At 52.0% G+C, this 115,343-nt stretch carries 97 protein-coding genes and 1 pseudogene (1 of these 98 cut by a window edge); 63 read left to right on the top strand and 35 right to left on the bottom strand.

Annotation, left to right across the window (positions count from 1 at the left end):
* The first annotated feature begins 76 nt into the window (after positions 1-76).
* From P2W70_RS16655 to P2W70_RS16645, 3 genes are all read left to right on the top strand, one after another.
* A complete protein-coding gene (locus P2W70_RS16655; protein WP_276482627.1) occupies positions 77-1,228 on the top strand; it encodes a glycoside hydrolase family 43 protein in 1,152 nt (383 codons plus the stop codon).
* A 222-nt stretch (positions 1,229-1,450) separates the two neighbouring features.
* Entirely contained in the window at positions 1,451-2,578 is a 1,128-nt protein-coding gene (locus P2W70_RS16650; protein WP_276482626.1) for a glycoside hydrolase family 88/105 protein, read from the top strand.
* A gap of 19 nt (positions 2,579-2,597) precedes the next feature.
* Positions 2,598-3,821 carry a DUF4272 domain-containing protein gene (locus tag P2W70_RS16645; protein ID WP_276482625.1) on the top strand — a complete coding sequence of 408 codons (1,224 nt, stop codon included), beginning with the start codon at positions 2,598-2,600 and terminating at the stop codon, positions 3,819-3,821.
* Between the two features lie 85 nt (positions 3,822-3,906).
* On the opposite strand, the gene P2W70_RS16640 is transcribed toward P2W70_RS16645, so the two are convergent.
* The gene (locus P2W70_RS16640) at positions 3,907-5,100 is read right to left on the bottom strand and encodes a serine hydrolase (protein ID WP_276482624.1); all 1,194 of its coding nucleotides are present in this window, start codon (positions 5,098-5,100) and stop codon (positions 3,907-3,909) included.
* A gap of 140 nt (positions 5,101-5,240) precedes the next feature.
* The gene (locus tag P2W70_RS16635) at positions 5,241-6,539 is read right to left on the bottom strand and encodes an FAD-binding protein (protein WP_276482623.1); all 1,299 of its coding nucleotides are present in this window, start codon (positions 6,537-6,539) and stop codon (positions 5,241-5,243) included.
* 66 nt (positions 6,540-6,605) lie between these two features.
* On the opposite strand from P2W70_RS16635, the gene P2W70_RS16630 reads away from it, so the two are divergent.
* Positions 6,606-6,965: a hypothetical protein gene (locus P2W70_RS16630; protein WP_276482622.1), complete on the top strand. Its 360-nt coding sequence runs from the start codon at positions 6,606-6,608 to the stop codon at positions 6,963-6,965.
* A gap of 19 nt (positions 6,966-6,984) precedes the next feature.
* Here the strand turns inward: P2W70_RS16630 and pelA are convergent, their stop codons facing one another.
* Positions 6,985-8,169, bottom strand: coding sequence for a pectate lyase (pelA, locus tag P2W70_RS16625; protein ID WP_276482621.1), 1,185 nt, complete (start codon positions 8,167-8,169; stop codon positions 6,985-6,987).
* A 140-nt stretch (positions 8,170-8,309) separates the two neighbouring features.
* Positions 8,310-8,963 carry a hypothetical protein gene (locus P2W70_RS16620; protein ID WP_276482620.1) on the bottom strand — a complete coding sequence of 218 codons (654 nt, stop codon included), beginning with the start codon at positions 8,961-8,963 and terminating at the stop codon, positions 8,310-8,312.
* A 189-nt stretch (positions 8,964-9,152) separates the two neighbouring features.
* Here P2W70_RS16620 and P2W70_RS16615 point away from each other — a divergent pair, with 189 nt between their 5' ends.
* Entirely contained in the window at positions 9,153-10,214 is a 1,062-nt protein-coding gene (locus P2W70_RS16615; RefSeq protein ID WP_276482619.1) for a M12 family metallopeptidase, read from the top strand.
* 49 nt (positions 10,215-10,263) lie between these two features.
* Here P2W70_RS16615 and P2W70_RS16610 read toward each other — a convergent pair whose 3' ends face one another.
* Entirely contained in the window at positions 10,264-10,923 is a 660-nt protein-coding gene (locus tag P2W70_RS16610) for a cyclase family protein (RefSeq protein ID WP_276482618.1), read from the bottom strand.
* Positions 10,924-11,081: 158 nt separating this feature from the next.
* On the opposite strand from P2W70_RS16610, the gene P2W70_RS16605 reads away from it, so the two are divergent.
* The 12 genes from P2W70_RS16605 to P2W70_RS16550 all read left to right on the top strand — a co-directional run bounded on the left by P2W70_RS16605 (position 11,082) and on the right by P2W70_RS16550 (position 28,827).
* A complete protein-coding gene (locus P2W70_RS16605) occupies positions 11,082-11,609 on the top strand; it encodes a hypothetical protein (protein ID WP_276482617.1) in 528 nt (175 codons plus the stop codon).
* A gap of 11 nt (positions 11,610-11,620) precedes the next feature.
* Positions 11,621-12,094, top strand: coding sequence for a hypothetical protein (locus tag P2W70_RS16600; protein ID WP_276482616.1), 474 nt, complete (start codon positions 11,621-11,623; stop codon positions 12,092-12,094).
* A gap of 135 nt (positions 12,095-12,229) precedes the next feature.
* Positions 12,230-12,358: a hypothetical protein gene (locus tag P2W70_RS16595; protein WP_276482615.1), complete on the top strand. Its 129-nt coding sequence runs from the start codon at positions 12,230-12,232 to the stop codon at positions 12,356-12,358.
* A 59-nt stretch (positions 12,359-12,417) separates the two neighbouring features.
* Positions 12,418-14,301, top strand: coding sequence for a tetratricopeptide repeat-containing sensor histidine kinase (locus tag P2W70_RS16590; RefSeq protein ID WP_276482614.1), 1,884 nt, complete (start codon positions 12,418-12,420; stop codon positions 14,299-14,301).
* Positions 14,302-14,429: 128 nt separating this feature from the next.
* Entirely contained in the window at positions 14,430-15,074 is a 645-nt protein-coding gene (locus P2W70_RS16585) for a response regulator transcription factor (protein WP_276482613.1), read from the top strand.
* A 142-nt stretch (positions 15,075-15,216) separates the two neighbouring features.
* Positions 15,217-16,923, top strand: coding sequence for a hypothetical protein (locus P2W70_RS16580; protein ID WP_276482612.1), 1,707 nt, complete (start codon positions 15,217-15,219; stop codon positions 16,921-16,923).
* A 38-nt stretch (positions 16,924-16,961) separates the two neighbouring features.
* Positions 16,962-23,252: a carboxypeptidase-like regulatory domain-containing protein gene (locus P2W70_RS16575; RefSeq protein ID WP_276482611.1), complete on the top strand. Its 6,291-nt coding sequence runs from the start codon at positions 16,962-16,964 to the stop codon at positions 23,250-23,252.
* A gap of 24 nt (positions 23,253-23,276) precedes the next feature.
* Complete coding sequence (locus P2W70_RS16570) at positions 23,277-25,253, top strand: fibronectin type III domain-containing protein (RefSeq protein ID WP_276482610.1); 1,977 nt, start codon at positions 23,277-23,279, stop codon at positions 25,251-25,253.
* Positions 25,254-25,290: 37 nt separating this feature from the next.
* Positions 25,291-25,821 carry a hypothetical protein gene (locus P2W70_RS16565; RefSeq protein ID WP_276482609.1) on the top strand — a complete coding sequence of 177 codons (531 nt, stop codon included), beginning with the start codon at positions 25,291-25,293 and terminating at the stop codon, positions 25,819-25,821.
* Positions 25,822-25,844: 23 nt separating this feature from the next.
* Complete coding sequence (locus tag P2W70_RS16560; protein ID WP_276482608.1) at positions 25,845-26,411, top strand: hypothetical protein; 567 nt, start codon at positions 25,845-25,847, stop codon at positions 26,409-26,411.
* A 26-nt stretch (positions 26,412-26,437) separates the two neighbouring features.
* Complete coding sequence (locus P2W70_RS16555; RefSeq protein ID WP_276482607.1) at positions 26,438-27,109, top strand: lipoprotein; 672 nt, start codon at positions 26,438-26,440, stop codon at positions 27,107-27,109.
* Between the two features lie 185 nt (positions 27,110-27,294).
* Entirely contained in the window at positions 27,295-28,827 is a 1,533-nt protein-coding gene (locus P2W70_RS16550; RefSeq protein WP_276482606.1) for a dienelactone hydrolase family protein, read from the top strand.
* Between the two features lie 3 nt (positions 28,828-28,830).
* Here P2W70_RS16550 and P2W70_RS16545 read toward each other — a convergent pair whose 3' ends face one another.
* The 3 genes from P2W70_RS16545 to P2W70_RS16535 are packed head-to-tail and all read right to left on the bottom strand — an operon-like array spanning position 28,831 to position 32,582.
* Positions 28,831-29,925: a DUF5700 domain-containing putative Zn-dependent protease gene (locus P2W70_RS16545; protein ID WP_276482605.1), complete on the bottom strand. Its 1,095-nt coding sequence runs from the start codon at positions 29,923-29,925 to the stop codon at positions 28,831-28,833.
* 34 nt (positions 29,926-29,959) lie between these two features.
* Positions 29,960-30,592 carry a response regulator transcription factor gene (locus P2W70_RS16540; protein WP_276482604.1) on the bottom strand — a complete coding sequence of 211 codons (633 nt, stop codon included), beginning with the start codon at positions 30,590-30,592 and terminating at the stop codon, positions 29,960-29,962.
* A complete protein-coding gene (locus P2W70_RS16535) occupies positions 30,570-32,582 on the bottom strand; it encodes a tetratricopeptide repeat-containing sensor histidine kinase (RefSeq protein ID WP_276482603.1) in 2,013 nt (670 codons plus the stop codon). The genes P2W70_RS16540 and P2W70_RS16535 overlap by 23 nt, the downstream gene beginning before the upstream one ends.
* Before the next feature lie 173 nt (positions 32,583-32,755).
* On the opposite strand from P2W70_RS16535, the gene P2W70_RS16530 reads away from it, so the two are divergent.
* The 3 genes from P2W70_RS16530 to P2W70_RS16520 are packed head-to-tail and all read left to right on the top strand — an operon-like array spanning position 32,756 to position 38,601.
* Positions 32,756-35,212 (top strand): tetratricopeptide repeat protein, encoded by a 2,457-nt coding sequence (locus P2W70_RS16530; RefSeq protein ID WP_276482602.1) that lies wholly within the window; start codon positions 32,756-32,758, stop codon positions 35,210-35,212.
* Between the two features lie 7 nt (positions 35,213-35,219).
* Positions 35,220-37,136 (top strand): hypothetical protein, encoded by a 1,917-nt coding sequence (locus tag P2W70_RS16525; protein ID WP_276482601.1) that lies wholly within the window; start codon positions 35,220-35,222, stop codon positions 37,134-37,136.
* Position 37,137: 1 nt separating this feature from the next.
* A complete protein-coding gene (locus P2W70_RS16520; RefSeq protein ID WP_276482600.1) occupies positions 37,138-38,601 on the top strand; it encodes a hypothetical protein in 1,464 nt (487 codons plus the stop codon).
* 14 nt (positions 38,602-38,615) lie between these two features.
* Here the strand turns inward: P2W70_RS16520 and P2W70_RS16515 are convergent, their stop codons facing one another.
* The 4 genes from P2W70_RS16515 to P2W70_RS16500 all read right to left on the bottom strand — a co-directional run bounded on the left by P2W70_RS16515 (position 38,616) and on the right by P2W70_RS16500 (position 44,072).
* On the bottom strand, positions 38,616-40,865 hold the full coding sequence (locus P2W70_RS16515; protein ID WP_276482599.1) for a hypothetical protein: 2,250 nt from the start codon (positions 40,863-40,865) through the stop codon (positions 38,616-38,618).
* Between the two features lie 185 nt (positions 40,866-41,050).
* Positions 41,051-41,602: a hypothetical protein gene (locus P2W70_RS16510; RefSeq protein WP_276482598.1), complete on the bottom strand. Its 552-nt coding sequence runs from the start codon at positions 41,600-41,602 to the stop codon at positions 41,051-41,053.
* A 624-nt stretch (positions 41,603-42,226) separates the two neighbouring features.
* On the bottom strand, positions 42,227-42,898 hold the full coding sequence (locus P2W70_RS16505) for an ion transporter (protein WP_276482597.1): 672 nt from the start codon (positions 42,896-42,898) through the stop codon (positions 42,227-42,229).
* A 127-nt stretch (positions 42,899-43,025) separates the two neighbouring features.
* Positions 43,026-44,072 carry a hypothetical protein gene (locus tag P2W70_RS16500; protein WP_276482596.1) on the bottom strand — a complete coding sequence of 349 codons (1,047 nt, stop codon included), beginning with the start codon at positions 44,070-44,072 and terminating at the stop codon, positions 43,026-43,028.
* Between the two features lie 363 nt (positions 44,073-44,435).
* On the opposite strand from P2W70_RS16500, the gene P2W70_RS16495 reads away from it, so the two are divergent.
* The 13 genes from P2W70_RS16495 (at position 44,436) to P2W70_RS16435 (ending at position 55,820) form a co-directional block, all read left to right on the top strand.
* Entirely contained in the window at positions 44,436-44,621 is a 186-nt protein-coding gene (locus P2W70_RS16495) for a hypothetical protein (RefSeq protein WP_276482595.1), read from the top strand.
* Between the two features lie 102 nt (positions 44,622-44,723).
* Positions 44,724-46,367, top strand: coding sequence for a tetratricopeptide repeat-containing sensor histidine kinase (locus P2W70_RS16490; protein ID WP_276482594.1), 1,644 nt, complete (start codon positions 44,724-44,726; stop codon positions 46,365-46,367).
* A complete protein-coding gene (locus tag P2W70_RS16485) occupies positions 46,364-47,029 on the top strand; it encodes a response regulator (RefSeq protein WP_276482593.1) in 666 nt (221 codons plus the stop codon). Before P2W70_RS16490 ends, P2W70_RS16485 begins: the two co-directional genes overlap by 4 nt.
* A 99-nt stretch (positions 47,030-47,128) precedes the next feature.
* Positions 47,129-47,338, top strand: coding sequence for a hypothetical protein (locus P2W70_RS16480; RefSeq protein WP_276482592.1), 210 nt, complete (start codon positions 47,129-47,131; stop codon positions 47,336-47,338).
* Positions 47,339-47,882: 544 nt separating this feature from the next.
* A complete protein-coding gene (locus P2W70_RS16475) occupies positions 47,883-48,284 on the top strand; it encodes an HNH endonuclease (protein ID WP_276482591.1) in 402 nt (133 codons plus the stop codon).
* Positions 48,285-48,293: 9 nt separating this feature from the next.
* Complete coding sequence (locus tag P2W70_RS16470; RefSeq protein ID WP_276482590.1) at positions 48,294-48,860, top strand: hypothetical protein; 567 nt, start codon at positions 48,294-48,296, stop codon at positions 48,858-48,860.
* Positions 48,861-48,869: 9 nt separating this feature from the next.
* Entirely contained in the window at positions 48,870-49,868 is a 999-nt protein-coding gene (locus tag P2W70_RS16465; protein ID WP_276482589.1) for a DUF4407 domain-containing protein, read from the top strand.
* Between the two features lie 38 nt (positions 49,869-49,906).
* A complete protein-coding gene (locus P2W70_RS16460; RefSeq protein ID WP_276482588.1) occupies positions 49,907-50,308 on the top strand; it encodes a hypothetical protein in 402 nt (133 codons plus the stop codon).
* A gap of 3 nt (positions 50,309-50,311) precedes the next feature.
* Positions 50,312-50,698: an EF-Tu C-terminal domain-related protein gene (locus P2W70_RS16455; RefSeq protein ID WP_338119854.1), complete on the top strand. Its 387-nt coding sequence runs from the start codon at positions 50,312-50,314 to the stop codon at positions 50,696-50,698.
* A gap of 146 nt (positions 50,699-50,844) precedes the next feature.
* Positions 50,845-51,753 carry an alpha/beta fold hydrolase gene (locus tag P2W70_RS16450; protein ID WP_276482586.1) on the top strand — a complete coding sequence of 303 codons (909 nt, stop codon included), beginning with the start codon at positions 50,845-50,847 and terminating at the stop codon, positions 51,751-51,753.
* An 86-nt stretch (positions 51,754-51,839) separates the two neighbouring features.
* Complete coding sequence (locus P2W70_RS16445; protein WP_276482585.1) at positions 51,840-52,700, top strand: helix-turn-helix domain-containing protein; 861 nt, start codon at positions 51,840-51,842, stop codon at positions 52,698-52,700.
* A 210-nt stretch (positions 52,701-52,910) separates the two neighbouring features.
* Positions 52,911-54,443, top strand: coding sequence for a SulP family inorganic anion transporter (locus P2W70_RS16440; RefSeq protein ID WP_276482584.1), 1,533 nt, complete (start codon positions 52,911-52,913; stop codon positions 54,441-54,443).
* A gap of 114 nt (positions 54,444-54,557) precedes the next feature.
* On the top strand, positions 54,558-55,820 hold the full coding sequence (locus tag P2W70_RS16435; RefSeq protein WP_276482583.1) for a glycoside hydrolase family 130 protein: 1,263 nt from the start codon (positions 54,558-54,560) through the stop codon (positions 55,818-55,820).
* A gap of 3 nt (positions 55,821-55,823) precedes the next feature.
* Here the strand turns inward: P2W70_RS16435 and P2W70_RS16430 are convergent, their stop codons facing one another.
* Genes P2W70_RS16430 through P2W70_RS16420 form a run of 3 tightly spaced genes read right to left on the bottom strand, consistent with a single transcriptional unit; the run spans position 55,824 to position 59,159 of the window.
* On the bottom strand, positions 55,824-56,843 hold the full coding sequence (locus P2W70_RS16430) for a glycosyltransferase family 4 protein (RefSeq protein ID WP_276482582.1): 1,020 nt from the start codon (positions 56,841-56,843) through the stop codon (positions 55,824-55,826).
* Between the two features lie 11 nt (positions 56,844-56,854).
* Positions 56,855-57,940 (bottom strand): glycosyltransferase, encoded by a 1,086-nt coding sequence (locus P2W70_RS16425; RefSeq protein ID WP_276482581.1) that lies wholly within the window; start codon positions 57,938-57,940, stop codon positions 56,855-56,857.
* Positions 57,941-57,947: 7 nt separating this feature from the next.
* Positions 57,948-59,159 carry a glycosyltransferase gene (locus P2W70_RS16420; RefSeq protein WP_276482580.1) on the bottom strand — a complete coding sequence of 404 codons (1,212 nt, stop codon included), beginning with the start codon at positions 59,157-59,159 and terminating at the stop codon, positions 57,948-57,950.
* Positions 59,160-59,686: 527 nt separating this feature from the next.
* Between P2W70_RS16420 and P2W70_RS16415 the strand changes: the two genes are divergently transcribed.
* The 6 genes from P2W70_RS16415 to P2W70_RS16390 all read left to right on the top strand — a co-directional run bounded on the left by P2W70_RS16415 (position 59,687) and on the right by P2W70_RS16390 (position 68,320).
* Positions 59,687-59,944, top strand: coding sequence for a hypothetical protein (locus tag P2W70_RS16415; protein ID WP_276482579.1), 258 nt, complete (start codon positions 59,687-59,689; stop codon positions 59,942-59,944).
* Between the two features lie 156 nt (positions 59,945-60,100).
* Positions 60,101-60,691 (top strand): RNA polymerase sigma factor, encoded by a 591-nt coding sequence (locus tag P2W70_RS16410; protein ID WP_276482578.1) that lies wholly within the window; start codon positions 60,101-60,103, stop codon positions 60,689-60,691.
* Between the two features lie 74 nt (positions 60,692-60,765).
* Complete coding sequence (locus P2W70_RS16405) at positions 60,766-61,962, top strand: FecR family protein (protein WP_276482577.1); 1,197 nt, start codon at positions 60,766-60,768, stop codon at positions 61,960-61,962.
* 123 nt (positions 61,963-62,085) lie between these two features.
* Entirely contained in the window at positions 62,086-65,547 is a 3,462-nt protein-coding gene (locus tag P2W70_RS16400; RefSeq protein ID WP_276482576.1) for a TonB-dependent receptor, read from the top strand.
* Positions 65,548-65,557: 10 nt separating this feature from the next.
* On the top strand, positions 65,558-67,060 hold the full coding sequence (locus P2W70_RS16395; protein ID WP_276482575.1) for a RagB/SusD family nutrient uptake outer membrane protein: 1,503 nt from the start codon (positions 65,558-65,560) through the stop codon (positions 67,058-67,060).
* 9 nt (positions 67,061-67,069) lie between these two features.
* On the top strand, positions 67,070-68,320 hold the full coding sequence (locus tag P2W70_RS16390; RefSeq protein WP_276482574.1) for a M14 family metallopeptidase: 1,251 nt from the start codon (positions 67,070-67,072) through the stop codon (positions 68,318-68,320).
* Positions 68,321-68,387: 67 nt separating this feature from the next.
* Here the strand turns inward: P2W70_RS16390 and P2W70_RS16385 are convergent, their stop codons facing one another.
* Positions 68,388-70,655, bottom strand: coding sequence for a GMC family oxidoreductase N-terminal domain-containing protein (locus P2W70_RS16385; protein ID WP_276482573.1), 2,268 nt, complete (start codon positions 70,653-70,655; stop codon positions 68,388-68,390).
* Between the two features lie 412 nt (positions 70,656-71,067).
* Between P2W70_RS16385 and P2W70_RS16380 the strand changes: the two genes are divergently transcribed.
* The 4 genes from P2W70_RS16380 to P2W70_RS16365 all read left to right on the top strand — a co-directional run bounded on the left by P2W70_RS16380 (position 71,068) and on the right by P2W70_RS16365 (position 74,266).
* The gene (locus P2W70_RS16380; RefSeq protein WP_276482572.1) at positions 71,068-71,553 is read left to right on the top strand and encodes a YciE/YciF ferroxidase family protein; all 486 of its coding nucleotides are present in this window, start codon (positions 71,068-71,070) and stop codon (positions 71,551-71,553) included.
* Positions 71,554-72,123: 570 nt separating this feature from the next.
* On the top strand, positions 72,124-72,633 hold the full coding sequence (locus P2W70_RS16375; protein ID WP_276482571.1) for a hypothetical protein: 510 nt from the start codon (positions 72,124-72,126) through the stop codon (positions 72,631-72,633).
* Between the two features lie 189 nt (positions 72,634-72,822).
* Complete coding sequence (locus tag P2W70_RS16370; RefSeq protein WP_276482570.1) at positions 72,823-73,389, top strand: dihydrofolate reductase family protein; 567 nt, start codon at positions 72,823-72,825, stop codon at positions 73,387-73,389.
* Positions 73,390-73,423: 34 nt separating this feature from the next.
* Entirely contained in the window at positions 73,424-74,266 is an 843-nt protein-coding gene (locus P2W70_RS16365; protein ID WP_276482569.1) for a VOC family protein, read from the top strand.
* Positions 74,267-74,269: 3 nt separating this feature from the next.
* On the opposite strand, the gene P2W70_RS16360 is transcribed toward P2W70_RS16365, so the two are convergent.
* The gene (locus P2W70_RS16360; RefSeq protein WP_276482568.1) at positions 74,270-75,730 is read right to left on the bottom strand and encodes an MDR family MFS transporter; all 1,461 of its coding nucleotides are present in this window, start codon (positions 75,728-75,730) and stop codon (positions 74,270-74,272) included.
* A 65-nt stretch (positions 75,731-75,795) separates the two neighbouring features.
* On the opposite strand from P2W70_RS16360, the gene P2W70_RS16355 reads away from it, so the two are divergent.
* The 5 genes from P2W70_RS16355 to P2W70_RS16335 all read left to right on the top strand — a co-directional run bounded on the left by P2W70_RS16355 (position 75,796) and on the right by P2W70_RS16335 (position 82,881).
* Entirely contained in the window at positions 75,796-76,995 is a 1,200-nt protein-coding gene (locus P2W70_RS16355; RefSeq protein WP_276482567.1) for a hypothetical protein, read from the top strand.
* Between the two features lie 161 nt (positions 76,996-77,156).
* Complete coding sequence (locus P2W70_RS16350; protein ID WP_276482566.1) at positions 77,157-79,349, top strand: tetratricopeptide repeat protein; 2,193 nt, start codon at positions 77,157-77,159, stop codon at positions 79,347-79,349.
* Entirely contained in the window at positions 79,334-80,131 is a 798-nt protein-coding gene (locus P2W70_RS16345; RefSeq protein ID WP_276482565.1) for a LytR/AlgR family response regulator transcription factor, read from the top strand. Before P2W70_RS16350 ends, P2W70_RS16345 begins: the two co-directional genes overlap by 16 nt.
* A gap of 149 nt (positions 80,132-80,280) precedes the next feature.
* Positions 80,281-81,786 carry a DUF5018 domain-containing protein gene (locus P2W70_RS16340; RefSeq protein ID WP_276482564.1) on the top strand — a complete coding sequence of 502 codons (1,506 nt, stop codon included), beginning with the start codon at positions 80,281-80,283 and terminating at the stop codon, positions 81,784-81,786.
* 42 nt (positions 81,787-81,828) lie between these two features.
* The gene (locus P2W70_RS16335; RefSeq protein WP_276482563.1) at positions 81,829-82,881 is read left to right on the top strand and encodes a CsgG/HfaB family protein; all 1,053 of its coding nucleotides are present in this window, start codon (positions 81,829-81,831) and stop codon (positions 82,879-82,881) included.
* Between the two features lie 160 nt (positions 82,882-83,041).
* Here the strand turns inward: P2W70_RS16335 and P2W70_RS16330 are convergent, their stop codons facing one another.
* A complete protein-coding gene (locus tag P2W70_RS16330) occupies positions 83,042-85,432 on the bottom strand; it encodes a TonB-dependent siderophore receptor (protein WP_276482562.1) in 2,391 nt (796 codons plus the stop codon).
* Between the two features lie 226 nt (positions 85,433-85,658).
* On the opposite strand from P2W70_RS16330, the gene P2W70_RS16325 reads away from it, so the two are divergent.
* The 3 genes from P2W70_RS16325 (at position 85,659) to P2W70_RS16315 (ending at position 87,498) form a co-directional block, all read left to right on the top strand.
* On the top strand, positions 85,659-85,847 hold the full coding sequence (locus P2W70_RS16325; protein ID WP_276482561.1) for a hypothetical protein: 189 nt from the start codon (positions 85,659-85,661) through the stop codon (positions 85,845-85,847).
* 106 nt (positions 85,848-85,953) lie between these two features.
* Positions 85,954-86,532, top strand: a complete 579-nt coding sequence (locus P2W70_RS16320) for a Crp/Fnr family transcriptional regulator (RefSeq protein ID WP_276482560.1) — start codon at positions 85,954-85,956, stop codon at positions 86,530-86,532.
* A 75-nt stretch (positions 86,533-86,607) separates the two neighbouring features.
* Positions 86,608-87,498: an SDR family oxidoreductase gene (locus P2W70_RS16315; protein ID WP_276482559.1), complete on the top strand. Its 891-nt coding sequence runs from the start codon at positions 86,608-86,610 to the stop codon at positions 87,496-87,498.
* A gap of 22 nt (positions 87,499-87,520) precedes the next feature.
* On the opposite strand, the gene P2W70_RS16310 is transcribed toward P2W70_RS16315, so the two are convergent.
* Genes P2W70_RS16310 through P2W70_RS16295 form a run of 4 tightly spaced genes read right to left on the bottom strand, consistent with a single transcriptional unit; the run spans position 87,521 to position 91,118 of the window.
* Positions 87,521-88,180, bottom strand: coding sequence for an alpha/beta hydrolase family protein (locus tag P2W70_RS16310; RefSeq protein WP_276482558.1), 660 nt, complete (start codon positions 88,178-88,180; stop codon positions 87,521-87,523).
* Positions 88,181-88,235: 55 nt separating this feature from the next.
* Positions 88,236-89,510 carry a DUF4974 domain-containing protein gene (locus tag P2W70_RS16305; RefSeq protein ID WP_276482557.1) on the bottom strand — a complete coding sequence of 425 codons (1,275 nt, stop codon included), beginning with the start codon at positions 89,508-89,510 and terminating at the stop codon, positions 88,236-88,238.
* An 11-nt stretch (positions 89,511-89,521) separates the two neighbouring features.
* Positions 89,522-90,535 carry a FecR domain-containing protein gene (locus tag P2W70_RS16300; protein ID WP_276482556.1) on the bottom strand — a complete coding sequence of 338 codons (1,014 nt, stop codon included), beginning with the start codon at positions 90,533-90,535 and terminating at the stop codon, positions 89,522-89,524.
* 13 nt (positions 90,536-90,548) lie between these two features.
* Positions 90,549-91,118 carry an RNA polymerase sigma-70 factor gene (locus P2W70_RS16295; protein WP_276482555.1) on the bottom strand — a complete coding sequence of 190 codons (570 nt, stop codon included), beginning with the start codon at positions 91,116-91,118 and terminating at the stop codon, positions 90,549-90,551.
* 219 nt (positions 91,119-91,337) lie between these two features.
* On the opposite strand from P2W70_RS16295, the gene P2W70_RS16290 reads away from it, so the two are divergent.
* Positions 91,338-91,928, top strand: a complete 591-nt coding sequence (locus tag P2W70_RS16290; protein WP_276482554.1) for a hypothetical protein — start codon at positions 91,338-91,340, stop codon at positions 91,926-91,928.
* A gap of 61 nt (positions 91,929-91,989) precedes the next feature.
* Here P2W70_RS16290 and P2W70_RS16285 read toward each other — a convergent pair whose 3' ends face one another.
* The 4 genes and pseudogenes from P2W70_RS16285 to P2W70_RS16270 form a co-directional block, all read right to left on the bottom strand.
* Positions 91,990-92,553, bottom strand: coding sequence for a hypothetical protein (locus P2W70_RS16285; protein ID WP_276482553.1), 564 nt, complete (start codon positions 92,551-92,553; stop codon positions 91,990-91,992).
* An 18-nt stretch (positions 92,554-92,571) separates the two neighbouring features.
* The gene (locus P2W70_RS16280; protein WP_338119865.1) at positions 92,572-93,840 is read right to left on the bottom strand and encodes a TonB-dependent receptor; all 1,269 of its coding nucleotides are present in this window, start codon (positions 93,838-93,840) and stop codon (positions 92,572-92,574) included.
* Positions 93,841-94,255: 415 nt separating this feature from the next.
* Positions 94,256-94,852 (bottom strand): annotated as a pseudogene (locus tag P2W70_RS34390) (carboxypeptidase regulatory-like domain-containing protein); the annotation flags it as partial.
* 114 nt (positions 94,853-94,966) lie between these two features.
* Positions 94,967-95,308 carry a hypothetical protein gene (locus tag P2W70_RS16270; protein WP_276482551.1) on the bottom strand — a complete coding sequence of 114 codons (342 nt, stop codon included), beginning with the start codon at positions 95,306-95,308 and terminating at the stop codon, positions 94,967-94,969.
* A gap of 283 nt (positions 95,309-95,591) precedes the next feature.
* On the opposite strand from P2W70_RS16270, the gene P2W70_RS16265 reads away from it, so the two are divergent.
* The 7 genes from P2W70_RS16265 to mnhG are packed head-to-tail and all read left to right on the top strand — an operon-like array spanning position 95,592 to position 101,327.
* The gene (locus tag P2W70_RS16265) at positions 95,592-97,883 is read left to right on the top strand and encodes a putative monovalent cation/H+ antiporter subunit A (protein ID WP_276482550.1); all 2,292 of its coding nucleotides are present in this window, start codon (positions 95,592-95,594) and stop codon (positions 97,881-97,883) included.
* Between the two features lie 3 nt (positions 97,884-97,886).
* Entirely contained in the window at positions 97,887-98,300 is a 414-nt protein-coding gene (locus P2W70_RS16260; protein WP_276482549.1) for a Na+/H+ antiporter subunit B, read from the top strand.
* Positions 98,301-98,302: 2 nt separating this feature from the next.
* Entirely contained in the window at positions 98,303-98,656 is a 354-nt protein-coding gene (locus P2W70_RS16255) for a Na+/H+ antiporter subunit C (RefSeq protein ID WP_276482548.1), read from the top strand.
* A complete protein-coding gene (locus P2W70_RS16250) occupies positions 98,653-100,185 on the top strand; it encodes a proton-conducting transporter transmembrane domain-containing protein (protein WP_276482547.1) in 1,533 nt (510 codons plus the stop codon). The genes P2W70_RS16255 and P2W70_RS16250 overlap by 4 nt, the downstream gene beginning before the upstream one ends.
* A 2-nt stretch (positions 100,186-100,187) precedes the next feature.
* Positions 100,188-100,664 (top strand): Na+/H+ antiporter subunit E, encoded by a 477-nt coding sequence (locus P2W70_RS16245; RefSeq protein ID WP_276482546.1) that lies wholly within the window; start codon positions 100,188-100,190, stop codon positions 100,662-100,664.
* Entirely contained in the window at positions 100,661-100,936 is a 276-nt protein-coding gene (locus P2W70_RS16240) for a monovalent cation/H+ antiporter complex subunit F (protein WP_276482545.1), read from the top strand. The genes P2W70_RS16245 and P2W70_RS16240 overlap by 4 nt, the downstream gene beginning before the upstream one ends.
* On the top strand, positions 100,929-101,327 hold the full coding sequence (gene mnhG / locus P2W70_RS16235; RefSeq protein WP_276482544.1) for a monovalent cation/H(+) antiporter subunit G: 399 nt from the start codon (positions 100,929-100,931) through the stop codon (positions 101,325-101,327). The genes P2W70_RS16240 and mnhG overlap by 8 nt, the downstream gene beginning before the upstream one ends.
* 70 nt (positions 101,328-101,397) lie before the next feature.
* Here the strand turns inward: mnhG and P2W70_RS16230 are convergent, their stop codons facing one another.
* The 3 genes from P2W70_RS16230 to P2W70_RS16220 form a co-directional block, all read right to left on the bottom strand.
* Complete coding sequence (locus tag P2W70_RS16230; RefSeq protein WP_276482543.1) at positions 101,398-102,408, bottom strand: hypothetical protein; 1,011 nt, start codon at positions 102,406-102,408, stop codon at positions 101,398-101,400.
* A gap of 757 nt (positions 102,409-103,165) precedes the next feature.
* A complete protein-coding gene (locus tag P2W70_RS16225; protein ID WP_276482542.1) occupies positions 103,166-104,440 on the bottom strand; it encodes a serine hydrolase domain-containing protein in 1,275 nt (424 codons plus the stop codon).
* Positions 104,441-104,565: 125 nt separating this feature from the next.
* Positions 104,566-105,411 (bottom strand): hypothetical protein, encoded by an 846-nt coding sequence (locus P2W70_RS16220; RefSeq protein ID WP_276482541.1) that lies wholly within the window; start codon positions 105,409-105,411, stop codon positions 104,566-104,568.
* A 189-nt stretch (positions 105,412-105,600) separates the two neighbouring features.
* Between P2W70_RS16220 and P2W70_RS16215 the strand changes: the two genes are divergently transcribed.
* The 3 genes from P2W70_RS16215 to P2W70_RS16205 all read left to right on the top strand — a co-directional run bounded on the left by P2W70_RS16215 (position 105,601) and on the right by P2W70_RS16205 (position 108,814).
* Positions 105,601-106,278 carry a hypothetical protein gene (locus tag P2W70_RS16215; RefSeq protein ID WP_276482540.1) on the top strand — a complete coding sequence of 226 codons (678 nt, stop codon included), beginning with the start codon at positions 105,601-105,603 and terminating at the stop codon, positions 106,276-106,278.
* A gap of 13 nt (positions 106,279-106,291) precedes the next feature.
* Entirely contained in the window at positions 106,292-106,555 is a 264-nt protein-coding gene (locus tag P2W70_RS16210; RefSeq protein WP_276482539.1) for a hypothetical protein, read from the top strand.
* Between the two features lie 120 nt (positions 106,556-106,675).
* Positions 106,676-108,814: a type IA DNA topoisomerase gene (locus tag P2W70_RS16205; protein ID WP_276482538.1), complete on the top strand. Its 2,139-nt coding sequence runs from the start codon at positions 106,676-106,678 to the stop codon at positions 108,812-108,814.
* A gap of 101 nt (positions 108,815-108,915) precedes the next feature.
* Here the strand turns inward: P2W70_RS16205 and P2W70_RS16200 are convergent, their stop codons facing one another.
* From P2W70_RS16200 to P2W70_RS16190, 3 genes are all read right to left on the bottom strand, one after another.
* Complete coding sequence (locus P2W70_RS16200) at positions 108,916-109,224, bottom strand: hypothetical protein (RefSeq protein ID WP_276482537.1); 309 nt, start codon at positions 109,222-109,224, stop codon at positions 108,916-108,918.
* A 241-nt stretch (positions 109,225-109,465) separates the two neighbouring features.
* Positions 109,466-109,792: a hypothetical protein gene (locus tag P2W70_RS16195; RefSeq protein WP_276482536.1), complete on the bottom strand. Its 327-nt coding sequence runs from the start codon at positions 109,790-109,792 to the stop codon at positions 109,466-109,468.
* Between the two features lie 133 nt (positions 109,793-109,925).
* Positions 109,926-110,327 (bottom strand): hypothetical protein, encoded by a 402-nt coding sequence (locus P2W70_RS16190; protein WP_276482535.1) that lies wholly within the window; start codon positions 110,325-110,327, stop codon positions 109,926-109,928.
* 114 nt (positions 110,328-110,441) lie between these two features.
* On the opposite strand from P2W70_RS16190, the gene P2W70_RS16185 reads away from it, so the two are divergent.
* Complete coding sequence (locus P2W70_RS16185) at positions 110,442-111,746, top strand: hypothetical protein (protein WP_276482534.1); 1,305 nt, start codon at positions 110,442-110,444, stop codon at positions 111,744-111,746.
* Positions 111,747-111,876: 130 nt separating this feature from the next.
* On the opposite strand, the gene P2W70_RS16180 is transcribed toward P2W70_RS16185, so the two are convergent.
* The 3 genes in view from P2W70_RS16180 to P2W70_RS16170 are tightly spaced (at most 22 nt apart) and all read right to left on the bottom strand, a layout consistent with a single transcriptional unit that may run on beyond the window.
* Positions 111,877-113,106 (bottom strand): sialidase family protein, encoded by a 1,230-nt coding sequence (locus P2W70_RS16180; RefSeq protein ID WP_276482533.1) that lies wholly within the window; start codon positions 113,104-113,106, stop codon positions 111,877-111,879.
* A 20-nt stretch (positions 113,107-113,126) separates the two neighbouring features.
* Positions 113,127-114,719, bottom strand: coding sequence for a RagB/SusD family nutrient uptake outer membrane protein (locus P2W70_RS16175; protein WP_276482532.1), 1,593 nt, complete (start codon positions 114,717-114,719; stop codon positions 113,127-113,129).
* A gap of 22 nt (positions 114,720-114,741) precedes the next feature.
* On the bottom strand, positions 114,742-115,343 hold the final stretch of the coding sequence (locus P2W70_RS16170) for a SusC/RagA family TonB-linked outer membrane protein (protein WP_276482531.1). Its footprint extends 2,542 nt past the window's final position; only the last 602 of its 3,144 coding nucleotides appear in the window; the start codon falls outside the window, past its right edge; the stop codon is at positions 114,742-114,744.

The following is a 115,343-nucleotide window of genomic DNA, read 5'->3' as shown; positions in this document are numbered from 1 at the left end:
ACAGACAGTGACCAGTAGGGGAGCTGTCTGTTGTGGTTTATTTTGTTATTTTAGGCCGTTTAATAGTAATTCCTGTATGAAACAATTCATTGCTTGCTCCCTGCTGGCGGCGTTACTTGGTACCGCACGGGCAGAGGCCCAACAACCCACCGCTGCGCGGGCTACCTATACCAATCCATTGGCGGTCGACTTCGGTGACCCCTACGTGCTGCACGCGAAAGGCGACAAATACTATATGTATGGAACCGGCGCCGGGGCCAACAAAGGTTTTTCGGCCTATTCTTCCACCGACCTGGTCAACTGGAAACCCGAAGGCCAGGTATATTTTCACGACAACCAGAACGGCTGGAGCGATCCCAAAGCCGCCTGGGAGGGTGCTTACTGGGCACCGGAAGTGTATGAAGTGAAGGGGAAGTTTTACCTGTTTTACAGCGCCCAGTGGAAAGAGAACCCCACGAAAGAGCTGGAGAACTTCCGCATTGGCGTGGCCGTGGCCGACAAACCGACCGGCCCCTTTATCGACCTCACCAACAAGCCCATCTTCGACCCCGGCTATCCCATCATCGATGCCAACGTGTTTTTCGACCACGATGGCCGCATCTACCTGTATTATTCCCGTTGCTGTTACAAGCATGCGGTAGAAAGCGAAGTAGCCACCTGGGCAAAGAACAAGGGCTGGTTCAACGAGATCGAAGAAAGCTGGGTGTATGGCGTGGAATTGAAATCAGATTTCAGCGGCGTGATCGGCGAACCGAAATTGTTGTTGCGTCCGCCGGTCAGTATGAACGACAAACAATCAGCCTGGGAAAGCCGGTCGGTGACCTCCAAAGAGGTGAACCGCCGTTGGACCGAAGGATCAGTTACTTTCCGCAAAGGCAATACCTACTACATCATGTATTCGGCCAACTATTTTGGGGGTAAGAATTACGCGGTGGGTTATGGCACAGGTACCAGTCCACTGGGGCCATTCAAAAAAGCCGCCAACAATCCTGTGTTACAGAAAAATGTAGAGCAGGGCGGCATCGTCACCGGCACCGGGCACAACAGCATTGCTTACTCGCCCGATGGCAAAGAAATGTTTTGCGTATACCATGGCCGCACGGCAAAGACCGGCGATCAACGGGTGGTGTTCATCGACCGCATGAAGATCCAGAAGAATGGACAACTGGTGGTAGAAGGTCCTAAAACGGTACCCCAGCCGATGCCTTCAGGTTCCGTCTCGAAATAGCTAACCCGTACTAATGAATGATTTTGAAAGGTCTGCGTCACTGCAGGCCTTTTTTGTTGCAAGGCGGTCGTAGTGTAGATTTCTTACCCCTTCTACCCAGCAGTTTTTTGATCGGCGAGAAATGCGGAGGGTGGACAGAAACGTTTATATTTATGCGGTTCAACAAGATAAGCGCCGTCAATAGGACGGCTGCTCATAACTGCTAACAAATTATCGCTACATATGAAAAAGAACAGACTGCTGACTGTATTGACTTTGCCTTTGCTGATCGCTTTCGCCCATTGTGGCCACAAACCCGTTGACAGTTCAGCGGGCGGTGCGGACGTCTCGGAGGTATTCAGCCCCCGCTACATCAAAAAGACGATGAAACTGGTGACCGACTGGCAATTGAAAAATCCCAAACATACGCCCACGGACTGGACCAATGGCGCCTTCTATGCCGGCGTGGTGGCGGCTTATCAAACCACCGGCTCCCGGAAAATACTGGACTCCCTGATGGCGCTGGGTCGGCGCACCTTATGGCAGCCAGGTCGCCGGTACGACCATGCAGACGACATAGCCATTTCTCAAACCTATATCGATGTGTATCGCCTCGAAAAGAACCGGCATATGCTCGAGCCTACGATCGATACGGTCAACAAATTGCGGGCCGTACCCGGACCCGAGTCGAAGAAAGGACTGATGTGGTGGTGGTGTGATGCGCTGTTCATGGGGCCGCCTACGCTGGTGAAGCTGGGTGTAACCCTAAAGGATCCTTCTTATTTTACCCTGAACGATTCATTGTTTCAACAAACCTATGACCTGTTGTACAACAAAGAGCAACACTTGTTTGCCCGGGATGCGGGCTACCTGATCAACGCGAACGGCGAAGGCAAAAGAGAAGCCAATGGGCAAACGATCTTCTGGTCGCGCGGTAATGGCTGGGTAATGGGCGGACTGGTACGCATCCTGGAAGAACTGCCGGCTGATTATGCCAAACGTGGCTTCTACGAACAACTCTTCAAAGAGATGGCAGCAAAGATCATCACCCTGCAACAGGCAGACGGCCTGTGGCGTGCTTCCCTGCTCGATCCGGCATCCTATCCCGGTGGAGAAGGCAGCGGTAGTGGTTTCTATTGTTATGCGCTGGCCTGGGGCATCAACCATGGCTTGCTCGATGCAGCCACCTATGGTCCCGCGGTGCGCAAGGCCTGGACCGGCCTCAATACCCTCGTATCGCCCGAAGGTCGCGTAGGTTGGGTACAACCCATCGGCGCCGATCCCCGCAGAAACTTCACGGCCGAGAGCTACGAAGTATATGGTACCGGCGCTTACCTGCTGGCCGGATCAGAAGTGATCAAAATGAAATAATCGATACAATCCCCAACCCATGATATGTACGTTGTACGCCCATCAGACAGGATTTGATAAGATCAGGGATATCCTGACCACCGGATTTCCCCAAGCCCAAATAGCCACCGGTAAAGAAGGCGATTCCGACTGGATTCAATTGAACCTGCCAGGCGGCTTTTTGCGAAAAGAGAGTTCGCTGCTGATCCGTTATCGCCAAAGAACGGATACTGCCAACCCCATTGGCCCCCAGGAGTCCGAAGATATTGCCAACAATATCCGGGGGCTGTATGGCTACGTGGCACAACTACCGTGTGACAACGAAAAGGTGCACGCGTTGTTCCTGCAAAAGATCACCACGCTCAATTGTGAGTTTTCGGTAGAACAGGTGGCCGGCAAGACGAAAGACCTGGTGCCCCTGATCGGTCATCTGGCGGAAGATTTCGATGCGGTATTGTTCGTACAACCGGGCACGCCTATCAGCCGGTCAGACACGCAGCATTTCCTGGACAAAAACCTGGAATTGTTGCTGGACCAGGAGGGTAGATGCCACGTGAAAACCCTGGACGTACGCGTTAATGTAGAAGATTTCGACCATACGGCCATTGTATTGCTGCCCGAACAGGAAGAGCGAAAAGCCCGGTCGGAAGCGGTACTGGCAGCACGCAACATACAGATCAACCGCCATCTGCCCTGTGTGGAGTCTGCAGCGGAAACCATTTTACGGACACCCGCGGAAATAGCACAACGCGCAACTGCATTGGCAGTGATAAGCTTGGTGGCAAATTCAGTATTGACGGGTGAAGAGGCAACAAGCTATCTGCACGACTATCAGCTATGGCAATACGTAACCCCGGGTGAAAAAGATTTTCTGGCCAATCCAACTCCGGAACGGCAGCGGAAAGAGAGTTGGAAGAGCGAATGTATTTACACTTTACTCTGGGCAGTTGGCAAAATCGAGGTGCTGGCCTTTCCCGACGAGCAATGCAACATGAACAATATCCCTCCTGAAGATTACCCCATCGATCCGGATAAAGATCCGCAACAATATATCGCCGCAGTCACCACCTCCAGGTCTAAAGAAGAGATACTGGATGCGGCCGATCTGTACTACCGGCTTGACTGGGCCTGTGTAGATGCCCGGATCAACAACCAGACAGTAGCGGGGTTGGACGCAGGGGTGGTGTATGAACGTCATTATGCATTAAACTGGTTGATCCGGTACAGTGATCAAGAGTGGGATGACGTATCCTGTGATACGTAAGAGAGCAAATAGGAAAAGATAAACGAACAAACAGGCAGCTTCTTTACCGAAGCTGCCTGTTTGATTTTGTGGTCGATCGATTGCTTTAGGGTTTTACCCAGGCGTCGTCATAAGCATTCTTCATGATAGAAGTATAGTAGGTAAACCCATCCGTGAGTGCATTGGTAAAGAAGACCAACTCAACATCGCCGGGAAACTTGATGGCCAGCGTTTGCAGACCGGGATCGGGCTTATCGGCCTTGTCGTTATTGTTGACGTCATTCATCAGCGCACCATCTTTGCCATAGGCTTTGCCGCGGCTGGTTTGCGGACTGTGACCACCATCCAGGCCATAGCTGTTGCTCAGCAATACCTGCTGTTGGGCTTTGGTAAGCACCTTTTCGGAATGGTACACATAAGCCATCACTTTGGCGACCTGGTAGGCCGACATATAGTAACCACCTCCGCCACACACCAGCTTCCAGTCGCCCACGGTACGGCCTGCCACAGCGGGCGTAGTTTCATTGTACATCAGTGTCATCTTGCTGCGATCTTCCGACGTACAGATCACCATGCCTGCCTCAGCGGGGGTAAATACGAGGTTTTGCATTAGTTGCAGGTAGCGCACAGAAACATATTCGGAGAAAGCAGCCGTATCCTTATTGGAAAGATTATACGACTCCCAGTTAAGTGCTCCTGTCTTGTCATTGAGGTAGGTAAACATGATGCGGAACAGGGCAAAGTTTACATTGCTGTAGTTATAACCCTTTGCCTCATTGACGACGCCGGCGGCGATGCAGGTTTTGAGGGAATTGTAGTCGGTACCATAGCGGATATCATCCGTGGTGAGGCCTGCCTTATGCGTCAGCAGTTCATGAAAGGTGATGGTCTTGGCCTTATTGCCCAGTTTCCACGATTTGGGCAGCCATTTGTAAATAGAATCGGTCAGCTTGATCCCTTTGTAGTCGAGTAGTTTGACGGCGCCTACGGCGGTCAGCCATTTGGTGACGCTGGCGATATTCATCTCTTTATAGATACTGTGGGGGATGGCGCCATCCTGGCTCATGCGGGCGAAGCCGCGGGCGGCACTGTCTTTCCACTGGCCGTTGTGGTTGATCACGAAATTGTACCCAACGGGCCTGTTGCCCAGGGCGGTGATGATGTTCTCTTTGAATTTGCTGGGACTGAACACCTTTGTGTTCGACTTGATGTCATCGATGGGGTTGATCTTGTTACAAGCGGTTATTGCAAGGCCCAGAGCCAGCGATAAACCAGAGAGGTAAGCAACGTTTGTTTTCATGATGATAGTTATTGATTTGATGGATCAAAACTACATCGCTGCCAGGGCGGTCCGGAGCACGGCTTAACGGATAAGGGGTTTTACTTAATGGATGGGGGAGGCTAGGCCAGCGAGCCTGTACGAATACCCGCATTGGATCATCATCGTCCCCACACACACTCCTCCAAAAACACATTGCGGAACTTCCCTGGCGGATCATATTCATTGGCCAGCTTCTTGAAGTCAGCGAGCTTCTCAAACCGATCCGCCAACACAGTTGCCGGAATGGTAAAGAGTTTACCCCAATGTGGCCGCACAGCAAACGGAGCCAGGGCAGCTTCGATCACGGGCAACAGCGTCATCACTTCAGGGATATGTTGCTGCCAGGTAAAATGAAAGGCGATGCAATCACGCTGGTAAGCCGGACTCAACCACAGCTCATCGGCAGCAATGCTGCGTATTTCGGAGATGAACAAATGACGACCTATCTGCTGGCTCAGCGCCGTAATAGCCTCAAAGGCGGCCACCGCATGCTCACCGGACACAAAGTACTCCGACTGCAACTCCACACCACTGCTGGGCATAAAACCCATCTTAAAATGCGGTAGGCGATCGTGCCAGGGACCTTCCACGCCCAATTGATCTGTGCAGTTGACCGCCGATACACCAGCAATGGGGTGCAGTTTTGCCGTCGCTGCGCGGGCGCCGAAAAGATCAGGTTGTTGGTCAAATGATTTCCCGGAGGAGGACAATGATTTAATCCAAACCTCATTGATGCTGTCCTGCTGCCAGTCGGTAAACAGACTGACGCTATACGCAGCCGCCATGACGGACTGAAAGTTTTCCTTCAATTTTGACAAAGGCAACCGCTCATATACATACTGCCGCATATAAAACTTTGGTTGCACCTGCAGCGTCAGTTGCGTGACGATGCCCAAAGCACCCAGTGCTACCACAGCAGCATGGAACCGTTCACCATCTGTTGCTTTCGACAGACCGACGATACGGCCATCCGCCACCACCATTTGCAACGCAGTCACCGCCGTTGCCAGGTTACCATTGCCTACACCAGAACCATGCGTGGCCGTAGCGACCGATCCTGCCACGGAGATATGGGGCAGGGAAGCGAGGTTGTGCAAGGCAAAACCTTTGTCATCCAGCCAGGCGCTCAAGGCGCCGTAAGTAATGCCAGACTCCACCGTCACCGTCAATGCTTCTACATCCAGCGACAACACCTTGTTCAGGTCACGCGTGGAGATCAATACGTGTTCACTATCAGCAATGGCATTGAAAGAATGCCGGGAGCCTACGACCCGCAGTTTGGCCGACTGCTTTACCAGTGCCTGCACGGCTTCCACTGTATCGGGATAATAGACCTGGCTGGTGCTGAAAGTGAGATTGCCGGCCCAGTTTTGCAGGGGGGAGGGCACCGGAGACTGATCGGAATGATTGGCTGTCATGACGCAAAAATATCCTTCCTTTTGAATACTGCTATACATTTGCTGGAATAATCGTCATCAGACAAAATGAACAGCAAGCTGGAACAATACTATGCAAGCAAACCAGAGCCCTACCAGGGTTGCCTGCTTGCCCTGCGCCACATCATCCTGCACCAGCATCCGGCCATTGTTCATGAGCGCAAATTCCAGATACCTTTTTTTTCTTACAAAGGATATAAGCTGGGTTACTTGTGGCTGAATCAACGAAAACTGATGGTAGGATTCTGCCTGGATAAAAAGTTATTGCCCTGGCCTGAAGGAGTCAAGCCCAAAGACCAGTATGAATCGTTTCGGGTCGACCCGAATGCCGACCTGCCCATAGATCATATTGCGGAACGGGTGAGGAAGATCCTGCAACGCATCGATCAGTTTGTAGCTGATCAGTGAGCCAGGTAGCCAGACGGCTTCATGGCACCAGCACATTCTTTTCCGGTGCCCATTTCTTTTGCCAGGCCACATATTTGTTCAACACAGTTTGGGGAGCATAGGTGTACCAGGCATACCCGTCGCGGCGCTCGCGCTCTACCTCCGCCAATGAATACACCAGCTTACTGTCCCGGTTGCAAAACAACGGACGGTGCGTTTTCAGTTCGTAGAAACGTGTCCAGATGGGCGGCGCAGCCGAATCGGTGACGACCACACGATCGGTGGTAGATAAGCGGAAAGCAGTTTCCAGGGGAGGAGCCGTGATGGTCTCTATGCGGGTGTGGTAGATCTTCGAATCCTGGAACCATTTTACTGCATGCTGTACCGCCGCCACCACCCGCTGATCGGGTTGGTCGATGCTCATGAGGAAACCCACCAGCCCCGCACTTTCTGCATTGCAGATACTGGCTGGTTCAAATTTGCGCGCCCACACGGGCTGCAGGGTCTGCTCATCATATTGCTGGCACCAGGCGGTAGGCACGCCTGCATCATTGATCTGCGTTTTTACGATACAGTCGATGCCTTTGTCGAAGGCCGCCTGTATCTTTTGCCGGTAAGCTACATCGACATAAGCGTATTGCGGCAACCCATTCAGTATATCTTTCAGCAACCGCATAATGCCTTCGATGGCTCCATCGTTATAAGTAATGGCTTTGCTGTATTTCTTTTCGAGTGGATAGAACTGTGGCCAGCCACCATTGGCGTATTGCGCCGCTAATAGGAAATCGAGCCCCTTCAACGCAGCGTCGCGGTATTTGGCAACTTGGGTGTTGGCATAGATCACCGACAGCGCACCAATCTGTGTATACGAGCTGCCGTTGTCGAAAGTAGTATTGACGGTATTGTGCCAACGACTGACAGAATCTTTTTGTGCAGGAGTGAGGATGGCAAAAACATCATAGTTCTTGGGCCAGCCGCCATTGTCTTTTTGGAATAGCAGGATATTGTCGCCGATCTCGGCGAGTTGCGTAGGCTGATAACGCGGTTTGCCCGGCAGTGGATTGATCATCTGGTGCTGATCGCCGATGCCGTACCAATGATTGGCATTGTCGGCGAAAGGTTTTGGATCTACCTGATCGGGGAGTCGCGGTGTGCCTGATTGCGCGACCAGGTTATTGGTACTGAAGAGCATCAACAAGGAAACAGCAAGAATAGGGTATTTCATGTTTTGACAACGCGTTTCGTTAGCAAGAAACCCAAACTTACTATTTCGCCCGGAAAAACCATCTTGGTCCTACAGGTACGTCTAATTCGAAAGCCCGAATGCAGTACGCAACGGGCTTCGACCTATGGAACAGGGATTGATCAATTCTTGGACTGTGATCTGCGCATCAGGGTTTGCATCAGATCGAGCATCGCATACATCGTGGGGCCGGCGAGGCCATCGTTGAACAGCGCCATTTGGGGAGCCTCCCCGAAATACAGACCATGTGAGGTCAGCAGGTTGATGCGCGCTTTGCCGGAAGTGGGGGCAGGTGGACGATCGCCCTCCCAGGGGCCTATCTGCCGCATGATTTGGCGACCTTGCTCCAGGATATGACTGATCTTGCCACCAACTTCCTCATCCGGCATATCCCACACGATGCCGCTGCCGGAATAATTGTAGTACCGTGCCGAGCCATCGGTATACACGGCGAGCAGGTCCAGGCCTTCGTCCATGGCCACTTCTACTACCATTCCATACAGTTCGGCAGGAAAATTAAGTTGCATGCCGCCCTGGCGTATAAAATGCCAGGCCTGCAGGTAATGCCGCGATTCCAGTCCGGGGGCATTGAGGATTAACTGCAAGAGGCTGCCAGCTGCTTCATGCTGCCCCAGTTGCGTAAATGTGCGGGCCTGTCTGAATTGCTGCCAAGGAATTTCGGCGGCATCGCCCGAAGGCCAGTAATCCATCGGCAGATCGCCGAAAAGCATATCCCGGATGGTCATCGACGGGGTGGTAGTTAATGTGTCGTTCATGGCTAAACAATAAGATTTAATACCGCAAAGATCACCCTGCCGGAATCGCTGGCCTAGTAAAAGCTAGTCAATGGTGGCCAGGGCCCTGTAAAGCGTAGGAAAAGGACAGTGGGGGTGGGAAAAGGGTGAAAACACGGTAAACCAGATTGAGGAGAATAACCGATATTAGGTGACACTCAACCACCAACCATGGCAACAAAAACCAGCAAGCCGTACAAAAAGCCCCGCAAGCTGTGTAAACAGCCTCCACAAAAGATCCGTCAATTCGATGCCTCAGTTCGCGGTGAACGGGCCCTGTTTATTATATCGGCCTCCACCTTATGGGCCAACGGAACCGAGATCACCTACACCTTTGTTGAAAAAGGTACACCCGCAGACCTCAACGTCGTGCGAAAGGCCTTTAAGACCTGGAAAGCCGTTGGCATTGGCCTTAGCTTTCGCGAAGTGAACAGTGTAGAAGAAGCGCTGGTGCGCATTGGCTTTGACCATGAAGATGATTCCTGGTCATGGGTGGGACGCGAAATTCTGGACATCTCGAAAGACGAGAAGACCATGAACTTTGGCATCGATCTATCAGCCGATGCAGAAGGCATGTCGACGGCCTTACACGAGATAGGACATACGCTGGGACTGCAGCATGAACACCAGAGCCCGTTTGCCGGCATCGAATGGAATGAGCAGGCCGTCTACGACCAAATGGCCTTGCCACCCAATAAGTGGGATAAGAAAGCGGTAGACGAAAACATCATCGATAAGTTGCCCCGGAATAAACTACTGGGTTCCGATTGGGATCCCAAATCTATCATGCAATATGCTTTTGAAGAAGGATTGATCAGGCGACCGCCACCGTTTGACAAAGGCATCAACCCGCCCGGGCTGATTTCCGCGACCGATAAAAAAGGGATTCGCGCTTTTTATCCAAAACTATCGGCAACCAAATCCCTAAAAATGATCCTCAACCAATCAGTGGCCATTGAAGCCAAATCGGGTGAACAGGTAGACTTTACCTTCAAAGCGCCTATAACGCGCAAGTACACGATACAAACAATCGGTGAGCTGGATACCGTAATGATATTGTCTGAACTGGTAAATGGAAAGCGTGAATACCTGGCAGGCGATGACGACTCGGGGCTGGACAAAAACGCAAAGATCAAACAAGCGTTGGTGAAAGGCCGGAACTACATCATCAGCATCCGGGTATTGTATACACCTGGGTCAGGGCAAAGTTCCGTTATGGTGACGGGTAGTTAACAAGTCGCTAGCGGGGATCAATAGTTGTGGGGTCATTGAACCAGCCGGTTCAACGAGGAAGAATGGCGATGGCCCTCGCGGGCGCGGCATCCGACCGGTCCACTTTCAATGGAAGACAGACAAGCTGAAAAACTTGTCCGGCCAATACCTCCAGGTTGGTCAGGTTCTCGATGATCAGCAACTCCTGCTTGAATAAGATATGATGGATGGGGTAGTGGTGCGCTTCCAGCGGATCGGGAGAAATGGTATCCATGCCGATGCCTTTGAGTGATTTATTGGCCAGCCACTGCGCAGCGTCCTTGGTTAGCACGGGGTAGCCAGTCAGATAGTCTGCAGTAGACCACTTTGCAGACCAGCCCGTATACAACAACGCAAAATCCACCACGTCGATCTGTAGCTCCCAGGGCTTGAGCCAGTCCAGCGAAATATGCGGACCTGGTGCCCGGCAATCGATCACCAGGGCATCGCCCACAAAACTTTCCGGCGCATACTGATCCAGCGTTTTGCCGCCCACCACCATATGCGCCGGCGCGTCGATATGCGTGCCCATATGCGTTGTCAACGTCAACTTCCATTCAGCATAGCCATCTGCCTTCACCGAAGCGATCTGCTCAATGCCTGGTGCGGGCGTACCCGGGTACACCGATATCGATGGATCGATGGTGTGGGAGAGGTCGATGAGGGTTGATGCCAAACGTTTATGGGTCATGCTACAAAGATACCCTTACCAGATAACAGAGAGTCTCTACACCAAATCTTTTTACATATCAAACCAAAATACTATCTAACGAACCAATACCCCCACTTGCAAACGCTGAAAATTATTCTTTTCTTTATTGCTCAATCTAGCCAATCCGTTATCCCATTATGAACACCACCCTGACACCCAAGCTGCAGGACGAGCTCAGACTGTCCTTCGAACAAATCGCCTTTTCCGTAGAGGCAGCCGTCGCCAAACTCAAACTCTACGGCTACGAAGAAACCGTCGCCCGCGAACTCATCGACACTGAATACCGGGCCTTCAAACAAGAATTATTCGAACAAATTGAGGAACGCCGCAAAATGCAGGAGCACCAGAAGATCGCTTCCATTGCCATCGTGATGATCGCCGTGATCGGTCCGCTTTTTGGCATCGCCTCCATGGCCTGGTACGTCTGCGCCGCCGGTCTGGCCGCCATTGCCGGTTACCTCGGGTTTCAATCCAGGCCCATTGCCGCCATCGCTGGCGCTATTGCCTTTACGATCCTGTTTCCTATGACGCATGACTTCTATTTTGAAGGCCGCACGCGTTTTCTCCGGATCGAATTGTTCATGCCCATGTTGTTCGCCGCCGTACCGGCCCTGATCCTCTATTTCATTTTATCCAGAACGGTGTACGCCCATGTCGACGACTAAACCAACACCCTATGCATACCTTTAATCCAACCCTTAAACGACTTGAACCAACCGAGACCCAATGCGTGTATTGCGAAATGGAAAGCTCTACCCATATGGACGACAACTATTTCGTACCACTCTTCAAAGAAAATGACCGCACCAACATCATTGTATACCGGTCTGTGAAATACAACAAAGTACCCGTGGGCATCCCGCGGTGCAAAACCTGTCAGGCCATACACCAGGAGGCTACCAGCAAAGCCGCCCTCATTGCCTGGAGCGTGGCCGTGGGTTTCGTGATCCTCTGTTTTATGATCTGGGGCATCTATGGCATATTCGCCATCTTTGCCGGCATCTTTATTGGATTCGGGGGCACTGTCTACATGGAGAATAAACTGGTGCGCGACAAAGGCATCTTTACCAAGATCGACGGCGCCAAACGCAACGACGCCGTACAGGAACTCGTCATCGCCGGCTGGTCTTTTACCCAGCCGACCGCATAAGCTAGTATCAGTAAAACCCAGCCTGTTTGCCACATCGAGGGCAAACAGGCCTTTTTATGGGACGGCCATCCGGCACTTGGTAATCAGACAGACAAGTTGTTAATTTATAAAGCCAACACCTAACCGCCTTATACGATGGAGCAGCCCACCAACGAAGCCATCCGGGAAGAGATCAGGGATTATTTCCATACACCCGGTTTCACCCTCGACAATATGGCCAATAAATTACGCCGCCGGGGTTACGACGAGGCCACCGCTCGCTAGTTCTACTGCCGTTTGCTCAAACCTGACCGGGGTACGGCAACAATTGCTTATTTTACATCATGTATCATCGCCTCCTGACCGGCTGTCTGCTGCTCATCTGCGCCATTTCTTCGGCGCAAAGCAGTAAGCTGGACTCATTGCTCAAGAAATTACCAACCGCCAAAGAAGACAGCGCCAAAGTGATGCTGCTGCGCGATATCGGCGCCTTGTACGTGCACCAAGATCCACAACTCGCCGTAAACTATTTTAAACAAGGCGCCGCCCTGGCCAAACGCGTCAACTTTATCAAAGGCCTGGCCCGCTGCTACATCAATATCGCCACCGGCTATTCTTTCAATGGCCAGCTCGACAGTTCCATTATCTACTCCGATACAGCCATCTATTATAGCCAACTCACCGGCGATCCCTCACGCCTCGCGCTCGTGTACCTCAATCGGGCCGATAACTACCTCAACCTGCACGATTCGCGGAAGGCACTCGTATACTGCGATACCGCCCTGGTGTATGCCGAAAAAGCGAACGACAAAGACCGGTTGGGTCGTATCTATCACATTATCGGCGACGTATACAGCCGGCAACGACAATACGATCAATGTACTAAAAACTACCACCGGGCGCTGCAATATTACCAGGCAGACAGCAACTACATGATGGAAGGGCAGATCTATAGCGATTTTGGCGATATGTTCAGACTACAGGAGCAATACGACAGCGCCCTGGTCTATCATCAACACGCCCTGAAACTGGGCAAATCGACAGAAGACCATAAAAACCTCGCCACCTACCACGCTGAAGTTGGTAGTATCTATATCCTGCAAAAGAAATTCAGGGAGGCCAGGCCCTATTTCGAAAAAGCGTTGGAGTGGGGGCAGCAACAGGGCAACAACCTACAAATGACCGTCGCTTATGCCCGCATGGCTGAATTGTACAACGAAGACAAAAACTATGCAGCAGCGCTGGCTGCAGGCCAGCAGTCGTACCATTATGCAACGCTGGAAAACGAATACACTTTCAAGCGGGATGCTGCCGTCGCCCTCGCCGATGCCTATGCCGGACTGGGCGAACACCAGAAAGCATTCGAACAGTCAAAGATCGCCCTGCAACTGGGCGACAGCCTCTACAAACAACAATACGATGCAGAAACGGCCACCCTGGAAAAGAACTTTGAAGTAGCCCAGAAGGACAAGGAAATTGCCCTGCTGCACAAAGACAAACAACTGCAACAACAGGAGATCCGCAGCCAGCGCCTGTACCTGGGGGGCTCGGTGATCCTGGTCGCACTGGCCGTTGGAGGCATCTTCCTGCTCATCAGCCGCCACCGGCTACGGCAACGCATGAAGGAACTGGAATTACGCAACCGCATTGCCGCCGACCTGCACGACGAGGTAGGCAGCTCCCTCAGCAGTATTCATATGCTAAGCCAGGTAGCCGCCTTGCAAAACGGTCAGGATGCCGGTCAGACGGCGATCCTGGAAAAGGTGAGTACCAATGCCCGCGAAACCATGGACCGCATGGGCGATATCGTATGGATGATCAAACCCGGCGAAGACGAAGCCACCAGCCTCATACAACGTATGGAGCGATTCATGTACGAGATCTGTGGCGCCCAGAACATGACCTGTACGCTCGACGGAACGGAAGTGCTGCACAAACTGAAGCTGACGATGCAGCAACGAAAAAACTTCTACCTCGTCTTTAAGGAAGCGATCAACAATGCCGCCAAATACAGCGCAGCATCTGGCATCCATGCTACCATCACGCTGCACGACAAACAACTGGGCTTGCAGGTACGCGACGATGGCAAAGGGTTCGACACAGCCGCCGCCGGCAGCGGCAACGGGCTCGATAATATGCGTAACCGCGCCCGCGAACTCAAAGGCGAACTGGCCATCAACTCCCAATCCGGCCACGGCACCGAAGTGCATTTGCTGATCCCGGTATAATACTGAATAATGTATTTCCTCGCTGTCCCGCCGAATGTCGGGATTGCCTTTCAGCCGCCTGCGGAGCCACCTCACCCATATTCGCGAGGCGTCATATCATAATTTAATCGTTCTTTTGCTTCACACCTATGCCAGACAGCCGCATCGTCATATTTGAAGACAGCAAGCACCTCCGGGAAAGTCTGCAGATCGTACTCAACGGTACGCCGGGATTTATCTGTACCGGCGCCTACCACAATTGCAGCGACCTGCTGCACCGCATCGAAAAAGACAGACCCGATACCGTACTGATGGACATAGAAATGCCGGGCATGAACGGCATCGAAGCCACCCGCATCATCAAAGCCAGTTTCCCGGACGTACATGTGCTGATACAAACGGTGTTCTCCGAAGACGCCTATATCTTCGACGCCATTTGCGCCGGTGCTTCGGGATACATACTAAAAACAACCTCCCTCACCGGTTATATCGAAGCCCTGCAAAACGTCAGCAGCGGCGGATCGCCCATGACACCCGGCATCGCCCGCCGCGTGATGGAACTGTTCCGCGCCAATATGCCCGAACGGCCAACCACAGAGAAAGTGGAACTCACCGCCAAAGAGACTGCCGTATTGCAACAACTCGTCACCGGCAAAAGCTATAAGATGATCGCCGCCGCCATGGACCTATCCCTCGACACGATCAAAACACATATCCGCAATATCTACCTCAAGTTGCAGGTCAACTCCAACACCGAAGCCGTCGCCCGCGCCCTGCGCGACAAACTCGTGTAAGCAACCATCCCACCTGGGTTCGCCCTAACCAGCCCGCCACCTGTTCACCCCAATCTACCGCCCATCCCCCTTTTCTCACCCGATCTCGCGATTGTCTCACCCTGGTGTATGAACCAATTTTGTGTGGTAAAACAACTGCTCCATGCACTATCACCCATACACCAACAAATTATCCATCCTGCTGCTACTGGTCCTGCTGACAGGGCCGGTCATCGCACAGGATATTGAAAACATCAACTTCAAAAAGCCCATTCGCTTCAGCGGCACCCTCAACTTCCAGTTTGAACAATACGGCGCCAGCGGCATCGAAAACCGCAAACAGGCCAGCTCCTGGATGATTGCCGGCACCCCCACGCTCACCGTACTCGGTGTACAAGTACCGTTCTCCTTCCTGCTGAGTAATTTTGAGAACCGGTACTACCAACCCTTCAACCAATACGGCATCAGTCCCCGGTACAAATGGATCACCGTACATGCCGGCTACCGCAACATCCAGTTCTCGCCCTACACCCTGGCAGGCTACCGCATGCTGGGCGGCGGGGTAGAGCTCAACCCCAAAGGGCTTCGCCTAGGCTTCATGTATGGCCGCCTCAACCGGTCTGCCTCCATCGACTCGGCACAGATGGCCAATCCGCTGGCCTTTCGGCCCGTGGCCGCCTATACCCGTATGGCCTATGCGGCGAAGATTGGTGTGGGGACAGAGAAGAATTACCTCGACTTCTCCTACCTCAAAGGGTGGGACAAAGAAGGCTCCGTCGACTCCAAATTCAGAGACTCCCTACCACCCGCCGAGAACCATGTGCTTGGTCTATCCTGGCGGCTCACCTTCTTCAAACACTTTACCTGGCAAACCGATATCGGGCTGAGCCATTACACCAATGACATCTATAGCCCGAAAATCGAACTGGACTCCTCCGATCCGAAGACTCTCCGCCAACTGACCGACTTCTTCGACTCCCGCATCTCCTCGCAGGTACTGACTGCTGGTGAAACGAGGCTCAGTTATGCCGGCAAGGTCATCGGCCTTGGCGTCAGCTACAAGCGCATCGACCCCGATTACAAATCCATGGGTGCTTATTTTTTTCAAAGCGATATACAACAATATTCCGTGTTGCCCTCCCTGCGTCTCAACAAAGGCAAACTGCTCCTCAACGGCAGCCTGGGCTGGCAGGAAGACAATATCTATCGTCAGAAACTGGCCACCTCCAAACGCTTCACCGGCAATGGCAATATCAGCTATATGCCGGTCAACTGGTTTGGCCTCAACATCAATTACAGTAATTTCGGCATCACCCAAAATCCCTTACGTACTTCACCCAATGATGAACTCTTTAAACAGGTATCCAACAGCTTCGTCGTGATGCCTTACTTCAACTTCGTCAATGAAAACACGGTGAAGAACCTGCAACTGGTAGCCAGCCTGCAGTCACTCAACAGCCCCGTCAAAAGCATCAACGCCGTCGCCGATCAACGCACCCTGTTCTCGACCCTGGTATACAGCCACACCTTGTTGAAAACAGGACTGTCCTTCAATGCTTCTGCCAATTACAACAATACCAGTCTCACCACGGGTGATATCGGCTCGGTAGGCGCCGGTGTAGGCGCTACGCTGCCGGTCTTCAAGCAAAAACTGGCCTTCACCACCAACGCCACCTACAACAGCAACAAATTCGACGGTACCCAAAATGGTTATACCCTCAATGCCGACGTGGGCTTACGCTTCCGCCTCATCAAACAAAACAGCGTACAGCTGCTCTTCAATTACCTGAAGAACGAAGCCAAAGACCAAACCGTGGTCAAAAGTTTCGATGAAAAAACATTCCGCGTCGGCTACGGCATCACTTTCTAACCGCCACCCTCCATCAATAACCTTTAGTGACAGCACACATGAAAAATATACCACTTACTGCCAAACAATACGGGATGCGAACCCTGCTCATCCTGCTGGCCTTTGCTTCCATCACGGCTGCTGCACAGGTAAACATTTCGTTTACCCTGCGCGCGCCTTATTCGGCTTATATCAAAGACTATTACCACCTGGAGAATAAAGCGGTGATCGTACTGACGAATACCTCCCGCACGGCAGTCGACATCAAACTGGGCGGCAGCATCAGCAACGAATCCCGCGGCGTGTACATCCGCACCAACAAAGACTTTATGCCATCCATGCCCATCAGCCTGGGGCCCGGCGCCACCACAGTGCTCACGGCCAACCCCGACCTGATGCGCTTCTTCGACCAAAACAACATCGCCACCAACGCCAACGATGCCATGCTGGCCAATATCATCCAGACGGGCCTGTTGCCCGAAGGCAATTACCAGGTTTGTATCAACGCTTACGAATACCGTACGGGTAAGCTGGTATCGGATCCCTCCGTCGGTTGCTTCCATTTCAACCTCAGCCGCCTCGATCCTCCCGTTATTACCTATCCACAAAACAACCATACTTACCCGGCAGAACAGAACAACCTCAACTTCAGCTGGACGCCGCCATTGGGCAACCTCGCGGGCTCACTGATCGAATACGACCAGATCGTGGTAAAGGTGCAACCCGGACAAAATCCCAACGATGCCATTGCTGCCGCCCGCGACTTCGGCGCCGGTAACCCGGTTGTGAACAAACGAAAAGCCTTGGGACAGAGTTATGTGACCCAACCCTTCGACCTGCCTTTTGAAAAGGGGCAGACCTACGCCATGCAGGTGATCGCCCGCGACCGCAATGAGAAAGTATTGCTCAACAACCTCGGCCGGAGCGAGATCGTCACCTTCCAGTTAGGTACCGCTATCCAGGGGGCTGTCAACGATATACCCATCAGCGAATACACCGGCCCTACCTTCAACAACACCCAACTGAAAGGCAAACTGCGCTATTACTGGCTGATGGGTGGCTACGCCTCCAACAGAAACAATTTCGGCAACACAGTTGCCGCCAATGGTCAAAACCAGGGCGGACAAAACAGCCAGGGCAATCAAAACAACCAAAATAACAGTACCGTAAACGGTATGAACATTGGTGTTGCGCAGGGCCTCTCCGTTATTGGCAATACGAGTGGTTTTTCCGGCTACCAAAACAGCCCACTGGCCGGCATGACGGTGCAACTCATCAAAGCGACCCGCTTCATCAACCCACAGCCATCCGGCAGTGCTCCCACTTTGATCGAAGGGAATATACTACCTGGCAATACCGTACTGGCCACCGCAACGACGACAGCCGATGGCAGCTTTACCTTCAACGTACCAGACATAGACGATATCAGTTTCGCCATCAAGAATACGCCGGTCGAGTACAACAGTGGGGGCGATGCCGGTGGCTGGAGTATCTCCGGTGGGCACCAGACGGTGCTGATGGTCAGGCTCGCTGCACAGGGATCTTCTTATTATGCCAACCCCATTCAATACCTGTATGGTATTCCGTCCAGCAAGGATATGGGCACCCTGTACGCCCAGGTCAAAACATTCCGATTGCGCGTACTGGTAGCAGAGGCAGATGACCATAGCCTGGTAAAAGAAGGCATGGAAGTGATGGTATGCCGGCGTACGGCCCGCAAAAGCATGATACCCAAAGACGAAGGCAGTCCCGGTATTTTCAGCGACAATACCATCCACTGGGAGGGATCATTTGACTACGAAGTGATCGGCAGAGGCATCTCCAATGCCAATGGCGAAGCCGTGATCGAGCACCTGGTACTGGAAGCTTGTACAGACTATAAAACGCCATACTATATCATCAGCCGTATTGCCAATCCCAACCAGACCGATCAGGCGATCGGGCATTATGATTACCGCCTGGCCTACGGCACCAAAGCACAATGGCAGGCAGGCAGCAGTTGCCTCACCAATGGCGGCCACTACATCAACAGCGACTGTGCCGAAGGCAACTGCCTGGGTATGCTCAATACACAGCAATATTCCGTACCCGGCCGACTGGGTTCGTGGGTAGAATATTACCATATACAAGGCACTTATAAACAGAAACCGCGCGTGTACGCCCAGGTAAAAAACCGGGCAGCCGGCAATACCGATGACCTCGGCGCCAACCAACCCGAAGCGCGCTGGTACCTGTGGAAACTCAGCCGCGCAGCCATGCTCAATGCCCGGCAAATAGCAGCCAACGGTCGCTGGGGGCTGCTGGTGAATGAAGGGCAGGAGGCGGGCTTCACACTCCTCAAGGCAGGGCTGGAGCACAAGGGCACGCCCATGGTAATGGAACGTACCGACGTGACCGGCGTCGACGGACGGGTCAACGAAGAACTACTGCCTTACGAAGGTTACTTCAACAACAGCATTGGCTACTATTACATACTGCAGGTAGATAAACGCGGCTTCAAAAGCGCCTACAAGGCCATCAACTACCTCACCACCTGGAATGGCAATGAAGGCGGCGATGTAGGCATCCTGAAAACAGGTATGGCCTTCAATGCCGGCACCCTCTGGCTGGAACCCAAAGGCACTGTGACCCTCACCCTGAAAAACGAAAAAGGCACCAAGGCCGCTGCCGATGTACACTATTACGATCCTGCAACAGGCGTAGAAGGCATCACCCACCGTTCCACCCTGGACCCCGACGACCACAACCAGCACATCGTCACCATCCAGCTACCCTCGGGCAGCAACCGGAAGATCGTGATCCACCCGACCAACCATGACCTGTACGAAAAAGATACGATCACCCTATCTGTTCCGGCAGACGAAGAACTGACCAAAGCCGTTGTGATCAAATACAAACTGCACCGCATCTACTTCAACATCAAAGGAGCCATAGGGCAGCAGTCGCCACAACGGCTCGACAAAGCCCGCGTAGAATTGTTGTTGGAAAACGGCAATGCCGCAGAGATGTATACCGGCCTGCAAAGCCCCTGGTTGTACGAAGGCGCACAATCCAATATGCCCAACACACCCGTTGAACTACCCGGCAACAACAATAACAACAACAATCAGAACAATACCAATGTGATCATCGGGCAAGGCAACAACCTGCCGCCCATCCTGGGGCCCTATCAGAAGTTGACGAACAACGGGGGCGGCGTGGACTTCGCCTTCCTCAATGCCGGCACCAGTTTCAAATTCCGCATTACCGGTCCCGATGGAACCAGCTATGTGGTAACCGATAAGCAGGTCAACAGTACAGCCGGCAAAACCTGGAAAAGGGTAGATGTATTGCTTAAGCGGGCACGTATCGTAAAAGGCAAAGTCACCTTCGGTCAAATGCCGGTGGCCAATGCCCGGGTACGCGTAAAAGGATCCTCCCCCCTCATCGAAACCTTCACCAACAATAACGGAGAGTACACCCTGCAGGGCGTGCCAGCGGATACGATACTGACGTTCACAGCGTCCAAAGTAGGCCACCAGGGATTGGAATTCACCGAAGGGCAATCCAGTACCCAAACTGCTTACGGATTGATCGTCTATGCCCATACCCTCGGCGGCGGCAACACGACCACCACCACGACCATCAACTTCAAGTTGCGCATCTATGAAAACCTTGACCTCAGCCGCCTGTTGGGCTTCCCGCTGGAAGTAACAGAGCTCGTCGAAAACACAGCAAATCCTGCCCGTCCGGGCTTAGGACAAGGAGGTGTAGGACAAGCAGCCGGAGGTGCAGGACAAACCGGATCGGCCGTCAACACAGCCGTAAACACCTCGGTTAAGATCTCCGGAATCGTCAACATCAGCGACTCGGCCAATACCGTCTTTAAAATGGGCGGCTCTACCGCCAGTGGCAAGCGCCTCAGCACCATCGAATTTTCGGACCTGTTTGTGGTAGCCGACAACATCCGCAATGATTCGCTGAAGCCTTACTGCCGGCCGCGCACGCTGCCCATGCAAACAGACATCAACGAACAGACGATTACCGTGTTCAACTTCTACGAAGCCACCTTACACGACAATACCAATGGTGTTACGCTCAACAACTACGGTGTGGGCAACCAGCAGCAAGGCGTGGCGCAAGGGCGGGTAAGGATCGAGCTCACTTCCTTCACCAGCAACAGCATTGGCCTCGATGCCGGGCAAACCATTAACCTCGTCAACGGCAGTGGTGCCAGTGCCCTGCAGTTTCCGGTATTCACGGCCAACGGCCCATCGGTGGTCAATACCAGCCAGGGCATCGGTGTGGGCAATGCCAATGGCAACGACCTCACCTACCGTCTGCACGCGTTCAACGCCATCGCCGCGAAAGGCTCCTCCCGCCTGTACAAAGACTCCCTTACACTTGACACAAGGCTGCAGACCAACCTGGAACACGTTTCCCAGCCCAACCTCAACCTGCCCATCGGCAAGGTGCGCATCAACAAAGACCGCGAACTGGACGACATCAACCGCGCCGTCAACCATACCACGGCACTGGGCGGTACGTTCAGCATGCAATGGCAGCGGGTCTTCATCGGGGCGCAGGGCGTTCGCTTCGACGGCACCCTCAACGCAGCCGGCATGCAGATGCCGGTCAACAACGCCGACCTGTATCCTACGGAGTTCTGGATTGCACCCGGCTCCCTGCAAACCAACAACGTAAAACTATTGAATGCCATACCGGTCACCGTGCGCACCGGGGCCACCTTTGGCTACGATGCCACCCTCGCTGCACCCGCCTGGTACCTGGCCATTACCAGCCAGAGCAATGACCAGGCAGCCGCAGAGATCAGCGGTCAGCACCTGAGTGGACTGGCGGCCAATGCGGTCATACCCTTTACCGATATCTGGTTCTACAGCAATGGCGAACAGGTGGTGAACCTGCGCAACAGCCTGCCGGTGTACAAAGTGCACAATATTGCCAACTTCACGTTGCAGAATGTATTCCTGTCGAATACGCTGCTCACGCTGAGTGGCCAACTCGATCCCACCATACCAGCCTTCCCGGTATATGCCACCGGCCTGCTCTATGAAAAGACCGGCGCGAATACGATATCGAACATGACCTTACGCCCCTTCGCCATGAACAATGTGCGCGTGAAGGGAATCGATATGGCCTTCAATGGCAACAACAGTACTGCCATCAGTTTCACCAACGGACAAATGATCATCAAGGGCCGCGTGAGCGATGAGAATCCGGATGTATTCAAGAATGTAGCATTCACCCTCACCAAAACCAGCCAGGAGACCCAACTGGTACTGGATGAAACACCCCAAAAGCAGTCGGTACGGCTGGGCGGCTCTGGCAACAGTCCGATCCTCCTCTCCAACATCGAGGGCCGCATGTGGGTGACCAACAACCAATGGAACAACCTGTACATCACCGGCGACATGCCCGAAAGCATGGGTTTTACAGCTGATGGCAAGCGCATGCGCTTCGATGTACTGGGTGCCTTACAGGTCAATAACCAAAAAGTTAAGCTCAAGAAAATGGAGGCGCCCATCGAAGGGCTTAACATGAGCTATGATATGGCCAACCACCGCCTCATGGGCAATCTCTCCTTCGACAACAAGGCAGGCAGCATGGCAATCAGTGGTGATGCCGAACTGGTAGTGGACCGCTATGGTTACTACTTTATGTCGGGCGGTGCGATGGACATGAGCAACCCCTCCGTAAGGGGCAGCGCCTTCCTGCTCTTCGGCAACTACAAGCACCTCTCCAGCGACCGGCAGTCAGCCATCGAAGACATGCTGAAAGAGTACAGCTATTATTTCCGGCAACTCAACGAAATGCCCCGTGGCTATACGCAATTGCAGCAACTCGACGGCTTCTTTTTTGAAGCAGGCGCCGAAATACCAGTCCCCGGTGTGCCCAACTTCGACATCGACCTGGGGCTCGTCGATGCCGCGCTGGAAGTGACAGTGGGTGGCGATGTGCGCCTCGGTATCAACTTCGGCTCTACCACCACCTACAATATGGGCATGGGCATATTCGTGAACGCTTATTTCAGGCTCGGCGTATCTGCCATCCATGCCTGCGCCGGGGTAGAAGTAGGCGTGCGGGCGGGGGTAGATGCCGATGGCACCTACAATACCAATGGCAACTACAATTTGGCCGTGACGGGTTATATACGACTGGAAGGTCGCGTTTACGCCGGTGGCGGCCTGGTATGCACCAGCAAATGTGAAGGCGCCTGTGTGATGAGCGAGGCCTATGGCTCGATAGGCTTCAATGCCGTGGGCACCATCACGCAGGATGACTCCAGTTTCCGCCTCGAGGTATCCAGCGGCAGCAGCACGTTCCCCCAATCAAACAGTAAAAAACAATAGCACCCACTACATAACCACCCGATCATGAAGCAATACATTCTTTTCTTCCTCATCATCACCGCCCTCCGGACACAAGCCCAGGATTTGCTGGCCGGCTTGGCTCGGCCCGGCGCCAAGGGCATCTTCGTATTGACCGGTGAAGTGATCAGCGATGTCAAAGGTCCTGTTACCGCCTACAAGATCGAACGCAAAGCCGCGAACGAGAACGACTATACGATTATAGCCACGTTACCGGCAGTTACCAACGTTGCTGATTTCAAACAACGCGCCCTGGCCTCCAATAACCTGTTGCCTTACCAACAGGATCTATCCAACCTGCGCCTCGATTCCATCTGGCACCGGGGTAAGGCAGCCGGCTCGCTATCTGCCCTGCGGGTACTCGGCTACAGCACACCGGTGTTGGCTGGCTTCAACATGATCTGGCTCGATGAAAAAGTAAAGGCCGGCCAATCGTACCAATACCGCGTCACGGCTACCGGCACTAATTATACAGCACTGTCCTTACCTGTACGTTTCAACAATTTGTCCGTGGCGACTCCCTTGTACCAGCAGGCCGTCTTCAACAAACCACAACGTCATTTGCAGTTGTACTGGCGCACGACCTTCCAGGATAAGCCCGACCATATCGAAACCTGGCGCAGCGAAGACAATGGCGTCTTTACCAAAGTGCCGGCCATCGTAGGTTACCTGCCGGGCAAGGATTCGGTACAATACCTGGTGAAAGACACCTCCGCCAAAGCGGGTCACCTGTACCGCTACTTTGTAAAAGCTTTTGATGTGCTGGGTAATGCGGCCCCCGTGTCGGATACCATCACCATCGCCTCTCTCGACCCACTGCAAATGCCCATGCCGCAACGCGTAAAAGCCCTGGCAGATAGTGCCGCACAAGGCATCAACATCAACTGGCAATTGCCCGAGGCAGCTTTCATCAAGACACTGACGTTGTACCGTAGCACCAATTCACTCAACCGCTTTCAGCGCATTGCCGACCTCTCAGCCACCGACACCAACTACCTCGATCAGCAGGTGAAGCCTGCCACCCCTTATTTCTACTACTTTGAAGTGGAGTACAAAACGCAGTTCAAACCCAAACGCAGTACCTCCTTTGCTGCCAGCTTCATGGATACCCGCTTACCGGCACCGCCACGGCAACTCGAAGCGACCGGCAACAAAGAAGGTGTTGTACTCACCTGGGAGCATCCCGCCGATAACACCACCGGTTTCTGGCTGTACCGGGCCGAACGCGGACAGCCCCTGCAACTGATCCGCACCATGATCCCTGCCCTCGACACCGTACAACAGTATACCTGGACCGACACCGACAGCAGCCTACGGGGCGACCGAATGTATAACTACGCCCTGAAAGCCTACTCGACCAGTCAGGTGGAAAGTTCTTTTTCCGATACCGCCGTGGCCAGGCCGTTGAAGAACCTACCCATCCCCAAACCACCCATGCGGGTAACCGCTTATGCCGAAGATGGCCGTATATATGTGGGCTGGGATGCCGTAGGTAATTACGACGCCAATGTATCGGGCTATAAGCTGCTGCGCGGTAAAAAGGCAACAGGGACAAGCACCTACACCACCGACACTATTTATTGCAGCAGCAACCAATTTGCAGATACACTGGTACAACCTAACGTATCGTACCGCTACAGTGTGATCACCCAATCCTTGCTCGGTGTACAAAGTGTACCCGCTACCTGGGCAACGGTCAGCATCACGGGCAATAAACCCGCAGCGCCCGCATCGTTAGTCGCCAACAAAGTAGGTACCGGAATACAGTTGAATTGGGAAGCACCCGCCGGAAGTGAATCACTACAATATACCGTGTACCGTTACGAACGTGGCCAGGATCCGGTAAAGGCCGGTACCGTAACCGGCGATGCCTTCACCGATAAGGCCGCCACCAAAGGACACCAGTATTTCTATTTCATCCGGGCCATCACCAGCGACAACACCGAAAGCGACCGGAGCAACGAGGCCACCATCCGGTATTGAAAACGAACCAACATCATTAACCATAAAAACAAGAACAATGAAAACAAGCACACAACGGTTTGCAGGCATCCTGCTCATCAGCCTGGGGTTGCTGCTGGCAGCCTGCGAACGGGAAGGCCCCATGGGCGCAGAAGGCCCGCAGGGACCGGACGGACCACCTGGCGAAAATGCGGGTGGGGGAGAAGGCGGTAGCAGCGTGGTCACCTTTGTAAACGATCCCGCCGACAAATTAAAGTGGGAATTGTCGGATGGATGGGGTGGTTATGGCGTTTTTGGGCTGGAAGGCGGAAATATATACCTGCCCGACAGTTTACGGGACGTGATAGAAAAAGGCCTGGCGGTCGTTTACGTGGGTGGCCCGGAAGACGATTGGTACCAACTGCCCTGGGTTCGGGGCGCGGCGAAAGACGAGATCTACGAAGCCACTTTTCAAGGACTCAACCTCGGTATCTATGCCAAGATCAAAGAAGGGGTTAACGGGGAAGACAAAGACCCCATTGCCGTAACGAAGATTAAAGTAGTGATCGCCAGTGCAGCGAAGACCTACACCCTCAACCTGAATAATTGATCCAAACCACCAATACTATTTGTATGAAACGATACCTCGTATTATTGCTTTGCAGCTGCAGCCTGGTGGCTTGCACCAAAGAAGGACTGGTCGGTCCCCAGGGACCAGAAGGTCCGGAAGGCCCGGCAGGAGCACCCGGCACAGGGAGTGGCGGTATTGCCACCAACATCATTTCCGTATTGACACCAGCGTCCGCTGGAACCTATAACTGGGTAGAGACTGCCCGCACGACCACCAAGGCCATTTACCGGCTCAACTGGAGATCGGGTACAGCCACCGGCAATACCTTCCGGTTGCCCGATTCACTCACCACCAAAATAGACGATGGCGCTTTGTTGATTTATGGAGTGGGGACCGACAGGAGCTACAATGGAAAAGGGGTGTTCCAATTGGCCAATATTCCCATTGACTTTTACGACCTGCGCACCTATAGCTACCAGGTAGAAAAAATTGCCGGCCGCTATGTGATCACGGTGCTGGCCGAGATGGAGGACTGGGGCAACCGCGATGCGCCCAAGCCGATGCCCATTGACTTTTTAAAGTTCGTGATCATACCCTCCACCGGCAGCGACCAGCTGGGATGGGGCTGATATCAATACCAATTAAAACAACTCACATGCAAAAGATACTTTACTATGTGCTGCTGATCGCCGTATTGACAGCTTGCAACAAACAGGGACCCGATGGACCGGCAGGCCCCGAAGGGCCACAAGGCAACCCTGGTCCGCCCGGCAGCAGTGGTGGTACCGGTAATGGGGCCGTGAAGGCCTACACCTCACAGGCCGCCCATGTATTCCGCTGGAAAAAGAATGCCTTTTTGACCACCGGTTATACGTTGGAGCGGGCAAGTAGTGCAAGCTCTGTCAATTATGACGACGGGTTTTATGTAGATGACCGCGACGGTGCAATTCCGGAAGGGGTGGTGCTGGTATATGTAAAAATGAAAAAAAACACCAGCACGCAGGAGGCTCCCTGGGTAGCCATGCCCTTTATCGGGGGCAACAACAGTACCGGCGAAGAGAATTATGAAGCCTGGATGAATTACCGCGATCAGACAGGCAACAACGATTACCTGTCAGTACGTATCGTTGCCGATATACAACAGACCAGCCCGGCTGCACAGAAAGCGCCGTCTTATAGTGCCTCTGGCTTGAAGGTGATCGTTATCCCCTCCGGCCAGGTACAAATAGGAGGCGGAAGCCGTGCAATCGACCTCAAAGCATTATCGCTGGAGCAAGTCATGGAACGTTACCAGCTGAAGGAGTCCGATTTCAAAACGATGGAGTAAGGGTGATTCTATAATAATAGCAGGCTGAACACAATAGCCGCCTCCGTGTATCTACACCAGGGGCGGCTTTTTTCAATTGGCTGCCCCAATAAAAGACCAATGATCTGTTAATTACGCTGGACAAACACAACGGCCCGAGGGTATTCGCGATGAATGCAGTAATTTCCCTACACTAAAACCATTCGATGCGACTGTTTATTCTTCTCCTGGTATTATTCAGCAGCCTTTCCTATACTGTAATGGCGCAGGTCTCTTTGAAAAAGCTATCTCCCGCCTATGGGAAATATGCAGTAGGATTCAAACATTACACATCCACCGATAGCAGCAGAACCTACCGAAGAATTTTCGAGTGGAACAACCAGCATATCGCCCGGCCGATACCGATCAGCATCTGGTATCCTTCAAGGGATAAGGTGGATGGCAAAACCTCTTTAACGGTTTTGGATTACCTGCGCATCCTGAAAGCTGAAGAAGAATGGGAGCACCTGCCCGATGACCAGCTACTGAATTGGTTCTCCTATACCAATACGCCGGAACACCAACAGCGGTTGAAAGAAAAGACGCGGGCTATTGCCCAATTAAAGCCTGCCGATGGTAAATTTCCAGCAGTGGTATATGCGCCCGGGTTGCAGGGGGCTTCCATCGAAAATTTCGTGTTGTGCGAGTTCCTCGCCAGCCATGGGTACATCGTGATCGCCAGCCCTTCCCGGGGATTTGAAACCCGGTATATGGAAGGGGCTACGGTGTCGGACCTGGAAACACAGGCCCGGGATATTGAATTTCTGGTAAAGGCCGCGCTGGGCAACAGGCAGGTGGATGCCGATAAAATTGCCACCATGGGGTATAGTTTCGGCGGCTTGTCCAATGTACTGGCGCAAACCAGGAACAGCCGTATCAAAGCGATCGTAAGCCTGGATGGCAGCGTGAAGTATCAGTATAAGACTTTGCAGCAATCCCCCTTCTACGACATCCGGAAAGTGAACGTTCCTTTTATACATATGGCACAAAAAGCCATTCCGGAAGCCGTGTTGCGGGAAGACAAACTGGACAGCAGCCTGAATACGCGGTTTGATTTTTATGACAGTCTCGTGAACAGCCAGGCTTACCGGTTGCAGTTTCATCAGCTAACGCATGCTTATTTCAGTGCCGCCAGTATTCTGTTACAGGATAGGGACGCACGGCAAGACAAACCCGATGACGAGATCATGCAATCGTACCAGTGGGTAACATCGTATACCTTGAACTTCCTCAACGCTTGTCTTAAAAACGATCAGCAAGCTGTACAATTCCTGCAAAGAGAACCCATTGACAATGGCATACCCTTGGAAGCGCTGACCATAGCAAGAAAGCAGGCAGTACAAAAGGCATTCAGCTTCGAGGATTTTAATGAACGGGCCGCGGCGCAGGATTACAATCACCTGACAGCTTTGCACCAGTCCATCGTGCAACAACACCCCTCCTTTCAGCTCAATGAGGGCAAGCTCAACAACCTCGGACTGCAATTGACCTTTACTCCTGGCAGCTCCCGCAAGGGCATTGCCGTATTGCAACTGGCCATCCAGCTATATCCCAGCTCTGCCAACTTGTATGATAGTCTGGGGGAGGCTTTCCTGTTTGTAAAAGACAAGGCAGCAGCCACTCAACATTTTAAACGATCACTGGAACTGGACCCACAGAATGGAAATGCGCAAAAGCGGTTGCAGGAGTTGGGTAAGTAGGGGCTACTGACCTGCCGCTTGCTTGCGCAGCGCCATCAGCTCCTCCACAATCTTCTCCGTCGAGGCATCGAACCGGATAAGCTTTTTATCTGTCACTTCTTTGTACAGTTTGATATAGCTGTCGATAAACAAAAGCGGATGGGCCAGCACCTGTGCTGCCACGGCTTCCTTACCATGATACTGCTGAATGGCCTTGGCCATCTCATAACCCGTGAAATAAGCCGTTTCATCGAAAGCGGTAGAAAAGCAAATATTGTAATGTTGCTCATATCGATGCGAAGCAGTATCCCAGTAACTCTTGTACAGGATCGCTTCGAAGAGCGCGAAATTTTCCCGGCGACGATCGCTGTTTTTGGTGAACTCGGTAATTTGTTCCCTGGCGAAATCACTGCCGCCAGTAACACCCGTAAAATCGCCTACCAGGTTGGCGGTTCCTTCCGACCATAAATTTTCCAGTAAGCCTTCAGTTGCCTGCAGGTACTGGGGGCGTTCATCCTTCGCCGGCCACGGCAGCTTGGCCTGACCAGCATACTGTACGATATGATAGAGCTCATGCGCCACCAATAGCTTGGTGCCCGGCAGATCATTGTGCAGCTTGTGCATGGCCACGTTGAACGTCGGTTCACCGCCCCAGGTAAATCCCAGCGCGCCGCCACCAGCGAGAAAACAGGCCTTTACGGTAATATCTAATCCTGCCGGAGCATACGGGGCAATCATGGCTTTGATATCGCGCAGAAAGCCTGCTGTATCCGCATCGATCCGGGTGATCAATGCTTTGATGTCCGCCGCCGCTTTTTGTACGCTGCGCCAATCATACGGATCATTGCCCTTGATGGCGCCGGTCGTCACCAGTTCCTTCAAAGTACTGATGAACACCTCCCGCCCGGCGCCGCTATAGCCCTTCACTTTCCGGATCAGTTGCTGATTGCCGTAGAGATCGGCGAGCTGGTTCAGCGCCTGGTCGCTGACCGACTTTTTACCCAGCACAGCTACGTTCGCGCGGGCACTTTCGAGGTCGACGGAAATCTGCAACGAGGAGTTGGCAAAACCAGTGAATGACAACAAGAGCAGGACAATGAAAACGGGGAACTTGAACATACAAGCAGGTTGATGCCCTAAAATAGTCAAAAAATTACAACAACGCCGCCTTCGTGGCGATCTTGATCAACAGTGCCGTATTGTTGACATTGAATTTCGTCAGCAGGTTTTTCCGGTGCGTATCCACCGTATGCAGACTGATGAACAACCGCTTCGCGATCTCAGGATTGGTACAGCCGTCGGAGATCAGTTGCAACACCTCTTTTTCGCGGGAGGTCAGCACCGGCAGTTGCTTCGTTTCTTGCTGCTCGGGTTCCGTCATGTGCAGGTGATGACTCATATACATATACCCTTCATACACGCGCAGCAGGGCTTCTTCGATCTCTTCGCGTGAAGCGCTTTTCAACAGGTAACCTACTGCGCCATGCTGTATCATTTGGGCGATATAGCTTCTTTCTTTAAACGTACTCATCGCAATTACCTTCACACCGGGAAACTCCCGGCGGATCTTTTCCGCCAGCTCGATACCGCTCACTTCGGGCATATTGATATCCGTCAGCACAATATGCGGCCGCTCTTGTTTGATCAAGTCCATCGCTTCCCAGGCATTGCTCGCCAGCCCCGTCAGGTGTACATAACCAAACTGGGCCAGCATCGACCGCATCCCCTCCAATACCATCGGGTGATCGTCGACCACCAGCAAACTAATCTTTTCCGTTGTGCTCATCATGTTCTATTAAACAGTCAATATGAATAGAAGTACCCTTACCAGGCGTGGATTGTATATCCAGTTGGCCATGCAGGTAATTGACCCGTGATTGTATATTGCGCAAGCCTACACCACGAAAGGCAGACTGCGCAGCCGTATTGAACCCAATGCCATTGTCTTCAATCGTTATCGACACTTCTTTGTCCTGACGGATCACCTGCGCCACGATGCGCGAAGCACCCGAATGCCGCACCGCATTGTTGAGCAACTCCTGCACGATCCTGTACAATACGACTTCTACCGATGCCGCCATACGTTCGCCCAGGCCATGAAACTCCCGGTGGATCACAAATGCCTGCCCTTCGGACAAACCATCGCAATAATCCTGCAAGGCCTGCTGCAAGCCCATATTCAACAGCGCCTCCGGCATCATGTTGTGCGCCACGCGACGCATCTCGCTGATCGACTCGTCCAGTTTTTGCAAGGCCAGGTTGAATGACCGGCCATTTTCTTCGCTCAGGATCAAATTTCCTTTCATAGCACCCAGTTGTAATTTAACACCACTCAGCAGTCCGCCCAAACCATCGTGCAGGTCTTTGGCCAGGCGATTGCGTTCATCTTCCTGCCCCTTCAGCAGGTATTGTGTGGCAGATAATTGTTTCTCCGTTTCCAGTTCATGTATCCGCTGCTGCTGTAGCAGCCGCCGGTTTTTGTAGTTGCGCCAGGTGAGGAACAAAATGACACCCAGGGCCAGCAATCCGCCGATCAGCCCGTAATTGATCAGCCGGTGTTGCTCCAGCTGGCTTTGCTGGTACTTGATCTGCGTTTCCTTCTTCTCAGTTTCATACCGCATCTCCCGCTCGGCAAATTCCCTGGCACGGGCACTTTGCACAATACTATCGCTGATGGTCTGGTACTTTTCTGCATAGTCGTAAGCCGCCTTATAATTACCCGTCTTGTACGCCAGTTCCCGCATCGCCTCGTAATAACTTTGCTGCTCTTCGGGATCTTCAGTGCTTTCGTAATGCGCTTTCGCGGCAGTCAGGTATTGCTCCGCCAGAGGATATTGATGCTGCCGCAGCGCGATACACCCCAACTGCCAGTTGGCAGCGGCGATGGCATTGGGCACCTTGATAGAACTGGCCAGTGCAAGACTTTTGTTGGCAAACAACGCTGCCGAGTCGATCTTGTTCAGCTGCAGGTATTCCTGCGAGATATGCTGGTAAGCCATTTGCCGGTAAATGGGCGCATTTTGTCCCTGCTCCATTTGCGGCAGAAAGGCCAGTCGAATTCGCAGGGCCGCTTCGGTTTGTCCATTGGCGGCATGGTTGCCCGCCTTCGTTTGCATGTACATCGCCAGGGCATCGGCGGCTGCGGGGGAATTGTATTTGCGGGCGATGGCAATCGCTTTATCGATGTAGACATCGGCCTTCTCCAGGTTTTTGAGTGTCGTGAACACTTCACTCATACTACCGTACAGATCACTCTTGCGCCGGTCAACCTGTTTCTCGGTCACGCCCTGCTGCTGCAATACCGCAGGGGCTTCAAAAACAGCAGCCGCCAGCTGGTAGTAATGAATACAGCTGTCGTACATCCCTTTCCAGTAATAGATATTCCCCATATTGTACTGCACACCGGCCAACAGGTACAAATTCTTGTTCTGCTGCGCCGATCCGGCCGATAACCGGTAATAGCGCAGTGCTTCGTCGCGCCGGTTAAAAGCACTGTGGTATACACCCAGCAAACGGTAACAATCGGTAATGGTATTGACATCGCCCAGTTGTAGACTTTTGGACAAGGCCTCCTCAAACAGTTGCCGGGCCAGACTGCTGTCGCTGTCCGTGACTGTTCCGGCCAGCCTGCGCAGGCTATTGACATGCGCGGTATCCAATGGCCGTTGCCGGATCGCCGACAACCGTTGTGGCAGGCTGTCGTTACCCGGCTGGGCAAATACCGGACGCAACAAAGAGGAGAGGAGGATCAAACAACCCGCGACAGAAAACTTCATAACCTAAAGTTATTTTAACGGTGACAAATACGCCATCCCCCTTTCAGGTGATTCTCACGGCCTCAAAAATCCTAGATTCCAAGTATAGGTTCAGCCGCTGCTACACAACAATTTTGTTACCACGAAAGATAATAGAAACCCGCCAATTGACGGCGTAACAAAACACCTATTGTATGAAAATGCATTGCTTACCGGTTTTGCTGCTGTTGCTGCTCGTACAGCAGGCGACGGCACAAAAGAAAACGACCACCAAACCTGCCGGTCAGCCCGACATGGACAAACTGCTCAAGGAAGCGATGGACAAAGAAGGCCTCAGTGCCGCAGAGCAGGAGGACATGAAGCGAATGATGAAGGGCGTGATGCCCGAGCTGGAAAAGCAAAACGCCACCGCGGCCGACTACGCGGCCTTTACCAGCAACAAAAGTCTGATCCCCGCCAAAGAGGCCGGTAAAAAAGCCATCGCTATTAAAACCAACCTGACGCAAGGTACGATCGGCGGCTATGCCAGCGGCCTGTACAATAAACTGCTGGCGAAAGGCAGCGCGACTGAAATGGCGCTCGTCAAAAAGGTCATCGCGCAATCGCCCCAGGCAAGCGCGCTCGCCCATGCAGCCGTCACCGCCTCCCTGCAAGGACACCCGCAGGCTGCTATGGCCCTCGCCCTAAAAGCCGTAGCCACCGACCCGGCCAATAGCAACTGGCAAAACAATGCCGCGGCCCTGTTGACCAATTACGGATATGCCGAACATGCCCTGCCACTGCTGAAACACTTGGCACAAACACGGCCCTCCAACAGCACAGTGTTCAACAACCTCGCTTATGCCTGGCTGGGGCTTGGTGAGATCGACAGCGCCAGGGTCTATAACGTGCAGGCCATGGCTCAAAATCCGGCCAACCCGGAGGCCCAGCTTTGCGGCGGCATCATTGAAGAATTGATCGGAGACCCCATCAAAGCAGGTGATCGCTACACAGACGCCCAATCATTGGCACCCAATCCATTCACCCAACAGGTAAGGAACAACCACAGCAAAAAACAATCGCCGCTCGACTGGAACAAGATCCGCCGCAACATTGCCATCTACGAATACTTCCCAAAAAACTGGATCACGGTGCCCAAACTGCTGGACCATGTCGACTCCTTTGAAGTAAACCTGGCCTGGCAAACTGCCTTTGAAAAGATGACCCGCCAGCTGGAAGAAAATATCGAAGCGATGACCGAACAAACCAACAAGGAGCTGGACAAACTGGTGGACCAGGGCGACGACGCCTTTGTGCAAGCCATGGCCAGCAGTGCACTTAAAGGTCAAAGCTGGATGAGCCAACCCGCTGCCGAGGTGACCAAAGTACTGGTGACCTACGAAATGCAACGGCAGAACGCTACCGCCGATTCCATCAAAAAGTTTCTTCCCTGGAAAGCCATGCTGAAGAAAACGCGCGACGCAGCCATCAACCAGGTATTGACCAGGATGGAGAAAACCAAAGGCGCCACCTGCAAGCAATTTAAAGTCGTACTCGACTCCATCGAGAATGCCTATATGCGGACAGTCAATGGCCGGTTCCGCAATTTCCTGCACAGCAATGCCGATCTGCACCGCCAATGGCTGAATGCCTATATTACCTGGAGCTGGTACCTGGCGGGTAATCCGCTCAACGTGATGCAGACACAGGCCATTCAGTCGGCCGAATACCTGGCCGCCACATATCGCCAGGTGGTGGAAATGATGGAATTTCAGCCGCCCCATTGCGTGGCGCCGCCCGCCAAGGTGACGAAGCAGGTACCCGTACCGGATATGCCCAACTTCAGCTGCCCCGCTGTGGTCAACTTGCCCGGCGGCAAAGAATGGTTACAGCTCAGCAATAGTGCCTCCAGTTTCGACGCTTCTACCCTCCTCAAAAAAGAGGCGAATGCCGTTCCGAATATGCTGATCAGCTATGGCTTCAGCGGCTCGATCGCACAGGCAGGCAGCCACCCCTCCGTAAAGACCGGCAATGGCAGCGTGACACCGTTGCCCGTTAACGAAGACGGATCGCAGGGGCCGCTGGAATACCTGGCGCCTATTCCCGCTATCCATCCCGGAGAAATGGCGCCAATACCAACGCTACACGACAAAAGCGAAGCAAAGCAACCCAATACCAGCAAAGAGCGCGATCCGGCGCGTGTGGCAGACTACCGGAGGGCCCAGCTGGCCAGGCAGCTGCTGAATAAAATGATGTCTGCCTCCTGCGGTAAACCTGTAAAGAAAAAGCTGACCCTGAAAGCCACCCGCGACGTGACGCGCATCACCCTCGAAGATGGCTTTACCGTGGGCATGGGTGAAGTAAAGATCGAAGAACCTTTCACTGTAAAAATGGGAGACGTGAAGATCGAAGAACCCTTTACCGTAAAAATGGGCGAGGTGCAGATCGAACCTGTATTTGAAGTGCACATGGGAGAGGTGGAACTGTTGCCGGTAGGAGAAGGTGGCAAACCAGGAAAAAGTAGTTTCACACCCAAGCCCACCACCAACCCCGAATACCAACGGATCATCGCAGAAGTAAAACAAGCGCTCACGGAAGGACTACAACCTACCATCAGCAGCAGCCTGCAGTTACCCGGTACGATCACCGCCAACAAAGGACTATTCCAATAACAACAACATGAACATCATAAAAACATCCGTGATCATAGCTGCCACCAGCTTACTTACCAGATCACTGCCTGCACAGCCTACCAGCAGCAGGGGCTGGTACGAACGGGACGATATTCAAAACGTAGACATTGGTTGGATCAAAGTGCTGCAATTTAAGGAACCAGCCAAGCCCTTTGCCCAGCACGGCTGGAGCTACACCGCCAAGCAAACCGGCATTACCCAACAGTTCGCCACCTGGCTGCACCAGACCTACACGCCCAGGGGATACCTGGGGGAAATGAAATTGTCATTACTGGCACCAGAACCGGCGTATCAACCCGACAGCAAAGACTACGATTACAATGATGCGGAGAAGAACAACCGGAATGCGCTACCCAATACCTACGGCGCTTATGGCAAGCTGTACATGCTGCTGATGAAGACACCGGAAAGGAAGTTTTGGCCCATCAACGGCATGGCAAATTTCGACACCTGGTACGTGATGGCCAATAATGTAGAGCTCATCAGTCAGCAGCTTATCACCATCTCCTCTGCCGATACCTACTATTGCCTCATGCCCAAATACCGCAGTGATATGAAAGGAGAATTTGAAAAGGAGTGGTTCGAGCAGGCATCCAACTACCGCAATTTTACCAATAGCCCACAATTGCAGCCGTTCGAACACTACATGATCCCGGCAAAGCAGATCGACCCGGGCAGCGAGAAATACGTGGTACTGCTCACCAAAGACAAACGGCCCTTGCCCTTCGACCAGGTGACGGTCAATGAATTGTTCAACAGAATTGAAGCCCAGCTGCCAATGATGTACAAACTGGCCATCAAGGGTGGCAGCAAACTGCAAAACCTACAGGAAGGAGGGCGTCGCGGCCTGCAGTACCTGCGTGATATGTACAAAAATGAATTACAGGAATTTGCTTACATGCGTTACCACCAGATAGACATCATCGATCTATTCAATCTCTCTGCCGGTAACAGACCGTATTGGCTACGCACCAAAGCCCTGAACGATGGGCAAACTTATTTTCCCTTGCTGCGGCTGCGCAAAGGGGTGAAGGAGGCATTGGCCAACGGCGATCCGCAATGGATCGTGTGCAGACTCGACAATGGCGGCTCGCCCGCCAACGAGGGGGAGATCCATAGGATGGATGCCTTTTTGCAGGGATTCAATTACCAATACGTATACGATTATTTCTTTGGCAAAGACAAAGTGATCCAGCCCTATAAACCGCTGCCTGTGGCCAATGGAACGACAGTTGTGGCCACTGCTGAGCCCGCCCGGCAATCATCGGTCGCCAAAAGCAAAAGCAGTGATCCGGCTGTCGTTTTTTATGACGATTTCTCCACGGTGTCCACCGGCACGACTCCTACGGCCTGGAACACCCAACGCAGTGAGATCACCGGAGATAAAATTGCCGTGGTAGAAGTGAAAGGCGCGGACGGCAAATGGCTGAAGCTGAAAAGAAATGCGTCCCCGAAAACATTAACGCAACCCGTTAGCGGAGATGTTGAGTTGAGCTTCGACCTGTTGGTACAGAAGGGAGATGTGCCCTGGGGTACACCTGGTATCGAAGCAGAACTGACATTCAACACGGCGCAGGGTGATAAGAAATACACAATGAATGTTAGCCCGGGTGATATGAACCGGGTGGACGCAGCAGGCTGGCTCATGCTCAACGTCGGCAAAACCGACTGCAAGATGGAGAACTATTATTCCATGCCCTCCTTTACCGGCAGCAAACCCATCAATAAAGTGAGCATGAGCTTCCGTAAAAAAGGAGAGGGGCTAACGGTCCTCTGCAATGGTAATAAAGTGTACGACTGCGCCAAAGTATTTGTGGCGGGCATGAACCTGAAGGGATTCAATTTCTATGTGAACGAAAAAAATGTGTTCCACCTGAGCAATGTACAGGTCAAAAAAATATAACATGAAAGCAACCCTGATCCTTTTGAGCTGCCTGGCTACCGGTCAGTTGTTTGGTCAGCAGCAGACGTATGACATCGTCAACTATACCCCTCCTGCCAATTGGAAAGAAGAGAAGGGTAACACCCATATTGTTTACGCGCGGGTAGACGGCGGCAGTTGGGCGCAGATAGCTATTTACCAGCACACCCATTCATCGGGCGATATACAGGCTGATTTCGAAAAGGAATGGAAAGCGCTGGTGGCAACCCCGTACAACCTGGCAGCCCCGTCCGAGAAAGCTGAACCTGGTACTGCAGATGGTTGGGCGGTGATGAGTGGCTCGGGCGTATGGCAGCGGGAGGGTAGTAATGTAGCCACTATCCTGACCACGTATAGTAATAGTCAGGTTTGCATCAGCGTATTGTGCCATGCCACCGCCAAACCTTACCTGGACGATTACAAAAAGTTCATTGCTGGATTGGACCTTCCAGGTGCCGTGAGTGGCACACCCGACGGTACAGTGGCCGCACAGGTTACAGCGCAAGGCCAACAGCCTGCTGCGGCAGTATCACCGCAACCCATGAACACAGGCTACCAATTCAACGAAACCAATTTCGACGACGGTTGGAAAGCGGTGGTACAGCCCGACTGGGTAGACGTTACCAAAGGCCCGATCAAAGTGTTGCTCCATTATCCCAAAGACGGTACCGTCATTGCGGCAGATCCCGAGCCACTCATCAATGCCGCGTGGAATATCCTGGTGGCTCCCCGCTATAAAGATGTACAACATTACAAAACCGCTTCTGTCAGTAGCTACCACCGGCCCTACCTGGGCATGGCGCTGGCTACCGATCAGCAAAGCGGACAGCGGGTGTTGGTGGTATTGTATCGCCGGGAACACGGCTGGGTGGAGATCATTGCCCCCGACGTCACGGCTTTTGCCCAGGAATATGGCTTTGACCCCATGACCATCCGCTGGGCCAAAATCACCGAGTATATGGGCGGAGATGTCGTCGACAACCGGGAAGGCAAAACGATCGAGCTCGAGCCGGAGATTTTCAAGCAACTGGATCACATGAGCAGTTACAACCGGTTTGCCGTAGCGGCGAACGACCTGAATAACACCGGCAAATGGGATGCAAATTTTGCCAGCAATACATTCTACTACAATACCTATACCGGCGCCAGTGCCGGCATGAGTACCTACTCCTCCTCCCAATGGTTTGAATTTGGCGCCAACCATAGCTATACCTGGCAATTGGCGGCGGCCAACTCGGGCATGGGGACCACGAAGTTTGCACAAGCCAAAGGCAAGGGCATATTCAAATCTGTCAACAACTGGCAGTTGAAGTTTCCGGATATCGGTGGCAATGCCAGGTTATATGATGTCTACTTTGTGGCCATCAAAAATGACCGGGTATTGTTCATGAATGACGCCGAACATCCAGGATCGGGCGTGTTTACCGGCTTTGGGAAAAAGAAATAATCTTACGCCCGCCATCAAAGTACGCTGAAGTTGAAACGCCCAACACCCAATGCGCCATGGCCGCTGACGCCTTCCACCACGCCAATAAAACTACTCCGGATATCCGAAGTATAAAAGTGGATGGTGGCTTCCCCTTGTTCATTGGTCACGATGAGCGGTGACCAGTACAGGGAATTACGCATATCGTTGGCGCTTTTATCTTCCAGGGCATAGTCGGGTGATTGATAAAGTCGGTCCTGGTAAAACCCACGTGTCATGACCATCTTGAATTTTTTAAGTAGTTCTGCTTCCGTATAGGTGGGATATTTATAGACAACCTGGCGTGTATCACCCTGACCAAAGGAAAACGGATGGCTGGTGACCTCGTTCCTTTTCTTATCAGTCAGCTCCGTATACCTGACCCCTTCTTTAGGTTTCGTACCACTGCCACAGGCGGGACAATTCAACCAGCCACATTGACCTACAAAGTCAGTATTGCCTTCAAACTTCGCAATGCTATCGAGGTAACCCAGGAAGCGATCGCCATAGCCACGTCCTTTGGCTTTTACCACCACTTCTTCCAACAAATGGCCGTATTGGAACGTACCGGTATCGGTTACCGGCTTATCGGTCGCATCAACGGTCAGTACCGCGGCGCAGAAAGGCGCTTTGTGTTTGCTTTCTGCCAGGTGGATCAGCGAAAAAGGATCGGTGATGGAAAAGGTATGTTCCTTCTCGGCCAGGTACTTGACGAAGAACCGCCGACCGGTAGCCAGCAGATCGGGGGTCAGGTAAAATTGCCCCTTGCTATCGGAAGCGATGAGTTGCGACTGCGTTTTATTATAGTTGAATACCAGTAACGACACGGGCCCTTGTGGCTTCGCTTGTTTAGCGGCTGGCAAGATGGTAGCAGCCAGGGAATCGGACACTACCGGATGGCTCGCAGCCAGTGGTAATCTTGGCGGGGCGGCCAATTGCAAGAGCAGGTTGACGGCTTCGGTACGTTTATCGGGCAGGTTATCGAAATACCAGGCAGGGTCGTAGAGGGTTTCGTATAACTGGGTAGACAGCGTATAGTGGGTGCGCAGGTCCTGTGCATTTTTGCGGTCGGCAAACAGTTGATCATGCACCCGCAGACTGAGCATGGCGGGCACAGGCTGGCCGCTGGCGTCGGTCGTCTTGATCCTGACAGTGACCATTTCTTTAGCACCATATTGCGGTTTGATCTCACTGAAGGATACCTGCAGCCTTTGCGGTTGGATAAAGACGGGCTGGCTGCACAGCGGTTGCAGCTGTTCGTTGTACACGGTTACCACGGCGACACCGGGGGGCAGGTCGGCCTGGGGAAACCTCACCAGCAAACTATCCAACAATTTACCGGCGGCGATGGCTTGCAATTCACCGCGTGCGTGCAGACTGATCAGTACTGTTTGTGCGGGTAATTGGGCGGCTTGGATGTTACAAAGCAGGCTATCGGGTTGGGTATTAATTTGTAACTGGATGCCAGCCGTTTTCACGGCGGGCAGGTGGAACATAGTGTCAGGTCCACCGCCCAGCACGATGCGATAACTGGCGCCGGATTGCGGCGTCAGGTCAAAGTGACCAATGCCCGCGTGTCCGGACTGAATGGTTTGCAGGGCCACGTCGTTGCGAAACAACATTCCCTGAACAGAAATGGGAACTCCCTGGGCATTGGTAGCCCGGAAGGCTACTGTGTTGCGAATACCGGCAATCAGTTGCCCGCCGGTAGGGGAGAGTTGCCAGTTGATCGGACGGCCCTTGGCGTAAGGGGCGGTCGCGGCTAGTCGTCCGATTCTTTTGATGGCCCGGGGATCGTTCACTACTTGAATGGGCGTAGCCGCAGTGAAATTAGGTTGATGGGTATAAAAAGAGTGGGCCGAATAAGCTTTAAATAAGAATGGTCCCGGGGGGAGGGTGTGGGGCAGGAATACATGTCCGCCGGAAATGCCGTTTTCGATGGGGTAGATTTCCTTCCACACGATGCTGTCATTTTGTGGGTTGACGAGTTGCACGAACAGTATCTTATCAAGTGAAGAAAGCGTGGCAGTGTGGCCGTCGAGCACAAAGGCATTGAACCAGCAGTCTTCCCCGGCCACGTAGATGTCTTTATGGGTGCGCAGGTAAATGGTGGTGGCTGGCTGTGAAGTAGCGGCCTGGAGCCGGCTGGCTAGACTATCTACCAGGCTTTGCGTGCGCTGGGCATGCGTGGTAGTAAAGAGCAGCAAGGAAAGGGCAAGGATGAGCAAACGCGACATGGCTAACATGGGAGTGAAGATAAGGCATTTTGAAGGAGATGCGACAGGCTATTGGCAAGCGGTTAAAACACGATAACCATCAGTAAAGCATGGAGGGAGTAGGCTGTAATCGACAAATGAAAAGAAGCATGCATACGAGCAGGCATCACAGGCATGGGCCTTATGAAACTTGATAAACCAGCATGGCTATATGTTTAAAACCGGGAATCTTTGAAGGCAGGATTGTAAGCGGGTCCGTAAACAGGCGGGTAGCCGTTGTACCCATTGTAGCTATTTCTGCTGACGCCGATACTGCCGGAGATGGAGAACGTTCTATCGGGGTTGACGTACATTAGTCCGACCCGGGCGGCGGGATTGATGCTGAGGTTATTGGAGCCACCCATAAAGGCATTGTTCTTACCGATAATGCCGGGCTGCATAAAAGCATTGTTCATGTGGAGATAGGTAGGAGCGATCTCGAGTCCGGCGAAAGCATACAAAGTATTCGTCAACTGTCTGTTCAGTTGGACGCCTACAGGAGCCGAGATGAAACTGGCGCTACCGCCGCTAAAGCCAACAAAGCCGGCCGACAGGCTGGCGTATTTGGTGACGAACCACTTCTTCTGCAGGGTATTGGAGTCCAGCGCATGGCCGAAATTCCGGAAACTGCGCTGCTGGCCATACATACCACCCATAGACACAGGTACCTGCGCCTTGGCCGCCAGGCCCAACATCACCACTGCCACAAAAAGGATCAAGCGTTTCATGGGGGGAAGTTACGGCATTTTCCTATTCATAGGTAGCCCCTTCACGCCCCCAAAAGGCCGTGAAGGGTTAAAAATGGGTTAATGGTGGTCCCAAACAGCCACTTATCGGACTTTTCCTTGACGCTCCAAACTTTGACATAGATTTCCTACTTTCCGATTTCTATGAATGGTCAACTATTAAATCCTGGTTCAAGACATCAAACAATACGGCTAGCACATCTACGCATCCCACCCGACTTAACGTCGATGAACAAATAGCACAATATTCAACTTTTAGTCTACAAGACCGCCTGGGGCTAATTATCTACCTGGCCGAAAGTGGGCAATCAAAATATTATGAACTCATCAAACAAAGTGCGGAGTCGGATCCTGACAAAACGATACGATTTGCCGCACTGAAGCGTATCCACCTGTTTAAAGAAAACGCAGACCTCCCTTCATTTCTTCAGCGCTTGGAAAGCGCAGCAGACAGCAAGCAATTAGAGCCTTATTTGACGATGGCGATGCACCGTGTAGGACTTATCGATGAAGAATTACTAACCAAACGACTGAATGGTAACTAACTATTGCTACTACAATTCCTAAAATTCCGAAACATCAGGCACTGCGGCTAGCATGGGCAGTTTAGGAATTTCCCTCATTCTTCTTTTCTCCCACAAACCACGACGCCAGGTATGCGGTGAAAGTTCCGAACAATCCCACACCAACCGTCATCAGCAGGGTAGCGATGATGCGCCCCTCCGTCGTGACGGGATACCTATCTCCATATCCAACGGTGGTGATGGTGGTGTAGGCCCACCAGATGGCGTCTTCCGCCGTCTTGATATTGCTATTGGGATCAGTCTCTACCTGGAGGATGGCGATGGATGAGAAAATGACCATCAGTACTGCGATGATGGCCGCTGCAGTCAAAGTACCTTTCGTACGTTGTTGAAATATATGCTGAATGAGGCGGCGGGTGGATCGAAACGCCCGCAGGATCCTGAATAACCGGATCAACCGGAAAGCACGCCCTACGCGCATGAAGTCGAACATGGGAATGCTGGACACCAGATCAATCCAGCCCCAGCGAATGAACCTGAGTTTATTGTCTGCCTGGTAGTATCGTTTGATAAAATCGATCAGGAAGATACCACAGATGATATTGTCGGTGATCAACAACACCCTGGATACTTCCGGCGGAAGTTTCAGGAAGGTATCGAACATCAAGGCTAACAGTACATATACTGAAAGCACAAGTATCAACAGATTGAGAAAGCCAAGCCTTTCTCCGGAGTTCGTAGAGGTATTATTCATTATAGGCAGTCAGGCCAGGCCCGATTTGGTAAGTAATACATTTTGCCTGTGGAATACGAAAACAAAATTCGTTTTGGTAACAGACCGTCTTGTCATAAGCATATAGCATAGGGAAATGAATTTACAACTAGGGTAGCTTAATTAGGGCGGCATATTTGTCGATTATATACTGAGTCGCCGGCTTCAACCTCTTGCTGTAAAATATCGGATGCCTACCGTCAGCTGTGTAAAACTGAACATCGTTGTCAATTTTAGAATACCAGACAAAACCCTTTCCGCGTCTTATCACAGAATCCTTGTGGGTAAGCATTCTAAAATTATTTAGTCTGCTAGTATCAAGCGCCAATACGAGCACATCAGAAATCTTTTGGCTACAGGGAACCTGCTCGTAGTGATCCTTATTCCAATACATACAACTTCCAGATGATGGAGGAGGAGGAGGTATAAATATCTCCTTTATTGAATAAGCACCACCGCCTAATACGAATATCAACACCCCAACAAATACGACCTTTTTAGAGGGGGCTTTCGATTTAACCTCCTTTTCTTTAATCGTAGCTGATAGATTCTCAACTTTTCGCTTAACTCCATCCGATTCTATTCCCGTATCTGTCTGCCCTGGCATGTCATCAAAATTAAGCCGACTCCCATTTTGGCTATTTTCGACCTCGCTACCTGAATCCGCCAAGCCATCTTCTGGATCTACTTCTTTTCCACCAGATTCTTTGATTTTTTTCAACTCAAGGGTTCCTTCTTCACCCCCCTTTTCTGCCGGTCTTCCAACCAAATTGACATCGGTCTTGATCACATAATTACGGGAATAATCATAGGGACGTTCGGGATAATCAATCAACCAAGCCAATAACTGAACATTTTTAGGGCTGGTTTTTGATAGCCCCTTTTTATTCAAATATGTAATCAGAGACTTAAACTTTGTAACCTTGAAACCTCGAATAGCTTGCAAGCAAGTCTTCTGATCGCTGGCTTTTCCAAAGAAATCTCTTAAAACTGCTTCGTCTCTTTTTTCAAACCTTTCAGAGCATATCCGCTCACATTCATCCCGTAATTCTGCAGGCGACAATATAGTTAGCCTTGGGGCAAGCTCATTCATCTCCTTCTTCCGGAGATATTCATCAAAAACCAGCTTTTCGTAGTCAGAAAACACTGTTCGCATAAACAATTGTATTAGTCGGAATAATTGGAAAATGCACTGGAATTCTTGGAATCCCAACCGGAATATCAGGCAATAACGTCAGAATAGGAATTGCATGCAAATCAACCCTTTACACCATCCTACTTTTATTCTGTCATCAGCCAAACACCTCAATAGCTAAGAGGTAACTGTACAGAACTGATCTCACAGCGAGCAAAGAAAACGGAGGGCCGGCAAGCGGCTCGGGAAGCGCCCAACGATCCTCCGCCATCCCCGCTCAACACTTCCCCAACAAGCAAGAAGCGCTTCATCTCTCGTGCATCCACGCAGCCGGGTGCTCTGTGTCCGGCTGCCATTTTCACAACATTCAAAATTTAAAAATCAATGTTACCGTATATTCTCGCCCTGATTTGGGCATTAATGAATCCGCACCATAGCAACGTAAACAGTAATCCCAATACCGGCCAAATCACCACGATGGACGACGATGGAGATCCCGGGGATGGAGGCGATACCGGAGGCGAAACTGGCACCATACCGCCGTTGCCTCCTAAGCCACCTAAACCATAATATCCTTTAACAAGGCGAGCTTCGGCTCGCCTTACTTATTTCTTAACGGCGATCAACAAAATTCAACCATGAATTATTTATATTTAAGTCAAATAGCCGTTAGTGAGAGCCTACCAAATTTATCTACCAATTCTTCTTGTCTGCTTATTTGCCTGCAAAAATACGACTGTACTTTCCCCACCTTTACGGGTTTCCGGATTCGACTATGCAGATTCCCTTTTTCGATCCAACAATGATTCCGCTTTTTATTACTTCGCTGAGATCGCTTCCAACTCAAACGACAGCCTGAAAAAAGCTACTGCGTATTCATTCATGGCTATACTTCAGGCACGTGAAGGAGACTATTATGGCGGGCAGGAAAGCTTGTTAAATTCCATGTCGCTTTTGGATGAACGTAAGGAGGATGACCGTTATTGTTTGCAGTCAAATTACTACCAGCTTGGTGATATCAGCTTACAACTCAAAAACTACAAAGACGCGATTTACTACTTCGACAAAGCCTTGCCATATCTTTCAGATACCAATTTCAGGCTAATTGCCTTGAACAGCAAAGCGCTAGCCTTTCAAAAGATTGGGGATTACAAAAGTGCTGACAGTCTATACAACTCAATCATTGATTTAGCAAAGGCAAATCCAAAAGAGTATGCCCGCGTCCTTTCCAACAGCGCCAGAACCAAATGGTTGCAACAACCATCCTATAACGCCGCACCTGATCTCTTACGGGCATTATCAATCCGCGATTCATTAAAAGACCAAATGGGAATGAATGCCAGCTACTCACATCTCGCCGATTACTACACAGCCAAGAACCCTGACTCGGGATTGCTATACGCACAAAGGAGGCTTTCGCTATTAAAATCACTTAAAAGCCCAGATGATGAACTAGAAGCTTTGGACAAAGTCATAGAATTAAGCCCCCCTGAAGACTTACGTCCCTATTTCTCTAGTTATCAAGCCATAGACGATAGCCTACAAACTGCTCGCAACAAGGCCAAGAATCAATTTGCACTTATCCGGTATGAAACAGAGAAAAGCAAAGCAGACAACCTGGAACTTGTCAGAGATAATGTACAACTTCAACTTATCATCGGATTGGTTATTTCGGTTGCTGTCATTGGATTTATATACAACCGCAAGCGTCGACAAAAGATCCAGGCAGCGGCAGATATCGCCATCCGCGACAACCAACTCAAAACCTCCCAAAAAGTGCATGACGTGGTAGCCAATGGCTTATACCGTATTATGACCGAAGTTGAGCATAATGAGGCCCTGGAAAAGGAAATCCTGCTGGACAAGATCGACAACCTCTACAAACAGTCCCGGGATATTTCCTACGAACACCCGCAAGCGATCAATCATGACTTTGAACAAGTAGTTTCTTCCCTAACAGATTCATACCGCAATGGCAACACCAATATATACGTTACCGGCAATAACCAACAATTGTGGGATTACTTATCCACCACCAAAAGAAACCAGGTAGAGAAGATTCTCGAAGAACTGCTGGTCAATATGAAAAAACATAGCCAAGCCACCAATGTCGGCCTGCGCTTTGAGCGCCAAGAAAATCACCTCCTTATATATTATGTAGACAATGGTGTTGGCCTCCCGGCCGACTTCAAACAAGGGAATGGACTCCACAATACGGGAACCCGGATAAAAACTATCGGTGGCGAATATACATTTGAACCCACAACCAAAGGATTGAAGATCCGCATTTCCATTCCATCAGACCAAACACCATGATTAAAAAAGTTCTCATCGCCGAAGATCACGAAAGCGCCAACATCTCAGTCCAGAAAACATTGGAAGACCTGGGCATCACTGATTTTCAACACGCCTACTATTGCGATGACGCGCTCGAAATGGTTAAGCAAACAGCCAAAACGGACAGGTCGTACGACCTGATGATCACCGACCTGCATTTTGAACCCGATGATCGTAAAGTAAGTATCACCAATGGGATTGACCTAATAACCGCAGTGCGTGAAGTACAGCCAGACCTGAAGATCCTGGTATTCTCTGCCGACTTCACCACCTCCACCATCCAGATGCTGTATAACAAACTGGACATCGAAGGCTATATCCGGAAAGCCCGGCACGATGCCCAGGAGATTAAGCAGGCGATTAAAGATCTGGGAATGCACCGCCGCTATCTGCCAAGGCCCATCATGGACCTGATCAATGGTAAGAATGGATATGAGTTCTCGACATTCGAATCAGCCATTGTCAAGCTCTTAGCCGCGGGAACCATGCAGAAAGACATTCCCACAAGACTGCAGGAACTACAGATCAAACCATCCGGATTAAGCAGCGTAGAGAAGAAGCTGAATCAGCTAAAGCAAGTGCTCAACGTTGCGACCAACGAGCAACTGGTAGCCTTTTGCAAAGACAACGGCATTATCTAAGCCCTGAACTTTATTTGTCCATAATGATCATTTACGGTTTCCCATAAAAAAACCTTCTCTTCCCGCGCTACTTTTGATACATAATTAAACACCAGTCATATGAAGAAGAGTTATTACGTAAACAAAGTGGCTCAATACAATGGAGACCATGAGGTACACCTGGAAGCCTGTCCTAAGTTTCCTAAACCAGAAAACCGGCTGTACCTGGGCGCCTTCGACACCTGCCTGGAAGCAGTCCGGGAAGCCAAGAAATTCTACACACAGTCAAATGGTTGCATCCACTGTGTACAACCTTGTCACACAAGCTGACCGTACCATTTCGACCCTTTATACCGCTGTACCACTAAACCAAACCTTCCTTGAAAACATTGCTATTGTCCTTATTGCTGACCGGATGCGTCGCAAGCAGTCAACATGACGTATACATCTGTGATAGTCAATCGGCCAATCGCTATCACTACAAAGCCCGCTGTCGTGGGCTAAGCAATTGCCGACACGCCATCGTACGCGTAAGCCTGGAGGTAGCACAAGACCGAGGCAGAACCCTTTGCAAATGGGAACAATAGCATTAGCAATCATCAGTACCGGTCTCCCATTATACTCCCTGTCAACTATCTACTATGAAAAACGAAACGAGTTTCTACCCGTTGATCGTCATACTACTCATACTCTTTATACTTTCAGTAGTATACCTTGTACGAAATAGGAATACCCGAAAGTGACCAGTCGACATATGTCAAATAATACCTGATCAAATATCCTAACCACAATACACACCTTATCACTTCGTTTTCTTACGAGTATCCTTCGACTCGCATCTACAAGAATTGCTTTACCTTAAACTAACAAGTCTATGCCTGAAGCTACTTACCATCACCGCTACCTGGCTTTTAAAGATGAATCACCGTACCGACGGTATGTAGAGGTGGATAAACCTAAGAACGCTCCGAAAGCCACCAATGGTGACGCACCGGACACCAACACACCCGTCCATGGGTCCTATGGCGGCAAACTACTACACCCAAAGTGGAAGGCGCGCAGAAAAGCCATCCTGGCACGGGACCGGCACCGATGTATACATTGTAAAAATGACAACGACCTGCAGGTACATCACCGGCAATACCATTTTGTGGCCAGTCAAAACCAATTTCGTGATCCCTGGGACTACTCCGATCACCTGCTGATCACACTCTGCGAGCGTTGTCATAGCCGCGGTCACAATAAATACAAAGTACCAATCATCACCATTCAATAAAACCACGTTATGGGATTATTTAACCTCTTCAACCGTCAACACAAAAACGGTCATGACCATGATTTGTCATTTGCAAACGCAGTCGGCGACATTCCCGAAGAAACCTTCATCGAAAAGGAGCAGCCAGCTAACCAGACCAACAACGAGCCGCCAGCAGCGCCCTTGTTTGCAGGCATTCAATTGCTGTATGAATTCCTCGACAAAAACCATGAATCAAAGGGATACAATGACGCTTTGATCAATCCTGACATGACGCACCTGGACCAGACCATTATCGCCCTTAAAAACGACCTGGAGCGCTCCATCCGCAAAACAAAAACCTTTTACGAGGACTTCATTCGTCAGATCAACTTCCACATCGTTAGCAGGAGCCGCAGCGGCATGGTCGATATGGTGGAAGAACTGGTGGTAAAAAAGGAGATCGCCGAAAGCCATATCAAACAGGTCATCGAGATCGAGGAACAAGCCAGGCAGAATGAAGGGGTAGGGCATGGCATCATTATCAGTTATACCCGCGGCTTTCGGAACGGCCTGGCGGCCATCTCTGGACAGATGATCCTTAACAAACACTTTTAACGGTATCGCATGAAAAATCTATGGGTTCGCTTTGGTTGTTTCCTGACGGGATACAACTACAACATACTAAGGGGTTGCAGTGAGGCAGCCTTCAAAGCTGTCAAAAAGTACACAGCAGCCATGCTGATCATTTGTATATTGTGGTTCTTCATTGGCGTCACGTTTGCACAGCGCTACCTGACATCCAACTTAACCGGCAGTATTGTCGCTGGCGTGATTGCCGTGATTATCATTGTGCAGGTAGAGCGCCAAATCATACTATCACTGAACCCGGGCAAACTTTTGCTGGTATTCAGGTTTTGCCTGGCGCTCATGATGTCCATATTAGGGGCGGTGATCATCGACCAAATATTGTTGGAGAAGGATATTGAATTGGAGAAGGTGACTTATATATCAGAAAGAGTGGACAAAGTATTACCTTCTAAAACAGCTGAACTGAAGGATCAAATATTCGCGTTGGACACCAGTATCACAAGAAAAGAGCAAGAAAAGCTGGCTTACATTGCCGACATTGGGAAAAACCCAACCATTCCTATTATCGAGTCGCAAACCGAGCATACAACGGAGCGCACGAAATATAAGAATGCTTCAGGAGGCGATTCAACAGTTGAAACTCCCAGAAAGAAGACCTCAATTTCAAAAACCTTTTTACCCAATCCGAAAATGGCCTTATTAAAGCCATTGGATTCAGCTATTGGCTCGATGCATCAGCGTAAAGCTGCAAAAGAAAATGACCTCCTGCACATCAGACCCGCCCTCGAACAGGAACTCAAAGCCAACACCGGATTTCTTGACGAGTTAAAAGTAATGGTGCGACTGATTTCCAACTCTTACGTAGCGCTTAGCTTCTGGTTGTTATGGATACTTTTCTTCCTGTTTATCGAGATGCTAGTGCTGGTAAGCAAGCAAGGCGACAAAGCCAGCGATTATGAGAAAGCGGTCTTGCACCACATGAACTTGCGCGTACAACGATTGGAAGCCCTTGCCAAATCGGCATCGCCAGCCTGAACTTGACACGCCCCCTTTTTACCTCCAAACCATTCCATATGGCCAGGTTGCTCATTTGGCTGACCATTCTTTCAATCACTGTAGCATGCCAGTCTGCCGATTCAACATCGGCAGACCATCGGCCTGTTAACAAGGAGGAGCCGAAACCCTTTGCTTACGGCCAACAGCCTTCGACTCAGCCGTCCCAGGAAGAAGTGCCTCAGAAGATCAAGGTTAACCAGGAACTAAAGGAAAAGTCTGGTTGCGACTTCAAGAACGGCATTCATGCAGCGGCTGTTGGATATTTCAACCCCAAAACAGGACACACCGCCACATACGATGACCTGAAAGTACACATTATCAACTGCGCTGTAGTCCGTATAGATTTCCCGAACGGCGGCTGGCTCGATGAAGACCATATTCCGCCACAGCCCTCGACAATCGCGGCTTCGCCAAATTGACCGATGACAAGGGTAGGAGGTGGGAGGTGCGTTTGCGGTAGTCTTTGCATTTCATATCTTGCACTAATGAGCACAAACGACCTAATTATAGTCACTGCAAGGATACACATGAAGAAGACTGATGAAGGAGGTCGAAAGTTCGGGTTTGCATCCGGCTATAGGCCCAATCATGTTTTTGAGATCCCTGAAAATGGTGACACTTTAACTACTTACGCTGGCGACATACAGTTCGACGACCAGCTGCTCGTAGAACCCGGCGAAACTAAAGTTGTGACCGTACGATTCCTCAATATGTCCACAATTGCTCAATACATGAAAATAGGACAGAAGTGGTACATAAACGAAGCCAATAGAACATTAGGATTTGGCGAGATTCTTTCTTTAATCTAATAAATCGTACCGCACCAATCCCCCCCATTTCCACCCCAAGGAAAAAAGTACAAGCATCTTCGAACATCGTCCATTCTCCGGATGCGTGTTCCGGCGCACCTTTGTGTTGTTATCAGCAATCAAATACAAATTAAAAATACAACACAATGAAATCGTTCTTTTTTGCCCTCCAGTTCATCGCCCTGACCACTTTGTCCAGCATTTCCTTCGCCCAGGGGAAAAGAGTACCAGCCTCCGCCGGCCGGGCAGAATACATCGAAGTGGAGAAAAACGTCCGCCTGCATGTCACCGACCTCGGCGAAGGCCAACCCATCGTACTCATTCACGGCTGGCCCCTCAACGACGCCATGTACGAATACCAGTACCAATACCTAGTTCGCAAAGGCTTCCGCGTCATCGGTATCTCGCTCCGCGGCTTTGGTAAGTCCGACCGTCCCTATGGCCGCTACGACTTCGACGTCTTCTCCGACGACATCAAAGTAGTACTGGAAACCCTCAAGATCGACAATGCCGTACTCGGCGGCTTCTCCATGGGTGGTGCAGTAGTGCTGCACTACATCAACAAATACAACAGCGCCCACGTCAGCAAACTCGCCCTCTTTGCCGCCGCTGCTCCCTCCTGGAAACAAAGACCCGGTGCGCCCTACGGCATCAGTGAAGAAGGTGCTGCAGGCCTCATCAAGCTCACCCTTACCGACCGCCAGCAACTGATCCAGAACTTTGGCAAAGACTTCGCCGCCAGCGAAAACGCCCTTTCACCCGCCACCACACAATGGCTCGCCAACATCAACGCCGACGCCTCGCCCTATGCCACCATCCAATCCATCAGCGCCCTGCTCGACCTCGACCTGCGCCCAACCCTCAGCAAGATCAAGATCCCGGTCGCTATCTTCCACGGCGTGAAAGACAAATTGTGCCCCTTTGGTTTCGCCGAACAACTACACCAGGGCATCAAAAACGCTTATGTCGTAAAGTTTGAGAACAGCGGCCACGCCCTCTTCGTAGAAGAAATGGACAAGTTCAACACCGAACTGGAGAAATTTGCCCGCCAATAATGGGTCACTAAAGCAATCATCAAAAGGAATGTGCAGGTCACCTGCACATTTTCCATTTTCCTGCCGGATATTTACACCTCATAGCTATGAACCAGCAACATCGTTTTCAAAGCAGCCTCAAAACGCTCGGCCTGCTCTCCGTCAACAAGGAAAGCGAAGCCGCCATCAACCAGGGTGATTACAAGGCCTATATCAAAGTGCTCTACCTGCACAAAGGATACAAGATCACCGTTGACTTTGCCGCCTATGCCACTGAACAGCCCACCCTGTTCTTTATCGGCCCCAATCAATACCTGCAACTGGAAACCCTGGGCAAACAACCTGGCCAACTCATCTACTACAACCGCGACTTTTACTGTATCCAGATCCACGATGAAGAAGTCGCCTGCGATGGCCTGCTCTTCAACAACATCCACAATATGCCGATGACGGTACTTACCCAAGACGAAGCTGCCCTCATCGACCCCATTTTTGCCCAGATGCTGGATGAGTTTGAACTCAACGATGCCTCCCAGGAAGAAATGATCCGCACCTACCTGAAGCAGCTGTTCATCCGCTCCACCAGGATCTGGAAAAAACAACACCTCGATAAAACCCTCGTCCAACAACCCACCGACCTGGAATTCTTCCGCAAGTTCACCCAACTGGTAGATGCCCACTACAAGGCCAGACATTCCGTTGCCGACTATGCCGACTTACTGGCCATGGCGGCCAAGACCATCACCCACAAATTCAAACGGCTGAACCTGCCGCAACCCAACGAGGTCATCAAAAACCGCATCATCCTCGAAGCCAAACGGCTTCTCGTCCATACTTCTTTAACCGCAAAAGAGATTGCTTACGAACTCGGCTATGAAGACCCGGCCTACTTCAGCCGCCAATTTCTCCTTAAGACCGGAGAGTCTCCATCAGGCTACAGAGCCAAATTTCTATTGCCCACCACCTGACAATAATTCCCCAATCTGGGGAATTTCAATAAGCCTGAAAACCAAGCCCCGTGGACTTTTGCCCCACCACGGTTTTTCCCTACTTTCGCGCCCAATGAACCACAACAGTATAGCCGGCGTTGCCACGCCACCATAAACAAGGCCGCCCGTATTCCAACCGCCGCCATCACGACATAATTACCACTGCCATTTCAGCCACAATCCAGATCGATGAAGTCTTACCTCAACCTGTTTGATTTTAAACAAAAAGTAGATTACAAAACAGAAGTCCTCGCCGGTCTCACCGTCGCCATGACCATGATCCCCGAATCATTGTCCTTCGCCATCCTGGCGGGATTATCACCGCTCACCGGTCTCTATGCCGCTTTCCTGATGGGCCTCATCACGGCCGTACTCGGCGGACGCCCGGGCATGGTGTCTGGCGGAGCCGGCGCCACGGTCGTTGTACTCATCGCCCTCATGCAATCGCATGGGGTGGAATATGTCTTTGCCGCCGTTGCCCTGGCAGGCCTCTTACAAATAGCTGTCGGCCTCTTCAAACTCGGCAAATTCATCCGCCTCGTACCACAATCCGTCATGTACGGATTTGTGAATGGTCTCGCCATCATCATTTTCATGGCGCAGATACAGCAATTTAAGGTCGTCACGCCCGAAGGAATTTCCTGGATCGCCGGCACTCCACTTTGGACGATGCTGGGATTGGTACTACTCACCGTACTCGTCGTGCTGATATTTCCGAAAATCACCAAAGCCATCCCAGCCTCATTGGTAGCGATCATCGTGGTATTTGCCGTGGTCATGGGATTCGGTATCGATACCAAAACCGTGAAAGACATAGCTTCCATCAGCGGCAGTTTTCCGCCCTTTCATATACCAGCCATCCCTTTTAATTTCGATACACTGCAGATCATTTTCCCGTATGCGCTGGTCATGGCAGGGGTGGGGCTCATCGAAAGCCTGCTTACCCTCAACGTGGTGGATGAGATCACCGGTACCCGCGGCCGGGGCAACAAAGAATGTGTGGCCCAAGGCACTGCCAATGTGGTCAATGGATTCTTCACCGGTATGGGGGGCTGCGCCATGATCGCCCAAACATTCGTCAACCTCTCCGCCGGATCCCGAGCCCGTCTCTCCGCCATCATCGCTTCCCTCACCATCCTGATTATTATACTGGTGGGCGCACCCGTTATAGAACGTGTCCCCATGGCGGCCCTGATAGGCGTAATGATCATGGTGGCTATCGGCACCTTCGAATGGATCAGTTTGCGGATCGTAGGTAAGATGCCCAAGTCCGACATTATTGTTGGTATCCTCGTGGCCGGCATTACCGTTTGGCTGCATAACCTGGCGCTGGCCGTCCTGATCGGCGTGATCATCTCCGCACTCGTATTCGCCTGGGAAAGTGCCAAGCGCATCCGCGCCCGCAAATACATGGATAGCTATGGCGTGAAGCACTATGAGATCTATGGGCCGTTGTTCTTTGGTTCCGTCAACCTATTCCTCGACAAGTTTGATGTCAACAATGATCCTACGGAAGTGGTGATCGATTTCCGCGAAAGCCGCGTGACCGACATGAGCGCCATCGATGCGCTCAACAAACTTACCGAGCGCTACCACAAAGCAGGGAAGAAATTGCACCTGCGCCACCTCAGCGCCGATTGCCGCCGCCTGCTCAACAATGCAGGCTCCATCATCGACGTCAACGTGATCGACGATCCAGGCTATTCTGTGATGAAGGATTGATGAATGAGGCGATACTGGTCATGCGCATACCCTTTATTTAAAGTAAATGCCATAACCTGCATTTAATCAACTACCTTCAGTCCGTATCGTGAAAGTTTACACATACCCCAAACTATGAAATTACAGGTCAACCGCCTCAATATCCGCTTGAAACCAGACGTTAAAAAAGTAATACCGAGATTTTTCAATACAGGTGATGAACGGGCAGGTTTACTGATACACCGTGTTCTGCAATTACCCGACATACAAGCATCGGCTCTACTGCAGCAAGTGCGCGATGAATTTGGCAATAAATACCATGACCTCGTTGCCATTTTCGAAAAACATGGACGGGAGGTTGCCCACTTAGTACCAATTGGAGATGAGCCTAAAATTTCAGTAGACAAAAGATTACTCATAGGAGCCTATTTCACGATGGAATACTCCCTCGAACACGCGGCACTCTTCAATCCCTCCATCGTTGTAGCCCCTGATCAATCAAACACAGCAACAAACGAGTTGAATGTTATACTCAGCTTTCGGGCTACTGGTGAAGGACATATTTCTTCTCTGGTGTTCAAAGCCGCCAAACTAGACAATAACGCGCGTATTCACTTTGCACCTACCAGCCAATACCTGTACGAAGGGGCTGTTACCTTGCACGAGACAGGTTACGAACTCCAGTTCCCACCAGCGTCTACCTTATCCGAACGAATTATCTTTCCCGTTGTACCTACTGAAAAAAATGGCATCGAAGATGCACGGTTCACCCGTTTCACACATGATGACGGCACCGTCACGTATATTGGCACCTATACTGCTTATGATGGATCTACAATACGTCCGCACCTGGTAGAAACGACCGATTTTATCCGGTTCCGGATGACACAACTGTCCGGCAAGGTGGCCATCAATAAAAACCTGGCCTTGTTTCCCAGAAAGGTCAACGGCCAGTACGCGATGATCGGCAGGATCGATGGTTTTAATAATTACATCATGTATTCGGAAGATCTTTATCACTGGGATACGGCAGCTGTATTGCAAACGCCACAGTATCCGTGGGAATATGTTCAGATCGGGAATGCAGGTCCGCCAATCGAAACAGACAAAGGTTGGTTGGTGATCACACATGGTGTGGGTCCCATGCGTAAGTATTGCCTCGGCGCCAGTTTATTCGACCTGCAGGATCCGTCCATAGAGTTGGGCAGGTTGCAGGAACCACTGCTCATGCCTGAAGAAGATGAGAGGCATGGCTATGTCCCTAACGTGGTATATTCCTGCGGTGCGCTGGTGCACAGAGACCAGCTTTTTATACCCTATGCCGTCTCAGACTACGCTACGTCATTCGCCACCGTGGTTTTGCAGGAACTGCTAAATGATATATTACGGGTTCAATAACCTTTATAAGCTGCCACGCCGGCGCGCCACCTTTTCGTACAACCGTAGATAATGACCAGCCATTACACGGCTGCTGTAGAGATCAATGGCATGTTGCCGGCAAATACGCCTATCGATGTGCTGTACCGAATGAACGGCCTCGGCAGCGTCCTGGCAATTACGGACGAGAAAACCCGTCTTGTTTTCCACGATCAACTCCTTCATGGAACCGCGGTCAAAGGCGATTACCGGGGTACCACACATCATGGACTCTACCACACTGAGTCCAAACGGCTCCTCAAAGCTGATCGGATGCAACAGCGCCAACGCATCTCCCATCAATGCGTTACGCTTCTCGGGGCCCACATTGCCAAGGTATTGGATGTTGTGGCCATCCACATGGGGCATAATTTCCTTATCATAATAAGATTGATCCTGTACCAGGCCGCACATGATCAACTTTTTGCCTGCTTGACGTGCTATCTGAATGGCCTCCGCCGTTCCCTTATCCGGGTGGATCCTGCCGAAATACAACAGGTAATCTCCCATGCCGCTACCGTAGGAGTACAATGCTTCGTCAATGCCATTGTACACCGTATCGAGGTAATCGAGATCGCGATGGCGGTTGCTGTTGCTAATAGAAACATAGTAAGAATGACCGTTGTATTTCTTATACACCGGCACAATGTCTTCTGAAGAAAAGCCGTGAATGGTAGTAATAACCGGCGTATTGATCAGCCGCGAATAGGTGAGGGGGAGGAAATCAAAATGATTGTGAATGATATCGTAGGTCGCCGCCTGCTCCATGACATGTGAGATATGAAGGCATTCCGACACCTTGGCGTCTGCAGGAAATTCACCTATGGGATGGCTACAAACCGACTGGAGCTTCGAGCGCGTAATGGAATCTCCCGTGGCAAACAGGGTAACATCGATGCCGCTATTTACCAACGACTCTGTAAGTACAGACACCACCTGCTCCCAGGGGCCGTACTTCCGGGGCGGTGTTCGCCAGGTCACCGGCGACAATATGGCTACTTTCATACTTGATTTTTTCATTCTGCCAGGGCACGCTCCACCACCACATGCGAGATCCAGTAAGCCAGCGTGCTCTCTGCTCCCTGGTTCAGGTTCACTCCCTCACTATGCAACCCATCAGCACAACCACCGGTTGTTGGATCATACAGCGGCGTAGCAAGGTCATTACGACCCAGGAACCACTGATAACTGTTGTACATGGCATGCAGGAAAGATTTTTCCCGCGTCAGGCGAAAAGCCTGCTGATAAAACAGCACCATAGCCATCACATCAATCCCCTGTTGATCGAATCGTGCCGCCTCTTTGTCCCGGCTACACCAGCCCTGATTACCGACCGGAGACAAAACACCGTCCCGCACAACAATCGACTCCAGGAATTCCATCGATTCAAACGCAACCTCTTTATATACCTCATACTGCGTGATCTCATAAGCGTTCAGCAGCGCCAATGGCAGTATGGCATTGTCATAAGTCAACGTAGGTTCAAACCAATGCCAGTCGGCAGCCTGGTGGTCTTCATAGGCGCCTGTCAGCTTATCCGCAAGTTGGCAAATAAGGGCTACTTTCTGATCGTCGGGGTAATTGTATTTCACATATTGGCAAAGACCAACGACAGCATTGGCCATCCCACGCAAGGAGCGCAGATGCTTGATATGTGGATAGGCCTTATTGAAAAGATCGGCGCCTGTGCGCACCAAATTCGTACTTTTTGAATCATTGACCAGGAAACCAAGTGCCATGATCGTTCTGCCAAACGAATCTTCTGAACCACGGTCTTCCTCTATATGCTTGTCGTAATTCATGAAGTTGCGAAAAAAGCCATCTTTGGTTTGCATGTAGTGAATGTAGCTCAGGTATATGGGCAATAATCGGCGTGGCGTTTCCACCGATTTATAGGCTCCCGCCCAAACCATTAGTAACAAAGCACGGGCATTATCATCAATGCAATAGCCTTCTTTACGATTGGGCAGATCGAACAAAGCATGCTGTAACATACCCGTATCGTCCGTCAGGTTTTGGATATGGTTAAAATTAAAATCCGGCAGGTTTTTAGCGGTAAAAGCACTGGCCTGCAATTCGATCGTATCTGTTTGAAATGACATAGATTTATTATTTAAGTTGAATCGCTGAATGAAGGCTTGTCACGGGGACATACTTTTGAGGCATTAGATCGCTCAAAAGCGCTGCGTGCTTTTGAGCAACCTTTTGCCAGGATGTCTCGCGCATCTTTAGGAAGGCGGCCCGGCCCATCCTTTTGCGCATTGCATTATTCTCCAACAAAGCAATTCCATTATCGGCCAGCTCATCAACCTCATCGGTCTTCAATATGATACCGGTATCATCGGTGAGCATTTCACTGGCCAGCACAAATGAATTAGAGATAATGGCACAGCCAGCACTCATCGCATACAGGAACGTACCACTTACTGCCTGATGAGGATCACGGGATGTGAATAAATACACATCTGTAAGGGCAAGATATTCCATGAGTTTATCAGTAGGAACGTAATCATTGATAAGTCGAACATGACGTTCAAGTTGATGATCAACGATCAACTGCTGCAGGTAATTGCGGTATTGCTCTCCCTCCTGAGCGATCAGGTTGGGATGCGTTTGACCTACTACAACATAAATGGAGTCAGGGAATCGTTCACTGATCCGTTTCATCGCAAGAATACCTTTTTCAATACCCTTATTAGGGCTCAATAGCCCAAACGTGCAAAGCACCTGCCTGTTTTCCAACTGACGTTTCAGCTTAAGCTCTTTTACTGGTTTATCGCTATTCGAATGGGTACCATGTGGTATGATCAAGATCTTATCAGCAGCTATTTTATAGTCAGACTGTAATACGGTAAAAGAATGCTGTGTCATAACAACGACTTTATCAGCCAGGTCACTGATTTTTTGCACAAGCACTCGCCTTTTAGGGTCTGGATTACCCAATACGGTATGGAAACGGATGATAAAAGGTTTCTCCATCAGTGCAAGAAATCCTAGCAGGAAAGCCCCCATTTCACCACCGTAGAGACCAAACTCGTGTTCTATGCACACCATTTTAATAGAGGCATCGCTATTAATTGCCTGAGCCGTTTCAATACAGGATTCCAGTTGATGACTGTCCATCACCATAGATACGGGGTGCTTATAAGCCACTGCACTATCCTTCGACCCCAACGCACAAACACTGATGCCTATATCTTTCGCCAATTCCCGCTCAATCCCTTGCACCAGGTCCTGCGTAAAACTGGCAATGCCACATTTTACAGGGGGATAGGTGCTGATGAACAGGACCTTCGATGGTTGTCCCATAGTTTCCGTCATACTTAATATATTTAAGACATAAAAAAGAGGCAGAACAAATCGTACCTGCCATTTCGCAATAAAAAAAAATTCCGGCAGCGCTATGGCCGAACAATAGATAAGACCCTAAAAGAAAGTTTACAAATCGGTGTGCAGATGTAATATTTAGCAGAAAAGATCTCCGAAAGCATTTAAAGGTAACCTTAATATGTGATAGTAACTATTAAATATAATGCTAACCGACAGTGGGGAACTAAGTAAGCAAAAGCCTCATCCAACTTGACGTTAAAAGTTTTGTTAATTGGCACCACGCCTATCGGATCATTGACGGGCTGTCCCTATTTTTAGGGCACACGGGACAGTTATGAAATTATTTATTACACTTACTACCTGCCGCCATCGCCCAATACAGCGAAGGAAAGACTGCGCAATCGACCGGCGGCTTTTACCAAAACGAAGCCGGCCATACACAACTGGACGTATCTCAACTCGACAAAAACACCGTCCTTCAACTCGACCAGGCCCGCCTGCAACCCGGACAATATTCCATGCCTGTTTCCTTTACCGATGCAAACGGCACAGCGGCCGTCAAAGTCCTCTATTTAAAAACACGTACGCAACCGCACCGTCAAAACCTGCGGGATGACTACGACCGCATCGCCGAAGAAGCCCTCGCCATCAAAAAACAGCAGGCCCTGGAAAACTGGCTCGCCGCCAAACGCCCATCCTGGTATGTGATGATCGATCCCGCTTTTTCCCAGTGTAACACCTTGCACCCGTGGACCAGCGCCGCTGTCAACAAATAATAAGCTCATCCCAGACCCCAGGGTCCAATCACCGGCACCTGGCCCCACCATTCCGACATTTTATAGGGCTGTTTTATTACGCTTTGGTTAAATTGCAAGGCCGGTTCGATAAAACCGGCTTCATTACCCTATAAAAGCGCATCACGCACCTGACCAATGGCTACTTATGACCTCATAGGCGAGAAAGCCCTGCTCGCGCAGATCGCTGACCACAGCGAACCCGCTTTCCGGCAGCTTTTTGAACTGTACAAGTCCAAAGTGTACAGCTTCGTCGTAGCGTTTACCCATTCCACCGCCGACGCCGAAGAGATCCTCCAGGAAACCTTCATCACCCTCTGGCAACACCGGCACCTGCTGGCACAGGTCGACCACCCGCGCAATTATATATACACCATCGTCCGCAACAAGACCTTCCAACTCCTGAAGCAGGTAGCCAAAACCACCAGCCTGCAACACGAACTGTGGACCAATCTGCAGCAAGCCGGCAGCTCTGCGGACGACCTGCTGCACCTGCGCGACAGCCAAAGCCTCATCGACAACGCCCTCAGCCAGCTCTCCGAACAAAAGCAACGCATCTTTAGTATGAGCCGCCAGGAAGGCCTCAGCCATGACCAGATCGCCGCCGCCACCGGCCTCTCCAAAAGCCGTGTCAAAAACATCATCGTTGAAGTACTCAACTACCTCAAAGCCCACCTCGAACATGCCGCCGGCGCCGTGATCGCCATCACGTCATTTATAGAAAAATAATAAATATAAGTTTTCGACGGTCCTTGCCTTTTGATTCCGACTCTCTATCAGTTGCACCATAACCAAGCAACTGCATGGACATCCATCACGAAAGATTCAACGAGCTCGTCGACCGCTATCTCGCCAAAGCGTGCACACGGGAAGAGTTTGCCGAGCTTTTTGCCTATATCCGCAACCCGGCCTACGATGCCATCCTACAGCAACGTATGCAGGAGCAACAATTGGCCACTCCGGAAACCCCTCAACCCCAAGTCGATTGGGAAGCTATTTACAGTAAAATAACACAGCAAACCCAGGCGCCCCGCACCCCGGTGAGACGACTGCCCATACGCCGTGTCGCGGCGGCAGCCGCCATCCTCCTGATCGCCGCAGCTGGCGGCTGGTGGTGGATCAACCAATCACAAACCCCAGCAACCCCGGCCACGCAACCCGTGGCCCAGGTGCAGCCGGTTGCTCATGATATCGCACCTGGTACCGACAAAGCCACCTTGCACCTCGCCGACGGCAGCACCATCGAAATCGATCAAAACGGCCGCGGTACGCTCGCTACCCAAGGCAACACGGTGGTAAACCAGCAAGGTGGTCAACTGAGTTACGAGACCGCGAAAGCTACCGACCCGACAGCAGCACCGCTCATCAATACCCTCCGGGTACCAGCTGGGGGTAAATTCATGCTCATGTTGCCCGACAGCAGCAAGGTGTGGCTCAATGCCAATTCCTCGCTGACCTATGCCACCGCCTTTACCGGTCCGCAGCGGGAAGTTACCCTGTCAGGTGAAGCTTATTTTGAAATAGCCCGTGATAAAGCCCACCCGTTCATCGTGAAGAGCGATCGATCGGCAGTAAAAGTATTGGGCACCCATTTCAACGTATCGGCCTATGCCGACGATCAGCTGCATGCAGTAACCCTGTGTGAAGGCGCCGTACAACTGACCGTTGGCGATCGCAGCTCGGTGTTGAAACCTGGTGAACAAGCCAGCTTCCGCCAGCAGGAAGACAAGATCGCCATTCGATCCATCGATGTGGAAGAAGCCATCGACTGGAAGAACGGCTATTTCCATTTCGACAATGCCGGCATCGAACAGGTCATGAACAAGATCCGCCGCTGGTACAATATCGAAGTGGTATACGAAGGCGCAAAGCCTTCCGTGAAGTTTACCGGTATGATCGCCCGGCACGAAAAACTGTCCAGACTGCTCGACCTGCTCCGCACCACCGGTGGCGCCCAGTTCGAGATCAGCAACAACCAGGTTATTGTAAAACACAAATAGCGCTCCGATGACTCACTGTAACCAAAACTACCTGTTTAGCCGGCGTCTGTACGCCCAGGCACCGAATCACTTGAACCTTGTCCGCCATCTGAACCCTATTCATTAATCCCAAAACGCTCTCTTATGATGAATGAACGCACCCTTGCAACGGGAACCACACCACCAGCTGGCTCCCGCATCGGTCAACGTTGGTACACCGCGGGCAGCAAAGCGATCCGGGTGGCCAAATGTATCGCCGCCTTTCTACTCGTGCTTACCCTACAGGCCAGTGCTGTAGGATATGCACAAAAGCTCACCCTCATCCGTACCAATGCAACCCTCAAAGACGTATTTAAAGAAATACGTAAACAAACGGGGCACGACTTCCTGTACACCAATGAGGTGTTGGAAAGATCAAAACCGGTAACGGTCGATATCAAAAACGAATCGCTCGAAGTAGCCCTAAACAGCATCTTCGCCCTGCAACCGCTCCATTATGAGATCAGCGGCCAGACGATCATCGTTAAAGTAAAACCCACCTTGACGGAAGCACAAGACCGTGTGATCACCGGTGTGGTCACCTCTTCCGTCGACAATGAACCACTCCAGGGTGTATCCGTAACGGTAAAAGGCCAGGAGGCTGGCGTATCCACCGATGACAATGGCCGTTACTCCGTCAACCTCCGCAGTGGCAGCCAGGTGTTGGTATTTACCTATATCAGCTTTACGACCCGCGAAGTACGCGTGGGCAACAGCAATACCCTCGACGTAAAACTGGTGCCCGGCAATAACCAGCTGGAAGAAGTCGTGGTTCAGGCTTACGGCACCGCCAAACGCGGTGCACTGACCAACTCGGTAGCCACCATCAGTGGTAAGGAGATCGAGAAACGTCCCCTCACCAGCCTAACCACCGCCCTCGCCGGTGCCGCCCCGGGTATTCAAACCACCACAGGCAGCGGTCAGCCCGGATCAGGAGTAGGTGTCAGCATCCGTGGTTTTGGTTCGGTGAATGCCGGTACCGATATCCTGTATGTAGTGGATGGTGCCCCCTATGGCGGCGTCATCAACAGCATCAACCCCAACGATATTGAAAGCATCTCGATATTGAAAGACGCCTCCGCAACGGCACTGTACGGATCCCGCGCTGCCAACGGCGTGGTGATCATTACCACCAAATCGGGCGCAAAAAACAAAGACATCATCGAAGCGCGGGTAACCGGTGGGGTAACTTCCCGCGGACTGGCCAATTACGAAAAGCTGAATGCCTTTCAGTATTACCCCATGCTATGGGAGTCGATGCGCAACCAGTACCTCGTCAATGGCAATACCCTCGAGCAAGCCAATCAACTGGCGACCGACAATATCAAAACACAGTTGGTCTATAACCCGTTCAATGTACCCGACAACCAGATCGTTCGGACCGATGGCACCATCAACCCCGATGCCAAGCTCCTGTACCCCGAAGACCTGAGCTTCCGCGACGCGATGGAGCGTACCGGCATCCGCCAGAACTATTCATTGGGCATCCGCGGTGGTACCGACAAGTCGAGCTATTATGCTTCGGTCGACTACCTCGATGACAAAGGATACAGCAAGGGCAGCGACTTCAACCGGATCACCGGCCGTGCCAAGATCGACCTCGCTCCCAAGAAATGGTTCAAAGCCGGCGTTAACGTGTCTGCCACCATTTCCAAAACACAATTGGCCAATGAAGATGCCGGCATCAACGAGAACCCATTCTACGTGGACCTTCTAATGGCGCCCATCTATCCCGTCTACCGGCACGATGCACAAGGCAATTATATCTATGATGCCGCGGGCAACAAAGCGTATGACAACGGCGATACCCGTCCCATCTTTACCGGCCGCAACATTCTCGCCGAAACCATGTACAACCAGTTGTACAACAAACGCAATGCACTCGGCGGCCGTACGTACGGTGAAATCACCTTCCTGAAAGGATTGAAACTGACCGGTAACCTCGCCGTAGACGTGAACAATTACGAATACCTGTTTTACCGTAACCCCGATATTGGTGATGGGGTAAGCGTGAACGGTCGCACCTCCCGTACCGCCAGCAAAACACAAAACATCACCATCAACCAGTTGCTGAACTACAACCGTACCTTTGGGGTACACAGTGTAGACGGCTTACTGGGTCATGAGTATTACTATGAGCGCTATACCTACCTTACCGCACGGCGCGACAACCAGGTAGTGGATGGTCCCGTAGAGCTGGACAACTACGCCAATCCGGCCGTAGTGGACTCTTATATCAATGAAGACAAACTGGAAAGTATCTTTTCCCGTTTCCAATACGGATACGATAACCGCTATTTCATCAGCGGTTCACTGAGAAGAGATGCCTCTTCCCGTTTTGCGCCCAACTCCCGCTGGGGCACCTTCTGGTCGGTAGGCGGTGGCTGGCAGCTGCACAACGAGAATTTCATGAAGACGCTGACGTGGATCGATCAATTGAAGCTCCGCGCTTCTTATGGCGAAGTAGGTTCCAACCAGATCGGTCTTTATCCTTACCAGTCCTTCTACAACATTGGCAACAACAACAACTCCGAGCCAGGAATGACGCAAAGCCGCACCGTAGGTGGTGGCGAAGACCTGAAATGGGAAGTCAGCCAAAGCTTCGACGTGGCTGTCGAGTTTTCCCTGTTCAACCGCCGCATTGGCGGCTCGATCGAATACTTCGACCGTGGTTCCAGGGACCTGCTCTTCAACGTACCCCTGCCACAATCGAGTGGCCGTACTACCATCCCCACAAATATCGGCAGCATGTACAACAAGGGATTTGAAGTACAACTGACCGGCGATCCGGTACGCGGCAAAGACTTCAGCTGGAATGTGGTGCTCAACTGGACCAAACTCAAGAACAACATCACCAAACTGCCCGAAGGACAGGAGTCGATCATCAGCGGCACCAAAAACCGTATGGTGGGTCATTCCATTTACGACTACTGGCTGCGCGACTGGTATGGCGTAGATCCCACAACCGGGTTGGAATTGTATGCAGCAGACCCTGCCATCACCACCGACGCCAATGCCTTCACCAACGACAAGGGCGACCGTGTGACCAGCAATGCCAATGCGGCCCTGTACAAATATGTAGGCACTGCCATTCCCGACTTTTACGGCAGCGTGGGCAACACCTTTACCTACAAGAATTTTTCGCTCAACGTACTGCTGATGTACCAGGTGGGCGGCAAAGCATTCGACAGCGACTACCAGTCACTGATGTACAACGGTACGTATGGCCGCGCCCTGCATGTGGACGCCCTGAAGCGCTGGCAAAAAGCAGGCGACATCACTGATGTGCCTGTACGCAATACTGGTACCGTGATGTATGACAGTGATCGCTGGTTGATCGACGCATCTGCGGTAAGTCTGCGGACAGCTTCGCTGACCTATTCACTGCCCGCCTCCTTCGTGTCGAAGATCGGTATCAACCGGGCACAGGCCTTCCTGACCGGGGAAAACCTGTTCATCCTGTCCAAACGCAAAGGCCTGGATCCTACCCAGTCGTTTACCGGGGTATCTTCCTATGCCTATGCACCCACCAGGATCATCACCTTAGGCGTTAACATCGTTTTGTAAAATGACAGCTATGAAACATTACAAACTACTGATAGCATATACGATCGTCCTGCTGACAGCCTCCTGTACCAAGGACGTATTGAATACCAACCCCACGAGTGGTATCTCGGACGAAACGGCCTTCGTATCGCTCGACAATGCGCAAAAAGCCCTCAATGGTATTTACCGTATCCTGTATACCCAGTATACCAACCAGCACCGCGATGGACATGGTGCCGTCATGATCAACCTCGATGCGATGGGAGAGGACTACGTGCGCACCAATGCCTCGTACGTATACCATTATGGCTCTTATCGCTGGATCGCGCACCGCGATGCGACTGACGTCAACGTGAACGGCTTTGCGTATTACTTCTATTACATTGTGATCTCCAATGCCAATGTGATCATCGAAAAGATCGATGCGATCGAAGCCGATGCCGACAAGAAAGCCGTAGTAAAAGGAGAAGCGCTGGCCCTGCGCGCCTGGGCGCACCTGCAGCTGGTACAGCTCTATGGCAAACGGTATGACGCCAATGCCAAACCCAACAACCAACCCGGTATCCCCATCGTGATCACCAGCAGTACCGAAGGACAGCCCCGGGCAACGGTGGAAGCGGTGTATGAGCAGATCAACAAAGACCTCGATGACGCCATTGCGAACCTGAGCAGCACACCGGCAGCCCGTTCGGGCAGTGCCAAGACGCATATCAACGTCAATGTAGCCAAAGGATTCAAAGCGCGCGTAGCCCTGGTGATGCAGGACTGGCCCAAAGCCATCCAGTATGCCAAAGAAGCCAGAGCAGGCATTGACAACCTGATGACCAATGCCCAGTATACGGCTGGCTTTACCGACATCAACAATACCGAATGGATGTGGGGCATTATACAGCCTGCTGACCAGGTACCTACTTATGGTTCGTTCTATTCGTATATGTCGGCCAATTTCAACTCGGCCTTCACACGGGTCAATCCCAAGTTGATCAACAACCTGCTGTATGCCAAGATACCCACCACCGATATCCGCAAAAAGTTGTGGTGGGACGGTACTACCGCCGACCGCAATAATTTCCCCACCATTTCGGGGCAAACGAAAGTGATCTACATGCACCGCAAGTTTCAGGTGCCCGATGTAGGTACGCGTGCAGGCGATATCCCGTACATGCGTATCGCAGAAATGTACCTGATCGAGGCAGAAGCACAGGCACGTTCGGGCAACAATACCGGGGCACAGCAAGCCTTGTTGCCATTGGCCAAGAACCGAGATGCAGCTTATGTACAATCCACGAAGACCGGCGACGACCTGATTGCCGAGATCATGATACAGCGTCGGGTGGAATTGTGGGGCGAAGGGTTCCGTTTCCTCGATATGAAACGTACCAATGCGGACATGGACCGTCGCGGCACCAACCACAAGGTAGATGTAGCGAATATCCTGTATGTACCCGCCGGTGACCCAGCCTGGCAGTGGCTGATACCGCAGGACGAGATCAACAGCAACCCGGCGATAGAACCAGCCGATCAGAATCCATAAAGACTTTTCATGCTTAGATCCATTAGTTGTCAGGGACTGCGCCTCCGGCAGTCCCTTTTTATACTGGCCACGATGATGATGATGCCACCTGTTTTTCTGGCCTGCAATACGGCCAGGAAAACAGTTCAGGCAGCACCCGGGGCAGTCGATACGCTGATTCAATGGCAGGTCCGTAAGGACTATGTATTTGCCAATGGCATAGGTTTCAGCAATCGCTTTGCCGGGGCCAGGTTAAACGCCGTACGTCAGCAGAACGACAGCAGTTTTACCATTACCATTCTGCCGGAAAATGAACCGATCAATCCGAGCCCCTGGTATGCCTTCAAAGTATGGGCAGCTCAGCAGCAGCCGGTATACATCACCCTGCAGTATCCTTCGACCAAACACCGCTATGATCCCAAGCAAAGTAGCGATGGTTTGCATTGGCAGGACATCAAGCCCGTGCAGGTAGCCGCTGGCGAAAAGCAGGCGACCTTCACAGCCTATGCCGGTCCAGACACCTTGCTGATCGCGGCGCAGGAACTGATCAGCAGTGCTGATGGGAATCGCTGGATGGACAGTATAGCTGTATTGCCGCACATCAACCAACAGGTGGTGGGTAAAAGCCGGCAGGGCAAGCCGATCCGGATGTTGACGAGTACCGGTAGTGATGGCAAGAAACTGGTAGTGGTATTAAGCCGGCAGCATCCGCCGGAAGTGACGGGTTATATGGCGATGCAGGAGTTTGTGCGCACGGTGACCGGGCCTGGAGCGTTGGCGCAAAGATTCCGCCAGCAATATGAACTGGTATTGTTTCCCCTGCTCAATCCGGATGGGGTAGACGAAGGCAACTGGCGGCACAGTGCGGGTGGGGTAGACCTCAACCGCGATTGGGAGTTATTTGCACAACCGGAAACGAGGGCCGTAAAAGAGACTGTCGAAAGTCTGGTGCGGAAACAACAAGCCAACGTGGAGTTTATGCTCGATTTCCATTCTACTTATTACGATATTTTCTACATCAACCAGTTGACGGACCCGCTGGCCTCCAATCGGCCTGGCTTTACCGAAGCCTGGCTGGCGGCGATGAAGGCGGCGATCCCGGGCTTCAAGCCCAATATCAAACCATCGGGTAATGGTGGCAACGTATCGAAAGGATGGTTCAGCCGCGCCTTTGGTGCCGAAGCCCTGACCTACGAGGTTGGCGACAACACCTCCCGCGAACAGCTCCGTCTGAAGGGGCGGGTAGCCGCAGAGGAAATGATGAAATTATTGCTGCAATAAAGACGGATAAGGAGCAAAAAAACGGAGCCCCGCCATTGTGCGGGGCTTTATCAACGACAATATTCAATCACACTCTTCCCGGCCCCTTCTTCAATTGGGACGCCGGTATCTCCTCAAAACAATAATCCGCAGGCTCATCAGTCATGCCTGCCAGCAATCTTTCACTGAAGATCTTCGCGAAGGAATACAACGACTGCATGGGGTTGGCACCTACCGAAGTGGGGAACATACTACTATCCATGAGATAGAAATTAGGGATCTCTTTTCCGTTGAGCACATTCCAGATACGTTGGTTGGTAGAGGCCACCGAGCTTTTCACATCCTTACCCATCTTATTCGTAGCCTGCAGATGCGCCGACGTCAGCACCGTGCGGTTGGGAATGAATTGCAGGTTTTGTTGCACCAGGTCGGCCTGCTTGATATCTGTCAGGTAAACCCCTACCATCGGATCAAAATTGGGTAAGTCCAATACATTCTCATTGGTAGGAATGATCACCTGTTTGGCCCCTGCCAGGAACATCATCCGGATAGCGATTGCCACGCCATTGGCAAAGCGTTTCTTATCATCGGCCGTGAGCGTATAGCGAACCTCCAGATTGCCACCGGGGAAACTTACATAGTTATCATCAGAAGGTGTATCTACCAGCATCACGCCAAAACCCACCGAATGGTTGAATTGCGTGATCATCTCATACACTTGTTTGCCCGTACCAGGAATCAACAGCGCGCCATAAGCGGGCATGCCCCCCATCGTTTCAAAAATGAAACCGGGCGTCACACCAAAAGCTTCGAGGTAAGTGGCACTATCCAACCCCTCCAGCAAATTGATGCGTTCGTTAAACACACCGATCAAGGGGAAGGAAGGGTGCAGAATGATGCCTTTGCCGATCCGGGAGTTGTTCACCGCGGGCTGACTCGCCCCGGTAGATTGTAGTATACGCGCACTACCGATAGTACCAGCAGACAGGATCACGTTGTCGGCATGAATGGTCAGCAGTACTTTCTGCGGCAACTTCAGGTTACACGGATCAACGATGGTGTTTTGGTATTGCGTCCAGGGATCTATGGCTACCAACTGAGCCCCGATCGCTTTTACATTACCTTGCGCATCCGGTGCACTCATCAGTATTTGTTGTACCGACACATCCGGTATTACGCTCAATGGATTCTTGGCATCCTGAGCTGCCGGCAAGATCAGTTGCAGCGCAGCATCCCGTTTTTGGGTAACTGGGGAGGGAGACAACAACTGATCAAACCGGTTGAGGTGGTACAGCGAAGGATCGACACCATACTGACTGGCCCCATCCCATAACGCTTTGTTGTCCCTGTTCAGTTCGGACTGTGTCACAGCCCGTGTGCCGATGGCTTTTCGCACCCACTGGTAGGCAGCTGCGATACGCTCCTGCGAATAATATTTGCCATCAATCCAACCCTTGTCGATCCAGTTGGCGATACGCGCCTGAATGGTAGCTTCCAAGGGAGAAAAAGCCAGGTCGATGTTGACCGTCGAACCACCGCCCATGGCCTGTCCGCTACGCAGGATGATGCTATTGTCGACAGTCGCCATGCGGTCATTGTTCAGCATGAGGCGCGGATAACTCATCGTATCCATCGAGCCCCATACCACCCAGGGTCCCTGCTCCAGCAATACCACACGCTTACCCGCTTTTTGCAGTTCACTGGCCATCGTAGCACCGGCCGGCCCACTGCCGATCACGAGGTACTCGATGCTTCCTCCTTTGTGGGAGATCACCCCATTGTTATATACCAGTTGACTGGCAGGCAGTTGGGGATAGTTGATCTTCGAATAAAGGTCCGGATTACTGACAAAAGTCTCCGGCTTTTGAATACCCGTGAGGGGAACAGCCAGCGGCAAATCCCAGATAGTGGATAGGAAAGCCTCGCGAATGGTCATAGCCGCTTGGGCCGCCCGCGGGTCGCTGAGGGTGAAGAATGCCGACAGCACCTGCGAAGCCTCAGACAGGGTTAATTTGCCGATACCGCCGGGTGTGCTGATAAATTTGAGTACCGCCGGATCGGACGACTTTTTAAGCGCATCATAAAAAGGCAACAGGCTGGCATAGGTCATACCAGTCAGCAAAGCACCAAAGGCATTTCCCGGAACATCAATGGCCGTCCAGAATTCCTTTTGCACCACCTGCGATACCAGGGTAATGTCACCGCGCACCCGGTCGGGGATGGGCAGCTCATAAATCGGAAACCAAAGCGTGTAAAGTTGGTCGAAAGTTGATTTGACAAACTTGTCGTCGACAACGGTCACATCGGGTCCTGGCAGGACTGATGTGTCGGAAAGATGATTGGCAGATGTGCCCATAGCATAAGTTTTATGATGGATAATAGAAAGACCGCCTCAATCGGAATTGATGCCTGCAACGGGTGGTTGGATCGCAAGGGACGGGGAGCGAGTCTGTGTAACTGCTGGTTGGAGAAATGCTGCTATCGGAATGGGAGAGGGATTACCAGGGTCGCTATAAAGCCGCACCAAATGTACAACAAAAGCAAGGCGTAGTTCTACGGGAAATGGGCCGGGATGTACCATTACTGAAATCGTCGTATCTTCACGATACGGTTGCACCTCCGCCAGCAGCCAGTCATTACATCACCACCTATTTCCCTTCCAGCTTAGTATTACCTCCACGCTAATTAACCGTGTATTATCCATCTAACCTTGCTGTTGGACCATCGTCCACAGTTAGCCTGCTATTGCTCACTTAAAACTTATTGCTATGCCACACAACTCCGGAACGGAAGATAACAACCTGATGCCCTATTTTGTACATGCCATAAAAAGACTACACTGGGCCGAAAAGCAGACCGCCATGTTATTGGATAAAATGCGGGGAGAAGCATTTGCCAACAGTCTCAAAAAGGCAATCGAAGTACACCAGGCGCAAACAGCCGATCATATCCTGCGCCTTGAACAGGTACTCCAAATACTGGGCGAAACAGTTACTGAACGGATCTGCGAAGCCATGCAGGGCCTTGTTAAAGATACGAGTATGATCCTGGGCGACACGGTGCGCAAGACCCGTTCGCGTGATTTGGGCATAAGGGCCGCTTTAATGAAAGTAGAACATTATGAAATGGCCACTTACGTCATCCTCGTGCAACTGGCCCAGGCGATGGGATTGCCGGATGCGGAACAGCTACTGCAACAAACCCTGATCGAAGAAAAAGAGATGGAGGAGAAGCTGCAACAACCTCCTGCATAAACATATCATGAACCCCAAAAGTAAATACCATTTATAAATGGTTGGGGGCCGAAACCATCTCCAAACATCAAAACTTGCGTAAATGCCTGTAATACGCCCGAATATCCGGCGTTTTTTTATGCCCTGTTGCAAAAATAATGTGGCATTTACTAAATGCCCTACCAATAGGTACTGATTTAGAATTACCCCAGCTTTGTGCTACTAAATTCATAAATATGGTAACAGTAACAACCTTACTAATCAACACAGCTTCGGACATCACACCGGCCATTTTGGGGCACCTGATGGTCTTCTATATGCCTGCATATTGCCTACGCTCCTTAGTAAAATGGCCCCCGCTTCATAGAGCGCTCAGGCAATCCGTAGGCAATCCGGAGGCAATAAGCGGGGGTAACGTAGGCAATTCATGGCCGGGCAGCTCCATCGCGGTCATCACAAGATTGCTTTTCAATCATTTACCAGGAACTATCCATGTTTTTTCAACACAACGAATAGCCATACCCGGGCCAACCGCCCACAATCATTTGACAGAAAGTCAATTCGATAATATATTCGTGAGTAACCGCGACCATGACAGAACTGGAAATGCAACATATAATAGACCTCGCAGTCAACGCACTGGACCTGGACAGTTTTTTCCAGCTATATCCGGAAAAGGCAGCCCCGGACTATGTGGCGTCTCAGCTGGAAATGGGACTGACCACGCAAGACAGTTCGACTATCGAATACGCGATGCTGCTCGGGTATGTGCAGGACATATTCGACGAATCTTTTGTCGGCGTACTAAACCAACTGATCGCAGAAGACTGGCACTGTAAGCATGAAGACATGGCATTACTTTTACAGTCAGCCAAATCACCCAGCAGCATTGAAGCACTTTACTATACGGCCATAAGACAACCACTCTATTTATCCTATGACGATAGTTACGCACTGGCCAGGAAATGTATACATGCGCTGGGAGACATCAACACCGACGAATCCTGGGCGAAGCTGCGCCTGATCGCGGAGTTGAATATTCCTCTATTGAACGAGAAAATAGAAAACCAAAAACGCTATAAAGGTAGAACTCAATGGTAGGCTGTATGAAACCACACATTCCCCAAATCAAAGACGCTCTTGCTGCCATAGCTGTACTGAAACAATGCTCCTTTACAGATATCAGCCACGATGTACCTGCTCGTCCACCGCATTCACCCCTGCACAATGTCTTTTCCGCCCCCTGTTGAGGATGCCAATAACCGGTAGATTTACAAAAATATCAGGAGCATGCGTAAGATTATCGTTACAGAATTCATCACGCTCGACGGCGTCATCGAAGCGCCCGGCGGCGATGAAACCAACCATCAACATGGTGGCTGGCAAAACAAATTCAGAAACCCGGAAGCCGGGCAATACAAAGTGGACGAACTCGCCAGCGTGGACAGCCTGCTGCTGGGCAAAAACACCTATATTCAGTTCGCCAAATACTGGCCTACACAGTCAGGCGGCGGCTTTGCAGACCGTATCAACACATACGCCAAATTCGTCGTATCGACCAGCCTCGACAAAGCCGATTGGAACAACAGCCATATCCTGCGCGACGTCGCCCATGAAGTAGCTGCCCTCAAACAAACCGATGGCGGTGACATCCTGGTATACGGCAGCGGCACCCTGGTTCAATCACTGCTGCAACACCAGCTCGTCGATGAATTACACCTCATGCTCTATCCTGTTGCCATCGGTGGCGGCATCAGGATCTTCGGTGACCAACGTACCCTCAACGAATTTGAATTAAAGCATTCGCGTGTATTCGATAATGGTACCCTATTGCTCGAATACACCGCTAAACAATAACCATACATACATTCATCACATAATAGTTTCAGCCATGTCAACAACAAATACCAACATCTATCCCTGTATCTGGTTCGATGGTAAAGGCAGCGAAGCCTTCCACCTGTACACTTCCCTGTTTCCCAATTCAGCTGTCACCGCCGATACGCCCATGGTACTAAAAGCCAAACTCGACGGTACCGAATTCATGGGCCTCAATGGAGGTCCTATGTTCAAGCCTAACCCCGCCATCTCCTTCATGTACGTATCGCCCGATAAAACATTGCTGAAGCAGCAATTTGATCAACTGAGCGAGGAAGGTAAAGTGTTGATGCCGCTCGACAGCTATCCGTGGAGCGAATACTATGGCTGGGTAGAAGACCGCTTTGGCGCCAGCTGGCAACTTTATTTCGGCGCAGACGAGTGGAAGTACAACAAGATCGTTCCCACCCTGATGTATTGCGGCCCACACCAGGGTCAATGCCAGCAGGCACTCGACTTCTACCAAAAGACCTTCCCGCAATTCAAGAGTGACGGCATCATGCACTATCCAGAAGGAGACATGAAAGGACAGATACAACACACCCAGTTTACCCTTAATGGTCACCTGCTCATGGCCATGGACAGCGGTGTACCGCAATCCTATACCTTCAACGAGGGTATCTCCATCGTGCTGGAATGTGACAGCCAGGAAAGCATCGATTACTACTGGAATGCCTTTACGAAAGATGGGGCCGAGAGTCAGTGCGGCTGGTGCAAAGATCCCTTTGGCGTAAGCTGGCAGGTCATCCCCAACAACATCGCCGATCTGCTGTTTAAATCATCCAACCCACAAAAATCGCAGCAAGCCCTGATGCAGATGAAGAAGATCGATATTGAAAAACTGCGCAACCCGTAGGCATTATCCCAATACCTCTTTTTCTTTCAGGCGTTTCCTGGTACGCTGCGGCAATTTGAACGCCGGTATCAACGCCAGCAAGATGATGCCCCCCGTTACCAGGAAACCGTCCTGCAAGGCATAATGCTGCGCCAGGCGGCCATCGCCGACCTTCGCCTCGAAATGCGCGAGCAGGTGCGTGTGTACGGCACTGCTGGCCGCAATGCCTACAGAGCCGCCCAGTTGCAGCATCAGCGTATTCAATGAAGTCGCCGTAGGCGTTTGCTCCGCATTCACCGAATTGAGCAAAGCCGTGGAAACCGGGGCGATCAGGAAACTGATACCCAGCCCCCGCAGGATCATACAACCCACAATCCACGCCGAAGATGTACCGACATCGATGCGCGCAAACAACATAAAAGACACCGACAAACACACGATGCCAAACAAGGAGATATTCCGGATCAGTCCCTGATCCGCCAACTTGCCGGAGACCGGACGGGTAACCAGCATGATTAGCGCATTGGGCAGTAACAACAGGGCACTCTCCATTTCAGAATAACCCAGGTATCCCTGCAACAAAAAGGGGAGGAAGAACATGCCGCCAAACAAGGCTATCGACCGAATACCTACAATGATGAAAGGCCGGGTAAAGGCGGAAATCTTAAATACCGACAGATCCAGCAAGGCATCCGGCCGGCGGGAAGAACGGAGATAGCCATAGAAAACCAGTGAGGTGATCGTCAGTCCGGAGAGGAACTGCCAAGACAACAGGCCATAACGGGACGCAAATGGAATAATGGTAGCCTGCAGCAACAAGATGAATCCAGCTAATAAAACATACCCCCTGATATCGAAAGGCGGCTTAAAGACCGGCATAGACTTCAGAAAACGCAGGTGCTTTATCGCCATGGCAATAGTGAGTATCCCAATGGGCAAATTGACATAAAAGATCGATTCCCAACCCAGGTATTGCGTAAGTATCCCGCCCAGCGTTGGCCCTAAAGCAGGGCCCATCACGTTGCCGATTCCCCACCAACCAATCGCACTGCCCCGTTTCTCCTTCGGAAAGGTTTCGCTGAGAATCGCCAGCGAGGTCGGCGCAATGGCACCACCACCAATCGCCTGCACCACCCGCGCCAGTATGAGAAAAGTCAAACTATCTGCCAGGCTACACAAACCGGAGCCGATCGTAAACAGGGCGATACTGCCCATATAGAGTTTGTAGTAGCCAATCCGGTTCTTCAGCCAGCTCGTCAGTGGAATGAACAGGGTATAGGTGATCATATAGGTAGTTACCACCAGGGCTACCGCATCCAGCTGCACATCAAACTGCCGCTGTATCACCGGCAGCGATACATTCACGATACTACTGTCGATGGCCGCCATCGAGGTTCCGATCATCAGCGTGACCAAAACAAGGGATCTGTTGGGGACCGCCGCCAACGAACTATTTTCCACTGCTTGATCTGTATTTGGTGCCATACGCGTTGGTTGCCTGAAAGGTACATAAATTTCATACCTTGCCTAAAACAGCATCGCACGATAATATGAAGATATACCTATTCGCCCTGACGACCATCGTACTGACCGCCTGCTCCAAAGGAAAAGAAGACCCAACTCGCCCACCCGCAGGCCTCATTGGTAAAATGAGCCTGAAATTAAAAACCTCCAGTACGGAATCTTTTTTCATTTCCGGCAAAAATCTTTTGATCAACTGGGGAGACGGAGAGAAAACGGAGATCGTTTCGGCAGACCAACAGAACATATCGCACACTTTCACATCGCCCAGGGAATATCAGGTTACCATAACAGGAACTGACATTAACAGATTCCATATCTTTTCCGGTAGCCTTACCGAAATCGATGTGCGGGAAAACCCATCACTCGTATCTTTTCAATGCACCGACGGTCAGCTGACGGCTATTGACGTAACGCGCAACGCTTATCTATCGGGTTTGATGTTGGACAGAAACAAGTTGACTCAGTTAGACGTAACGAAGAATCCTTTATTGGGATACTTAACCCTGGCGGGCAACGCGGTCCAGACGATCGACTTATCCAACTGCCCCAAGCTGGGCGTCCTGTCTGTCGTGAAAAACAACCTGACCTCTCTAAATATCTCTCTTCACACGTCGCTCATGAGGTTGAACTGCGACAGTAACCGCCTCGGATCCTTGGATGTTTCGAAAAACACACGTCTGCTAGGTCTCACGGTAAGGAGTTGCGCATTGACCCAATTGGATATTTCCAACAATAAAAAGCTGACCGGACTTGATGTATCTGGCAATCAGCTAACCGAATTGAACGTTATGGAGAACGTCCTGCTCGAACAATTGGAGTGCGCCGCCAATCGGCTGAAAACGATCGATGTTTCGCGTCAGCCTGCACTCTCCTGGCTATTCTGCGCCTCCAACCAAATTAGCAACCTGGATGTAACCCACAACCCCGGACTCGTCCAATTTGATTGTCAAAATAACCAGATTACTACATTGGATCTGTCGCAAAACACGAAACTGATTTATTTTTACAGTGGAAGAAACCAACTCAAAGCGCTCGACCTGTCAAAGGACACGGCACTTAAGCAAGTTACCTGCAGTAACAACCTATTCACAGCAGACGCCCTGAATAGCTTATTCAAAACGCTTCACAACAAGAACATTTCAAGAGAAATCAGCATAACCGGTAATCCCGGCGCCGCCAGTTGCGATCGATCCATAGCAACCGCCAAAGGGTGGGAGTTCAACTAAAGCAAACCGAATAAGCACACGCCTGCTATTGCCCGTCACTGGCTCCTTTTACAACGCTGGTGGCGGGCAAGTATATTCATACCCGTAACCAACCAATAGCTGATCCATAAATTATCCTATCTTGCCATGACCGGACCCGCCCTTACACCCAAAACTTAGCTATGAAAAAAAGGTTTTTCCGGGCATTCCTCATCGCATTCAGCCTCCTCACCGGCTGCCAACTACAGGCACAACTGCAAGGGCAGCCCCTTATCGACTCCCTACTCAAAGTACTACCCGCTGCCGCCAAAGACACGCACCGGGTACTGCTACTCAACCAGCTTGGCCGCAACTATGCCGGCATCAATCCAACGGAAGCTTTTAAGTATTGTAGCGAAGCTTTGACGCTCGCCCATCAACTACACTGGACCAAAGGCCAGGCACTGGCTTACTACAACCGGGGCGTGGCCTATTCCACCACCGGCGATTTCCCGGCGTCTTCGACCGATTACCAAACCTCCCAATCGCTGTACCGCACCATCAACAACCCAAAAGGCATCGCCGACAACTACAACGGCATCGCCATCAATTATATTTACCAGGCACAGTACACCGTCGCCATCAATTACCTCGACTCCTGCATACAGATCAGGCAATCGATTGGTGACAAAAAAGGGGAAGCCGATTGCTATAACAACAAAGGCGCCATTTACCAATACACCGGCGACCAGCCCCAGTCGTTGCAGGCCTTCAACGCCGCCCTGGACATTTTCATGCAGCAGCAGGACAACGAGCGCATCGCCGCCGCTTACAGCAACATCGGCACCGTGCATAAACTACAGGGACATTACCCCAAAGCCCTGGAATACCTGTTGAAAGCCCTAAAGACGGATACCGAGCTGAAGAAAACGGCCAATATCGTCACCGACCACGGAAATATTGCCAATGTGTATGCAGGGCAAAACAACCATACCGAAGCGCTGAAGCACTACAACATCGCTATCGATCTCGCACGCAGCATTGATGACAAGAACAGCATCGCTACCCTGGCCAACAATATCGGAGAGATCTATTACCAGCTCGACAAATTTCCGGAAGCCCTGGCATACGACTCGCTGGGATTGAAACTGGGCACCGAGATCGGCAATGAGGCCGTCGTCGCCAACGCTTACAACTTGATCGGAAATGTACACAGCGACCTGCGCCATTTTCCGGAAGCACTGCAAGGTTATGAAAAAGCGTTGAGTATGTTCCAGGCCATGGGCGACTCCCTACTCATCTCCTCCGTCCATGCCAATATGGGTATCGTATACGCCGCACAACAGCAATGGGCCAAAGCTGAACAATATTTCACCGTGGCCCTGCAGATCAGTAAACAAATTGGCGAACTGTCGGTACAGCAGTCGGCACACGAAGGATTGACCAATCTGTATACAGAAAGGGGCGCAGCCAGCAAAGCCCTCTATCATTACAAGCAGTTTGTACAACTGAAAGACAGTACCACCAACCTCACCAATACCCGGAAGCTCACCCAGCTGCAGGACCAGTTCTACTTCGACCTGCAATCCGACTCCATCAAACTCGAGACAGAGAAACGCTTCGCCATCGCTGCCGAGCAAAACAAAGAAAAGATCAGGACCGCCGTCATCATCGGCATTGCGGTGCTCGCCGTCTTACTGGTGGTCTTTTATTTCTACCGCAAAAGAGAACGCGACCGCTTCCAGCTGCAACAGGTACAGTTACGGCAAGACGCCCTGAAAGCCCAACTGGATACCCATTTCGTCAGCGCCACCCTGGAGGTTATCAACAGCCTCATCGAACACGGCAACAAAGCCAGTGCCAGCAGTTACCTGTTGCGTTTCAGCCGGCTCATCCGCAACGTGCTCAGCCATTCATTCGCCAACCAGGTGACCCTCAAAGCCGAGATCGACTTTCTCGACGACTATTTCCAACTGGCACGCCTGCAGTTTCCCGACAACCATATCCAATACGAACTGGACATCGATGATGCCATCGATACGGAAAGTACCCTCGTGCCCCCCATGATCTTCCAGGTATTGGTGGAAAATGCCCTCCGCCATGCCTTTAAATCGGACCGGGGCGGCCGGCTGCGCGTAAAAGTGGTCATGGAAGGGCTGCAACTCCATTGTTCCGTAGAAGACAATGGTATTGGCCGGCAGGCCGCCCGCACTTCCAATGGCCAGCGCACCTCTTATGGCACCACTTTGGCTGGTAAATTGATGAAGATATGGCAGCCCAACAACCAATCAGCTTTTGCCATCGAAGACCTCGCTGATGCGAGTGGTCAACCGGCAGGCACCCGGGCCACCTTTAGCTTTCCGCATACAACCTTATTGATATGGACACCATACTGAATTGTATAATCGTAGAAGACGAACCCATTCACAGCAACCGGCTGAAGAAATTGCTGACCGCCATCGACGAACGGGTGAAGATCCTGGCCATCTGCACCACCATCGAAGAAGCCGTAGAGAAGATCACCCGCCTGAACCCCCAGCTCGTATTCCTCGACATACAACTGCAGGACGAGATCCGCGGCGGATTTGAGGTGATCAGGCATTTCAAACATCCGGGTTTCGATGTATTGTTCACCACCGCGCACATCGATAACAATATCCTCGAGATACGCCGTTGTGGCCTCGGCTACCTGGCCAAACCCTATGTACAACAGGAGCTGGAAGATAACCTGCGCAAAGTATGGGAAAAACAGGTGGGGCAGGTGGGGGTAAGGCAACTGGAAACCCTGCTGCACAACCTCATCACCGAGCAACTCGACGAACAACTGATCTGGGTCAACCTCGCCGAAGGCAGCATTCCCGTCAAGATCAAAAACCTGGTGTATGGTAAAGCCATCGATCAGTATACCGCCCTGTATGTATTGGAAGAAGAAGGGAGCCATAAAATAGAAAAACTAACCACCTCCAAAGGCATCGGCGTATGGGCAGAACACCTGGCCCCACTCAAATTCTGCCGCAGCCACGACAGCTATATCATCAACCTGCGACATATCGCCAGGATCAATAAAAGCATGACCGTCACCTTACGGCATGTCGCCGAACCGCTGCCGCTGTCACGTACCGGTAAGGAACGGCTCAACGCCCTCATCAAAAACACATCGCCCCTCCATTTCCGGTAAATGATGTTTTCCGGGCATTGGTTTGTCGTATACCAATCAGAACAGCCAAATACCAAACGGCTGTTTTTTTGTTTTTAGGAACGCTGCTATTTGCTGGTCATAAGGGCCATACCAGTTTCGGGCCCACTATTAACCAAAAAACTTATAGCGTGAAAAAAACAAACCTGACTGTTTGGCGACTATTCCTGTCGCTCTGTCTTTTCGTTAGTGCCCCCGGCTGCTCCAAAGATGCCGGAGAAGATTCCACCAATACCCGGCCAAAATCATCCGAGAAAGCCATCACCGCCTTTTCCTTTTCCCTGAATGGTACCACCGTCAATGCTACTATTACCGGCACCAGCATCACGGCCACCGTGCCTCACGGAACAGCCATCACGGCATTGACCCCCACCATCACCCTGTCGGCCAAGGCCAGCATTTCGCCCCAACCGGCACAAGCCAGGGACTTCAGCAAAGCGGTAACCTATACCGTTACGGCAGAAGACAACAGCCAACAAACTTATACCGTTACCGTGTCTGTAGAAGCCCTGCAGCCGCTCACCATCGATTGCAACAACGTGCCTGCCGTATGGGAAGACCGGGGCGACGGGATAGACTACATCGTTTCCTGCGCCATCGTACTCAAATCCAATAAAACCCTCACCATCAAACCCGGCGTACGCATTCAGTTCAATGGCGAGGCTGCCGGCATCACCATATCGTCGAGCGATGAATGGTTGAAGATGGTAGGCACGGCCGCCAAACCCATCCTCCTGGAAGGCAAAACGGCGACTGCCGGATCCTGGATGGGCGTCAAACAAAACTCGAAGCATGCCGAAAACCAATGGGAGTATGTAACTATTCAGCATGCCGGCGCGGGTGCCAACAATGCCGCCTTGTTCTTTTCGGACAATGCGTATTTCCTGAACAACTCCAAAATAACGATCCGCAACTGTACTTTTAAAGACAACAAGGGATACGGTATCCGCGACGAAGACAATGGTTATTCCTACGACCGCACCATCTTCACCGCTTTCAGCAACAACAGCTTTTCCGGCAACACCACGGCACCACTGTGCATTACCATCAATGAGATCGGTTCGCTCGATGCACCCAGCAATTATGGCACCAACGGCAACAACTACATCGAAGTGCATGGCAAAAGCGGACTGCGTAGCAATGTGACCATCCCAAAGCTGTCGGTACCGTACTACATTTTCGAAAGTATCGGGCTCTACCAGAAGATGACGGTGTCGCCGGGTGTTACGATGCAATTCCACACCGATGCCGGCCTCAACCTCGATAAACAATACATCGGCAAAGGCACCTTCATCGCCAACGGCACGGCCGCCAATCCTATCCGCCTGGTGGGTTATAAAGCGGGCAAAGGCGTATGGCTGGGCTTGCAGCTGGAAAGCAACGATCCCGAGATCAGCCTGAACTATTGCACCGTGGATGGGGCAGGATCGAACCTCCACAGCAACGCCGCCTGCGTAGCCAACAAAAAAGCAGCGCTGAACTTTGGCTCCTGCGACTATACTGCCAAGCCGGTCGCCACCAACTGTACCATCACCAACAGTGGCGGCTATGGCATTATCTATAAGAAAACGGCGGTGGTCAATTTTACCGGTAATAGTTATTCGGGCAACACCCTGGCCAACGAAGTTACTTTCTAACGCAGTACACCACATTTTATCACCCTTATACACCTTCTTTGTATGAAACGCAACACGCTGTTATTGCCCCTGCTGCTGGTCAGCGCAGCAGGCTTTTCCCAAACCGATGAAAAGTTCAGCATCGAACAGGTCAAACAACAATGCGCGGGCATGCCCATCGAAAGCCGCGCGCGCATGAGCGTGACCCGCTTCACGGTAACCACCAGTACCACCGATCAGCAACAACAAGCTGCTACAGGCAGCAATGCCCGCAGCAACAATATTCTCAAGGGACTCGATATTCTAAAGGGCGGCAATGGCGCTGCCACACCGGCGGTCACCATACCACCTACACTGGGCGAAAACCTCACCACCATGCTCACCAATGCGTTGCAGGGCGTCAACTGCTTCCGCGTACTGGAGAGCCTGCAACACAACGACGATCTGACGGGTGAGATCAATGCCGGCAATACAGAACTCAGCAGCCGCAAAGCCCCCAAGGCAGGCAAGCAGCTGGGCGCCCAGATCGTGGTCACAGGAGAAGTGATCGAGTTCAGCGATAAGTCCAAGAAAGTACAGGTATTGGGTGTCGGTAGTGGCAAGAAGGTCGTGAAGATGGGCTTCAACCTCAAACTGATCAATCCCGAAACCAGGGACGTGATCGTCTCCCACGTGTTTCGGGTAGAATCGCGCACTGGCAAAAATGTATCGGTACTGGGTTTGGTGGGCACCAGCAACAGCGACCCGGCTACTGCCGCTGTGATGGAAGACGGGGTCATACAGGCCGTGCAATACATTGCCCGGGTACGCGATTCGTTGAAGATCGATGTCAACAATATTCCAGGCAGCTCTTCTTCCCAACCAGGAGGCATCAACGAGATCGAAGTGGTACTGGCCAACGCCAACTTTGCGAGCTATAGTGCCTTTGCGAAGTTGCTCAGCGAAACACCGGACTACCAATCACTGGAGAAATCACTGTCGAGCGGCACCGGATCCTATTCCGTAAAATTCAAGGGTAACACCGATCAACTGGTAGAAGCCCTGTTTCCCAAGCTGGGTACCAAATACGAGATCACCGACCAGCAGGATGGCAAGATCAGTGTGAAGGCCAAATAGCGCGGCAGCTATGGGGTCCGGCCGCTGATCAGCCAGCCTGTTGGAACTTGATGTCGTACGCATGCCCCACAAAAAACCCGCGGTGGCTGAACCGCGGGTTTACTGTTATAAGCTTTTGATACGAACACTGTCCGCCTCATGAACAAGATAAGTGAGCGGTTTACAAACGGAAGGTGGTTTGCAACCTGAAATTGGCAGGCGTGCCCTGGTAAAACAGGTACTCGCCAAATTCAGGGTACCACCAGCCACCAGTCGCGTAACGCTTATTGGCCAGGTTGTAGGCATTCAGGTTGACACTGAATTTACCGGTGGTATAGCTGAGCGCCGCATCAAACAAAGTGTAGGCGGGTAGGTAACGATTGCCTTTGTCGTGGTTCCATCCCGGCGATACCGCTCCACGTTTGTCGGTATACTGCATGCCGGCGCCCAATCCCAGTCCGCGCAACACACCACTGTTGATCTGGTATTTCACCCAGGCATTGGCCAGATTACGACAGGTGCCTGCATTCTGGATGCCGATCAGGGTTTCATCTTCGTCTTTGGTGATGAGTGGATCGACATAGGCGTAGTTGATGTTGACATACAGGTTGGCGTTGATCTTACCAGCGATATCGAGGTCAAGGCCGGTACTGCGGATCTGCCCGGTCTTCAGGAAAAATCCAGGGTGGGCAAAATCAGCCGTTCCCACTTCATTCTTGCGCATGTCGTACACCGAAGCAGTGACAGACAATTGCCGGTTAAACAAAAGCGCCTTTACTCCGATCTCATTGTTGCTGCCGATCAACGCCGGCAACCGGCCACCGCCGAAAATGGCACCCCGCTGTGACAGAAAACTTTCATCGTGCATCACATAGGCCGACAGGTTGGGCGTAAAGAGATAGGTGAGCCCAAGCCGGGGAGTGAACTTGTTATCGGTCACTTCATACTTCGGATCATTCTCATCTACATAATCCTGACCGGTCTTCAACTGGGTATAGCGACCTGCGAGGGTAACGATCAGTTTATCGTACACTTTGATATGGTCCTGTACATACAGGGCCTGCCATTTGTTGGTCGACAGCCAGGATGTTTCATTGGCAGGGTCCAATACAAAATCGGCCTTGGGCAAATAGTAGATAGGTTGCTGAAGAGCCAGGGGATATTTGTTCTCCCCCCAGTTACCATTGGAAGTACTGCCTTCGCTGCCATTGCCATAATCGATACCCAATAATACTTTGTGCTCGATATGTCGACCGGTAAAAAACTTACCATCGGCAAACAACTGCATATTGGTGAGCTTACCGGTCCAGTCGCTGGAGAATACATAGCGATAGAGCGTATCCTTGGTAGGGCTCAATCCTTCGGGATACATCGTGGTACCATCCCAATCGGTGGTCATGTGAGCCGCCTGCACATTGAGGGTCCAGTCTTCGTTGAACTTGTGCTTCAGGTGCACCCGGTTGTAAACATCGGCGCCCCAGAACTTGTTGAGGTTGGGATCTACCACGGCCAGGTCTACCGGTAAGGCTTTGAAATCTTCGTTGATCGTAACCGAATACTGCGAGTTGGCCAGGGCAGCTGCTTTCACATAGTTATGCTCGAGTGTGATGCTTGTATGCTCACTGAAATCATACTTGATCACGGGGCATATCCAATAGCGGTAGAAGTCACCGAACTGATAGTATTCATTTTTCTTCTCTGCGCCGATGTTGAAGCGGTAGGAGAGTTTACCATCTTTGACAAACTCGCCGCCGAGGTCTGCATAGGTCCGCATCATGTTCCAGCTGCCAATACCAAAACCAACTTCAGTAATGCGCTGGCGGGTGGGTTGTTTCGTGACAACGTTCACCAATCCACCGGGCTCGGCATTGGAGAGCATGAAACCAGCCGGGCCTTTTACAAACTCCATGCGTTCGATCATCGCAGCATCTTCCTGGGCATTCCACCAGATGGGACCACCTACACCGTTGCGGTAAGTACCATAGGTAGCATCCATGCCACGTATCTGGAAAGTAAGATCGAGCTCGGACCCATAACTTTTCGTAATGGCGCTGGAGATACGGAAGATCTCGCTTTTGGTGAGCAGGCCCATGTCAGTGAGCGTTTGGCGGGTGGCCACCGTTATGTTTTGGGGGATTTCTATCAACTCGGCATTCAAGCGCAAAGAAGTTGATGCCTTGGCAGCGATATACGATTTAGCGTTGGCGCTGACGATCACTTCAGAGAGGCTGTTTTCGGAGGTATTGAGATGCAGGGTGAGCTGGCTGGTCTTGCCGGCTTCTACCTGCACGGCTTGCTGCACCGGCTGATGACCCACCAGCGTAGCCGATACTACATAGTTACCGGGTGGCACCTGTTGCATCACAAATACACCCGAGTCGTTGGTGATAACGGGCTTGTGTTTGCCCGATAAGGAAATGGTCACATAGGAGGCGGGCTTGCCATCGGAGGTAACGACAAGACCTTTGATGGAGGGTATAGATTGACACCAGGTGGAAAAGGGTAGGAGGGACAAAAAAAGCACTGCCAGGGCAAATAACACTTGCCTTAGCCGGAGGGTGGCTACATTCATGTTGGGTTGTTTTGGTGCTGCAAAATTGTCTGGTTGCAGCAGCATCCCCTGACCCAATCAGGAAAAGGCGCTTACGCGAAAAGGAATAATCAGGTTATTGGGTAGACTTGACACCCTTGGCGGATCAGCATGACATTCGGCTGACAAAAATGACCGATCGCGGGCACCAGGTTTGTACAGGATGCAGTAAACCTACTATATGAAACAGATCCTTGCAATTATTGGTATGACTACAATATTCGCAGCTTGTGGAGATGGCAACGCCCCGCACGACGGCAACAGACCTGATACCAGTGGAGGTACTATCCCTCAACGGCCACCGGGAGAGAGCAACGCCGATACGATGAGCAACCGCGGAGATACCAGTATGTACCAGCGCATGCCAAACAAAACAAGTGATTCCTCGCACCAATAGTACTGGCTAAAAATTACCCGTATTGAGGAATTGAGCAGGAAGCACAATACCCGGTTTTATCTATACTTGTTCCAATTCGGGTAGAAGCTCTATTTTTGAGTGATCGATGAACACCGGATTCGAAACATACCTGCGCAACAATAGCCACCTGACCGACGACGAGATCGCACAGATCGCCGGCGCCAGCACCACCCGTTCCCTGTCACGCAACGAGTCATTATTGCAGGAAGGACAGGTATGCCGGCACAAGACCTATGTGATCAGTGGGTTGTTGCGTATTTATGGCCTGGTCGCAGATGGCAGCGAACATATCCTGCAATTTGCCCCGGAAGCCCACTGGACCCTCGACGCGGAAAGTTATGATCAACAAACACCTTCCCGTTTCAATATCGCCGCCATAGAGCGTAGCGAAGTCATCGTATGGTCCAAACCAGTCTTCGACCGCCTCCTGGCCGATATACCCGCCCTACGGGCTTTATCACAACAACTGATCGCCCGCAGCAACCACGGCAGCCGGCAGCGGCTGTTCACCGCCCTCAGCGCTACCCCGGAAGAAAAGTATGAAGAGTTCGTGCGCACCCATGCCGACCTGCAAAACAGGCTCCCCTTACACATGATCGCCGCCTACCTGGGCATCTCCCTCAAGACACTCACGCGCATCCGGCATGCACAGATCCGCCGCTAAGGGAATTATGGTCAAATGACCACGTTTGCCCACGCAGGGTGATCCAATTTTGTACCTACAAAATAGTAATTCATTATGCGTGTATTTGTAACAGGCGCTACCGGCTTTGTAGGATCGGCCGTTGTAGCGGAACTACTCCAAGCAGGTCATGAAGTACTGGGCCTTGCCCGCACCGATGAAGCAGCCACGGCGTTGCAACAGGCGGGCGCGGCCGTGCACCGTGGCAACCTGCAGGATCCGGACAGCATTGCAGCAGGCGTGGCCAACGTCGACGCTGTCATTCATACTGCCTTCAACCATGATTTTTCCCGCTATGCTGCCAGCTGCGAAGAAGACCGGCAATTGATCCATCGACTGGGAGCTGCACTGGCCGGTACCAACCGGCCGCTGATCGTTACTTCCGGTATTGGGGTGCTCAACAAAAGCGGGCAACTGATCACGGAACAGGACGTAACACCTCCGGCATCGGTGATGCCGAGAGCAGCTACGGAGGAAGCGGCACGCGCGATAGCAGCACAAGGTGTACGCACCTATATCGTACGGTTGCCGCACACGGTGCATGGCCGGGGCGATCATGGCTTTGTGCCCATCCTGGTGGGACTGGCCAAAGAAAAAGGAGCATCCGCCTGGATCGGCGAAGGGCAAAACGTATGGCCGGCGGTACATCGGTTGGATGCTGCAGTAGTATATCGGTTGATCGTAGAACAACAACCGGAAAAAACCGTATTTCATGCGGTGCAGGAAGGGGGTATTCCTTTCCGGCAGATTGCCACCACCATCGGCCAGGGATTATCGGTACCGGCGGTGACTAAGAATGGCGTGGAGGCGGAGCAATACTTTGGTTGGTTCAAACACTTTGCCGCCATGGATTGTCCTGCATCGAGTGAACAAACGCGACAGGTGTTGGGCTGGGAGCCGCGGGAAACGGGTCTTCTGAAAGACCTCGTTAGCAGCGATTATTTCTAACAGTATAAACGACGGGCAGGGATTATTTCCCTGCCTTTTTGCTGATCCATTGTTGGGTAGCATCTGTAAGGAGGGCGATCGTATCGGTCTTACCGGCCTTGAAAGAGTGATCGGCACCATCTAACTTAACAAGTGTTGCTTTCTTCAAGGAGGCTGTCACCTGTTCGATCAGGTCCCAGGTGGCCAGGGTGTCTTTGGTGCCTTGCAGAAACAGCATCGGCACTTTCACTTCCTGCAGGTGATCGGCCCGCTCGGTACCCGGTTTGCCGGCTGGATGCAACGGAAAGCCAAAGAAGATAAGCCCTTTGACGGCTTTGTTGGGATTTGCGGCAATGTATTGGGAAGACATGCGCCCGCCGAAAGATTTACCGCTGACGAACAGGGGCAGGTCGGGAAAAAGAGTTTGTGCTTTGGCGATGGCAGCCTCGATGGTTTGATGGGCTACTGCTGGTGTATCGGGTCTGCCTTTCTTGTGTTCGGCAAAGGGAAAATTGAACCGTAAGGTGGCAATACCCGCTACTGCCAGTCGCGCAGACAACTGCTCCATAAAGTGATGCTCCATGCCTGCACCGGCGCCATGGGCCAGCGTAAGGATGGCAGTAGCCTTCGGCGGCGCGTTCAGGATGGCAGACACTTTACCGATGACAGGAGAGACCGTAATTTGCAACGAACGGGTAGCCATATTGAATTGTTTGGCCACAAAGGTACATCAATGTATGTGACCCGGTACAGGCTGTTCAGAACCGCTTGCCAAACGTGATACCCGCCTGCGGTATCACGTCGCCGTTGGTATCGTTCTGGAACACGCCCGCTAAGCCGATACAGAGATCGTTGCGCAGCACAAACTGGTATTGTAAAGACAACAGATAGCCTACCGAAAATTTATTCTGCGATGTGTGGTTGTCGTATCCGATCAGGTAGGTGGGCTGCCCGGTAACCGATGGCGAATACAAGCCGTACCCGTCATCGCCATTGGAGGCAGACTGAAAGCGGCCAAAAGGCCCCAGGCTGACCTTCAATTCAGAGCGGGCTACCTGCACCAGGCTCCAGCCTGCCAGCACCCCCAACTGCGCACTCGCCGTGGTGAACCGTACGGAATTATCCATCCATTGTGTAGTGATCGGATGCTGTTGGAGAATGCTGAATTTACTCCAATTGATCAGTCCACGCAGATCGAGGTTCAGCGAAAACCGCGGTGAAAGATAGTTGGAATAAGTAGACGCAAACGCCACGCCACTCATATCCCCGGACCCATTGCGGCTCCAGCCAGCAAACAGCTGCACCGCTTCCAATCCCTCCATTTTGACAGGATCATAACGTGGGGCCCAAAGCGCCGCCGGTCTGGCTGCCTTTGTTGTTGGTGCGGGAGTCGCGCTTTGGGGTGCAGCGGCAGGGGTGGTCGCTGGCCTGGCCTGTGTGGCTGGCGTCGATGCACTTCCGGAAGTGGCTGGCGCGGTAGGCATCGACGCGCTCCTGGGTGTAGCCGGCGATGCCGGCAAGGCTTCACTGCCTGGCATGGCAGACAAGGCAGCATTGGACGTGGTAGCAACGGATTCGTCTACGGGTAGGGATGCAGCCGCTTCCGAGAAGCCGCTATCGATCTGGATACGTAGCCGGGGTTGATTGTCATGATCCGGGGTTAGTCGTTTGGAATGACTTGCCTTGGGCGTCGACTGCGCTGGCTTCACTTTCACCGCTTCGTATAAGATGATGTGATTGCCTACTACTTTATACCGGATACCCAACGATTGCTCCAGTACTTGCAACCAACCCGCCAGGGTTTGCCGGGGCCGGGTATTACGCACCAGGTTGTCGGCACCCACCCGGTTAGCGCTGAAAGAAAACTCCACCCCGGTTTGCCGGGCAAACTGGTGCAGGAGCGAATCGAAGCGAATATCGCCTGTCCTGATCGAGATGGTCTTTTCGAAGATGGCCTTGTTGACCTGCGCGCACAACGCTGTGTGCCTGCTGCAAAAACAGACTAGGAGCAAAGAGAGTAGTGTTAATTTCATGGCTGTACTTTTTAATGGGCAGGGCAACCCACGCCGGTGATGACGATGGTATTGCCTTGCTGTGAACTATGAAGATTCAAGGTAGCATCGATGATCTGCAGAATATATTCCAGCGACCGTTGGTCAAACCGGGCCGTCACACGGCAATCGCCGGTAGCCGGATCTTCGAATCGAAATTGCCGGTTGAATGTCTTCCCGAGTGAAGCATACACTTCCCGCAAGGGCACGTTGTCGAACTCAAAGGAATGGGTGGCGTAACTCATGCTGTTAATATCTACCGTATCCGACAGTCGCAACGATTTCCGGCTGGCGTCATATGTACCAGATTGACCTTTTCGTACCGAGATCTGCTGCTGGTCGGTGATCATATTAACCACGCCCGACAGCACCTGTACTTCAATGTTACCGGACGGCGTAATATCCTTCACATTGAATGCTGTACCCACTACTTTGATCGTGACATCGGCTATGCGGATCGTGAAGGGGCGGGTACTGTCTGGCACTACTTCAAAAAAAGCTTCCCCCTGTAGTTGCAGATGTCGATGGGTAGTACCAAATGCGCCCGCATACTGTATAGCGCTGTTATGATGTAAAGTGATGGCAGAGCCATCGGGCATGGTTATCTGTTTACTATTGTCCGCACCGGTGGCTTGTTGCTCCGTCAAGGCATTGGGTGAGGGGGCCGCCACCTGCCTGGCCGACAGCCACCAACCAACCGTGGCGATGACCAGTAGCCCAATCGAGGCGGCTACCGCCATCCGGGGTCCTATCCTTCGCAGCAGGGACGGTTTACTGCCTGCACGCAAGCGCTCCTGCAGTTCCTGCCACTCCCCATCCACAGCGGGCGTTAGGAGCACCGGTGCCCCCGGCAACCGTTGCCACAGCTGGTACACGTGCTCGAATTCCTCCGCATTGGCAGGATCGATGAGCCAGTCTTCGAGCGCCATGGCCTCGGCCGGCGTGGCTTCTCCCGCCAGGTATTTGACGATGTCGTCGGTCTTGTTGGTTGGATCGTTATGGTTCATGACTGGGATGGTTTCAGCGGATAAATAACAAAACAAGGGAGGTAAGGGCCAGGTCCGACAGTTGCGTACGGAGCAGCTTGAGGGCCTTGCTCATTTGTGCTTCTACCGTCTTGACCGAGATATCGAGTTCAGCGGCAATAGCATCGTACTTCTTCCCTTCGAGCCTGCTTTTGCAAAACACTTCCCGGCATCGGGGCGGCAAAGTCTCGATGGCCAGCCTGATCCGTTCGCGGATCTCCGCCTCCTCGGCAGTATGAACATGTACGGTGGTGATACCGTCTGCCAGCTGCGCGTGGTGGCCTTTCCGGATGGCCCGGTTACGGATCGCATTCAGCGACAAATGATAGACCGTGGTATAGAGGTAAGCCCGGCCTGCATTGGGCAGGTCGATGGAACTGCGTTTTTCCCATAACTTCAGGAAAGCCGATTGCACAATGTCTTTGGCTTCGGCATTGTCTTTCACCATAGTAAAAGCATAGCCGAACAACCTTTCGAAATAGGTATAGAAATATTGCCGGTAGTGGGCTTCCGCCGTCATAGTTGCTGTGGTCGTTTTGAATGCACAGGCTGCATAATTTTCCATTCGCCCTGTCAGTATCATAAAGCGTAGACACATCATTGTCTGAATACCCTTACGCGCCCGGCTAAAAAGTTCGGTCAAATTATCACCTTTTGGCCAATCAGCCCGGTAAATGCCCCCCAACTACCGGTTTTAATGGCCGAACGGACCCACCGTTCGCATCGCCGACCGCAAATGACTATATTCGCAGCGCACACCCATCGTGCACCAAAAACACCAGCCATGGCATTCAACCACGATACCTCCTGGGACCTGCTGACCAGCACGCTGGCCCAACAACTGCCTGTGCAAACCGCCTGGCAGCAGTTCATCGATGCGCACGCGCAACAATATCCCAAGCCTTATTGGGACACCCTGAAGGCGATCGATACTGCCAAAGAGCAAGCTGATATTGTAGCCTGGATGAACGAAGTGGTCACGGAAGAACCTGCTCCCCCCGGCATCTCTGCCATCTGGATAGGACTGTTCAAATTTGCCGATGAAAACGACGCCACGCCGCTGTTATCGATGGTCGGTGCCAACGCCTACGACAGAGACGACGCCGATTGGGCCACGGAGCCCGATTATGAGCCCGCCAACCGCTATGTGCAATTGGCTTCCCTGCTACATATCGACAATACCATCAAACCGCATACAGCAGATTATGAATTCCTGGATTGGATATTGCCACTGGCTTATGCGGCATTTGCCTTTGATGAGATTGCCCGCACGCAGCTGGACAAAACACTTTTTACCCGGGAGGCCGGCAAGTTACACCTGACGGTGGGACATGATAGCGGAGATTATATCAATGTATCGCCCATCGGGGAATAGACAACAAAACGAATTAAAAGCAGATAGCGCCCGATAACCGGCGCTATCTGCTTTTAAGTACTTATTGGATCTTTGTCGTAAAGGTCGCCTCGATATCGGTACCCGATTTTTGGCTGTCTACTGCGTCGGCCGCAGCTTTGTTGGGCGGAACAGCGGGGTAGTGGCGCAGCGTCACCTTGACGCTGCCCGTAGCGGCCGCCGTGGTCGTCCACACGCTGTGCAGGCCGAGGTCAACACCATTGGCATCTTTATCCAATCCGCTCACCGTGATATTGGAGCCGGTGGCCGGGGTAAAATAGAAACGGTGTGCGGCAGCTTCTTCTTCAATTTCTTCTGTGATATCCTCTACGGGATTCGCGGTCTTGTTGAGCAACTGCAGGGCTACATCATAAGACTTTGACGGAGCCAGTACGATCTGGTCGATCGTTGGGGCTGCACCACCGGGACCATCGGCATCTTCAAACTTGTACACCAGGGGCGAACCACCGCCCTGGGGCGTAAAGGTCAGTTGCAGGGTGGTGATCACCTCTTCTTCATTGGTTTCGCCTTTGTCTTTCTTACAGGCGGTGAAAGCAGTAGCCACCAGCAGGGCTGCGACGCTCAAACGGAGGAATTGTCTTTTCATACTCTTTATGTTGTTGGTTTATTGACGACTGGTAATAGGCAGCTTCAGGCGCAGGTAAATATTACGCCCCATCTCATCGGCGAAATACCGCATACTGTTCAGGTAGTCTCTATAGACTTTATTCAGCAGGTTGCGTACGCCGATGCTTACCGTCACCGGCATCCGTGCCGTGAGCGGTATCGTGGTCGAAGCATGCAGGTTGATCAAGGCATAGGCAGCAGGCGGTACCTTGTAATCCACCTTGCCCTGTGATTCGTCGGGGATGCGCGTTTGCTCCAACACCTGCTGCCACTCCACCGATACGTAACTACCCAATAGCTTTTTATGATCGCGGAAATTGTAGGCGAGTGCTGTACTGAACCGGTCGGCCGGCATTTGCGTGAGCCAGTCACCGATTTGCCGGTTACGGGCACGCAGCAGGGAAGCGCGGGAGGTCCATTCCAACGATTGCCGGGGGCGCACGACCACCGACAGATCGAGGCCCGTAAGACTTGCATCTGCCTGCTGGTAGCGGATCTTGGGGAAGGCGCCCGCGATAGTCAGCACCGGCTCTTCGGGCACCGGTTGCCGGTAAATAAAATCATCAATGCGGTTGTGATAAACATCTACTTCGGCAGAAAGCGTATTGGCTTCATTGTGCCACTGCACACCGAGGGAGAGATTAATACCTTTTTCCGGATGCAGGTTGATATCTCCTTCTTCATAGGTAGCCGTACCATGGTGAATGCCGTTGCTCAACAATTCGTTGACATGCGGCGCCCGCTGCGACAGTGAGAGGGCGCTATTGATCTTCCAGTGGTTGCCAGGCTTGAAGGCAGCATGGACAGAACCGGCGAAAGTGCTGAACTGAAAATCGTATTGATCAAAACTGCTGCCACCCGACAGCAAGCGGTTGGTAGAGATGTGTTTATTGTCGTATCGGGCACCTGCTTGTAGTTCCCAGCGATGACGGGCCCATTTCTCCAACACATAAGCGCCCCAGGTATTGGATTGGTAATTGGGAATAAAGTACCGGCCGGCATAAGCATTGTCTTGCTGCATGGCAGCTACGCCCACTGTGCCCTGCAGGTTGTGCCAGGAGGGATGTTCCCAGCTGATGTCTTCCGACAGGGTGGAGATGGACAAATTCAGTTGGGGCGTTTTGCTGGAACTGGCGCGTACAATATCATACTCTTTGCGGTTGTTGAACTGACCAGCCAGTTGCACCGTAAACCGGTGACCGTTGAGCGAGAACTGTGTTTTGGATTTGGCCAGGTGGTGGGTGACATCCTGGTAGGGGCGACCGATGGTGTACGTATTTTGACCCAGGAATACCGGATCGGGGCGATCGGCCCCCGATGGCTTGCTGTAAGTCGCTCAGGTTGCCGATATGCGACCCCTGGAAGATGCCCACCTTGGTATTGAACTGACTGTAGAATAATTCGGTATTGAAATGTTGTTGGCGCCAACCAGCGGTCGCCGAGAAATTATACTCTTCACTGCCCGTATTGTTGAGCCGGTAATGGGGCGTGGTCGCATTCGCTCCTTTCTTGAACGTGCCCTGTATGCGATACGCAAAAGCCGGTAGCTGTTGAAACTGCTGCTCCCATACACCGGAGGCTACATATTGCCGGTTGTTGGTAAAATAGCCCGCATTGAGCTCTGCCGCATAGCCGGGCTTGTATTGCAAAGGCCTGGGCTGCACCAGGATCACGCCGCCGATGGCATCGGACCCATACCGCAAATCATCGACGCCTTTGATGATCGTGAGTTTGTCGGCGATGAAAGCGTCGATCTCGGGAGCATGTTCGTTGCCCCATTGCTGTCCTTCCTGCCGTACGCCGTTGTTGATGGTCAACAGGCGGTTGCCATGCAAGCCATGAACGATGGGCTTGGCGATGGTGGAGCCGGTTTGCAACAGGGTAACGCCATTGATCTTCGCCAACGCTTCGGAGATGGAGAGCCCTTTGGCCTGCTCGAGTGCACGACCACTCAGTTCTTTCTTAAAGCCCGTGTTGGGTGTTCCCTTTTGCGCTTCCACTATCACGGCAGAGAGGGTACTGCGGGCATGTGGCATCACAAGGTCGGCATGGCGGTCGCGCTCCAGCCGGATCTTTTGCTGCACGGTACCGCAGCTGATATGGGTCACCTCAAGGGTATAGCGGCCCGTACAGAGACTGTCGAACCGGAAATCGCCGGCCGTATCAGTTAATACCTGCCGGTTCAATGCCAGCAAGCGGACGGTGGCGCCGGCCAACGGCTCGCCGGTATCCTCGTCGGTAATATGACCCGTTAACTGGAACAGGCAGGATTGTGCCATGCCTTGCTGCCCTGCTAACAGGACAGACAACAGAATTAGTCTTAACAACATCGTGTAAATGATAATAGTGAAGCACCTGCTGGTGCAGGATGCCCGGAATGAAAGCAATAAAACTTATACTAAGGCAGGCGGACCACGGCCGTCAACAACAGACGGAGCCTGCAGGCGAAGATGGGTGAGGAAGTGCTGCGTAGTAGCCGTTGGGAAGAGCAGAGGAGGCGTTATCCGCGGCTGCGCAGGATGACCGGTAAACGGAGATTCGGCTACCTGGTCGTGGGTGTTACAACTGAAGCCGGCGGTATCGAGCTGATCTTCGTCGGTATCGTGGGTGTGCACCGCGATATCGCGGTGATCGGCAAACAGGTCATGCAGGTATTGCCGGGGCGTGATGCTGAGCGTAAACAACAGCAACATGGCCAGGGCCACCAGGGGTTTTATGACGGGATGTGCCTTCAATTACATTGATACAGGGTTGCAAATTAGGGAAACTCCATCAATTGACAGCACCGTCCATAATTCTAATCTCTTTTTAAAGTGCGGGCACCAACATGCCCCCCGATATTCCCGCCACCATACGACCCGCATGGCAACAGGGTTGTTGCGAAATCGGTGGCGGCGGCATGTATAACAAACAGGGCGATAATCAGTAAGCGGTCGCTGCAACCTTGCCCGGAGATCGCCCGCACCGCCTCCCCCTTGCATATATTTTGTATATTTAGCCAGGACCAAATGCACGCGTATGTTGATAGCTGTACTCCTGGGATTTGTATTCGCGCCATTGTGGAACTTGCTCGGCAGGTGGATCAAAGGAAGTTTTTCCTGGCTGCCTGCCTTGTTGCCGGCGGGTTTGTTCCTCTACTTCGCCTCTTTATATCCCGTCACCCAAAACGGTCCGCTGCTGACCAGCACCCCCTGGATACCGTCCATGGGCGTCAACCTCGATTTCCGGCTGGATGGGCTTTCCCTGTTGTTTGCCCTCCTGATCACCGGCATCGGCACGGGGGTATTTATCTACGCCTCCTATTACCTGAAAGGACATCGCCACCTCGATCGTTTCTTTGCTTATATCAGCTTTTTCATGGCATCGATGCTCGGTGTCGTGCTGGCCGACAACCTGCTATTATTGATCATCTTTTGGGAGCTTACCAGCATCAGCTCTTATTTCCTGATCGGATTTGACCACGAAGCCGCCAAATCACGCCGCAACGCCTTACAGGCACTAGTAATTACCGGGCTGGGTGGCTTTCTGCTGTTGGCCGGCTTTGTGCTCATCGGCACGGTGGCTGAGAGTTTCTCGATTGCTCAATTGCTGGGTACTGCCGGCAGCCTGCAAAACCACCCGCTGTACGGTTGGATGCTGGCCCTGGTCTGTGCGGGCGCCTTTACCAAATCGGCCCAGTTCCCTTTTCACTTCTGGTTGCCCGGCGCCATGGCCGCGCCCACACCGGTATCGGCCTACCTGCATTCTGCCACGATGGTCAAAGCAGGCGTGTACCTGCTTGCCCGGTTCACGCCCATGCTAGGGGGAACCGACTACTGGCAATACACCCTGATCTCCTTCGGTGGAATCACCATGTTGTACAGCGCCTTCCATGCAATGCACCGCAAAGACCTCAAAGAAATACTGGCTTACAGTACCGTCGCCGCCCTGGGCATGCTTGTATTTCTTCTGGGCATTGGTACACAGCAAGCTTTGTTAGCTGCCGGTGTATTCATATTGACCCATGCTTTGTACAAAGCCACCCTGTTTCTCGTAGCCGGTATGCTCGATCATGAAACCGGCACCCGGCATATTGAAAAACTGCGCGGCCTGCGCAAAGTCATGTGGCCGGTCGCCATCGCTGGCGGCATCGCCGCCCTCTCGAGTGCCGGTGTGCCGTTGACCTATGGATTCATTGGCAAAGACCTCATCTACGATGCTACGTTGAAAGCGATCAACTGGCCCTGGGTATTGACCGCCGTGGCACTGGTCACGAATATACTCGTGTTGTATGCCGGCTTTCAGGCGGGCATCAGGCCCTTCACCGGCCCCTTGCCCGATCATCACCGGACCTTGCATTTGCCCAACGCGCGACTCTGGTTACCCGCTTGCGTACTCGCTTTGTTGTGCCTCGCATTCGGCATCCTGCCTGCGCTGACCAACGGGCTGGCCGGTGCCGTAGCGAGTGCCATCGCTAACACACCCGTCGATGCCCACCTGGCTATCTGGCATGGATTCAATACCGTGCTCGCCCTGAGCGGCCTCACTTTACTGGCTGGCTTTTTATTGTATGGCTGGTTTGCACCGCCGGAGGGGAAACTGCAACAACGCTGGGAGCACCTGTCGCCCGAAAGCCTGTACCGGAAAGCAGGGCAGGGGTTTACCTGGTTTGCCGGTAAGTACACCCGTCTGTTGCACAATGGCAACCTTCGGTCGTATGTATTCTCCATCATCACCTTTATCATTCTCTTATTGGGTACTAAAATACTGACGGGTGTACACTTGTATTTCGACCGGCGGGCGGTGGTGGGCGGTCTGCGCCTGTACGATGTCGTGATCTTTGTAGTCACCCTTGCCGCCATCTGGAAAAGTATTTCCACCAACTCCCGCATCACCGCCGTGGCCAGCCTGGGCGTAGTGGGCTATTGTATCTGTTTGCTGTTTGTCATCTACAGTGCGCCCGACCTGGCCATGACCCAATTCACCATCGATACCCTCACTGTGGTCTTGTTTGTACTGGTATTGTTTCGCCTGCCTCGCTTTTTACGGATCAACGACAAGTTGTGGCAGGATGGCATTCTCGCGGCACTCTTTGGCGGCCTTATCTCTTTGATCGCATTGGGCGCGCTGAATGAGCCCACCACCAAAGAGACCAGTGAGTTCTATGCAGAGAATGCGTATCTGCTGGCCAAAGGAAAGAACATCGTCAACGTGATGCTCGTCGACTTTCGTGGCTTCGATACGATGATTGAAATAACCGTGCTGTCGATCGCAGCGCTCGGTGTATATAGTTTAATGAAACTCAGGATCAGTTCAGACAATAAAGAATAACGTATGAAGAGCATTATCCTCAAGACAGCCTCTACCTACCTGCTGCCGCTACTCTTGTTGTTTGCGGTATTCATTCTGCTTCGCGGACATTACAACCCGGGTGGTGGTTTCGTGGGTGGATTGATTGCCAGCATCGCTTTTGTGCTGCATGCCTTCGCCCACGGCCTGGTTGAAACGAAAAAGATGTTGCGGTTTGTGCCCAGCGCCTGTATTCCTGTCGGACTGGCCATCTCGCTGATCAGCGGTTTTGTACCGATGGCCATTGGCCGCCCCTTCATGAGCGGCGAATGGTTGTCGGTGCAGGTGCCCATCATCGGGTCCATCGGCACGCCCTTGTTTTTTGACATCGGCGTTTTCCTCGTCGTGATCGGCATCACCCTCACCATATTGTTCACCATATCCGACGGTATTTTATAATTATGGAGTTACTACTACTCATACTGATCGGCGTATTTTATGCTACCGGCATCTTCATGATGTTGCGCAGAAGTATGGTCAAGTTGCTCATCGGGATCATCCTGCTGGGCAATGGCGCCAACCTGCTCATCTTCCTGCTGGGCGGTATTACACGGGGCAAGCCTCCAATTATTCCCGAAGCGGAAAAAGCGCTGACCGGCGCCTATGCCGACCCGGTGCCACAGGCACTGATCCTGACGGCGATCGTGATCAGCTTTGGCCTGCAATCGTTCGCGATCGTGTTGCTGAAGCGCGTGCATGTACTGATCCAATCTGATGACCTCAACGATCTAAACACCCCTGATACCAGCATATGACCGATCAATACCTGCTTCTTCCGGTACTGGGTCACCTGACCATCGCCATCGCGCTGATCTTTTGCTGGCGCCGCATCCTGGTGCAGCAGATCATCAGCGTGGCGGGCAACTTACTGGTACTGATCATGAGCATCGCCCTGTTTCACAAAACCTGGCACCAGGGTCACCTGACCTTGCAGGCCGGCAACTGGCAGGCGCCTTTCGGCATTACCTTCGTATCGGATACTTTCAGTGCCACCATGTTGTTGCTGACCGCGTTTACCGGTCTGGCGGTGAGCATGTATTCGACCGTGGGCATCAGTAAGAACCGGATCCAATACGGCTATTTCCCGATCCTGCATTTTCTGCTGGTAGGGTTGAACGGCGCTTTTCTGGCCGGTGACATCTTCAACCTGTACGTATGGTTTGAGGTGATCATCATTTCCTCTTTTGTACTGATGACCCTCGGGGGCAAAAAACCACAAGTAGAAGGGGGTATCAAATACGTCACCCTCAACCTGCTGGCGTCGGTGATGTTCCTCACGGCCATTGCGATCTTATACGGATTGACGGGCAGTCTGAACATGGCCGACCTCTCCCTGAAAATGTCGGGCGTCTCCAACCGCGGTCTGGCCGATATTGCGGGTCTGCTGTTCTTTATTGGGTTTGGGATCAAGTCGGCGGTCTTTCCCTTGTATTTCTGGTTGCCTTCTTCGTACCATACACCACCCTCGGCGGTGGCGGCGGTGTTTGGCGGCTTGCTGACCAAGGTGGGTATCTATGCGCTGATCCGCGTGTACACGCTCATCTTCATTCCCGATGATTTTACCCGTACGGTATTCCTCATCATTGCCAGTCTGACCCTGCTGACGGGCGCGCTGGGGGCCTTAATCAAAGAAAACATGCGTACGTTGTTTTCGTACCTCATCGTTTGTCATATCGGCTACCTGCTGGGTGGATTGGGGCTCTATACGCACCTGGCACTGGCAGGCACCATCTTCTACCTGGTACATGATGTGATCGTAAAAACCAATCTGTTCCTCATCACCGGCCTTGTGAATAAAATTCGGGGTACGATGAACACGGAACAACAGGGCGGCTTGTACGATCAATACCCGCGCCTGTCGATCCTCATGGCAATCGTCTTGTTCTCACTGGTAGGCATACCGCCGCTATCTGGTTTCTGGCCCAAGATCAACCTGTTCAGGGAATCGATGGCGTATCATGCGTGGTACTTGTTGGTGGCCATGATACTGGCCAGTTTCGTGACCTTGTTTGTCATTGCCCGGTTGTGGGGCAATGTATTCTGGAAGAAAGCGCCTGCGTTGGAAAGCAGTCCGCCCGATAGTTTTGCGGGATTGAGCAAAGGTCGAAAATTCATGCTGGTGACGCCGGTGGTGATGCTGGTGCTGCTATCATTGTACATCGGCTTTTTTGCAGAAAGGATCAATGTATTATCGGACCGTATCGCGCATGAGCTGCTCGATCCGGCGCCTTATATTAAAAGTGTTTTGGGACCTGATGCTGTACCCGCCACACAAACCAGATAAGTATGATCAAACAGCTCTTACTGAATATTATGCTGACCCTGGTGTGGGTAATGCTCACCGGGGAGTTTGTATTTGGCAATTTCGTGCTGGGCTTTGTATTGAGCTACGGGATACTATGGCTGATCTCCATCCAGGAAGAAAGGAAACGGTATTTCACGCGCGTGCCGGCCATCATCAGCTTTGGTTTCTTTTTCCTGTATGAGCTGCTCAAAGCCAACCTGCAGGTAGCATATGACGTGATCACGCCCCGCCTGTTTGTAAAGCCCGGCATCGTGCAATACCCGCTGGATGCGCAGACGGACCTGGAGATCACCTTTCTCACCAATTTCATATCCCTGACACCAGGCACCCTGATCCTGGATGTAAGCGGCGACCGGAAGGTGGTGTATATCCATGTGATGTACCTGGAAGACAAAGAGGCTTTTATCAGGCAATTAAAAAACGGTTTGGAAAAAAGACTATTGGATATTTTACGATGAACCTACGAGACTATTTAACCTGGGTGATCCTGCCGATGCTGTCGCTATCGGTGATACTGGTAGCGTACCGCTTCTTCAAGGGGCCCCGTATCGTGAACCGGGTGATCGCGCTCGACCTGCTGATCACGATCGGAATCGGCATCATCACGATTTTCAGTATACAGGCTAACCAGGCTACCTTCCTGGATGATGCCATGATCCTGGCGCTGATCGCCTTTTTGGGCACGGTAGCATTTTCTTATTACCTCGAAAAAAGAAAAGGCAATGATTGACATCCTCATCATGATCATCAGCACCGTCGGGGCGCTTGTTGTGTTGATCGCCGCGATCGGCATTGTGCGTATGCCCGATTTCTACCTGCGGCTTTCGGTGACCGTGAAAGCGGCTACGTTGGGCGTGGGTCTTTTGTTGCTGTCGGCGGCTGTTTATTTTGCCACCCTGCCCGTGGCCACCAAGGTATTCGCCATTACTTTCTTTCTCATCCTCACGGCGCCGGTGGCTGGTCATATGATCGGGCGGGCCGCTTATATCACTGGCACCAAACTGTGGAAACACTCCGTGGTCGATGACCTCGAAGGCAAATATGACAAAGACACCCTCGAATTGCGCAGCGATATCGACCAGGCCGACCGGGAGGGAGAGTTGCCGGCTTCCAATACCTGAACGGGTACGGGGTGCAAAAAGCAAAGAGGCGCAGGACCTTTCCTGTCGCCCCTCGCCAACGGGCCTGTAACTATTGCTCCTTCTTTCGTTGCAATTGTTTCCATTCGCTGGTACTACCATGATTGGGATTGACCGATGGATCGTCGGTCCCCACGACGGTGCCTTGCTGATCGATCCAGTAATATTTATACTGGGTGCTGAGTTGTAGCGGCACATTGTTGTTGTATGGGTTGCCGTAGGTATTGACCGCGCCGAGGTTTTCGCGAAACTGCTCGTGCTGCCGGTCTACTGAGCGGTTGCGCTCATCCGTCACCTGCTGCCATTTTTCCTGCGACCATTCGCGGTAAGAGCGCATGGCTTCACCAAAGGTTTTGGACTCCTGCAGGTTTTGCTGCATCACACCGCGCATACCAAAGGCGGCGCCATTGGTGGCAGCGATCTGTCGGGACACCTGCGGCAGCCAGTTGGCATAATCTTTCCATTGCGACCGTTCGGTAATGGCTGCCGTCATGGCCATCACACAACCGCCGTAATAGTTGTTGATGTGACAAACCGCTTCCCCCACATAACTACCACTGGCCAGTTGATAAGATAACTGAAACCGATAGGCTTCCTGAAACCCCTTGACCGGAGTAGCACTCATGGGCTCGCTCAGCGAAAGTCCATTGGGTTGCAAGGCCATGAGTTTCTCATAGATAAACCGGCCGGCCGGATAACCGGGCATCAGGCCGGCATTGCCGACCATGACGGTAAAAGCCTTTTGATCGGGCGCTACGAGGGTGAGGGCAAACTGACCGTCTTCGCCCACGCGCCAGCCGGGCGGCAGGGCATAGGAGAAGAAATGACCCTGACCGATGGTCAACGAGGCTGTAGGGGGCTGGGGTTGCGTATGGTTCGTTTGCATGGTATTGTTTTTAGCGATGGTGACAGGTTGTACGAGGTGCATATTGGCCGGGATCTTTGCTGTTGCCGATTTACCGGGCTGGGAGGCCAGGGGCTTCCGGTCGTTCTGGGCACAGCCAGGCAACATACTGCCGGATGACAAGAGCAGGAGCAGACCATAGACGAGTGACTTTTTCATACTGTTCTGTTTTGCTGAATTGGTTAGTCAAAAGTCGGCAGGCCCGAAGGGGTGGCCTATACTCAATTTGTAGTATGGTCAATGAGGCATCTAGGCAGCGAGGAATAAACGCACCGAGGAAATACAGGAAGAAAAGTCACAAAGGCATCAAGGCACAGAGGCATCGAGGAAACCCAGTACTGACGCTTAGACACGCTGGGCCCTATCGCTTTTGGTGTAAGAGATTGATTTAGAAAAGTTGTGCTATTTTCATTACACTTCCATGGGAGCGAGTAGGGAGCGGCATGGAAGCGGGTAGGGAGCGGTACCCTTTTGAACGCTCACAAATATACATCGACGGGCAGGGGTGTTCCAAGTTCTGCGAAAAATGTCATGACATTGGGAGCAGGAAGGGTAGTACGGCCAACATAACCGCATCGGCATAGTACCCGAAAAGGGGAGATAAAGTAGGCAGACTGTATGTGGACTGTATGCGGACTATACTACGTATGTTCCAGGATAGCTCCGGTACACTACCAGGACTATACAGGGGTTTAGTGCTCTCTCAGTGCATTCGCAGTGCACTACCCGTGCATTACCAGTACACTACCCATACCATCGGCACCCAGGCCGGGCGCTCTCGGAAGGGAACTTGTTCCTGGAATACGATAACCAGCATCGAAGACCCACCGGTCACAGCGCGTGGAACGCATTACAAGCCTCTTGCGACGCTTTCGGACTGCAATCTACAACAAGTCCAACAAACAATCACACCTGCCTATTTCGCGCCGTAAACACCGTAGATGGCATCACGGAAACCTTTGTGCATTTTGACGGGGTCGAAAGGAATTTCCTGGGTGAAGAATACAGCGGTGAGCTCATTGACGGGATCGACCCAGAAAAGGGTGCTGGCGGCGCCATCCCAGAAATATTCGCTCACGATGCCATGGTTCTCGTTGGCATTGGCGGGTGGCTGGGTACGTACCGCGAAGTTGATCCCAAAGCCTACGCGTCCCTTGCTGGGCAACCACATCCGTTGGGTGATGGTATCCGACAGCTGGTTGGTGCTCATGAGTTGCACCGTCTGGGGTTTCAGTATGCGCGTTTTGCCCAAAGCGCCTTTGTTGACGAGCATCTGGGTAAATTTCATGTAGTCGTCGAGGGTGGAAGTAAGGCCCCAGCCGCCGGGTTTGAGGGCCCAATTGGCGGCGTTCATCTTGTTGGCGGAAGAGTCGGGAACCCGGGTCAGGTCACCCGAAGGGCTGCGGTTATACAGGGCCGCAAAGCGATCGAGGTCTGCCCCTGGTATTACATACCGCGTATGGTTCATTTGCAGGGGCCTGAAGAGCGTTTCCTGCAAGTATTGATCATAGGGCCTGCCCGACAGTTTTTGGACGAGATAAGCCTGTACATCCACCGAGGGACCATAGTTCCATTGATCGCCGGGATGAAACTGTAGCGGGATCGCGGCCAGCCTTTTGGCCATTTCCGCAAGGTCGTTGTTGAGGTTCATGTAGTCCGATTGCTTCACCAGGCTGGCGAGGGCGGGGATACTGTTATCGGCAAAGCCGGCGGTATGGCGGGTAATATCGCGGATGGTGATGGGGCGCTTGGCAGGCTCCGTGATCAGGTTGCCATTGGCATCGACACCTTTGTACACTTTCATATCCTTGAACTCGGGACAGTATTTAGACAAGGGTTCGTCGAGTTGAAAGGCGCCCTTCTCGTACAGGGTCATCAGGGCTACGCCGGTTACGGGTTTGGTCATGGAGAAGATGCGCACGAGGGTATTGCGGTCCATGGGGCGGTTGGCTTCCCGATCGGCCATCCCGAAGGCGTTGTAGTATACTTCTTTTCCGTGTTCGAAGATCAGGGCCGACACGCCGACTGTTTTGCCCTGATCGATATATCCCTTCAACGTGGCATCGATCCGGCTTTTGACCGACGGCGTGATGATGACGGCAGGAGCGGGGGCGTTATTGGTTTGATGCGAAAAGGACAACACGGCAGCTAAAAGACTTATAGCGAGCAGGCAAAGCAAGGTTTGTTTCATGATGATGCGTATTTCAATGGCAGGAATGGTTGATTGAATATACGGATAAAAGGCAACGAGGCAAAAAGGCAACGAGGCACCAAGGCACCGTAGGCAACAAGGGAATACAGGCCTCAAGGACTGAACTATTCAACATGCGAACGTAGCTCTTTGAATATCTTACTGCGGTACAGCTTACGCATTTTCTTTGCCAGGCGCCAGTCGTTGAAGTCATAGGGCGCCACCTGCATGCCCGTAAAATAGACCCTGGTTTTGCCTCCACTGCGATCCAACATGGTAAAATCGACCGCCTGCAAGGTATCGCCCTCGATCACGAGCTGATTGATCTTGTATTCTTTCACCGCAGCCCGTATGGTATCGACAGGAGTATACACCGTGTCCTGCAAACTACGCACGCTGTCGAATAGAATGTGACCGGCGGCGAGCTGTTGAACGATCTGTTCCTGACTGAGCTTTATATCGATATAACAGTTCAGACAATGCAGGTTACCCGTACTGCGGTTGTACCGGTAATAATAGGGCGCGGAAGTAGCCATAAAGGCAACCATGGCAGGCAACAACACAAAAGCAGGATGGACCTTGTGGATGGCCAGCCGATGCGCACCATCGACCCGTTGCAACAAATAGTAAGGAACCGGCAACAACACCAATACCAGCAGATCACTGTAATCCACCACGCGGGTAATGGCCATCGGCGCCCATTGGTTGTACCAGGTAATGAAGCTTGCCGACAAGGGCGATTTCCACCAGGCAAAGAACAGCGCACTCATCCACAAAACATGCAGGCGCAGTTTCGGAAACACAAAACCCAGCACCAACGGCAACAGGATGATGCCCGCAGCGTCGGACAATTTGCCCGTCCACCAATTGCCATACGTGGTTTTGAAGAGATGATCATTGAGTACCAACAACACCAATAATCCACAAAACACGTGGTTGAGCAGTAAGTACCGGTTGCGGCGAACGGCCATAAAAAGGGGATTTTGAACTAAGATAAGGCTTTGGCCCCCGGAATTACGGCAGCGGCACTGGCCTGACAAAACTTTAACAACCTGCTGGTTAGCCTTGCCGCAAATGTTCATGCAAAAGTGATGTGACCGTCTTAATTAAATTTAATATGTTTGGTGAGCCATTAGTAATTCCTAAAAAATTGGACACCTATGAAGGAAGGATCGGCCGCGCAATTCTGGGAGTGGTTTGTACAACATGAGTCGCAGTTTCGGGTCTTATCCGAACGGCCATCCAAAGAAATGGATTGGTTGATGGCCGACCTTATGACGCAGATCAAAGCCTATCACCGCTATTTATCGGCCTATGTATTGTGCGATAAGGCCAACAAAGCGAAACCCCAACTCGTCATATCAGCCGAAGGAAGAACCCAGTATTTCGACGCAGCCGACGAATTGCTGGACGAAGCCCCCGAACTGCCACGCTGGGAACTCATCCGGCTGAATCCCGTGGGCGCGGCGCCTCTCCATCTCGACGCACACCTGCGCACCATCGGCATCGATCCGCAGGAATTGTATTTCGTATTACCCGACGAACCGGAAGACCAGTTGATCAACCTACACGTGTGCGCTACGCTGCCCGGACCGCCTACCCGGTCGATGCAAAAACTGATCAAACTGTACGTGATCAATATGCTCGGCGAACGGCTCTTTGGCCATGAGATCGGCGGTGTGGTATTACACAACGATGAAGACCTGACCGAGCCGGAACTCGACCACCTCTTTCCGCTCGACATGCTGGTGGAATACTTCGGCGGTCCGTACGAACAAATATGGTTGATCGATGTCGAAGGGAAACTGGTAGAGCAAATACAACCAAAAGCCCAATAGTTGTTTGTTCTCTATGATCATCGTACAAATTGAATTCACCGGCAACGACCAGCCCTGCCTGGCTGATGTGGAACTGGAAGGCATCAAAGAATCCTGGGATGCACAAGTCACGCTCACTGGCCATCCGGCCATACATGCCTTGCATGTTAAATACTGGCTGGGATCGTTTCTTCAACCCGTACTGGAGTCCAAGCAAGACGCTATGTTTTTCGCCCCCCTGTTCGAAGCCATCGAAGCCGCTGCCAGGGAAAAACTACCGGCCGAATTTGACCAATAACAGCCAGTGGCCCATACCCAGGGCCACCCGCATCCACGAGATATACACATTCACGCCGATCCACCCTTCAACGAGGGCATAACGCCCAAAAATTCCCGACATTTGCCGCTTTAAGCGCGTATGAAGGTTTGTATTGCAGAAAAACCCAGTGTGGCCCGTGACATTGCCGCCGTCATCGGGGCGAAAGAACGTAAAGAGGGTTACCTCGAGGGCAACGGGTACCAGGTGACCTGGACCTTTGGGCATTTCTGCACCCTGAAAGAACCCCACGACTATACCGACGACTGGAAGTACTGGCGCCTCGAAGCGCTGCCCATGATACCGCCCAGCTTTGGCATCAAACTCATCCCCAACGACGGCGTCGAAAAGCAATTCAAAGTCATTCAAAAACTGGTGAGCCAATGCGAAGAGGTCATCAACTGTGGTGATGCCGGCCAGGAAGGCGAACTCATTCAGCGCTGGGTATTGCTCAAAGCGCAATGTGCCGCACCGGTAAAACGCCTTTGGATCTCCTCGCTTACGGAGGCTGCTATCCGGGAAGGTTTTCAGAAGCTCAAAGATTCGGCCCAATACAACAACCTCTATGCGGCCGGCAGTGCCCGCGCCATCGGCGACTGGCTGCTCGGCATGAACGCGACGCGTCTCTTCACCAAGAAATTTGCGCAGGGCAAAACCATCCTCTCCATCGGCCGGGTACAAACCCCGACGCTGGCGATGATCGTTGCCCGGCAAAAAGAGATCAACGCCTTCCAAACGGAAGAGTATTGGGAACTGAAGACCGTGTACCGGGATACGGAATTCACGGCCACCATCGACCGCATCAAAGTACTGGACCGCGCCGAAAAAGGATTGGCTTATCTCAAAGAACATCCTTTCGAGATCACCTCCTTCGAAAAGAAGGATGGCAAGGAAGGCAACCCGCGGCTGTTTGACCTTACAGCCCTGCAGGTAGAAGCCAATAAGAAATATGCTTATTCGGCCGACGATACGCTGAAGTACATTCAAAACCTGTACGAAAAAAAGCTCGTCACCTATCCGCGCGTAGATACGACCTACCTGTCGGAAGACCTGCATCCCAAGATCGAGGGCATCATGAAAGACCTGACGCCCTATGCAGCGCTGACGGCGCCGATCCTGGCCAATCCCATTCCCAAACTCAAAACCGTCTTCGACGATAAGAAAGTAACGGATCACCATGCCATCATCCCCACGGGGATGTACCCATCGGGGCTGTCGCCGGAAGAGAAACGTATTTATGACCTGGTGGCGCGGCGCTTCATCGCGGCCTTCTACCCAGAATGTAAGATCGCCAATACCACGGTACTCGGTAAGGTAGGGCAGGTGGCGTTTAAAGTAACGGGCAAACAGATCCTGGAGCCCGGTTGGAAAGAAGTGTACGCCAACGACAAACCCGAACCCAAAGAAGGGGAAGACGAAGAACGCATCCTACCAGTATTTACCGTAGGGGAGAGTGGTCCGCACACGCCCCGCATCCACAAAGGCAAAACATCGCCGCCCAAGGCATTCACGGAGGCTACGCTGCTACGCGCCATGGAAACGGCCGGCAAACAGGTGGATGATGAAGACCTGCGCGAATTGCTGAAGGACAACGGCATCGGCCGGCCTTCTACCCGTGCCAACATTATTGAAACACTCTTCCGCCGCAAATACATCGAGAAACGCAAGAAGAACATCTTCGCCACCCAAACCGGCATCGACCTGATCGATACCATCCAAACCGAACTGCTGAAGAGTCCGGAACTCACCGGTATCTGGGAACGCAAATTACGACTGATCGAAAAAGGGGAATATGCGATGGAAACTTTCAAGCAGGAACTGATCCAGATGGTGATCGACCTGACGCAGGAAGTGAAAACGGCGACCTACAAAGTGATCTCGGTGGCAACAGCACAACCCGAGAAGAAAGAAAAGGACAAAGAAGAAAAGCCGAAAAAAGAACCCAAGCCCAAAGAACCCAAAAAGGTTGTTGCCATTGAAGAGCAACAATGTCCCAAATGCAAGGCCCATCCGTTGAAGAAAGGCAACACGGCCTATGGCTGCGCCAACTTCAAGGTCTGCGGCTTCAAGCTGCCCTTCGAATTGTTTGGCAAAAAACTCTCCGACAAACAGATCACCGACCTGCTGACGAAAGGAAAGACCGGTAAGATCAAGGGATTGCAACTGGCTGGTACTGGTGCCGAAGTGGAAGGGAAGATCAGCTTCAATGCAGGCTTTGAACCGGTTGTAGAACCGGGTTAAAGCTCCTGCACCCTATGGAAGGGTACAGGAGATCTCCCATTGAAACTGGCCGGGTGCCCTTTTTGAGGATAGTTCTTCATGGCTATGTATGCAGGAACGGTTTATACGATGGGCAATTCTGCGCGGTCGCGGTATACCCGTTTGTTCAGGTTGACCGCGATCTGTACGATCTCATCCGCTTTGACACAGGGACCTTTGATCCGGATCACCCCATCACAGTGATGGAGCACCTGCCGGGCTACGGTGGCCAGGCTTGTCTCGAACCGGGCTTCACCCACCCAGCGGCCCATGACCGGCACATGCCCCATTTCCTTGACCGCGTCGGCTTCTTCCATCATGCGCTGCAGGTGGGGTTCCAAATGACCCGCTACAGGCAGTGGACCAGTGATGAGAATGGTCAATGGCTTCATGGCGCAGTGTTTTATATTTTGTCGCAGGGATGCCCTCCAACGGGAACAAAATTACCGGATGCAGCGGGCAATTACCTGCGTCGTACGGAGCAAATGGTACGCGACAGGCATTTTTGCCCATATCCGGACATTCAGGGTGCGAGTCCTGCGGTGTTTAAGGCCGGCAAATCCTGACCACCAAAAACACAAAGGCGGCTCTTTCAAAAGCCGCCCTCTCGTATAAAAGTGAAGGTGTAAAGCACTAATTGCGGTCATCGGCCCGCTCATCATCGAGCTCGTCGCGGTCTTCTTCGAGGTCATCGTGGTTATCGCCTCCCAGGCTGTAATAATTGTTCTCCTCATCTTCTTCACCGATAGCCTCATTGTCGTCGTCCAATTCGGAACCGGGTACATCCAGGTCATTCTCGTCCAGGTCTTCCTCCTCTTCATCATCGATTATTTCTCCCTGCTCATCGAGCCCCAGTTCTTCACCCTGGCTATAGATATCGTCTTTCTTATCGTAAATGGGCAACGGGTATTTCTGGTCTTCCGACTCGTCAGACTCCTGCTTTTTTACTTTCTTGCTCATGACTACTGATTTTAGTGGGTAATGATGGATACCGTTTCGCAGGTCAAAAATAGCAAAAGCGTGGCCCAGGGACCACGCTTTGTGTTGTAGACATTATCGTACTTGTTGTACAAATTATACCCGCACCTGCCTATCAATGCTGTGCAGGAAAAAATTGCTTGAACAACGCCAGTAACAGGTAAGGGGCAGAGACCATCATAAAGGCGAAGAGCAGTCCACCGGGTTTATTCGCACGGTCTGTTTCGTATTTCTGGTAGATCTTTTCATCGTAGCTACGGGTGATGAATATACGGTAGCACAACAAGGCGGCGCCCAGGTACACGGCGATGGCAAAGATCATGGCTGCATCCTGGGAGGTGAACCAGGCGTGCCTGACCAATCGCAGAAAAATGGTTTGTAGCAGTAATATCCATCCGCCGGCGGAGATCGAAACGGTATACATGGTCTGCATACGTGCCGGCAAACTGGTGAGACCTTGATTACGCTGGTAATAAAAGTGATAGATGTGAAAATACGCGTACTCCAACTGTTTCATGCAGGATACGATTTAGGGTTTACGGATTTAGGGTATTCTATAAACGCCCGGATCTGCCGGCTGGTATGCCCCTTACTGGGAAATTGACGTATATTAAGCCCTTAAACCAACTGCATGGACTTGCTCACGACCCCAACTTCCACCTGGACCTGGTGGCAAAAGCTGATTTTCCGCTTCTTTTTCCTGTTTTATGCCTTATTTCTGGGTCCCTGGGACCTTTTATCCGTTATTCCCGGCTCCGACTTCTTATCAAAATATTATTATATAGCGAGCGAAGCCGTTACGCTTTTTTTCAATAAACTCCTTTTTCATATCCCGCCGGCCACCAAGTCTCCGAATGGGAATGGGGATTACCCCGAACAATGGATGCAGGTAGCTACCTGTTTGTTCCTGGCGGTGGTAGGTATGGTGATCTGGTCGGTGATCGACCGTAAACGGCCGGGGTATCAAAAGCTGAATTACTGGTTTTGCCTGGGCATCCGGTATTTCCTGATTCTCATGGGCCTTGTATACGGCATCATCAAGTTGTTTTGTATGCAAATGCCCTTCCCGTCGATCAGCCAGTTTGCTACGCCGTTGGGCGATTTCCTGCCCATGCGTTTTTCCTGGTTGTTTGTAGGCGTGTCTCCCAAATATGAAATGTTCTCGGGTGCTATTGAAGTAACGGCTGCGCTACTGTTGATGTTCCGCCAAACGGCCACGCTGGGCGTATTGGTAGCCACCGGCGTGTTCTTCAACGTTATGATGCTGAACCTGAGTTACGACATCCCGGTCAAGATCAATTCCATTTCCATCGTTATACTCTGTTTCTATTTGCTGGCCCAGGAAACGCCACGCCTCATCCGTTTTTTCTTCCGCCTGGAGGCGGTGCCCAGTCCCATCTTTACCTGGCCCTTTACCACCAAACGCGGCCGTATCATTGCCCGCTCGGCCAAATGGCTTTTCCTGGCACTGGCCATTTACGGACAACTGGAATACACGATACCCGCTGCCCGCGGCAACGCCAACAGTCCGCGCACGCTTCCTGTGGCAGCAGGCTTTTATGAAGTGGTGCAACAAACAAGGTTTGGGGATACACTCAACCTGCATGCGCCCGACTCCGTGTACTGGCAGAATATCGTATTTGAGAACTACAATGGCGGCAGCATCAAGACCACCGATAAACGCTTCCGGCAAGTATATGGCCGCGGGTATGCCGGCATGAAATACGACAGCGCTACGCAAACCATCGCTTTCAAACGCAGCTACAGCGACTCTGTGGTACTTGGCCGGTTTACCTGCCGCGTCAAAGACAGTGTGTGGGTGGAGCTTACCAGCTACCCCAACACCGATTCGATGTACCTGTTGTTGCGCAAACGCACGACGCCATTCCCCTTGTCTGAAAAGCAATTCCATTGGGTGAGCGAGACCAACCGGTAAGCTCACTTACTGGGTAATGTATTTGCTGGCGCGCGCAAAAAAAGAGGCGACAGCAAAAGCCGTCGCCTGATGTATTTAAAAGATCCACAACGCCACGCTGAGATTACAGTCGCGGGCGAAGAAGTTGATACTATTTACGATAGTTATCGATGCGGTGAAAGATCAGGTAGTTGGCATTGTGCTGGTTGTCGGCACCACCTTCGGCATCGTCATAGGCCGTACGGATCACCGCAATGATATCGCGGCCCTCGAATTGCCAGTCGGCATACTGAAAACCATGGTGGCCGGTATTGGTACTCTGCAACACGATGCGCTCCACCTGCCAGGTGTGCAGATCGGCCGAGCTGCAAAGCGCCAGCGTATTGCGCACCCGTTCCTGGTTGTTGTTCTCGTATTCCTGCGGCACATAATTGGACAAGGTCCAGTAGCGCTTCGACGACTTATCATACCGGATACTGAATTTCTTGGCACCGCCGGGGAATTCGACAAATCCGGCCGAGGGATCGAACGCAGCGCTTGCACCATCAGCAGACAACGTGGCTATGGCTGCTTTCTCACTGCCTTTTTGTACAAAGTGTACCCGCAGGATATTCCTGATGGCTCCGTCGGGAGCCACCACGGCATTGCCTTCGAGCCAGCCGCCAAACTTCCCATTGAGGTAGCTGGAATCGTAGGGCAGGGGACTGGCATAACGCCAGTTGCTGGCCTGTAGCAGATCGGCATCTACCGGTATATGCATCATCACCGCCTGGAAACTTTTACCCCAACCAGCTACGGGCCCCATGGCATCTTCGATGGCCCGCCAGAGTTGTCCGTTGTGTTCAATGACCGGTGTCGGTGCACAATGAAAACGTCCGGTGCGCAACAAACCATGGAGGGGGTCGCTGGGCGTCGTCCAGGTATGTCCGCCGTCATCGGAACGACGGATGACGAGGTCGCCGTATTCTTTGGAGGTGCCCAGGATATAGACTTTACCATGGTGTGCAAACAACTTGGACCAATACTGTCCGTTCAGCTCAGCGATGGGCGACCAACTGGCGCCTTTGTCGCGGGAGTGAAAGACCTTAACGATGCCGGCCGTTTTTTCCTGGCTATTGGGACCAAAATAATCGTGCGAAGCGAGGTAGCTGCCATCGGGCAGCACGCAGAGACTGGGCGAGCCAATATAGCGTCCTGAGGATTTGGGCGAGTGATCGACGATCGTACCGGGTACTTGCTGCTGTGCTGTTGCCATAAGGGGTAATACAAATAGCCCCAAAGGTAACCCGTACAGCCTTAGCATCGCCGTAGCTCCCTGCCCCGCCAGCCCCGATATGGAGCGACGGAGCAGGAAAACGGTGATCAGTCGGATCAGGTTCATCGTTTTATCCGGTACGTGCATTAATTCCATCCATTCTTTACCGCACCGTTCACGATGGGATTGTAATCCTTCTCCACATTGGGAATGGGCAACAATACGTGTTTTGCCTCCAGGGGTTCCGTCATGCCTTCCGCCTTGCGCTCGGCATTGATGGTCGCTACATATTTGCCCCAGCGGATCAGGTCAAAATAACGGGACTGCTCACCAGTCAGCTCCAGCTTGCGTTCCAGTTCGATCTTGGCCATTGCCGCCGTTTGATCGCCCAGCGTGGTGTACAGGGGGGCACCTGCGCGGTTACGTACCCGGTTGATGAGGTCCAGCGGTGCGGTGCCTGTATTGCCTTGTTGGATATACGATTCAGCCAACAGCAGCAGGGCATCGGAGAAACGCATGATCTGCCCGTTTACGCCGGTGATGTAGGGCGTGGCACCCGGATAGGCAAAGTTCAACCCATATTTACGCAATTGATAGCCCTTGGTAGCAAAGGGGAATGCAGTAGGGGTAGCCGTCTTCTCCGCATACACGGTAGCGCCGGCACTGGCGGCATCTCCATAGAAGGTCACCTTACCTCTGGGATCCTTGACCAATGTATCGCGGCCTGGCCAGGGGTAAGAGAATGCTTTGGCGGCTGCTGTGGTCAGCAGGGTATTGTTCCAACCGAGGAAATCGTATTCCTGGGCGCGTATGCTCATACTGGATTTACCAGCCGATTCAGCGCCACCGAAAACAGCCGACCAGCCATTGGCCAGGGCATAGTCATTGACCGCCCAGCTCTTGTTCATCACCTGGAAGATGGTTTCTTTGTTGGCAGCATGCGCAGCCACATCATCGAACATAAAATCCCACTCTGCCATCGGCAGCAGGTCATAAGTATAGGGCGCTTTGGTGATCAGGTCGAGCGTTTTTTGTGCATCGGCCCATTTCTTCTGGTACATATAGGCACGGCCCAGCAAACCGATCGCGGCTCCTTTGGTGGCGCGCCCCAGGTCTTTATCACCGTAGGTAACGGGCAATACATCGATGGCTTCTTTCAGGTCGGTTTCCACCGCTGCCCATATCTCGGCCACGGGGGCACGACCGGGGAATTGCTCCTCGGTATAACTCTTCAGGTCTTTGCGCATCGGTGCGTCACCCCACAGCATGGCGATGTGGTAACGTCCATAAGCCCGCAGGAATTTGGCCTCTGCCACATTGCGGTTCATGGTAGCCAGCGCCGTGGCATCGGTGGTAGTAGCCGCCACGACCGGTTGCCGGTCGAGTACGAGGTTGGCACGGGCGATGAGGCGATACATGCCCGACCACAGTTGCGACAATTCGAGGTGGGTGCCATTGTGTGCCCAGTCGGACAATTGCAGGTAAGAGCCGAGTAAGGGTTTCTCCCGTTTCACATCAAAACTCAGCAGATCGAAATCGTAGTAATATTCACGGGGCCACATGCCGTTGTTGTTGAACACCGCATAGACCGCGTTGGTGGCCTGCTGGATCGTAGCAGGAGAGGTAAAATAGTCGGTATAGTTGTATTGGTTTTCGTTCTTGATCTCCAGCAGGTCTTTGCTGCAGGAAGCGCTGCTCAACGCCAAGCAAGCCATTAAAATCTTATTGATCGTTTTCATTGTCTTTTTTTTAAGGGTTACATTAAAATCCTACCTGAAGGCCAAACAGGAAGGTACGGGGCAAAGGCATCGACACGCCGGCATCCACACCACGGCTGAGGATATCGGCGGGGTTACCATCGGGGTTGCCCACTTCAGGATCGTAACCCTTGTAGGGAGTAATGGTCAGGAGGTTTTGTCCGGCTGCGAAGAAGCGCACGCTCTTGACCGTCTTGTTGAGATTACCCAACTGCTGCAGGGGAACGGTATAACCAATGGTCAGGTTGCGCAGGCGCAGGTAGCTGCCATCTTCTACATACCACGCGGAAGGTTGCAGGTTGGCGGTACTGTTTTGACCAACCCGGGGATTAGCGGCGATATCACCATCCTTTCTCCAGCGATCGAGCAGATCGGTAGAGGCATTGTGCATGGACGATTGCAGGGCATTCATGAAGATCTTACCCGAGCGGAACAACTTTACACCAGCCACACCACTCCATACCATGTTGACATCGAACCCACCTACGTTGAGGCCTGCATTGATGCCATAGATGAATTTAGGACTGGCATTACCCAGGATCACTTTGTCTGAATCGGATATATATCCATTGCCATTCACATCGCGGAACTTCAGGTCTCCGGGTT

Origin of the sequence: Paraflavitalea pollutisoli, assembly GCF_029360705.1 — a bacterium.
GTDB lineage: Bacteria > Bacteroidota > Bacteroidia > Chitinophagales > Chitinophagaceae > Paraflavitalea > Paraflavitalea pollutisoli.
Note: the sequence above shows the minus strand (reverse complement) of the source record. Positions and strands in the feature narration are given on the sequence as shown.

Coding starts and splice junctions, on each gene's coding strand:
- P2W70_RS16310 (WP_276482558.1), bottom strand. CDS start 88,180: ATGGCTACCCGTTCGTTGCAAATTACGGTCTCTCCTGTCATCGGTAAA.
- P2W70_RS16655 (WP_276482627.1), top strand. CDS start 77: ATGAAACAATTCATTGCTTGCTCCCTGCTGGCGGCGTTACTTGGTACC.
- P2W70_RS16290 (WP_276482554.1), top strand. CDS start 91,338: ATGGCATTCAACCACGATACCTCCTGGGACCTGCTGACCAGCACGCTG.
- P2W70_RS16495 (WP_276482595.1), top strand. CDS start 44,436: ATGTTACCGTATATTCTCGCCCTGATTTGGGCATTAATGAATCCGCAC.
- P2W70_RS16245 (WP_276482546.1), top strand. CDS start 100,188: ATGATCAAACAGCTCTTACTGAATATTATGCTGACCCTGGTGTGGGTA.
- P2W70_RS16550 (WP_276482606.1), top strand. CDS start 27,295: ATGCGACTGTTTATTCTTCTCCTGGTATTATTCAGCAGCCTTTCCTAT.
- P2W70_RS16580 (WP_276482612.1), top strand. CDS start 15,217: ATGCACTATCACCCATACACCAACAAATTATCCATCCTGCTGCTACTG.
- P2W70_RS16630 (WP_276482622.1), top strand. CDS start 6,606: ATGAACAGCAAGCTGGAACAATACTATGCAAGCAAACCAGAGCCCTAC.
- P2W70_RS16470 (WP_276482590.1), top strand. CDS start 48,294: ATGGGATTATTTAACCTCTTCAACCGTCAACACAAAAACGGTCATGAC.
- P2W70_RS16400 (WP_276482576.1), top strand. CDS start 62,086: ATGATGAATGAACGCACCCTTGCAACGGGAACCACACCACCAGCTGGC.
- P2W70_RS16415 (WP_276482579.1), top strand. CDS start 59,687: ATGCCTGTTTCCTTTACCGATGCAAACGGCACAGCGGCCGTCAAAGTC.
- P2W70_RS16540 (WP_276482604.1), bottom strand. CDS start 30,592: ATGAGCACAACGGAAAAGATTAGTTTGCTGGTGGTCGACGATCACCCG.
- P2W70_RS16465 (WP_276482589.1), top strand. CDS start 48,870: ATGAAAAATCTATGGGTTCGCTTTGGTTGTTTCCTGACGGGATACAAC.
- P2W70_RS16610 (WP_276482618.1), bottom strand. CDS start 10,923: ATGACCCATAAACGTTTGGCATCAACCCTCATCGACCTCTCCCACACC.
- P2W70_RS16360 (WP_276482568.1), bottom strand. CDS start 75,730: ATGGCACCAAATACAGATCAAGCAGTGGAAAATAGTTCGTTGGCGGCG.
- P2W70_RS16190 (WP_276482535.1), bottom strand. CDS start 110,327: ATGAAACAGTTGGAGTACGCGTATTTTCACATCTATCACTTTTATTAC.
- P2W70_RS16525 (WP_276482601.1), top strand. CDS start 35,220: ATGAACATCATAAAAACATCCGTGATCATAGCTGCCACCAGCTTACTT.
- P2W70_RS16570 (WP_276482610.1), top strand. CDS start 23,277: ATGAAGCAATACATTCTTTTCTTCCTCATCATCACCGCCCTCCGGACA.
- P2W70_RS16425 (WP_276482581.1), bottom strand. CDS start 57,940: ATGTCATTTCAAACAGATACGATCGAATTGCAGGCCAGTGCTTTTACC.
- P2W70_RS16575 (WP_276482611.1), top strand. CDS start 16,962: ATGAAAAATATACCACTTACTGCCAAACAATACGGGATGCGAACCCTG.
- P2W70_RS16255 (WP_276482548.1), top strand. CDS start 98,303: ATGGAGTTACTACTACTCATACTGATCGGCGTATTTTATGCTACCGGC.
- P2W70_RS16530 (WP_276482602.1), top strand. CDS start 32,756: ATGAAAATGCATTGCTTACCGGTTTTGCTGCTGTTGCTGCTCGTACAG.
- P2W70_RS16605 (WP_276482617.1), top strand. CDS start 11,082: ATGAACACCACCCTGACACCCAAGCTGCAGGACGAGCTCAGACTGTCC.
- P2W70_RS16215 (WP_276482540.1), top strand. CDS start 105,601: ATGAAGGAAGGATCGGCCGCGCAATTCTGGGAGTGGTTTGTACAACAT.
- P2W70_RS16365 (WP_276482569.1), top strand. CDS start 73,424: ATGTCAACAACAAATACCAACATCTATCCCTGTATCTGGTTCGATGGT.
- P2W70_RS16250 (WP_276482547.1), top strand. CDS start 98,653: ATGACCGATCAATACCTGCTTCTTCCGGTACTGGGTCACCTGACCATC.
- P2W70_RS16475 (WP_276482591.1), top strand. CDS start 47,883: ATGCCTGAAGCTACTTACCATCACCGCTACCTGGCTTTTAAAGATGAA.
- P2W70_RS16455 (WP_338119854.1), top strand. CDS start 50,312: ATGACAAGGGTAGGAGGTGGGAGGTGCGTTTGCGGTAGTCTTTGCATT.
- P2W70_RS16420 (WP_276482580.1), bottom strand. CDS start 59,159: ATGACGGAAACTATGGGACAACCATCGAAGGTCCTGTTCATCAGCACC.
- P2W70_RS16515 (WP_276482599.1), bottom strand. CDS start 40,865: ATGTTAGCCATGTCGCGTTTGCTCATCCTTGCCCTTTCCTTGCTGCTC.
- P2W70_RS16185 (WP_276482534.1), top strand. CDS start 110,442: ATGGACTTGCTCACGACCCCAACTTCCACCTGGACCTGGTGGCAAAAG.
- P2W70_RS16645 (WP_276482625.1), top strand. CDS start 2,598: ATGATATGTACGTTGTACGCCCATCAGACAGGATTTGATAAGATCAGG.
- P2W70_RS16585 (WP_276482613.1), top strand. CDS start 14,430: ATGCCAGACAGCCGCATCGTCATATTTGAAGACAGCAAGCACCTCCGG.
- P2W70_RS16620 (WP_276482620.1), bottom strand. CDS start 8,963: ATGAACGACACATTAACTACCACCCCGTCGATGACCATCCGGGATATG.
- P2W70_RS16370 (WP_276482570.1), top strand. CDS start 72,823: ATGCGTAAGATTATCGTTACAGAATTCATCACGCTCGACGGCGTCATC.
- P2W70_RS16565 (WP_276482609.1), top strand. CDS start 25,291: ATGAAAACAAGCACACAACGGTTTGCAGGCATCCTGCTCATCAGCCTG.
- mnhG (WP_276482544.1), top strand. CDS start 100,929: ATGATTGACATCCTCATCATGATCATCAGCACCGTCGGGGCGCTTGTT.
- P2W70_RS16485 (WP_276482593.1), top strand. CDS start 46,364: ATGATTAAAAAAGTTCTCATCGCCGAAGATCACGAAAGCGCCAACATC.
- P2W70_RS16225 (WP_276482542.1), bottom strand. CDS start 104,440: ATGAAACAAACCTTGCTTTGCCTGCTCGCTATAAGTCTTTTAGCTGCC.
- P2W70_RS16200 (WP_276482537.1), bottom strand. CDS start 109,224: ATGAAGCCATTGACCATTCTCATCACTGGTCCACTGCCTGTAGCGGGT.
- P2W70_RS16205 (WP_276482538.1), top strand. CDS start 106,676: ATGAAGGTTTGTATTGCAGAAAAACCCAGTGTGGCCCGTGACATTGCC.
- P2W70_RS16220 (WP_276482541.1), bottom strand. CDS start 105,411: ATGGCCGTTCGCCGCAACCGGTACTTACTGCTCAACCACGTGTTTTGT.
- pelA (WP_276482621.1), bottom strand. CDS start 8,169: ATGAAATACCCTATTCTTGCTGTTTCCTTGTTGATGCTCTTCAGTACC.
- P2W70_RS16195 (WP_276482536.1), bottom strand. CDS start 109,792: ATGAGCAAGAAAGTAAAAAAGCAGGAGTCTGACGAGTCGGAAGACCAG.
- P2W70_RS16350 (WP_276482566.1), top strand. CDS start 77,157: ATGAAAAAAAGGTTTTTCCGGGCATTCCTCATCGCATTCAGCCTCCTC.
- P2W70_RS16335 (WP_276482563.1), top strand. CDS start 81,829: ATGAAACGCAACACGCTGTTATTGCCCCTGCTGCTGGTCAGCGCAGCA.
- P2W70_RS16440 (WP_276482584.1), top strand. CDS start 52,911: ATGAAGTCTTACCTCAACCTGTTTGATTTTAAACAAAAAGTAGATTAC.
- P2W70_RS16460 (WP_276482588.1), top strand. CDS start 49,907: ATGGCCAGGTTGCTCATTTGGCTGACCATTCTTTCAATCACTGTAGCA.
- P2W70_RS16260 (WP_276482549.1), top strand. CDS start 97,887: ATGAAGAGCATTATCCTCAAGACAGCCTCTACCTACCTGCTGCCGCTA.
- P2W70_RS16295 (WP_276482555.1), bottom strand. CDS start 91,118: ATGGAAAATTATGCAGCCTGTGCATTCAAAACGACCACAGCAACTATG.
- P2W70_RS16380 (WP_276482572.1), top strand. CDS start 71,068: ATGCCACACAACTCCGGAACGGAAGATAACAACCTGATGCCCTATTTT.
- P2W70_RS16325 (WP_276482561.1), top strand. CDS start 85,659: ATGACTACAATATTCGCAGCTTGTGGAGATGGCAACGCCCCGCACGAC.
- P2W70_RS16320 (WP_276482560.1), top strand. CDS start 85,954: ATGAACACCGGATTCGAAACATACCTGCGCAACAATAGCCACCTGACC.
- P2W70_RS16385 (WP_276482573.1), bottom strand. CDS start 70,655: ATGGGCACATCTGCCAATCATCTTTCCGACACATCAGTCCTGCCAGGA.
- P2W70_RS16560 (WP_276482608.1), top strand. CDS start 25,845: ATGAAACGATACCTCGTATTATTGCTTTGCAGCTGCAGCCTGGTGGCT.
- P2W70_RS16300 (WP_276482556.1), bottom strand. CDS start 90,535: ATGAACCATAACGATCCAACCAACAAGACCGACGACATCGTCAAATAC.
- P2W70_RS16435 (WP_276482583.1), top strand. CDS start 54,558: ATGAAATTACAGGTCAACCGCCTCAATATCCGCTTGAAACCAGACGTT.
- P2W70_RS16535 (WP_276482603.1), bottom strand. CDS start 32,582: ATGAAGTTTTCTGTCGCGGGTTGTTTGATCCTCCTCTCCTCTTTGTTG.
- P2W70_RS16285 (WP_276482553.1), bottom strand. CDS start 92,553: ATGAAAAGACAATTCCTCCGTTTGAGCGTCGCAGCCCTGCTGGTGGCT.
- P2W70_RS16600 (WP_276482616.1), top strand. CDS start 11,621: ATGCATACCTTTAATCCAACCCTTAAACGACTTGAACCAACCGAGACC.
- P2W70_RS16210 (WP_276482539.1), top strand. CDS start 106,292: ATGATCATCGTACAAATTGAATTCACCGGCAACGACCAGCCCTGCCTG.
- P2W70_RS16650 (WP_276482626.1), top strand. CDS start 1,451: ATGAAAAAGAACAGACTGCTGACTGTATTGACTTTGCCTTTGCTGATC.
- P2W70_RS16390 (WP_276482574.1), top strand. CDS start 67,070: ATGCTTAGATCCATTAGTTGTCAGGGACTGCGCCTCCGGCAGTCCCTT.
- P2W70_RS16180 (WP_276482533.1), bottom strand. CDS start 113,106: ATGAACCTGATCCGACTGATCACCGTTTTCCTGCTCCGTCGCTCCATA.
- P2W70_RS16520 (WP_276482600.1), top strand. CDS start 37,138: ATGAAAGCAACCCTGATCCTTTTGAGCTGCCTGGCTACCGGTCAGTTG.
- P2W70_RS16240 (WP_276482545.1), top strand. CDS start 100,661: ATGAACCTACGAGACTATTTAACCTGGGTGATCCTGCCGATGCTGTCG.
- P2W70_RS16375 (WP_276482571.1), top strand. CDS start 72,124: ATGACAGAACTGGAAATGCAACATATAATAGACCTCGCAGTCAACGCA.
- P2W70_RS16230 (WP_276482543.1), bottom strand. CDS start 102,408: ATGAAAAAGTCACTCGTCTATGGTCTGCTCCTGCTCTTGTCATCCGGC.
- P2W70_RS16345 (WP_276482565.1), top strand. CDS start 79,334: ATGGACACCATACTGAATTGTATAATCGTAGAAGACGAACCCATTCAC.
- P2W70_RS16405 (WP_276482577.1), top strand. CDS start 60,766: ATGGACATCCATCACGAAAGATTCAACGAGCTCGTCGACCGCTATCTC.
- P2W70_RS16265 (WP_276482550.1), top strand. CDS start 95,592: ATGTTGATAGCTGTACTCCTGGGATTTGTATTCGCGCCATTGTGGAAC.
- P2W70_RS16305 (WP_276482557.1), bottom strand. CDS start 89,510: ATGAAATTAACACTACTCTCTTTGCTCCTAGTCTGTTTTTGCAGCAGG.
- P2W70_RS16315 (WP_276482559.1), top strand. CDS start 86,608: ATGCGTGTATTTGTAACAGGCGCTACCGGCTTTGTAGGATCGGCCGTT.
- P2W70_RS16505 (WP_276482597.1), bottom strand. CDS start 42,898: ATGAATAATACCTCTACGAACTCCGGAGAAAGGCTTGGCTTTCTCAAT.
- P2W70_RS16555 (WP_276482607.1), top strand. CDS start 26,438: ATGCAAAAGATACTTTACTATGTGCTGCTGATCGCCGTATTGACAGCT.
- P2W70_RS16450 (WP_276482586.1), top strand. CDS start 50,845: ATGAAATCGTTCTTTTTTGCCCTCCAGTTCATCGCCCTGACCACTTTG.
- P2W70_RS16175 (WP_276482532.1), bottom strand. CDS start 114,719: ATGAAAACGATCAATAAGATTTTAATGGCTTGCTTGGCGTTGAGCAGC.
- P2W70_RS16330 (WP_276482562.1), bottom strand. CDS start 85,432: ATGAATGTAGCCACCCTCCGGCTAAGGCAAGTGTTATTTGCCCTGGCA.
- P2W70_RS16395 (WP_276482575.1), top strand. CDS start 65,558: ATGAAACATTACAAACTACTGATAGCATATACGATCGTCCTGCTGACA.
- P2W70_RS16635 (WP_276482623.1), bottom strand. CDS start 6,539: ATGACAGCCAATCATTCCGATCAGTCTCCGGTGCCCTCCCCCCTGCAA.
- P2W70_RS16500 (WP_276482596.1), bottom strand. CDS start 44,072: ATGCGAACAGTGTTTTCTGACTACGAAAAGCTGGTTTTTGATGAATAT.
- P2W70_RS16590 (WP_276482614.1), top strand. CDS start 12,418: ATGTATCATCGCCTCCTGACCGGCTGTCTGCTGCTCATCTGCGCCATT.
- P2W70_RS16545 (WP_276482605.1), bottom strand. CDS start 29,925: ATGTTCAAGTTCCCCGTTTTCATTGTCCTGCTCTTGTTGTCATTCACT.
- P2W70_RS16410 (WP_276482578.1), top strand. CDS start 60,101: ATGGCTACTTATGACCTCATAGGCGAGAAAGCCCTGCTCGCGCAGATC.
- P2W70_RS16430 (WP_276482582.1), bottom strand. CDS start 56,843: ATGAAAGTAGCCATATTGTCGCCGGTGACCTGGCGAACACCGCCCCGG.
- P2W70_RS16480 (WP_276482592.1), top strand. CDS start 47,129: ATGAAGAAGAGTTATTACGTAAACAAAGTGGCTCAATACAATGGAGAC.
- P2W70_RS16595 (WP_276482615.1), top strand. CDS start 12,230: ATGGAGCAGCCCACCAACGAAGCCATCCGGGAAGAGATCAGGGATTAT.
- P2W70_RS16510 (WP_276482598.1), bottom strand. CDS start 41,602: ATGAAACGCTTGATCCTTTTTGTGGCAGTGGTGATGTTGGGCCTGGCG.
- P2W70_RS16640 (WP_276482624.1), bottom strand. CDS start 5,100: ATGAAAACAAACGTTGCTTACCTCTCTGGTTTATCGCTGGCTCTGGGC.
- P2W70_RS16355 (WP_276482567.1), top strand. CDS start 75,796: ATGAAGATATACCTATTCGCCCTGACGACCATCGTACTGACCGCCTGC.
- P2W70_RS16615 (WP_276482619.1), top strand. CDS start 9,153: ATGGCAACAAAAACCAGCAAGCCGTACAAAAAGCCCCGCAAGCTGTGT.
- P2W70_RS16445 (WP_276482585.1), top strand. CDS start 51,840: ATGAACCAGCAACATCGTTTTCAAAGCAGCCTCAAAACGCTCGGCCTG.